At 69.3% G+C, this 114,432-nt stretch carries 109 protein-coding genes and 2 pseudogenes (1 of these 111 only partly in view); 43 read left to right on the forward strand and 68 right to left on the reverse strand.

The window, feature by feature from the left end; genetic code table 11:
* From VF106_RS13680 to VF106_RS13710, 7 genes are all read right to left on the reverse strand, one after another.
* A partial coding sequence (locus VF106_RS13680) for a biotin carboxylase N-terminal domain-containing protein (RefSeq protein WP_330840044.1) occupies positions 1–378 on the reverse strand: 378 nt, incomplete at its 3' end.
* 5 nt (positions 379–383) lie between these two features.
* Positions 384–1,985 (reverse strand): acyl-CoA carboxylase subunit beta, encoded by a 1,602-nt coding sequence (locus VF106_RS13685; protein ID WP_330840182.1) that lies wholly within the window; start codon positions 1,983–1,985, stop codon positions 384–386.
* Positions 1,985–3,130, reverse strand: a complete 1,146-nt coding sequence (locus tag VF106_RS13690) for an acyl-CoA dehydrogenase family protein (RefSeq protein WP_330840045.1) — start codon at positions 3,128–3,130, stop codon at positions 1,985–1,987. Before VF106_RS13690 ends, VF106_RS13685 begins: the two co-directional genes overlap by 1 nt.
* Positions 3,127–4,779, reverse strand: coding sequence for an acyclic terpene utilization AtuA family protein (locus VF106_RS13695; protein ID WP_330840046.1), 1,653 nt, complete (start codon positions 4,777–4,779; stop codon positions 3,127–3,129). The genes VF106_RS13690 and VF106_RS13695 overlap by 4 nt, the downstream gene beginning before the upstream one ends.
* Positions 4,780–4,990: 211 nt before the next feature.
* Positions 4,991–5,782 (reverse strand): TIGR03084 family metal-binding protein, encoded by a 792-nt coding sequence (locus tag VF106_RS13700; protein ID WP_330840047.1) that lies wholly within the window; start codon positions 5,780–5,782, stop codon positions 4,991–4,993.
* Positions 5,783–5,869: 87 nt separating this feature from the next.
* Positions 5,870–6,811, reverse strand: coding sequence for a ferredoxin family protein (locus VF106_RS13705; RefSeq protein WP_330840048.1), 942 nt, complete (start codon positions 6,809–6,811; stop codon positions 5,870–5,872).
* A 75-nt stretch (positions 6,812–6,886) separates the two neighbouring features.
* Positions 6,887–7,921, reverse strand: coding sequence for a cupin domain-containing protein (locus VF106_RS13710; RefSeq protein ID WP_330840049.1), 1,035 nt, complete (start codon positions 7,919–7,921; stop codon positions 6,887–6,889).
* Positions 7,922–7,924: 3 nt separating this feature from the next.
* Here VF106_RS13710 and VF106_RS13715 point away from each other — a divergent pair, with 3 nt between their 5' ends.
* Complete coding sequence (locus tag VF106_RS13715; protein ID WP_330840050.1) at positions 7,925–8,221, forward strand: hypothetical protein; 297 nt, start codon at positions 7,925–7,927, stop codon at positions 8,219–8,221.
* Positions 8,222–8,264: 43 nt separating this feature from the next.
* On the opposite strand, the gene VF106_RS13720 is transcribed toward VF106_RS13715, so the two are convergent.
* The 5 genes from VF106_RS13720 to VF106_RS13740 form a co-directional block, all read right to left on the reverse strand.
* Positions 8,265–9,572 (reverse strand): pyridoxal phosphate-dependent decarboxylase family protein, encoded by a 1,308-nt coding sequence (locus VF106_RS13720; RefSeq protein ID WP_330840051.1) that lies wholly within the window; start codon positions 9,570–9,572, stop codon positions 8,265–8,267.
* A 33-nt stretch (positions 9,573–9,605) separates the two neighbouring features.
* Positions 9,606–10,556 (reverse strand): LLM class F420-dependent oxidoreductase, encoded by a 951-nt coding sequence (locus tag VF106_RS13725; protein ID WP_330840052.1) that lies wholly within the window; start codon positions 10,554–10,556, stop codon positions 9,606–9,608.
* Positions 10,553–12,631: a S9 family peptidase gene (locus tag VF106_RS13730; protein WP_330840053.1), complete on the reverse strand. Its 2,079-nt coding sequence runs from the start codon at positions 12,629–12,631 to the stop codon at positions 10,553–10,555. Before VF106_RS13730 ends, VF106_RS13725 begins: the two co-directional genes overlap by 4 nt.
* A gap of 424 nt (positions 12,632–13,055) precedes the next feature.
* Positions 13,056–13,550, reverse strand: a complete 495-nt coding sequence (locus tag VF106_RS13735; RefSeq protein ID WP_330840054.1) for an SRPBCC family protein — start codon at positions 13,548–13,550, stop codon at positions 13,056–13,058.
* A complete protein-coding gene (locus VF106_RS13740; protein WP_330840055.1) occupies positions 13,550–13,858 on the reverse strand; it encodes an ArsR/SmtB family transcription factor in 309 nt (102 codons plus the stop codon). The genes VF106_RS13735 and VF106_RS13740 overlap by 1 nt, the downstream gene beginning before the upstream one ends.
* A gap of 110 nt (positions 13,859–13,968) precedes the next feature.
* Here VF106_RS13740 and VF106_RS13745 point away from each other — a divergent pair, with 110 nt between their 5' ends.
* Positions 13,969–14,892 carry a S1C family serine protease gene (locus VF106_RS13745; RefSeq protein ID WP_330840056.1) on the forward strand — a complete coding sequence of 308 codons (924 nt, stop codon included), beginning with the start codon at positions 13,969–13,971 and terminating at the stop codon, positions 14,890–14,892.
* On the opposite strand, the gene VF106_RS13750 is transcribed toward VF106_RS13745, so the two are convergent.
* Together VF106_RS13750 and VF106_RS13755 are read right to left on the reverse strand one after the other, a co-directional pair.
* Positions 14,821–15,069 (reverse strand): hypothetical protein, encoded by a 249-nt coding sequence (locus VF106_RS13750; protein ID WP_330840057.1) that lies wholly within the window; start codon positions 15,067–15,069, stop codon positions 14,821–14,823. The two genes, VF106_RS13745 and VF106_RS13750, sit on opposite strands and share 72 nt — an antisense overlap.
* Positions 15,070–15,141: 72 nt before the next feature.
* The gene (locus VF106_RS13755; RefSeq protein WP_330840058.1) at positions 15,142–15,513 is read right to left on the reverse strand and encodes a hypothetical protein; all 372 of its coding nucleotides are present in this window, start codon (positions 15,511–15,513) and stop codon (positions 15,142–15,144) included.
* A gap of 180 nt (positions 15,514–15,693) precedes the next feature.
* Here VF106_RS13755 and VF106_RS13760 point away from each other — a divergent pair, with 180 nt between their 5' ends.
* Complete coding sequence (locus VF106_RS13760) at positions 15,694–16,272, forward strand: dihydrofolate reductase family protein (RefSeq protein ID WP_330840059.1); 579 nt, start codon at positions 15,694–15,696, stop codon at positions 16,270–16,272.
* 34 nt (positions 16,273–16,306) lie between these two features.
* On the opposite strand, the gene VF106_RS13765 is transcribed toward VF106_RS13760, so the two are convergent.
* The 6 genes from VF106_RS13765 to VF106_RS13790 form a co-directional block, all read right to left on the reverse strand.
* Complete coding sequence (locus VF106_RS13765) at positions 16,307–17,041, reverse strand: Stf0 family sulfotransferase (RefSeq protein ID WP_330840060.1); 735 nt, start codon at positions 17,039–17,041, stop codon at positions 16,307–16,309.
* Positions 17,042–17,098: 57 nt separating this feature from the next.
* A complete protein-coding gene (locus tag VF106_RS13770) occupies positions 17,099–17,866 on the reverse strand; it encodes an ESX secretion-associated protein EspG (RefSeq protein WP_330840061.1) in 768 nt (255 codons plus the stop codon).
* Between the two features lie 7 nt (positions 17,867–17,873).
* On the reverse strand, positions 17,874–19,157 hold the full coding sequence (locus VF106_RS13775) for a hypothetical protein (protein WP_330840062.1): 1,284 nt from the start codon (positions 19,155–19,157) through the stop codon (positions 17,874–17,876).
* Positions 19,158–19,177: 20 nt separating this feature from the next.
* On the reverse strand, positions 19,178–19,660 hold the full coding sequence (locus VF106_RS13780) for a hypothetical protein (protein WP_330840063.1): 483 nt from the start codon (positions 19,658–19,660) through the stop codon (positions 19,178–19,180).
* 142 nt (positions 19,661–19,802) lie between these two features.
* Positions 19,803–21,299, reverse strand: coding sequence for a CoA-acylating methylmalonate-semialdehyde dehydrogenase (locus tag VF106_RS13785; RefSeq protein WP_330840064.1), 1,497 nt, complete (start codon positions 21,297–21,299; stop codon positions 19,803–19,805).
* The gene (locus tag VF106_RS13790; protein WP_330840065.1) at positions 21,299–22,591 is read right to left on the reverse strand and encodes an aspartate aminotransferase family protein; all 1,293 of its coding nucleotides are present in this window, start codon (positions 22,589–22,591) and stop codon (positions 21,299–21,301) included. The genes VF106_RS13785 and VF106_RS13790 overlap by 1 nt, the downstream gene beginning before the upstream one ends.
* 83 nt (positions 22,592–22,674) lie before the next feature.
* Here VF106_RS13790 and VF106_RS13795 point away from each other — a divergent pair, with 83 nt between their 5' ends.
* Positions 22,675–24,303: a PucR family transcriptional regulator gene (locus VF106_RS13795; RefSeq protein WP_330840066.1), complete on the forward strand. Its 1,629-nt coding sequence runs from the start codon at positions 22,675–22,677 to the stop codon at positions 24,301–24,303.
* Between the two features lie 648 nt (positions 24,304–24,951).
* On the opposite strand, the gene VF106_RS13800 is transcribed toward VF106_RS13795, so the two are convergent.
* The 5 genes from VF106_RS13800 to VF106_RS13820 all read right to left on the reverse strand — a co-directional run bounded on the left by VF106_RS13800 (position 24,952) and on the right by VF106_RS13820 (position 28,655).
* The gene (locus VF106_RS13800) at positions 24,952–25,683 is read right to left on the reverse strand and encodes an amino acid ABC transporter ATP-binding protein (protein WP_330840067.1); all 732 of its coding nucleotides are present in this window, start codon (positions 25,681–25,683) and stop codon (positions 24,952–24,954) included.
* A 115-nt stretch (positions 25,684–25,798) separates the two neighbouring features.
* The gene (locus VF106_RS13805) at positions 25,799–26,542 is read right to left on the reverse strand and encodes an amino acid ABC transporter permease (RefSeq protein WP_330840068.1); all 744 of its coding nucleotides are present in this window, start codon (positions 26,540–26,542) and stop codon (positions 25,799–25,801) included.
* The gene (locus tag VF106_RS13810) at positions 26,543–27,334 is read right to left on the reverse strand and encodes a transporter substrate-binding domain-containing protein (protein ID WP_330840069.1); all 792 of its coding nucleotides are present in this window, start codon (positions 27,332–27,334) and stop codon (positions 26,543–26,545) included.
* A 2-nt stretch (positions 27,335–27,336) separates the two neighbouring features.
* Entirely contained in the window at positions 27,337–28,152 is an 816-nt protein-coding gene (locus tag VF106_RS13815) for a substrate-binding periplasmic protein (protein WP_330840070.1), read from the reverse strand.
* A gap of 113 nt (positions 28,153–28,265) precedes the next feature.
* The gene (locus VF106_RS13820) at positions 28,266–28,655 is read right to left on the reverse strand and encodes an NTP pyrophosphohydrolase (RefSeq protein ID WP_330840071.1); all 390 of its coding nucleotides are present in this window, start codon (positions 28,653–28,655) and stop codon (positions 28,266–28,268) included.
* A 252-nt stretch (positions 28,656–28,907) separates the two neighbouring features.
* On the opposite strand from VF106_RS13820, the gene VF106_RS13825 reads away from it, so the two are divergent.
* The 3 genes from VF106_RS13825 (at position 28,908) to VF106_RS13835 (ending at position 33,220) form a co-directional block, all read left to right on the forward strand.
* On the forward strand, positions 28,908–29,714 hold the full coding sequence (locus tag VF106_RS13825; protein ID WP_330840183.1) for a serine hydrolase domain-containing protein: 807 nt from the start codon (positions 28,908–28,910) through the stop codon (positions 29,712–29,714).
* Positions 29,715–29,723: 9 nt separating this feature from the next.
* Positions 29,724–32,405, forward strand: a complete 2,682-nt coding sequence (locus tag VF106_RS13830; RefSeq protein ID WP_330840072.1) for an AfsR/SARP family transcriptional regulator — start codon at positions 29,724–29,726, stop codon at positions 32,403–32,405.
* A 194-nt stretch (positions 32,406–32,599) separates the two neighbouring features.
* On the forward strand, positions 32,600–33,220 hold the full coding sequence (locus VF106_RS13835; protein WP_330840073.1) for a hypothetical protein: 621 nt from the start codon (positions 32,600–32,602) through the stop codon (positions 33,218–33,220).
* 101 nt (positions 33,221–33,321) lie between these two features.
* On the opposite strand, the gene VF106_RS13840 is transcribed toward VF106_RS13835, so the two are convergent.
* From VF106_RS13840 to VF106_RS13855, 4 genes are read right to left on the reverse strand one after another with little or no spacing between them, the layout of a single operon-like run.
* Positions 33,322–34,404 carry a hypothetical protein gene (locus VF106_RS13840; RefSeq protein WP_330840074.1) on the reverse strand — a complete coding sequence of 361 codons (1,083 nt, stop codon included), beginning with the start codon at positions 34,402–34,404 and terminating at the stop codon, positions 33,322–33,324.
* Between the two features lie 60 nt (positions 34,405–34,464).
* Positions 34,465–35,292 (reverse strand): hypothetical protein, encoded by an 828-nt coding sequence (locus VF106_RS13845; protein ID WP_330840075.1) that lies wholly within the window; start codon positions 35,290–35,292, stop codon positions 34,465–34,467.
* Entirely contained in the window at positions 35,285–35,626 is a 342-nt protein-coding gene (locus VF106_RS13850) for a hypothetical protein (RefSeq protein ID WP_330840076.1), read from the reverse strand. The genes VF106_RS13845 and VF106_RS13850 overlap by 8 nt, the downstream gene beginning before the upstream one ends.
* Positions 35,610–36,266 (reverse strand): ESX secretion-associated protein EspG, encoded by a 657-nt coding sequence (locus VF106_RS13855; protein ID WP_330840077.1) that lies wholly within the window; start codon positions 36,264–36,266, stop codon positions 35,610–35,612. The genes VF106_RS13850 and VF106_RS13855 overlap by 17 nt, the downstream gene beginning before the upstream one ends.
* 108 nt (positions 36,267–36,374) lie before the next feature.
* On the opposite strand from VF106_RS13855, the gene VF106_RS13860 reads away from it, so the two are divergent.
* Together VF106_RS13860 and VF106_RS13865 are read left to right on the forward strand one after the other, a co-directional pair.
* A complete protein-coding gene (locus VF106_RS13860; RefSeq protein ID WP_330840078.1) occupies positions 36,375–38,672 on the forward strand; it encodes a tetratricopeptide repeat protein in 2,298 nt (765 codons plus the stop codon).
* Positions 38,673–38,779: 107 nt separating this feature from the next.
* The gene (locus VF106_RS13865; protein ID WP_330840079.1) at positions 38,780–39,691 is read left to right on the forward strand and encodes an alpha/beta fold hydrolase; all 912 of its coding nucleotides are present in this window, start codon (positions 38,780–38,782) and stop codon (positions 39,689–39,691) included.
* A 10-nt stretch (positions 39,692–39,701) separates the two neighbouring features.
* Here VF106_RS13865 and VF106_RS13870 read toward each other — a convergent pair whose 3' ends face one another.
* From VF106_RS13870 to VF106_RS13885, 4 genes are read right to left on the reverse strand one after another with little or no spacing between them, the layout of a single operon-like run.
* Positions 39,702–40,958, reverse strand: a complete 1,257-nt coding sequence (locus tag VF106_RS13870) for an NAD(P)/FAD-dependent oxidoreductase (RefSeq protein WP_330840080.1) — start codon at positions 40,956–40,958, stop codon at positions 39,702–39,704.
* 2 nt (positions 40,959–40,960) lie between these two features.
* A complete protein-coding gene (locus VF106_RS13875; RefSeq protein WP_330840081.1) occupies positions 40,961–41,749 on the reverse strand; it encodes an amino acid ABC transporter ATP-binding protein in 789 nt (262 codons plus the stop codon).
* Entirely contained in the window at positions 41,746–42,459 is a 714-nt protein-coding gene (locus VF106_RS13880) for an amino acid ABC transporter permease (protein ID WP_330840082.1), read from the reverse strand. The genes VF106_RS13875 and VF106_RS13880 overlap by 4 nt, the downstream gene beginning before the upstream one ends.
* Before the next feature lie 10 nt (positions 42,460–42,469).
* Positions 42,470–43,372 carry a substrate-binding periplasmic protein gene (locus VF106_RS13885; RefSeq protein ID WP_330840083.1) on the reverse strand — a complete coding sequence of 301 codons (903 nt, stop codon included), beginning with the start codon at positions 43,370–43,372 and terminating at the stop codon, positions 42,470–42,472.
* A gap of 126 nt (positions 43,373–43,498) precedes the next feature.
* Here VF106_RS13885 and VF106_RS13890 point away from each other — a divergent pair, with 126 nt between their 5' ends.
* Positions 43,499–44,590 carry a CdaR family transcriptional regulator gene (locus tag VF106_RS13890; RefSeq protein ID WP_330840084.1) on the forward strand — a complete coding sequence of 364 codons (1,092 nt, stop codon included), beginning with the start codon at positions 43,499–43,501 and terminating at the stop codon, positions 44,588–44,590.
* Between the two features lie 48 nt (positions 44,591–44,638).
* Positions 44,639–45,436, forward strand: a complete 798-nt coding sequence (locus tag VF106_RS13895) for an LLM class flavin-dependent oxidoreductase (RefSeq protein WP_330840085.1) — start codon at positions 44,639–44,641, stop codon at positions 45,434–45,436.
* Here the strand turns inward: VF106_RS13895 and VF106_RS13900 are convergent.
* From VF106_RS13900 to VF106_RS13910, 3 genes are read right to left on the reverse strand one after another with little or no spacing between them, the layout of a single operon-like run.
* On the reverse strand, positions 45,429–47,018 hold the full coding sequence (locus VF106_RS13900) for a peptidoglycan-binding domain-containing protein (protein ID WP_330840086.1): 1,590 nt from the start codon (positions 47,016–47,018) through the stop codon (positions 45,429–45,431). The two genes, VF106_RS13895 and VF106_RS13900, sit on opposite strands and share 8 nt — an antisense overlap.
* 54 nt (positions 47,019–47,072) lie before the next feature.
* Positions 47,073–47,378 carry a DUF397 domain-containing protein gene (locus VF106_RS13905; protein ID WP_330840087.1) on the reverse strand — a complete coding sequence of 102 codons (306 nt, stop codon included), beginning with the start codon at positions 47,376–47,378 and terminating at the stop codon, positions 47,073–47,075.
* A gap of 26 nt (positions 47,379–47,404) precedes the next feature.
* Positions 47,405–48,268, reverse strand: a complete 864-nt coding sequence (locus VF106_RS13910; protein WP_330840088.1) for a helix-turn-helix domain-containing protein — start codon at positions 48,266–48,268, stop codon at positions 47,405–47,407.
* 98 nt (positions 48,269–48,366) lie between these two features.
* Between VF106_RS13910 and VF106_RS13915 the strand changes: the two genes are divergently transcribed.
* The 5 genes from VF106_RS13915 (at position 48,367) to VF106_RS13935 (ending at position 53,490) form a co-directional block, all read left to right on the forward strand.
* Positions 48,367–48,642: a hypothetical protein gene (locus tag VF106_RS13915; protein ID WP_330840089.1), complete on the forward strand. Its 276-nt coding sequence runs from the start codon at positions 48,367–48,369 to the stop codon at positions 48,640–48,642.
* A 69-nt stretch (positions 48,643–48,711) separates the two neighbouring features.
* Positions 48,712–50,253: an NCS1 family nucleobase:cation symporter-1 gene (locus tag VF106_RS13920; protein WP_330840090.1), complete on the forward strand. Its 1,542-nt coding sequence runs from the start codon at positions 48,712–48,714 to the stop codon at positions 50,251–50,253.
* Positions 50,246–51,088, forward strand: a complete 843-nt coding sequence (locus VF106_RS13925; RefSeq protein ID WP_330840091.1) for a nitrilase-related carbon-nitrogen hydrolase — start codon at positions 50,246–50,248, stop codon at positions 51,086–51,088. The genes VF106_RS13920 and VF106_RS13925 overlap by 8 nt, the downstream gene beginning before the upstream one ends.
* A 1-nt stretch (position 51,089) precedes the next feature.
* Positions 51,090–52,475 carry a dihydropyrimidinase gene (gene hydA / locus VF106_RS13930; protein ID WP_330840092.1) on the forward strand — a complete coding sequence of 462 codons (1,386 nt, stop codon included), beginning with the start codon at positions 51,090–51,092 and terminating at the stop codon, positions 52,473–52,475.
* Between the two features lie 16 nt (positions 52,476–52,491).
* Complete coding sequence (locus VF106_RS13935; protein ID WP_330840093.1) at positions 52,492–53,490, forward strand: TIGR03842 family LLM class F420-dependent oxidoreductase; 999 nt, start codon at positions 52,492–52,494, stop codon at positions 53,488–53,490.
* Positions 53,491–54,212: 722 nt separating this feature from the next.
* Here VF106_RS13935 and VF106_RS13940 read toward each other — a convergent pair.
* Both VF106_RS13940 and VF106_RS13945 read right to left on the reverse strand, forming a co-directional pair.
* Complete coding sequence (locus VF106_RS13940; RefSeq protein ID WP_330840094.1) at positions 54,213–55,334, reverse strand: YbfB/YjiJ family MFS transporter; 1,122 nt, start codon at positions 55,332–55,334, stop codon at positions 54,213–54,215.
* Entirely contained in the window at positions 55,331–56,149 is an 819-nt protein-coding gene (locus VF106_RS13945; protein ID WP_330840095.1) for an alpha/beta hydrolase family protein, read from the reverse strand. The genes VF106_RS13940 and VF106_RS13945 overlap by 4 nt, the downstream gene beginning before the upstream one ends.
* A gap of 76 nt (positions 56,150–56,225) precedes the next feature.
* On the opposite strand from VF106_RS13945, the gene VF106_RS13950 reads away from it, so the two are divergent.
* Entirely contained in the window at positions 56,226–56,801 is a 576-nt protein-coding gene (locus tag VF106_RS13950; RefSeq protein WP_330840096.1) for a TetR/AcrR family transcriptional regulator, read from the forward strand.
* 131 nt (positions 56,802–56,932) lie between these two features.
* On the opposite strand, the gene VF106_RS13955 is transcribed toward VF106_RS13950, so the two are convergent.
* The 5 genes and pseudogenes from VF106_RS13955 to VF106_RS13975 all read right to left on the reverse strand — a co-directional run bounded on the left by VF106_RS13955 (position 56,933) and on the right by VF106_RS13975 (position 59,525).
* Entirely contained in the window at positions 56,933–57,607 is a 675-nt protein-coding gene (locus VF106_RS13955) for an HxlR-like winged helix-turn-helix transcriptional regulator (RefSeq protein WP_330840097.1), read from the reverse strand.
* 9 nt (positions 57,608–57,616) lie between these two features.
* Positions 57,617–58,252: pseudogene (locus VF106_RS13960) on the reverse strand (alpha/beta fold hydrolase); the annotation flags it as partial.
* A gap of 71 nt (positions 58,253–58,323) precedes the next feature.
* Positions 58,324–58,770, reverse strand: coding sequence for a GNAT family N-acetyltransferase (locus VF106_RS13965; protein ID WP_330840098.1), 447 nt, complete (start codon positions 58,768–58,770; stop codon positions 58,324–58,326).
* Between the two features lie 72 nt (positions 58,771–58,842).
* Positions 58,843–59,085 (reverse strand): hypothetical protein, encoded by a 243-nt coding sequence (locus VF106_RS13970; RefSeq protein WP_330840184.1) that lies wholly within the window; start codon positions 59,083–59,085, stop codon positions 58,843–58,845.
* Between the two features lie 2 nt (positions 59,086–59,087).
* Positions 59,088–59,525 carry a hypothetical protein gene (locus tag VF106_RS13975; RefSeq protein ID WP_330840099.1) on the reverse strand — a complete coding sequence of 146 codons (438 nt, stop codon included), beginning with the start codon at positions 59,523–59,525 and terminating at the stop codon, positions 59,088–59,090.
* 81 nt (positions 59,526–59,606) lie between these two features.
* Here VF106_RS13975 and VF106_RS13980 point away from each other — a divergent pair, with 81 nt between their 5' ends.
* The 4 genes from VF106_RS13980 (at position 59,607) to VF106_RS13995 (ending at position 64,633) form a co-directional block, all read left to right on the forward strand.
* Complete coding sequence (locus VF106_RS13980) at positions 59,607–60,545, forward strand: GlxA family transcriptional regulator (RefSeq protein ID WP_330840100.1); 939 nt, start codon at positions 59,607–59,609, stop codon at positions 60,543–60,545.
* A gap of 79 nt (positions 60,546–60,624) precedes the next feature.
* Positions 60,625–62,082, forward strand: a complete 1,458-nt coding sequence (locus VF106_RS13985; protein WP_330840101.1) for a peptidase M16 family protein — start codon at positions 60,625–60,627, stop codon at positions 62,080–62,082.
* 91 nt (positions 62,083–62,173) lie between these two features.
* Complete coding sequence (gene rocD / locus VF106_RS13990) at positions 62,174–63,373, forward strand: ornithine--oxo-acid transaminase (RefSeq protein ID WP_330840185.1); 1,200 nt, start codon at positions 62,174–62,176, stop codon at positions 63,371–63,373.
* Positions 63,374–63,463: 90 nt separating this feature from the next.
* Complete coding sequence (locus VF106_RS13995) at positions 63,464–64,633, forward strand: LLM class flavin-dependent oxidoreductase (RefSeq protein WP_330840102.1); 1,170 nt, start codon at positions 63,464–63,466, stop codon at positions 64,631–64,633.
* Here VF106_RS13995 and VF106_RS14000 read toward each other — a convergent pair.
* Entirely contained in the window at positions 64,614–65,615 is a 1,002-nt protein-coding gene (locus tag VF106_RS14000) for a LacI family DNA-binding transcriptional regulator (RefSeq protein WP_330840103.1), read from the reverse strand. The genes VF106_RS13995 and VF106_RS14000 overlap by 20 nt on opposite strands.
* Positions 65,612–67,129: a glycoside hydrolase family 13 protein gene (locus tag VF106_RS14005; RefSeq protein ID WP_330840104.1), complete on the reverse strand. Its 1,518-nt coding sequence runs from the start codon at positions 67,127–67,129 to the stop codon at positions 65,612–65,614. Before VF106_RS14005 ends, VF106_RS14000 begins: the two co-directional genes overlap by 4 nt.
* Positions 67,130–67,258: 129 nt before the next feature.
* Here VF106_RS14005 and VF106_RS14010 point away from each other — a divergent pair, with 129 nt between their 5' ends.
* From VF106_RS14010 to VF106_RS14045, 8 genes are all read left to right on the forward strand, one after another.
* Positions 67,259–68,263 (forward strand): LacI family DNA-binding transcriptional regulator, encoded by a 1,005-nt coding sequence (locus VF106_RS14010; protein ID WP_330840105.1) that lies wholly within the window; start codon positions 67,259–67,261, stop codon positions 68,261–68,263.
* Between the two features lie 90 nt (positions 68,264–68,353).
* A complete protein-coding gene (locus VF106_RS14015; protein WP_330840106.1) occupies positions 68,354–69,643 on the forward strand; it encodes an ABC transporter substrate-binding protein in 1,290 nt (429 codons plus the stop codon).
* Between the two features lie 609 nt (positions 69,644–70,252).
* Positions 70,253–71,236 carry a carbohydrate ABC transporter permease gene (locus tag VF106_RS14020; protein WP_330840107.1) on the forward strand — a complete coding sequence of 328 codons (984 nt, stop codon included), beginning with the start codon at positions 70,253–70,255 and terminating at the stop codon, positions 71,234–71,236.
* Positions 71,233–72,045 (forward strand): carbohydrate ABC transporter permease, encoded by an 813-nt coding sequence (locus VF106_RS14025; protein ID WP_330840108.1) that lies wholly within the window; start codon positions 71,233–71,235, stop codon positions 72,043–72,045. Before VF106_RS14020 ends, VF106_RS14025 begins: the two co-directional genes overlap by 4 nt.
* Positions 72,042–74,312 carry an alpha-xylosidase gene (gene yicI, locus VF106_RS14030; protein ID WP_330840109.1) on the forward strand — a complete coding sequence of 757 codons (2,271 nt, stop codon included), beginning with the start codon at positions 72,042–72,044 and terminating at the stop codon, positions 74,310–74,312. Before VF106_RS14025 ends, yicI begins: the two co-directional genes overlap by 4 nt.
* Positions 74,309–77,266, forward strand: a complete 2,958-nt coding sequence (locus tag VF106_RS14035; RefSeq protein ID WP_330840110.1) for a glycoside hydrolase family 3 protein — start codon at positions 74,309–74,311, stop codon at positions 77,264–77,266. Before yicI ends, VF106_RS14035 begins: the two co-directional genes overlap by 4 nt.
* 57 nt (positions 77,267–77,323) lie before the next feature.
* Entirely contained in the window at positions 77,324–78,046 is a 723-nt protein-coding gene (locus VF106_RS14040) for a GH12 family glycosyl hydrolase domain-containing protein (RefSeq protein ID WP_330840111.1), read from the forward strand.
* Positions 78,043–80,844 (forward strand): beta-galactosidase, encoded by a 2,802-nt coding sequence (locus VF106_RS14045; protein ID WP_330840112.1) that lies wholly within the window; start codon positions 78,043–78,045, stop codon positions 80,842–80,844. The genes VF106_RS14040 and VF106_RS14045 overlap by 4 nt, the downstream gene beginning before the upstream one ends.
* 194 nt (positions 80,845–81,038) lie before the next feature.
* Here the strand turns inward: VF106_RS14045 and VF106_RS14050 are convergent, their stop codons facing one another.
* Positions 81,039–81,884: an alpha/beta hydrolase gene (locus VF106_RS14050; protein WP_330840113.1), complete on the reverse strand. Its 846-nt coding sequence runs from the start codon at positions 81,882–81,884 to the stop codon at positions 81,039–81,041.
* A complete protein-coding gene (locus VF106_RS14055; RefSeq protein ID WP_330840114.1) occupies positions 81,881–82,495 on the reverse strand; it encodes a GNAT family N-acetyltransferase in 615 nt (204 codons plus the stop codon). Before VF106_RS14055 ends, VF106_RS14050 begins: the two co-directional genes overlap by 4 nt.
* Before the next feature lie 102 nt (positions 82,496–82,597).
* On the opposite strand from VF106_RS14055, the gene VF106_RS14060 reads away from it, so the two are divergent.
* Entirely contained in the window at positions 82,598–83,545 is a 948-nt protein-coding gene (locus VF106_RS14060; RefSeq protein ID WP_330840115.1) for a TetR/AcrR family transcriptional regulator C-terminal domain-containing protein, read from the forward strand.
* On the opposite strand, the gene VF106_RS14065 is transcribed toward VF106_RS14060, so the two are convergent.
* From VF106_RS14065 to VF106_RS14085, 5 genes are all read right to left on the reverse strand, one after another.
* Entirely contained in the window at positions 83,501–84,202 is a 702-nt protein-coding gene (locus VF106_RS14065; protein ID WP_330840116.1) for a transporter substrate-binding domain-containing protein, read from the reverse strand. The genes VF106_RS14060 and VF106_RS14065 overlap by 45 nt on opposite strands.
* Before the next feature lie 34 nt (positions 84,203–84,236).
* Positions 84,237–85,805, reverse strand: coding sequence for a CLIPPER-2 domain-containing protein (locus VF106_RS14070; RefSeq protein WP_330840117.1), 1,569 nt, complete (start codon positions 85,803–85,805; stop codon positions 84,237–84,239).
* Between the two features lie 150 nt (positions 85,806–85,955).
* Positions 85,956–86,636, reverse strand: coding sequence for a class F sortase (locus VF106_RS14075; protein ID WP_330840118.1), 681 nt, complete (start codon positions 86,634–86,636; stop codon positions 85,956–85,958).
* A gap of 3 nt (positions 86,637–86,639) precedes the next feature.
* The gene (locus VF106_RS14080; protein ID WP_330840119.1) at positions 86,640–89,078 is read right to left on the reverse strand and encodes a CLIPPER-2 domain-containing protein; all 2,439 of its coding nucleotides are present in this window, start codon (positions 89,076–89,078) and stop codon (positions 86,640–86,642) included.
* A gap of 162 nt (positions 89,079–89,240) precedes the next feature.
* Entirely contained in the window at positions 89,241–90,866 is a 1,626-nt protein-coding gene (locus VF106_RS14085; protein ID WP_330840120.1) for an ABC-F family ATP-binding cassette domain-containing protein, read from the reverse strand.
* A gap of 136 nt (positions 90,867–91,002) precedes the next feature.
* On the opposite strand from VF106_RS14085, the gene VF106_RS14090 reads away from it, so the two are divergent.
* The 4 genes from VF106_RS14090 to VF106_RS14105 all read left to right on the forward strand — a co-directional run bounded on the left by VF106_RS14090 (position 91,003) and on the right by VF106_RS14105 (position 94,719).
* Entirely contained in the window at positions 91,003–91,167 is a 165-nt protein-coding gene (locus tag VF106_RS14090; protein ID WP_330840121.1) for a hypothetical protein, read from the forward strand.
* 107 nt (positions 91,168–91,274) lie between these two features.
* The gene (locus VF106_RS14095) at positions 91,275–92,027 is read left to right on the forward strand and encodes a pyrimidine reductase family protein (RefSeq protein WP_330840122.1); all 753 of its coding nucleotides are present in this window, start codon (positions 91,275–91,277) and stop codon (positions 92,025–92,027) included.
* Between the two features lie 10 nt (positions 92,028–92,037).
* Positions 92,038–93,102, forward strand: coding sequence for an ATP-dependent DNA ligase (locus VF106_RS14100; RefSeq protein WP_330840123.1), 1,065 nt, complete (start codon positions 92,038–92,040; stop codon positions 93,100–93,102).
* A 75-nt stretch (positions 93,103–93,177) separates the two neighbouring features.
* Positions 93,178–94,719, forward strand: coding sequence for an alpha/beta hydrolase (locus VF106_RS14105; protein ID WP_330840124.1), 1,542 nt, complete (start codon positions 93,178–93,180; stop codon positions 94,717–94,719).
* 48 nt (positions 94,720–94,767) lie between these two features.
* Here the strand turns inward: VF106_RS14105 and VF106_RS14110 are convergent, their stop codons facing one another.
* Complete coding sequence (locus tag VF106_RS14110) at positions 94,768–94,971, reverse strand: DUF8847 domain-containing protein (RefSeq protein WP_330840125.1); 204 nt, start codon at positions 94,969–94,971, stop codon at positions 94,768–94,770.
* Positions 94,972–95,164: 193 nt separating this feature from the next.
* Between VF106_RS14110 and VF106_RS14115 the strand changes: the two genes are divergently transcribed.
* A complete protein-coding gene (locus tag VF106_RS14115; RefSeq protein WP_330840126.1) occupies positions 95,165–95,617 on the forward strand; it encodes an Rv1352/Rv1906c domain-containing protein in 453 nt (150 codons plus the stop codon).
* A 7-nt stretch (positions 95,618–95,624) separates the two neighbouring features.
* Here the strand turns inward: VF106_RS14115 and ligD are convergent, their stop codons facing one another.
* On the reverse strand, positions 95,625–96,674 hold the full coding sequence (gene ligD, locus VF106_RS14120; protein ID WP_330840127.1) for a non-homologous end-joining DNA ligase: 1,050 nt from the start codon (positions 96,672–96,674) through the stop codon (positions 95,625–95,627).
* Positions 96,675–96,725: 51 nt separating this feature from the next.
* On the opposite strand from ligD, the gene hisS reads away from it, so the two are divergent.
* The 3 genes from hisS to msrB are packed head-to-tail and all read left to right on the forward strand — an operon-like array spanning position 96,726 to position 98,789.
* Positions 96,726–97,991, forward strand: coding sequence for a histidine--tRNA ligase (hisS, locus tag VF106_RS14125; protein ID WP_330840186.1), 1,266 nt, complete (start codon positions 96,726–96,728; stop codon positions 97,989–97,991).
* Positions 97,992–98,001: 10 nt separating this feature from the next.
* Entirely contained in the window at positions 98,002–98,313 is a 312-nt protein-coding gene (locus VF106_RS14130; protein WP_330840128.1) for a hypothetical protein, read from the forward strand.
* Between the two features lie 59 nt (positions 98,314–98,372).
* A complete protein-coding gene (gene msrB, locus VF106_RS14135) occupies positions 98,373–98,789 on the forward strand; it encodes a peptide-methionine (R)-S-oxide reductase MsrB (protein ID WP_330840129.1) in 417 nt (138 codons plus the stop codon).
* Between the two features lie 339 nt (positions 98,790–99,128).
* Here msrB and VF106_RS14140 read toward each other — a convergent pair whose 3' ends face one another.
* Together VF106_RS14140 and VF106_RS14145 are read right to left on the reverse strand one after the other, a co-directional pair.
* Positions 99,129–100,499, reverse strand: coding sequence for an NAD(P)(+) transhydrogenase (Re/Si-specific) subunit beta (locus tag VF106_RS14140; RefSeq protein WP_330840130.1), 1,371 nt, complete (start codon positions 100,497–100,499; stop codon positions 99,129–99,131).
* On the reverse strand, positions 100,496–100,798 hold the full coding sequence (locus VF106_RS14145) for an NAD(P) transhydrogenase subunit alpha part 2 (protein WP_330840131.1): 303 nt from the start codon (positions 100,796–100,798) through the stop codon (positions 100,496–100,498). Before VF106_RS14145 ends, VF106_RS14140 begins: the two co-directional genes overlap by 4 nt.
* Positions 100,799–101,121: 323 nt before the next feature.
* Here VF106_RS14145 and VF106_RS14150 point away from each other — a divergent pair, with 323 nt between their 5' ends.
* Together VF106_RS14150 and VF106_RS14155 are read left to right on the forward strand one after the other, a co-directional pair.
* Entirely contained in the window at positions 101,122–102,360 is a 1,239-nt protein-coding gene (locus VF106_RS14150) for a sensor domain-containing diguanylate cyclase (RefSeq protein WP_330840132.1), read from the forward strand.
* Positions 102,357–102,578, forward strand: coding sequence for a diguanylate cyclase domain-containing protein (locus tag VF106_RS14155; protein ID WP_330840133.1), 222 nt, complete (start codon positions 102,357–102,359; stop codon positions 102,576–102,578). The genes VF106_RS14150 and VF106_RS14155 overlap by 4 nt, the downstream gene beginning before the upstream one ends.
* A gap of 4 nt (positions 102,579–102,582) precedes the next feature.
* Here VF106_RS14155 and VF106_RS14160 read toward each other — a convergent pair whose 3' ends face one another.
* Positions 102,583–103,242, reverse strand: coding sequence for a class I SAM-dependent methyltransferase (locus tag VF106_RS14160; RefSeq protein WP_330840134.1), 660 nt, complete (start codon positions 103,240–103,242; stop codon positions 102,583–102,585).
* A 79-nt stretch (positions 103,243–103,321) separates the two neighbouring features.
* On the opposite strand from VF106_RS14160, the gene VF106_RS14165 reads away from it, so the two are divergent.
* The 3 genes and pseudogenes from VF106_RS14165 to VF106_RS14175 all read left to right on the forward strand — a co-directional run.
* Entirely contained in the window at positions 103,322–104,257 is a 936-nt protein-coding gene (locus VF106_RS14165) for a helix-turn-helix transcriptional regulator (protein ID WP_330840135.1), read from the forward strand.
* Between the two features lie 90 nt (positions 104,258–104,347).
* On the forward strand, positions 104,348–104,788 hold the full coding sequence (locus VF106_RS14170) for a hypothetical protein (protein ID WP_330840136.1): 441 nt from the start codon (positions 104,348–104,350) through the stop codon (positions 104,786–104,788).
* A gap of 11 nt (positions 104,789–104,799) precedes the next feature.
* Positions 104,800–105,327: pseudogene (locus VF106_RS14175) on the forward strand (SigE family RNA polymerase sigma factor); the annotation flags it as partial.
* A 155-nt stretch (positions 105,328–105,482) separates the two neighbouring features.
* Here the strand turns inward: VF106_RS14175 and VF106_RS14180 are convergent.
* The 11 genes from VF106_RS14180 to VF106_RS14230 all read right to left on the reverse strand — a co-directional run.
* Positions 105,483–106,586, reverse strand: a complete 1,104-nt coding sequence (locus VF106_RS14180; protein ID WP_330840137.1) for a HEAT repeat domain-containing protein — start codon at positions 106,584–106,586, stop codon at positions 105,483–105,485.
* Between the two features lie 87 nt (positions 106,587–106,673).
* Positions 106,674–107,366, reverse strand: coding sequence for a WXG100 family type VII secretion target (locus tag VF106_RS14185; RefSeq protein ID WP_330840139.1), 693 nt, complete (start codon positions 107,364–107,366; stop codon positions 106,674–106,676).
* Positions 107,363–107,722: a hypothetical protein gene (locus VF106_RS14190; RefSeq protein ID WP_330840140.1), complete on the reverse strand. Its 360-nt coding sequence runs from the start codon at positions 107,720–107,722 to the stop codon at positions 107,363–107,365. Before VF106_RS14190 ends, VF106_RS14185 begins: the two co-directional genes overlap by 4 nt.
* Entirely contained in the window at positions 107,719–107,997 is a 279-nt protein-coding gene (locus VF106_RS14195; RefSeq protein WP_330840141.1) for a YbaB/EbfC family nucleoid-associated protein, read from the reverse strand. The genes VF106_RS14190 and VF106_RS14195 overlap by 4 nt, the downstream gene beginning before the upstream one ends.
* Positions 107,998–108,009: 12 nt before the next feature.
* Positions 108,010–108,357: a YbaB/EbfC family nucleoid-associated protein gene (locus tag VF106_RS14200; RefSeq protein WP_330840142.1), complete on the reverse strand. Its 348-nt coding sequence runs from the start codon at positions 108,355–108,357 to the stop codon at positions 108,010–108,012.
* Positions 108,354–109,115, reverse strand: coding sequence for an ESX secretion-associated protein EspG (locus VF106_RS14205; protein WP_330840143.1), 762 nt, complete (start codon positions 109,113–109,115; stop codon positions 108,354–108,356). The genes VF106_RS14200 and VF106_RS14205 overlap by 4 nt, the downstream gene beginning before the upstream one ends.
* Positions 109,112–110,404 carry a hypothetical protein gene (locus VF106_RS14210; RefSeq protein WP_330840144.1) on the reverse strand — a complete coding sequence of 431 codons (1,293 nt, stop codon included), beginning with the start codon at positions 110,402–110,404 and terminating at the stop codon, positions 109,112–109,114. The genes VF106_RS14205 and VF106_RS14210 overlap by 4 nt, the downstream gene beginning before the upstream one ends.
* Positions 110,397–110,759: a hypothetical protein gene (locus tag VF106_RS14215; RefSeq protein WP_330840145.1), complete on the reverse strand. Its 363-nt coding sequence runs from the start codon at positions 110,757–110,759 to the stop codon at positions 110,397–110,399. The genes VF106_RS14210 and VF106_RS14215 overlap by 8 nt, the downstream gene beginning before the upstream one ends.
* 71 nt (positions 110,760–110,830) lie before the next feature.
* The gene (locus tag VF106_RS14220) at positions 110,831–113,584 is read right to left on the reverse strand and encodes an AfsR/SARP family transcriptional regulator (protein WP_330840146.1); all 2,754 of its coding nucleotides are present in this window, start codon (positions 113,582–113,584) and stop codon (positions 110,831–110,833) included.
* A 72-nt stretch (positions 113,585–113,656) separates the two neighbouring features.
* Positions 113,657–113,938, reverse strand: coding sequence for an NUDIX hydrolase (locus VF106_RS14225; RefSeq protein ID WP_330840147.1), 282 nt, complete (start codon positions 113,936–113,938; stop codon positions 113,657–113,659).
* A 66-nt stretch (positions 113,939–114,004) separates the two neighbouring features.
* Positions 114,005–114,432: the 3' portion of a lytic polysaccharide monooxygenase auxiliary activity family 9 protein gene (locus VF106_RS14230; protein WP_330840148.1), read on the reverse strand. The gene runs 235 nt beyond the window's last position; only the last 428 of its 663 coding nucleotides appear in the window; its start codon lies beyond the right edge, outside the window; the stop codon is at positions 114,005–114,007.

Below are 114,432 nucleotides of genomic sequence, written 5' to 3' on the forward strand. Positions count from 1 at the left end.
GATCGACTTGGGCGTCGGGCCGACCCAGACCAGGCCGGCGGCCTCGACGGCCCGGGCGAACTCGGCGTTCTCCGAGAGGAAGCCGTAGCCGGGGTGGATCGCGTCTGCCCCGGTCCTGCGGGCGGCCTCGATGATGAGCTCGCCGCGCAGATAGGTCTCGCCCGGCGCGTTGCCGGGGAGGCGTACGGCGACGTCCGCCTCTGCCACGAACGGCAGCCCGGCGTCCGCGTCCGAGTGCACGGCCACCGTCTCGATGCCGAGGCGTCGACAGGTCGCGAAGACCCGCCGGGCGATCTCGCCGCGGTTGGCCACGAGGAGTCGCCTGACGGCGGTTGAGGAGCGAGCGCCGGCGAGCGTCTCGAAACCAGAGTCAGTCATGGCACTCACATCCTGAAGACGCCGAAGCGGTCGGTGCCCCGGACGGGCTGGTTGGTGATCACCGAGAGACAGATCCCGAGGATCGTGCGGGTGTCCCGCGGGTCGATCACGCCGTCGTCGTACAACATCCCGGAGAGGAAGAACGGCAGGCTCTGCTCCTCCACGCTGGCCTCGACGAACTCGCGCATGCCGGCGTCGGCCGCGTCGTCGTACTCCTTGCCCTTGGCCTCGGCCGCCGCCCGCGCGACGATGCTGAGCACGCCCGCGAGCTGCGCCGGGCCCATCACCGCGGACTTCGCGCTCGGCCAGGTGAACAGGAACCGCGGGTCGTAGGCCCGACCGTTCATGCCGTAGTTCCCGGCGCCGTAGGAGGCCCCCATGATGATCGAGATGTGGGGCACCGTGCTGTTGCTCACCGCGTTGATCATCTGGGCGCCGTGCTTGATGATCCCGCCCTGCTCGTACTCCTTGCCGACCATGTAGCCGGTGGTGTTGTGCAGGAACAGCAGCGGCGTGTCCTTCTGGTTGGCCAGCTGGATGAACTGCGCGGCCTTCTGCGACTCCTCGCTGAACAGCACGCCGCGGGCGTTGGCGAGGACGCCGACCGGGTAGCCGTGCACCCGCGCCCATCCGGTCACCAGGCTGGTGCCGTACAGGGGTTTGAACTCGTCGAAGTCCGAGCCGTCGACCACGCGGGCGATCACCTCGCGCGGGTCGAACGGCGTCTTCAGGTCGGTCGGCACGATGCCGAGCAGTTCCTCCGCGTCGTACAGCGGTTCGCGATAGTCCTCGGCCGGCGGCGGGCCCTGTTTGCGCCAGTTGAGCCGCGCGATGATCCGCCTGCCGATGCGGATGGCGTCCTCCTCGTCGGCGGCGAGGTAGTCGGCGAGGCCGGACGTGCGGGCGTGCATCTCCGCGCCGCCGAGCGACTCGTCGTCGGACTCCTCCCCCGTCGCCATCTTCACGAGCGGCGGGCCGCCGAGGAACACCTTCGCCCGCTCCTTGACCATCACCACGTAGTCCGACATGCCCGGCAGGTACGCGCCACCGGCGGTGGAGTTGCCGAACACGAGCGCGACCGTGGGGCAGCCGGCAGCGGACGCCCTGGTGATGTCGCGGAAGATCCGGCCGCCGGGGATGAAGATCTCCTTCTGTGTGGGGAGATCCGCGCCACCGGACTCGACCAGGTTGATCACCGGGAGCCGGTTCTGCGCGGCGATGTCGGCGGCCCGGAAGCTCTTCTTGGTGCTCCACGGGTTGCTCGACCCGCCCTTGATCGTCGGGTCGTTCGCGCAGACGAGGCACTCGACGCCCTCGACGACGCCGATGCCCGTGACCACGCTGGCCCCGACGGTGTAGTCGCTGCCCCACGCCGCGAGCGGGGACAGTTCGAGGAACGGCGAGTCAGGGTCGAGGAGCAGCTCGATGCGTTCGCGGGCAAGGAGCTTACCGCGTTTGCGGTGCCGCTCGACGTACTTCTCGCCACCGCCGGCGACGGCCTTCGCCTGCTCGGCCTCGATCTCGGCGAGCTTGGCCAGCATGGCCTCGCGGTTGGTCGCGAAATCAGTGGACTTCGGGTCCACCGTGGACCGTAGCGTTGCATTCATCATCCGTGGTATCCCAGCACCTTTGCTGCCAGTCCGGTGAGTATCTCGTTGGTGCCGCCGCCGATGCCGAGGATGCGGACGTCGCGGTAGTGACGCTCCACTTCGGACTCCCGCATGTAGCCGAGGCCGCCGTGCAGCTGGACTGCCTCGTTGACGACCCATTCGGCGGCCTCGACGGCCGTGTTCTTGGCGAAGCACGCCTCGGCGACCACCGGTTTACCCGCGGTGTAGCGGACGGCGAGGTTCCGCGCGTAGGTGCGGGCGACGTCGACGCGCCGGGCCATCTCGGCGAGCTTGTGCTGCACCACCTGGCGGGAGATGAGCGGGCGGCCAAACGTCGCCCGCAGCCGGCACCACTCGACGGTGAGGTCGAGTGCCCGCTGCGCGGTGGCGTAGCCCTGCACGGCGAGCGCGAGCCGCTCGGTGACGAAGTGGGTGGCCACCTGGGCGAAGCCCGTGCCCTCCACGCCGACGAGGTTGCCGACGGGCACCCTTACGTCTACATAGGACAACTCGGCGGTGTCGGAGCAGTGCCAGCCCATCTTGTCGAGCTTGCGGGTGACCGTGAACCCCGGCGTGCCCTTCTCGACGACCAGCAGCGACAGGCCGTGCGCGCCCACGTCACCGGTGCGGACCACGGTGGTGACGAAGTCGGCGCGGCAGCCGGAGGTGATGAACGTCTTGGCGCCGTTGACGACGTAGTGGTCGCCGTCTCGTTTCGCGGTGGTGCGGACGTTCGCGACGTCCGAGCCGCCGTCGGGTTCGGTGACGGCGAGCGCGCCGATCAGGTCACCTTTGAGGGTGGGCTTGACCCAACGGTCGATCTGTTCCCGGTTCCCGGCGGCCACGATGTGCGGCAGCGCGATGCCGCCGGTGAACAGCGAGGCGATGAGTCCACCGGAACCCCCGGCGTAGAGGATCTCCTCGGTGACGGTGGTGGCGTCGATGACGTCGCCGCCACCGCCCCCGACATCCTCCGGGAACCCGACCCCGAGCAGGCCCAGCTCACCGGCCTTGCGGTGCAGCTCCCGGGGCAGCTCGCCGACCCGCTCCCACTCGTCGAGATGTGGGCTTACCTCTTTCTCGACAAAGCGTCGTGTGGTCTCGCGAAGCGCTCGTCGTTCCGGTGTGTCGAACTCATTCATAGCAACACCTCCGGGATGTCGACGTGCCGGGACCGCAGCCACTCGCCGAGCGCCTTGGCCTGCGGGTCGAAGCGAGTAGAGGCGGCGACCCCCTGACCGAGAAGACCATGCAGCACGAAGTTGATCGCGGCGAGGTTGGGCAGCGGGTGCCGGTCGATCTCGAGATCTTTGGCCTCGGGCAACAGTTCGCGGAGGCGGTCGACGGTCAGCTCCGCGGCGAGCCACGGATAGGCCGCGGGATCACGGACCCATACGCCGAGGTTGGCATCGCCACCCTTGTCGCCGGAACGGGCACCGACGATCGTGCCGAGCGGTAGCCGTTTCGTCGGGCCCCCCGGAACCGGGCTGTCCTCATCGATCGGAAGTGGAGGCGCGACCGTTGTCATCACAGGCGGCGAGATGGTTCGGCGGGTGCCGTCTGGCAGGACAGCGACGTGGTCGACGGCGTCCTGCGGCATGTACCGGGGCTGGTAGACCCCGACGGGGGTGCCGTCGCCGGGTGGCGAGGTGAGTGTGAAGCCCGGGTAGGAAGCGAGGGCCAGCTCGACGGCAGCCCGCGAGAACGCCTTGGCACGCTTGGGATCCGGGGTGCGGATGGTGGCGTGCAGGAGTGCGCTGGCCGCCTCCTCGGTGTCGGCGTCCGCGTGGTCGGTGCGGGCGAGCGTCCACTCCAGACCGTCAGCGCCGACGGCGTCGACCAGCTGTTGCCGTGCCAGCGCGGCCTTGTCGTCGATATTCAGTCCACAGAGGACAAACGTCATGCCGTTGCGGTACCCGTCGAGGGTGTTGACGCACACCTTGAGGGTGTCCAGCGGCGCCTCGCCCTTCACGCCGGTGACGGCGACCCGGTCCTTGCCCTGCTGTGCGAGGGTGATCGTGTCGAAGCGGCTGGTGACGTCGGGCCCCAGGTACCGGGGGCCGGCGATCTCGTAGAGGAGCTGGGCCTTCACGGTGTCGACGGTGACCGCGCCGCCGGTGCCGTCGTGTTTGGTGATCACGGCCGCGCCGTGCTCGTCGATCTCGGCGATGGGGAAACCGGGGTGCGCGAGGTCCGCGACCTCGGTGAAGAAGGCGAAGTTGCCGCCGGTGGCCTGGGCGCCGCACTCGATGACGTGCCCGGCGACGGTGGCGCCGGCGAGCGCGTCGATGTCCGTTCTGCTCCACCCGAAGTGCGCGGCGGCGGGCCCGACGACCAGGGACGCGTCGGTGACCCGCCCGGTGACCACGATGTCCGCGCCGGCGTCGAGACATTCGACGATGCCCCAGCAGCCGAGGTAGGCGTTGGCGGTGAGAGCCCCGTCGAAGCCGTGCTGGCGGACGTCGTCCCCTTCGACGTGTGCGACCTTGACGTGGGGGTTCAGCTCCCGGATGGCGGCGGCGAGCCCGGCGGGGTTGAGCCCACCGGCGTTGGTGACGATCTTGACGCCGTTCTCCAGCGCGAGGTCGAGCGTGTCCTCGAGCTGGCGCAGGAACGTGCGGGCGTAGCCGAGGCCGGCGTCCTTCATCCGGTCGCGGCCGAGGATGAGCATGGTGAGCTCGGCGAGGTAGTCACCGGTGAGATAGTCGAGGGGACCGCCGGTGAGCATCTCCCGCATGGCCGAGAGCCGGTCACCGTAGAACCCGGACGCGTTGCCGATTCGGACGGTCATACGACCACCATCCTGGGGAGGGATTGGCCTCCGGCCCCCGGTTCAACGCTACCAGCGGGGACCGACAGTTCTGGCTCGTCGCGGGGCGGTTGTCCACAGTGCCAGTCGCTCGAACGGTGTTGTCCACAGTGCCCGGCGGCAACCCGGACAAACTGTCGGTGGCCCTTGGTAGCGTGGATTCGGGGGCCGGAGGCCACGGCCCTGCGCAACGTCATCCCCTGCTCCCCACCTCGCGGCCGGTGCCGGGCGGACCGGCGAAGGCCTGCGCGATGTCCAGCCACTCGTTGGCGTCCCTGCCCACCGCCACCAGCGCGGTGTCCGCGCGGTGCACCCGCTGCGTCACCAGCAGACAGAACTCCAGCGCCGGCCCGGTCACCCGCTGCGTCGCGTCCTCGGGACCCCACGTCCACAGCTCGCCGTCCAAGCCCATCAACTCGACCCGGAACTGCTCGCCCGGCACGCGCAGACCGTGGTTCAGGTACGCGAAGTTCCGTGCCCGCACGCCGATGTGGGCCACGTGCCGCAGCCGGGGCGTCGGGGTTCTGCGTACGCCGAGCGCGTCCGCGACGTCCTGGCCATGTGCCCACGTCTCCATCAGCCGCGCCGTCGCCATCGAGGCGGCGGACATCGGCGGGCCGTACCACGGCAGCTGGGTGCCTGCCGGCAGTTCGAGGAGTGCGGTCGCCAGTTCCTCCCGGCCCGCGCGCCACCACGACAGCAGATCCGGACGGGTCGCCAGCCGCGCCGCTTCCTTGTCCACCACGTCGTTCAGGCCCTCGGTCGCGGCGTACCGCTTGAACTCGGCTCTGAACTCGTCCGGCGCGGTCGCGGCGAGCAGCGCCCGCTCGTCCGTCCACCCCAGGTGCGCGACCTGGTGCGCGATCGTCCATCCCGCCGCAGGCGTCGGACGCGACCACTCGTCCGCGGGTAGGTCCTGGACCAGCGCGTCGATCTCGTCACCCTCGGCGCGCAGGTCGGCCACGAGAGTGCTCAGCTCCACCACTCGCCCACGATGGCATGTCAAACGCAATCAAGCAAGCATGCTTGTTTTCCACACGGACGCGCGAACGGAGCAATATCGCAGAACTCGTCAGATCGGGCGGATGCGCTCCGTGACGTACCCGCTGGGCGCGACCATCGAGGAGCAGCGGCTCGACCTGGACCGGGCCGGTGTCCGGTGCCGGACGGTCACCTCGAACAGTTGCTCGGCGGCGCGAACGCGGACCATCCAGGTGTCGGAGCCCGGGTCGTCGAGCAGCGGCCGCTCGTCCACGGCCAGCACGTCGTCCAGCCCGCGCACGCCGCTGACCCCTTGCCGCACGGCGATTTCCGCGTGCTGCGACCACGAGCTACCGACCGAGGTGCGGCCGCGCAGATGATCGGGCTCGACCTGGTCGTTCAGCGCCGCCTTGGCCACCCGCGCCGCCTCGTTGGGCTCGAGTTGCCCGTGCAGGAACCCGTCCGGCACGACGAGGAGGTTTCCCGCCCAGCGGTCGCCGCCGACGTGGCTGACCTCCCAGGTGCGCCCTGGGTAGTTCGCGTCGAGCGAGGAGGCGAGCGGCCGGCCCAGCACCGCACAGCACATGTCCTTCGTGCCGTGCGTGCAGATGAGGAAAAGCGGTCCGTCCACGGGCTCCCCCAGCCCGCCACGGCCCTCGACGACCGCCGACAGGTCAAGTGTCGCGAGCTCGCTCAGGTCGTTGATCTCCAGCCGTTCCAGCCAGCGGCTGCCCGGGTCGCCACCGCCGACGAACACGGTGCGGCGCGTCCGTTGCGGGTCACGGGTGTGCTTGCCGGGGCGGCGGATGAGCAGCGGCCGCAGGCCGCGCTTGCGCATCTCCTCGAGCGTCGCACGGCTCTCCTGCGGCAAGGCGGAGTCCAGCGTCTCCTCGAGAACGTTCGTCGACCACGGACCTGGTTGTTCGATCAGCAGCCACGAGCGCATGAAAGCGGCGGTGCCTGAGGGATTGCCGCCCAGCAGGCGGGCAACCACAGCACAGCCCGGCAAGGCGCCGGTGGCCGGCGCGCTCATCGAGCAATACTTAGCTTAGGCATGCCTAATGCTATCAGCGAACCGTCGGGCGCGTGTGACTACAGAATCGCCGCTTCAGCCAACGGCCAGCAACCCACGTGTGACCAGTTCGTTGAGCAGGGCTCGGACTTTCGTCCGGTCCACGGCCGGCGCGACGATCTCCACGAGCGCCTTGACGGGCTGCGGAGTGCCGTCGAGCAGGGCCTCCAGGAGCGGCGCGACCACGTCGGCGAAGACGAACCGCTTGCCGGCCGCGAGGAGAGCGACCCGCCCGCCGCCGCCGACGTCCCGCTGGAGTACCGCTCGCGGAGTGAGCAACCTCACCTCGACTTCGTCGCCTGGCGGTAGCGCCTCCGGCAGCGCGGCCCACGGCAGTCCGACTCGGGGGTGCGCCGGGGCCTGGGCGTCACGATCCGTGAGGAACCGGTCGACTACGTCCGGCGTGAGCGCCGCCTCGATGGCCGTGCGGAGCTTCGTGGCGACCTCGGCGCGGGCCTCCGGCGAGGCGAACCTCGGCAGGTCACGGCGGAACAGTTCGTCCGCGCGGAGCTGGTCGGCCAGCCAGCTGACCAGGTCGACACCGTTGGCCGGGTTGAACCCGATGGTCAGGTGCAGGGACATCTCGCCGACGGACGCCACGTCGTGCCAGTGACCGCGCGGCAGGTAGAGCACGTCGCCGTCTTCCAGCATGAACTCGTCGATCGGCTCGGCGGCCGGGCTCGGCGGCGGCTCGACGTCGCGGTGCAGGGGCACCGGCCGGGTGGGGCCGTGCATGCGCCAGCGCTTGCGGCCGGCCAGCTGGATGATGAACGCGTCGTGGTCGTCCCAGTGCACGTCGAAGCCGTGCGTGACGCCGGAGCCGGCGTACAGGTTGACCTGCACGCGCTCTCGCAGATCGTGTTCGAGACGGCGGGCAAGGTCACCGACCGAATCGGACAGCTCGTCCACCGAGTCGAGCACGAGCGTGGCGCCGTTGCGGAGCTGTTCGGCGAACGGCGCGGCCTTCAGTCGCGGGATCACCCCACTACGCCGCGTGGACACCTGCTCGGTGTAGGTGGTGGCGGGCACGGGCTCGCCGTCCAGGGCGAGCCGCAGCCGGGGGAACTCCAACCGGTGCTGGCGCAGGATGGCGCCAAGATCGGGCCAGGGCAACACATCCGCGAACCGGCCGGCGGGCCCGGGAAACCGTCGGTGCGCTTTTCCTTGTATCGCCGCGAAAAATTGGCTGACCTCGACAGGTGCGACGAGGTCAGCCAATGTCAGAGATGCGGGCACCTAGTCGCTGCCATCGTTGTCAGCGACCGCACCGTTCGCTCCCCGGTCAACCGCACCGGCGAGATCCTCGACTTCCAGCAGAAGGTCTTCCATATCGACACCCTCTCCGTCGCGAACCCGACCTTGCGAGCGTAACGAAAATCAGGATGACCTGACCAGCGTCCGTCCAGGTGGTACCTCAGTCGCGCGAAGCGACGAGGTCGAGAAGGCCGGTGTACTCGTCGGCGGTCGCACTGGGGCGCAACAGGGTCAGCTTCAACCACACCTGCCCGTCGACCGTGGCGCGGCCGAGCACCGCGGTGCCGTCCTCGAGCAGGTTCCGACGAATGCCGGCCACCTGCGCGTCCGTTGCGCCCACCGGCCGAAAGACCACAGTAGACAGCTCGGGTCGCGCCCACAGTGTCAGACCGGGGTGCGCGTCGACGAGGTCGGCGATCTCGCCGGCCACCGCACAGCATCGCTCGACGAGCGCGCCAACGCCCTGACGCCCGAGAGCACGCAGAGTGACCGCGACCTTGAACACGTCCGGCCGTCGGGACGTGCGGAGCGAGCGACCAAGGAGGTCCGGCAGCCCGGCCTCGGTGTCGTCGGCGGCGTTGAGGTAGTCGGCCCGTACGTCCAGCGCGGACAGCGGCCGGCGCGTGGCGAGCACCCCGGCCGCGATGGGCTGCCACCCGAACTTGTGCAGGTCCATGGAGACGGAGTCGGCCTCGGCGACCCCGTCGAGCAGGGGCGCGAGGTGGTCGCTGAACAGCGTCGCGCCCCCGTAGGCGGCGTCGACGTGCAACCACGCGTCCGGTGCGGCGGCACGGATCGCGGCGATCGGGTCGATGGCGCCGGTGTCGGTGGTGCCGGCCGTGGCCACGACGACCGCGGGCCGGTCCAGCCCGGCGAGGATCTGCTCGAGGTGGTCGACCCGCAGCCGTCCCCGGTCGCAGTCGATCAGTAAGGGCGCGGGCAGGCCGAGCAGCCAGGCCGCGCGGGCGATGCTGTGGTGCGCGGTGCGCCCGCAGACGGGCTGGACCGTGGCATGGGCTTCGCGTGCCAGCAGCAGCGCGAGCAGGTTGGACTCGGTGCCGCCGCTGGTGATCAGCGCGTCGGTGTGCCCGGCGAGCCGCGCGAGGGCGGTGGTGAGCACCCGTTCGAGCTCGCTCGCCACCGGCGCCTGGTCCCACGAGTCCATGGACGGGTTGAGGATGCTGGCGACGAGGTCCGCCGCGGCGGCGACCGCGAGCGGCGGACCGTGCAGGTGCGCCGCGCACCACGGATGGGTCGGGTCGACGGACCCCGCGACGAGCAGCCGCGTCAGCTCGTCGAGTGCCGGCGCGGCGCCGATCCCGACCTCCGGCAGCAGGTCGACGTCCACCGCGACCGCCGAGGGACCGCCGGGTGGCACCGGCCCGGCCGGGGCGGCGTCGGCCATGGCATCGAGCGCAACGGCGACCAGCTCACGCACCGGCCTGGCGCCGCCAACCCCGGCAAGCATCGGAACCTCCTGGACTCGGTCGCGCGCCGGCCGTCAGCTCGGGGCGAGCTTGCGCACCATGTCGAGCGGGTCGTCGCCCGTCGGGAGCAGGGCGATCACCGGGGTGTCGAGGCCCTGCTCGACGTACTCGGCGACCCGCTCCCGGCACTTCTCGACCGGGCCGTGGACCACCAGATCGTCCACCACCTCGTCCGGGATCGCCGCGTTCGCGCCCGCGCGGTCGCCAGCCGCCCACGCCTCGTGCATGGGTCGCAGCACGTCGCCGCGGCCGAGCCAGTCGTGGAACGCCGCGTACACCGGCACGGTCAGGTAACTGGAGATCAGCAGGCGGCCCAGCCCTCGGGCCGCGTTCGTGTCCTCGGTGGGGCAGACGAAGATCCTGGCCACCAGCTCCGGCTTGTCCCCCAGCTCGGCACGCACCGTCGGCACATCGGAGGGGGCCAGCCAGTTCGTGATCGCGCCGTCGGCCTCCCGTGCCGCGAGCCGCAGCATGCCGGGGCGCAGTGCCGCCAGCACGATCGGCGGCGGCGGGGTCGGCGCCGACTCCAGCCGGAACTTCGACACGGCGAACGTCTCGTACTTCTCCGTCACCTTCTCGCCCCGCAGCGCGGCACGCAGGAACCGCACGGTGTCCCTGGCCCGCGCGTACGGCGCCTCGAACGGGACGGCGTTCCACTGGGTCACGATCGTCGGCGTGGACGTCCCGACACCCAGGACGAACCGGCCCGGCGCCAGGTCCGCGATCGTCGCCGCGCTCATCGCCAGCAGGCCGGGGCCGCGGGTGTAGATGGGCGCGATCGCGGTGCCCAGCCGCAGGCCCGGCGCCCACTCGGCGGCGAGCGCCAGCGGCGTGAACGCGTCGGTGCCGGCGGTCTCGGCGGACCACACGTCCGTGTACCCGAGGTCGGGTAGCGCGCGGACGAGGTCGCGGTGTGCGGACAGCGGCACACCGGTCAGCGGCAGCGTGATGCCCCAACGGTTCATTTCGCCACTCCCAGTGCGTCACGCAGCCAGCGGACCTGCATCAGCATGAAGTTCTCCGCAACCTCGTCGTCCTGCGGCGTCATGTGGGTGACGCCGGGCAACGGTAACAAGGCATGGGGCCGGCCGGCCGCGACCAGCGCGGAGGACAGCCGCACCGAGTGCGCCACCACGACGTTGTCGTCGGCGAGACCGTGGATGATCAGCAGAGGGCGTTCGAGCTTCGGCGCGTCGTCGAGCAGCGAGTTGCGGTCGTAGACGTCCGGGTTCGTGTCCGGGTGGCCAAGGTAGCGCTCGGTGTAATGAGTGTCGTAGAGCCGCCACTCGGTGACCGGCGCGCCGGCGATCGCGGCGTGGAACACGTCCGGGCGGCGCAGCACCGCGAGCGCGGCCAGGTACCCGCCGTACGACCAGCCCCGGATGGCCACAGTGGACAGATCGAGGTCGGGGTGCGCCTCCGCCACGGCGAACAGCGCGTCGACCTGGTCCTGCAGCGTGACGCCCGCGAAGTCGAACGCGATCTCGCGCTCCCACTCCGAACCGCGGCCGGGCGTGCCGCGGCCGTCGGCGACCAGCACCGCGAAACCCTGGTCCGCGAGCCACTGTGGACCGACGAACGCGTTCCTGCTTGCCATCACCCGCTGCGCGTGCGGCCCGCCGTACGGGTCGAGCAGCACCGGCAGCCGGGTGCCCGGCTCGTGTCCGGTCGGGTAGAGCAGCGCGACCCGCAACCCGCGCTCGCCGACGGTCATCAGGTGAAGGTTCGGCACCACGGGCGGCTCGACCGCGTACGAGGCGATGGTCGCGACCTGTTCCCCGCCCCGCAGTACGGAAACCCTCGGCCCGGCGTGTTCGAGCGACCACGACGCGACCACGGTGACGTCCCCGCCGCGGGCGGCCCCGTGCACACCATCCACAGTGGACACCTGGCTGACTTCGCCGTCCGCCCACCGGTACACGTGCACCTGGGTCGGGTCCGTCGCGGATGCGGTGAACAGCACGTCCGCTCCGACGTCCAGCACTGCCCGCACCGTGAGCGAGGGCGGGGTGACCTCCTTGCCGTCCACCACGAGCCGGTTCGCGCCGTCCGCGACCGCGACCCGCACGAGCCTGTGGTCGTCGGTCCACGCCGGCACCCCGGGGACGATCTCCACCCACCGGTCGTCGACGTCCTCTGCCAGCAGGTCGGTGGCGCCGGTGTCGGCGTCGACCGCGAACACCCGCATTGCACGCTGGTCCCTCGGCGCCGTCGCGATCAGCAGACCGTGCGCGCTCCAGTGGGCGGTGACGAAGTACTCGCCATCCCAGCCGACGTCCACACGGGACCCGTCGAGCCCGATGATCGCGAGCCGGACGGTCACGTTGTCGGTGCCGGCGGCCGGGTAGGAGACGACGTTGGGCGCGGCCTCGGGGTTGGCCGGGTCGGCGATGTGCCAGCGGCGGACCGCGGCCTTGTCGACGAGCGCGACCAGCAGCCTGGTGCCGTCCGGCGACCACCAGAACCCGCGGGCCCGACCCATCTCCTCGGCGGCGATGAACTCGGCGACACCGCAGGCCTGGTCAGGCCCGTCCGGCTCGGCGATCGCCCGGTCACCGCTCCCGTCCACGCCGACGACCCGCAACGCGTTGTGTGCCACGTACGCCACGTGGGTGCCGGTCGGGTCCGGTCGCGGGTCGATCACCGGCCCCTCGGTCGGCAGCTCACGGACGTCACCGGTCTCCGCGTCAGCCACGAAAACCTTGCCGGACAACGCGAACGCGACGACCCGCACGGCCGAGTCGGTTGCGTTGCCGACCACACCGCCGCCCTGCTCGCGGCTGCGCTCCCGCCGTGCCCGCTCCTCGGGCGACAGCTCCTCGTGCCCGCCGAGCAGCACCGCCGGGTCAGCCAGCCGCGTCTCCTCGCCGGTCTCGACGTCCAACCGCCAGAGGATGTGCTGCCGGTCCTCCCCGGAGGCCGAACGCAGGAACAGCACACGCCGGCCGTCCGGGGAGACCTGGAAGCCACGCGGGGTGCCGAGGGTGAACCGCTGGGTCCTTGCCTGCAGCCGCAGGAACGAGGTGTCGTCGTTGGTCACCCCAGCACCCTATTTCAGGCGAGCAACCCGGCGTACAGCGCGCGTTCGAGGCATCGCCGATGTCTCGAAAGACGCGCTGATGACGTTCAACCCAGATCCACCGATGGTCTTGATGGCTCGGGGTGCGGCCCGGAGGACCCGCTGCGCGGTTTCGGGGCGCGAAGCGCCCGAAACCCACCGCCAGCGTGAGGAGGGCGTCCTTCACCACACCGCTCAAGCGGGATGGCAGCGCACCCGGCACGGGCAGTGTCCCGAAAGACGCGCTCATGTCGTTGAACGTCCCCATCGCGTCCTTCAGGACACCGACCATGTCCCCAACGCGTCCTTCGCGACGCGCGACCCTGCGGGTGCGCCTCGGGCGCTGCGCGCCCGGCCTGACCAGGTCCGCACCTCCCCGCAAGGTGCGACGGACAACGCCGGCCGGTCAGGCGACCGCCTTCCCGTAAACGGCGAGGATGCCGCCCCAGCCGCCCTCGGAGTCGACGCCCGTACGCACCTGCTCCGGGGCGTCGTGGCGTTCGATGTGGCGGTGGGTCAGCTCGACGCGGGTGCGGTCGTCGGTCTCGGCGATGAACAGGACCTCGATCTCGCTCGCCTTGGTCGGGTCCGGGTGGTAGCTCCAGTCGCCCTGGAGGTGCCAGGACAGCACGATCCGCTCGGGTGCGTCGTAGGTGAGGACGCGACCCCAGTCGCACTCGGTGCCGTCCGTGCCTCGTTCGTACCAGCGGCCGCCGACCCTCGGCTCGATCACCGCGTCGGCCAGGTCGGCGGCGCCGATGTGGTGGCTCTTCGGCCACCAGGTGAAGAACTTCTCGGTGAACACGGTGAACGCCCGTTCGCGACCGGCGCGCACGGTGATCGACTTGCGGACGACCTGAGGTGCGGTTACGGGCCGCGAGGTTGGCACAGGGACTGTCATCACTCTTCCTCCTCCACCGCGGCGGCGAACGCGGCCAGCGCGTTGTCCCACAGCTGGTCCAGATAGTCACGCAGGGCGTGGACCCCGCGCGGGTCGACTCGGTAGAGCCGGCGGGTGCCCTCGGCGCTGTCTGTCACGAGCGACACCTCCTTGAGCACCTTGAGGTGTTGCGACACCGCAGGCCGGCTCACCGGCAGCTCCTTCGCCAGCTCACCCACCGCACGTGGGCGGGCGGCGAGCAGCTCGAAGATGGCGCGCCGGGTCGGGTCGCCCAGTGCGCCGAGCGCGTCCAATTGGTAAGTCGGCACGAACGGTAAGCTACGACTTACCCATACTCTCAGTCAAGTCCCGTGGAACTCTTTGGCAGTCCTGTGCTGACTCACAGCGTTCTCTCATGCCGCGAGCGCACCGTTGAGCCATGACCGAGAACTTCCGCCAGGCACCACCGCCATGGACCTACCCAGGACCCGCGTACCCGCCGCCTCCCCTTCCGGTGCAGCAGAAGCCACCCCGCCGCTTCCGGCGCGGCACGGTCGCCGTTGTCGCGGCCGCGGCACTGGTCGCGGGCGGCGTCGGCGGCACCGTCGGCGCGTTGATCGGCAGTGACGGCGCGAGCCAGCCGACCCTCGGTGCCGCCGCGACGACCACGTCGAGCACCACCGGCACCTCCTCGGGCGCCGAGGGCACCGACGTGTCGGCGATCGTCGCGAAGGTGATGCCGAGCGTCGTGCAGGTGAACGTGCGCCTCCGCGACGGCGAGGGCATCGGCTCCGGCGTGATCGTCAGCTCGGACGGCAAGATCCTCACCAACAACCACGTGGTCGCGGACGCCGAGACGGTCACCGTGACGCTGTCGGACGGCCGCACTGTCGACGCGACGGTGCTCGGCACCGACCCGTCGACCGACCTCGCACTGATCCAGGCGCAGGGCGTGAGCGGGCTGACCGCGGCGAAATTCGCCAACTCCGACGACGTCAAGGTCGGCGACGAGGTGATCGCCATCGGCTCGCCGGGCGGCCTGCAGGGCACCGTGACGACGGGCATCGTCAGCGCGCTCGACCGGACGGTCACCGTGTCCGAGTCCGAGGAGCAGCAGAACCCCTACCCCTACACGCAGCAGGGACAGGGCGCCGGGACCACGTCCTACAAGGCGCTGCAGACCGACGCGGCGATCAACCAGGGCAACTCGGGTGGGCCGCTGTTCAACGCCGCCGGTCAGGTCGTCGGCATCAACTCGGCGATGTACTCGCCGGTGACGGGCCCGAACGGGTCAGCCGGCAGCGTCGGCATCGGGTTCGCCATCCCGAGCAACCAGGCCCAGCAGGTGATCGACAAGCTGTGAGCCGCCAACCGTGACGCTCGCCCGCCGCGCCTCGCCCATGGCCATGGACGCGCGGGTGAGCAGCCACCGAACACGGCGGACTTCCTTACGAGCCTCGGTGATCTCCCACAGCAAAGCGGCGGCCGCCAGCAGAAGGACGGTCGCCGCGACGACGAGCACCTCAGTAACGATGTTCACTCCGCAAGCTCCGTAGTAACGATGTTCACTCCGCAAGCTCCGTAGTAACGATGTTCACTTCGCAAGCTCCGTTCAACGAGCCCGATGCACCCGCACGTCGGCTTCCACACCCGCCGCTGACAACGACTCCCGCACCCGGCCGATGATCTTCTTGTGCACCACGTCCCTGAGCAGGCGCGGCGTCAGCGCCGTGAGTGGACGGGTGAGGGCGCTTTCCTTGTGCGCCAGCTCGAACAGGTTCAGCAGCTCGACCGTGATGACGTGACGGTCGCCGGTACCGAGGCCCCCCGCCAGCTCCGGCGGCAGCGCGTTCATGCGTTCGGCCAGGTCAAGCGCCTGGCCCTGGGTGGCGGCCAGCTCACGACGAAGCCGCAGCAACGCCACGACCGCCATGCCGAGCACGCCGAGCCCCATGACGACGAGCACGAGCCCGATGGTCTCCATGGCACACCACGGTATGCCAGCTTTCGCCCACGGCGGAAAGGGGAGCCGGCGCGGGTGGGGTTCTCCACTCACGGAGTGGTTCACCCGTCACGTGTACTGATGCCGAAGGGTGTCCTGGCCCTCACGCCGCGGACAAACCAGGATGGTTCTGACGGTCGAACTGATGGCAGGAGGCGACGAATGAGCGACACCGAGCCCCAGATCGCGGCGGGAAAGGTGCTCTGGCACTTCACGATGTCGTTGGACGGTTTCGTGGCGGGGCCGAACCACTCGATGGACTGGATGACCGGGACGAACCGGCCGGGCCTGATCGACGAGTACGTCACGACCACGGGCGCTGTGCTGGGAGGTCGAGCTGGTTGGGACATCGCCGCGGGTGAGTCCCGCCCGTACGGCGACGACTGGGACGGGCCGATCTTCGTGCTCACCCACCACCCCGAGGACGCGACGCCCGCCGAGGGCGTCACCTTCCTCGACTGCGACCCCGCGGAGGCGGTACGGATCGGGCTGGAGGCGGCCGGCGGCAAGAACCTCGAGGTGTTCTCCCCGACGATCGGCCGTCAGCTTCTCGAACTGGGACTGATCGACGAGATCGACCTCCACATCGAACCGGTCCTGCTCGGCGACGGCATCCGGCTCTACGACAACCCGGGCGGCAAGCCGATCCTCCTCCATCGGGTCGGCGACGCCGGCCCCACCGCGGAGGTCAACGTGCGATATCGGCCCGCCACAACGGCTGACCGAGACGACGCCGGATAACCGAGCTGTTCGCACCGACTCTTGTCACATTGGTTCAGCGAGAATTGAATCTCGTTATCCAGTCCGCGTTGAGTTGATCGGCCTGGCGACGGTGCCCGACCACCAGTTGCCGATCCGGCGGAACATTCAGACCGAGATAGTCGAGCACTTTTTGTGCGGTGCGGGGCGGATCTGCCGCCAACTCCTCATACGTCACCTCACACGGCGCGATGCTGTGCGAGGCGAACCAGGTTGTCCAGTCCGCCTCGAATCTCTCGATCGTGGTGACAAGCCGACCAATCAGCTCTTCGTCGTAATGCGGATCCTGACCTCCTGGCGCGACGGCTTCGCCAGGATGCCAGAAGTGGGTTTGCAGCGCCTTCGCCCACGACACCGCCTGGGCCACGACGTCGCGTCGCCGCAGGTGAACGAATCTGAGTCGACCCAGCTGGGCGCTCAACAGGTCCACATCCGTCACGGCTGGCACAGATGCGGCGGCGGCAAGACCACTTACCAGCTCCGGCAGCGTCTCTGCCATGATCCTCCCGCCAAAGACACCGTTCGACGTCCTGCCGGCGGTCAGCGCCGCTTGAACGAACGCCTCGTCGATCCGTCCATCACGCGGTCGGGTTATATGCCAGTCGTCGGCGTACTGATTCAGAGTCTTGCGGTTGAAGTAGGACGCTGGGTGGCCAGCAACCCCGGACGAGTCCAGCAGACCGCACAGCAAGGTGCTTCCCGAACGGGGCGTCGCGCAGATCAGATACGAGTCAAAATCTGGGCGTGTCACAGCGGACGACCGTAACCAAGCCCTGACCTGGGACCAACCGAATTCCCGCGCGTCGGCCTAGCGGGACAGGTTGCGGTGCATTTCCTGCAGGCGGGAGGTCAGGTCGGCGCGGGTGGCCGGGGCCACGAGGATTCGGTGTTCGCCGTCCGGGGTGGGGGTCATGTAGTTCAGCCAGCGGCCGTTCTCGGTGTCGGCGTAGCGGAGCGGGTCGGGCACCGGCTTGCGGCGGCCCATGCGGTCGCGGACCGCCACGTACAGTTCGCCGCCGCCGGTTCGGGGTTGGGCGATGATCTGTTGCACGATCCGCACCTGGGGCGGCGCGGGGCGCATGCCGACGCCGGCGGCCGTGCGTTGGCGGCCGCCGGTCGAGGCGAGCATCTCCGACCGCAGCACGTTGACGGCCTCGCCTCGGGACGGTTTCACGTCCGGGGTCTGCGCCACCAACGCCACCGGCAGTGCCTCCGGGCGGATCTGCGAGATGGTCACCGTCGTGCCCTCGCGTACCGCCAGCACCGCCTCGCGGCCGATGGCGCCCGCCAGCACGCCCTTCGTCTTGTCGCCCTCGTTGATCCACCCGTAGAACTCGGCGCCCGCGCGGGTCAGCACGGCCAGCGACGCGGCGACCTCCACGTCGACGCGGCCGCGGTTGTCGAGCAGGCCGAGCCGCATGAACTCCTTCCGGGCCTCGACCTCCAGGCGGTCCTGGTCCTCCTTGCGCCGCCACAGGGCGAGCGGTTTCAGCGTGACATGCAGGTCGCCGAGGTTCTCCATCCGGACCAGCCGGGTGAGTGCCTCCACGTGCAGCGTCAGTGACTTCTCGAGCACGGTGTCCCTACTCGCCGATCACCGGTGGCGCGGTCACCTCGTCGGTGCCGAACGTCTCGTGCGGGTCTGGCTCGACGAGGAACGACGGGCGCTCGTGCTCCTGGTCCTCCTCGCCCTGACCCTTGCCGCCGTGACCACCCATGCCGCCCATGCCACCGCGACCGCCGCCGGCTCCACCGCCACCGGGGCCGAACCCGCCACGGCCGGCCACGCCCTCGGCAGCGGCCGCGGCACCGCCCGCGCCGGGTCCGAAGCCGCCGACACCGCGCCCACCGGCACCCGGACCACCGCCGGAACCGCCGCCGCTGCCGGTGGGGCCGAACCCGCCACCACCACCGCCGCCGCGCGGACCGAAGCCGCCGCCGCCCCCACCGCCGCCACCACCGGTCGGACCGAAGCCGGGCATCATGCCGGGCAGCGCCGGGTTACCGGACGGGTTGCCGCTGCCAGGCGGCCGGTTGCCCGGCAGCGGGGAACGCGGAGGTGTCCCGATCGGCGGGATGTTGTTGCTCGGGTTGGTCGTACCGCCACCACCACCGCCGCCACCACTGCCGGGAGGCCGGCCGGTGCCGCCGCCGCCACCGCCGGGCACGTTCGTGCCGGGGGGCGAGCTGCCGCTCGGGAGCGTGCTGCCGCTGCCGCCCGTGCTGCCACTGCCCGAGCTTCCTGGGGTGCCGGTGCCGGGTGGAGTGGGCGGGGGCGGTCCTGGGGTGGGTGGGGGCGACGGTCGCTCGACGCCGACGGCGGAGTAGTCGTCGGTGATCCGGCCGTAGGTCGTCGGCATCGCCGAGGCGTTGGAGCTGCTAGTGGCCTCGTAGTCCTGCATCACCGAGACGTTGTTGTCGTTGGCGCCGTTGACCTGGTTCATCTGGTTCTCGTAGTTGCGGCCCGCGCCGCCGAGACTGGTCAGGTTGTCCCAGACGCCCGGCTCCTGCGGCGTCGGCGGGATCTTGGTGACCTGGGCCTTCGCCGTCGAGAAGGCGTTGGCCTGGCTGGTCAGGGTCGACTGCGCGGTGTCCATGCTCGGCGCGGCGAGCCCGTGCTCGACCGCGAGCGGCCCGGCGCCACGTTGGGCGGCACCCGCCGCGTCACCCTGCCAGGCGCTCTCCATCTTGGTGGTCAGATCGGTGATCGACGTGGTGCGCTCGTTGTAGTTCTTGATGAGCAGGTCGACCTTGACCGCGGCGGCCAGCATCCCCTTGGCGTCGTCGCCCGTGCCACCGTGGAAGTTGTGGTAGATCTGCTCCCCACTCATCCCGAACACGGACAGACTGTCGAAGAACGACGTCATCCCCGACTCTCCTCAGCTCGTCACGCCTGAACGCTGCGCATCTGGTCGTGGGCACCGTCTTCCATGACCTGGATCTGGGCGCGGCTGTCCTTCAGCTTCTGGATGTAGTTCTCCGCGTAGCGAAGCATCGCGTCGCTGTGGTGCCACATGTTCGCGACCGAGTCCTTGGACGCGCTCGCCTGCACGCGGCTCATGACGTCCGCCGCCGGGTCCTTGATCATGTGGTAGGCGTCGGCGATGGCGTCCTTGTCGCGCTGGATGCCGTCGCGCTCGTCCTCCCACCGTTTGATCAGGCTGTCCAGTTCCTCGAGGCTCGCGAACATGAACTGGCCGCCGGTGCCGCCGCCGCCGGCCTCGTACGGTTCACCCGTGCCGAACAGCGAGCGCCACCAGCCGAACACACCGGTCTGGCCGTTGATCTCCTGGTTGACCTGCTCCTCTGGAGTACCAGGAGGCTGCTCGTTCTCCGTCCCCGTGCTCGGAGCGTTCGTACCGTCTGGCACGCCCACCACACCCCTCGTCGATAAGTCACCCCATACCCGCGTGCAGCTTACCGTCCTGACCAGGCGGTAAGCCCGGGCCTACGACGATTCGTGTACGCGGTTGGTTCCCACCCACCGGAAGTCGCACGAGGACAGACGGCGCTCAGTCGTTACGCGGAAAGCCCAGATTCACTCCTCCGTGTGATGGATCGAGCCAGCGGGACGTGACGACCTTCGTCCTGGTGAAGAAGTGCAGACCGTCCGGACCGTACGCGTGGGTGTCGCCGAACAGCGAGTCCTTCCACCCGCCGAACGAGTAGTAGCCGACCGGGACGGGGATGGGGACGTTCACGCCGACCATGCCGACCTCGATCTCGTTCTGGAAGCGCCTTGCCGCGCCGCCGTCGTTCGTGAAGATCGCCGTACCGTTGCCGTAGGGGTTGCCGTTGATCATGTCGACCGCGTGCTCGTAGGTGTCGGCGCGGACCACGGACAGCACCGGCCCGAAGATCTCGTCCCGGTAGAGGGACATGTCCTGGCGCACGTGGTCGAACAGCGTCGGGCCGAGCCAGAAGCCGGTCGACGCGCCGTCGACCTCGTGTCCTCGGCCGTCGACGGCCAGCGTCGCGCCCTCACCGACCCCGGTGTCCAGGTAGGACGCCACCTTGTCGCGGTGGGCGGCGGTCACCAGCGGCCCCATCTCGCAGCCGGGGCGGCGGCCGTCGCCGACCTTCAGTTTCGCCATGCGCTCGGAGATGCGGCCGACCAGCTCGTCACCGATCGGGTCCACCGCGACCACCACCGAGATGGCCATGCACCGCTCGCCGGCCGAGCCGAAGCCGGCGGACACCGCGGCGTCGGCGGCCAGGTCCAGGTCGGCGTCCGGCAGCACCACCATGTGGTTCTTCGCGCCGCCCAGCGCCTGCACCCGCTTGCCGTTGCGGGTGCCGGTCTCGTAGACGTAGCGGGCGATGGGGGTCGACCCCACGAAGGAGACGCCGCGGACGCCCGGGTGTGTCAGCAGACCGTCGACGGCCACCTTGTCACCGTGCAGCACGTTGAGCACGCCGTCCGGCAGGCCGGCGCGAGCCCACAGGTCCGCGATGAAGTTCGCGGCGCTCGGGTCCTTCTCGGACGGTTTCAACACGACGGTGTTGCCGCACGCGATCGCGTTCGGCACGAACCACAGCGGCACCATCGCCGGGAAGTTGAACGGCGAGATCACGCCGACGACGCCGAGCGGCTGCCGTATCGAGTAGACGTCCACCCTCGAGGACGCGTTCTCGCTGAACCCGCCCTTGAGCAGGGCGGGGATCCCGCACGCGAAGTCGACGTTCTCGATGGCGCGGCCGACCTCACCCGCCGCGTCGTCGAGGACCTTGCCGTGCTCGGCGGTGACGATGGCCGCCAGGTCCGCCTTGTGCTCGTTGAGCAGTTCGCGGAAGGCGAACAGGACACGCGACCGCGCCGCCAGCGAGGTGTTGCGCCAGGTCTGGAACGCCTCCGTGGCGGCGGCGACCGCCTCGTCGACCTCACTCGGCGCCGCGAAGTCGACCTGCCCGGTCACCTCGCCGGTGGCCGGGTCGAACACGTCACCGGTCCGCTCCGCGACACCCGCCCACGGCTTCCCGTCGATCCAGTGGCTGATCCGCGCGACCATCAGTCGTCCCCTCCCGCCGCGGCGATCGCCTCGTCGAGGATCGCCAGCGCCTCGTCCGTCTCCTCGCTCGTCACCGTCATCGGGGGCGCAAGCCGGATGACGTTGTTGTGGAGTCCGCCCTTGCCCACCAGCAGGCCCCGCGCGCGGGTCTCCTCCAGCACGCGTGCGGCCGCGGCAGGCGACGGCGTCGTGCCGCCCGGCTCCACGAGCTCTATCCCGACCATCAACCCCTTTCCGCGTACGTCACCCACCACGGGTTGCCGCGAAGAGGTATCACGGAGCCCCGACAACAGACGGGTGCCGAGCCGGTGGGCGTTGGCCTGCAGGTCGTGCTCGCGCACGTAGTCCAACACCGCGCGTGCACCAACTGTCGCGACCGGATTACCCCCGAACGTGGAAATCGAGTTCGCCGTGAAGCAGTCCATGATGTCCGCGCGCGCCACAACGCCACCAATGGCGAGACCGTTCCCCAGTCCCTTCGCGAAGGTCATCATGTCCGGGGTCACCCCGTGCGCCTGTATGCCCCAGAAGTGCGTGCCCGTGCGGCCCCACCCCGTCTGCACCTCGTCCGAGATGAACAGGATTCCGTACTCCGCAAGGACTTCCGCGAAAGCGCCGAACAGGCCGTCCGGCGGCGTGCTGAACCCGCCGACGCCCTGGATCGGCTCCGCGATCATGCACGCGACGTCGCCGGACGTCCCGGTCCGCAGCACGTCGCGGAGGTCCTCGACGCACGCGGCGATGTAGTCGGCTTCCGACAGCCCCCGGAACGGGCTCCGATACGGGTACCCACCGTGCACATAGGACACACGAACGGGTGAAAGTGCGGACGCGGACCAACCGCGGTTGCCGGTGATGCCGACCGTCGCGAACGCGCGGCCGTGGTAGGAGTTCCGCATCGCGAGGACCTGGTTGCTGCGCCGGTACTGCGTGGCGAGCATGAGCGCGGTCTCGTTGGCCTCGGTGCCGGAGTTGGTGAAGAACACCTTCGCGTCCGGGATGCCGGAGAGCCGGGCGATCTCCTCGGCCAGCTCGACCTGGCTGCGGATCAGGTAGAGGGTCGAGGTGTGCAGGATGCCAGTGTCCAGTTGCTTGCGGACCGCGTCGCTGACCTCGGGCACGTCGTACCCGAGCGCGTTCGTCAGGATGCCAGCGAAGAAGTCGAGGTACGTCTTGCCGTTCGAGTCGGTCACCCGCCGCCCGCTCGCGTGCACGATCTCGATGGGGTCGGCGTAGTACAGCGCGAGCCAGTTCGGCAGGACGGCGCGGTGGCGGTCGATCAGACGATCCATGCCTTGAGTGTGCCGAGGGGCACCCGCCCGCACCATGGACAGTATGTATCGCAGAAACGCCAGCGTCCGTACAGTCTGTGTGCATGTATCCGACCGTCGCGGACGTGCTGACCCTGCCGGTGATCCGGCAGGGCTTGGCGACCGTGGTCGCCGGATCCGGCGGGTTGAACGGGCGCGTGCGATGGGTGCACGTCGCCGAGGTCGCGGACATCGCTCCCCTGCTCGGCGGCGGTGAGCTGGTGCTGACGACGGGCATCGCGCTGCCGGACGACGCCGAGGCACTGACCCGGTACGTGACCGAGCTGTCCGCGGTCGGCGTCGCTGGGGTGGTCGTCGAGCTGGTCCGGCACTGGCACCGCGAGCTGCCGACCGCGATGATCGAAGCGGCGGACGAACACAACCTGCCACTCATCACCCTGTCGAGGGAAACCCGGTTCGTGGCCGTGACGGAGGCCGTGATCGGCTTGATCGTGGCCGCGCAGGTGGCGGAGCTACGGGCCGCGGAGCGGGTCCACGAGACGTTCACGGCGTTGACGGTCGCGGGCGCCGAACCAGCGGAAGTGCTGCGTGAGGTGGCTCGGGCGTCGGGCCTGCCGGTCGTGCTGGAGACACTCGGCCACGACGTGCTCGCCTACGACGCGGCGGGCACGGACCCGCGCGAGCTGGTCGCCGACTGGGCAGCACGCTCACGCGCGGTGACCATCGATGCCCGAACGGGCTATGACGTCGGCGAAGGTTGGCTATTGACCGTCGTGGGCGCGAGAGGCAACGACTGGGGCCGCCTGGTGTTGGCGTGCCCGTCGGAGCCGCAACACCGGCAGGTGGTGATCGCGGAACGGGCGGCGTCGGCGCTCGCCGTGCACCGCCTGGTGGCACGGGACCGTGAGGGCCTGGAACGCCACGCCCACCGCTCGCTGCTGACCGAACTACTGGGCTCGACGACGACGGCCGCCGACCTGACCGCCCGGGCCACCGCCCTCGGCGTCCCCCTGCACAGACGCCAGCTTCTGGGCATGTCGGTCCGCCCGTCGATGGCAACACAGGCGGCGACGGCCGGCCGCCCCGCGATGGCCGCACAGGAGGTACTGAGGGACCTGGCGGAGGCAACGGCACTGGCCGCCCGCCGCGCACGGGTGGCGGCACTGGTCGGGGTGGTGGACGACATCAGCGTGCGGGCGCTGCTGTCCCTGACCCCACAGGCGGACGTGGACGCGGTACTGCACCGCCTGTCGAAGGAAATCCACCAGGCAGCGGCAAGCGCCCCGAAGGCACTGCCGGTGATCGTCGCGGTCGGCACCACGGTCGACTCGCTCCCGAACGCCCGCAGAAGCATGATCGAGGCCGCCCACGTGGCGAAGGCGGCACTCCGCAACCCGGACAGCCGCGACTACCACCGCCTTGACGACGTCCGCCTACGCGGCCTGATCCACCTACTCGCCGACGACGACCGGGTGACCGCCTTCGCCGCCCGCGAGCTGGGCCCACTACTGGCCCGCGACGCGACGAACAAGAGCCGCCTGATCGACGCACTGCGTCATTTCTGTGAGCACGGCGGAAACAAGTCCGCGGCCGCGGCCGCCGCCCACATGTCCCGGACCGCGTATTACCAGCAGCTGGCCCGCATCGAACAGGTGCTGGGCGTTTCCCTGGACGACCCGGAATCCGTGCTGTCGCTACACGTCGCACTGCTGGTGGAGGAGATCAACAGCTGACCGGACGCCCGGCCCGCACCCGCTTCACCCCGAGCGTGAAAGACGCTTTCAGCACTCCGGCCGTGTGGTGAACGGCGCGTTCTCGGGACGTGGCCGGTGTCCTGAAAGACGCGATCGGGGCATCGCCGATGTCTCGAAAGACGCGCCGATGACGTTCAACCTCGATCCACCGATGATCTTGTCGGGTGTCGCACCGTGCGAGAGGCGTGGGCCTGGTCGGGCCCGCTTCGCGGGCGCCGGGCGCTGCGCGCCCGGCGCGCACCCGCAGGGTGCCGCGTCGCGAAGGACGCGTCGGGAACCTGGCTGCTGTCCTGAAAGACGCGATGGGGACGTTCAACGACATGAGCGCGTCTTTCAGGACCTTGCCCGCAGCGTGAACGCGCCATTCGTGTGCGGCCAGCGCGACTTGAGCGGTGTGGTGAAGGACGCTCCTCACGCTGGCGGTGATGAAGACGTCCTTCCTCGCATGGCCGCCGGCCGAAGTCGCGACCGCCCCTGACTGCGAGCGGTTTCAGGCGCTACGCGCCCCGAAACCGCGCAGCGAGCCCACCGGGCCGCACCCCGAGCCACCAAGACCATCGGTGGATCTGGGTTCAACGACCCGAAAGCGTCTTTCGAGACATCGCCCGTGGCTGGTGAACGCGCCTTTCACAGCACCTGGGACAGGAACTGCTTCAGCCTCGGTGACTCCGGGTTGTCGAAGATGGCTTCCGGGGAGCCTTCCTCCACGATGACGCCTCGGTCCATGAAGGCGACCTTGTCCGCGACTTTTCGGGCGAAGCCCATCTCGTGGGTGACGACCAGCAGGGTGAGGCCGCGGTCGGCGAGGCCCGCCATCAGGTCCAGCACGCCTTTGACCAACTCCGGGTCCAGCGCGCTGGTGGCCTCGTCGAAGAGCATGACCTCCGGGTTCATGGCGAGGGCACGGGCGATGGCGACCCGCTGCTGCTGACCGCCGGACAAGGCGGCCGGGCGGTACGGGGCCTTGTCCGCCAACCCGACCTCCGCCAGGCGGTCCCGGGCGACCGAGGTCGCCTCCTCCTTCGAGACGCCGCGGACGTTCCGCAGTGGCAGCACGATGTTGTCCAGCACGGTCCGGTGCGGGAACAGGTTGAAGTGCTGGAATACCATGCCGACCCGCTGACGCAGCTGGTCCGGGTTGGTGCGGGTGACGTTCGTGCCCGCCAGGAGGATCTCGCCGGAGTCCGGTTCCTGCAGGCGGTTCGCGACGCGCAGCAACGTGGACTTTCCCGAGCCGGACGGGCCGATGATGCAGGCCGTCTTTCCCTGTTCGACGGTCAGGGACACGCCGCGCAGGACTTCCAGAGTGCCGAACGAGACGTGGATGTCCCGCAGCTCCACACTTGAGGAAGACGTCATGACGGCACCTCGCCCGCTCCGTGGCGCCGGAACGCTCCGCAGGCTCCGCTACACCGGCGCCCTCCGCGGGCTCGGTCCCATCCTGAATATCGATGATTCGCTCCGCAAGCTCCGCTCATGGGCGCACCGCCAGCTCCAGCTCGTCGTCCGGCGACTGAGCCACCTTCTTGCCCTCCCGCAGGCGCTTGTCGATGTAGTTCACCAGGTGGGTGAGCGGCACCGTGATCACCAGGTACACGAAACCCGCCGCCACCAACGGAGACAGGTTGCCCGTGTTGGCGGCCAGGTCCTGCCCGATGCGGAACAGCTCGCGCTGCGAGGCCAGCAGACCGAGGAAGTACACCAGGCTGGAGTCCTTCACCAGCGCGATGAACTGGTTCACCAGCGCGGGCAGTACGCGACGCACGCCCTGGGGGATGACGACCAACAGCATGGCGCTGCGGTACTTCATCCCCAGGGCACGGCTCGCCTCCAACTGCCCTTTCTCGACACTCTGGATGCCGGCGCGGAAGATCTCGCCGATGTAGGCCGCCGCGATCAGCGACAGCGCCAGGATGCCAAGGGGGTACGGGTTGGTGCCGACGACGTCCCGCGCGACCGTGCCGAGACCCTGGCCGACCACGAGGATCGTCAGGATCGCCGGCAGGCCGCGGAAGATGTCGGTGTACACGCGCGCCGGCCAGCGCAGCCAACGCTTCGTCGACAGGCCCATCATGGCCAGGACCATGCCGAGCACCGTGCCGATGAGCGCCGACACGCCGGCCAGGATCAGCGTGTTCAACAACCCGGTCTTCAGCAGGTCCGGGAAGACCTGCCAGATGTATTCCCAGTTGAGGAAGGTTTCGAGGAACTGGTCCATTTAGGACTTGCTCGCGAACTCGGGCGGCGTCGGCGCGTTCGGCTCGAACTGCTTGTGCAGCTTCTCCCACGTGCCGTCCTCGATGACCTGCTTCAGGCCGGCGTTCACCTTGTCGATCAGCTCGGTGTTGCCCTGTTTGAACGCGTAGCCGTGCGGCAGGTCCGTGGTGATCGAGTGCACGACCTTCAGCTTGGCGTCCGGGTTCTCCGCGACGTAGACCTCCGCGGTGGCCAGGTCGAACACGGCGCCGTCGATGGCCTTCGTCTTCAGCGCCGACAGGGCGGCCGCGTCGTTCGGGAAGCGGACGGCCTGCGCGGTCGGCTCGTTGTCCGCGAGCCAGGTGTCGGAGACCGTGCCCTGCACCACGCCGATCCGGTTGCCGCCCAGGGTGTTCTCGTCCGTGACCGGCGAGCCGTCCGGCGCCGCGATGCCGAGTGACTGGTAGTTGTACGGGTCGGAGAACGCGACGGTCTTCTTGCGCTCGTCGGTCTGCGAGATGGCCGAGCTGCCGATGTCGAACGTGCCGTTGGCGACCTGGCCCAGCAGCGCGGAGAAGTCGGTGGCCACGAACTCCAGCTTCAACCCCTGCTTCTCGGCGATGGCCTTCAGCAGCTCGTTGTCGAACCCGGTGAACTCGCCGTTCTCCTGGTAGGCGTTGGGTTTCGAGTCGCTCAGCGTGCCGACACGCAACGTGTCGCCGCCACCGCCGCCGGCGTCCTCGTCACTGCCGCAGGCCACGAGCGACGCCGCCGTGACCAACGCTGTCACGACCGCGATCAGACGTTTCATCATCCTCAGACTCCAGGGTTGGTCACTGGCAGGCCGGGGCCCTTCGGCTCCAGCTCCTTCGGCAGGGGGCTGTCCGGGTAGAACTTCGTGTTCAGCTTCTCGACCGTGCCGTCGGCGATGGCCGCGGCCAGGCCCTTGTTGAGCTTATCTAGCAGCTCGGAGTTGGTCTTGGCGACCGCGTAGGCGGACGGCGTCTCCTTGGTCTCGATCTTGTAGCCGATCTCCAGCGGCACGGACGGGTTCTGCTCGATGTACTGGTTGCCGATCTCGTTCGGCACGATCCAGCCGTCGACCGCGCCGTTGCGCAGCTGCGCGAAACCCGCGTTGTAGTCGGGAAACCGCACTACCTCCGCACCCGGCACCTTGTTCGTGGCGAAGTCGTCCTGCACCGACGCCTGCACGACACCGAGCCGCTTGCCCTTGAACGCCTCGAGCGAGGTCAGGTTCGCGCCCTTCGCCGTGACGATCGTCGTGTACTCCGTGTGGTAGCCGTTGGAGAACGCCACGGTCTTCTTGCGTGCCTCGGTGGCGGAGATCGTCGAGCTGCCGATGTCGAAGCGTCCGTTCGCGACCCCCGCGAGCAGGCTGGAGAACTCGGTGCCGACGAACTCGACCTCGAACCCTTGCCGCTTGGCGATGTCCCTCAGCAGCTCGTTGTCGAAGCCGGTGAACTCGCCGTCGTCGAAGAAGATCGCTGGTGGTGCGTCGGTGAGGGTGCCGACCCGCAACACCTGCGCGCCGTCACCGGAGTCGCTGCCGCACGCGGTCAGCGTGACGGCCAGCACTGCGGCGCTGAGCACGGCAAAAAGCCTGGAACGCATGGTTTTTCTCCCCTGAGATCCCACGAATGCGTGCGCCACAGTAAGCATTCAGAGTCGGCGACCTCACCTCGTTCCACAGTGTGGACGCGGCCTGGTGCCCTTGATCACAGAGATCACAACTGGTTGAGCAGCCACCTCGGGCCGAGGATGGCGGCGCCGGCGTCCTGGCTGCGGCGCTTGAGCTCGCGGTCGGCGGTGACCACGTAAACGTCGACGTCGGGTTGCCCAGCGAACTCCGCCACGGTGTCGACGATGGTGTCGTCGCCCTCGCCAGCCGAGCTGATCACCCGCACCCGCTCGCCGTCCCCGACACCGCGCGCCTTGCCCTCGACGACCATCACGACGTCGCCGGCGGCGATGTCGAACGACGGGCCGAGGAAGCCGTCCAGCGCGTCGATCTGGTCACGTAGCCGGGTGGCCGCGCCGTGGCGGTCCCGCCACCAACCGTCGGCGCGGGATCCCATGACGTTCGCCGTGTCGACGATGAGCACCGCCCTGCTCATAGTCCACATCGGACAGGCTGGTCGGCGCGGTTCATGCCGGCCATCCTACGAGCTGACGGGAGAGTCCGCCGGGTTAACGTCGGGCATGACCATCGACAGGGCCGCCGTGCGGGAAGCGTGCGCACGGCAGAGCGCGCGTCCGACCCCGGGGAGCCGGCAGATCGCCGACTACCTCGCGAAGCAGGTGAACGACGAGTCGCACCGCGAGGTGATCGGCCCGCTGCTCCCGGCGACCACGCGAGCGGCGTGGTCATGCACCGCGGCGAGGTCGTCGGCACCTGGGGCGAGCACGACCACCCGGAGATGTGCTTCAGCGCGACCAAGTCGTTCGTCGGTCTCGTGGCCGGCATCGCGCACGACCGGGGCTTGCTCGACGTCGACGCCCCGGTCCGCGACGCGGTCCGGTGGGTGCACCTGCTGCAGCAGACCAGCCAGTGGGACGGGGTCCTGTGGGGCAAGCCCACCAGCGTCGACGCCCAGAGCAACGGGGCGAGCGGACCGCCTGGCGCGGTGTGGTCGTACAACGACGTGCGGGTCAACCTGCTGTGCCTGGCGTTGACGGGGTTGTTCGGCCAGGCACTGCCCGAGGTGCTGGCCGAGGCGGTGATGCGCCCGCTGGGCGCGTCACCCTTGTGGCAGTGGCACGGCTACGACAACTCGTTCTCCGACGTCGACGGTGTCCGTGTCCCGGTGGTCAGCGGCGGCGCGCACTGGGGTGGCGGGCTGTGGATGTCCGCGCTGGACCTGGCGCTGGTCGGACAGCTCTACCTGCGCAACGGGGAATGGGAGGGCCGGCGGCTGCTCAGCGCCGAATGGATCGCGCGGAGCTGGACACCGTGCCCGGTGAAGCCGGACTACGGCTACCTGTGGTGGCTGAACGACCAGCAGACCGTCTTCCCGGAGGCGCCGGCGACCGGTCGGTGTGCTCGCGGCAACGGCGGACGCCACCTGTTGTGGGTCGATCCGGCCCGTGACCTGGTGATCACCTCGCACTGGGGTGAGGACGTCGGGCAGCTGGTCGCGGAAGTGTCAGCCGCGGTTTCCGTGTCACACCAATAGACTCCCGCCGTGGAGTTTCGGCTGCTCGGCGATATCGAGGCCCGTCTCGACGGGCAGCCGATCGCGCTCGGGTACGCCCGGCTGCGCTGCCTGCTCGCCGTCCTGCTGGTGGAGGCCAACCGCACGGTGCCGGTGGAGGAGCTGGTCGAGCGCGCCTGGGGGAACCAGCAACCGCTCCGGCCGCGCGGGGCGGTGCAACACGGGATCACGATGCTCCGCAAGGCGCTTGCCCCGCTGCCGGACGTCACGATCTCCTGGCGTGCCAACGGCTACCACCTCACGATCGATCCCGCGACCGTCGACGTGCACCGGTTCCACGATCTGCTCACGCTGGCACGGGCCGCCCACGACGACGAGCAGGCCGCGGCGTTGTTCGAGCAGGCGCTCGCGATGTGGCACGGCGAGCCGTTCGGGACGCTGGACACGCCGTGGGTCAACGCGGTGCGCACCGAGCTGACCGGGCACCGGCACGCCGCCGAGCTCGACCTCACCGACATCCGGTTGCGGCGCGGCGACCACGCGGCGCTGGTCGCTGAGCTGTCGACCAGGACGAGCGCGGATCCGCTGGACGAGCGTCTCGCCGGCCAGTACATGCTCGCGCTCTACCGCGGCGGCCACCAGGCCGAGGCGCTGCGGCACTTCGAGAAGCTCCGCCAGCGGCTGGCCGAGGGGCTTGGCGCCGATCCCAGCCCGCCGCTGCGCACACTGCACCGGCAGATCCTGGCCGCGGACGCAGGTCTGGACCTGCCAGGCCGGAACACCGTGCCACGGCAGCTGCCCGCGCCGCCCCGGTCGTTCACCGGCCGCGGCCGTGAGCTCACCCGGCTCAGCGAGGCCGTGGACGAGAAGGCCGTGGTGGCGATCGGCGGCATCGGGGGCATCGGCAAGACGTGGCTCGCACTGCACTGGGCGCACCAGCACCTCGGCAGGTTCCCCGACGGGCAGCTGTACGTGAACCTGCGTGGGTTCGACCCGTCCGGGCAGCCGGTGCCACCGGAAACCGCGTTGCGGGGACTGCTCACCGCGCTGGGCGTGGACACGTCGAGCATGCCGGCCGACCTGGACACGCTCGCCGGCACCTTTCGCGGTGTGCTGGCCGGGAAGCGTGCCGTGCTCGTGCTCGACAACGCCGCTGACCTGGACCAGGTCGTCCCGTTGCTGCCGGGCAGCCCGGCCTGCGCGGTGCTGGTGACCAGCCGTCGCCAGCTGACCGGGCTCGTCGCCGCGCACGGCGGGGTCCCGCTGGACCTCGACGTCCTGCCGGAGAAGGAGGCCGGGGAGCTGCTGGCCCGCCGCCTCGGCGCGGGGCGGGTGGCGGCGGAACCGGTGGCGGTGGCCGACGTCGTGGCGAGCTGCGGTGGGTTGCCGCTCGCGCTGGGCGTGGTGGCCGCAAGGGCCGCGGCGCATCCCCGGTTCCCGCTCGCGACCCTGGCAACGGAGTTACGTGAGGCCAGGCTGGACGCGCTCGGCGGCGGTGACCTGAGCAGCGACGTGCGGGCCGTGCTGTCGTGGTCGGTGCACCGGCTCGACGCGCAGGCCGTGCGGGTGTTCGGGTTGCTCGGCGCGGCGCCCGGCCCGGACATCGGTCTGCCAGCGGCGGCCGCGCTCACCGGGTTGTCGGTGAGCGAGGTGCGTGCGGTGTTGCGACGGCTCGACGACGCGTTCCTTGTGCAGCAACACGTGCCCGGCCGGTTCCGGATGCACGATCTCATTCGGCTGTTCGCCACCGAGCAGCCGATCGAGGACGGCGCGCTGCGGACGCTCGTGGAGTTCCTGCTGCGCACGGCCTACGCGGGTGAGCGGGTGCTGTACCCGTACCGCCCACCCATCGACATCGAGCCCGCGGAGACGATCGGCGACGTGACCACGTGGTTCGACACCGAACACCCGTGCCTGCTGGCCGCACAGCAGCTCGCGCTGTCCCGTGGCTGGCGTCGCGAGGTGTGGCAGCTGGCGTGGGCACTCGACACCTACCACCGGCGGCGCGGCCACCTCCGGGACCAGGTGGCGGTGTGGCAGGCCGCGCTCACCGCCGCCGACGACCTGTTCGTCCGTGCGCGGGCGCACCGCGTGCTCGGGCACACCCACACCTACCTCGGCGAACACGGCAAGGCCGAGGAACACCTCGCCCACGCGCTGGCACTGGCCGAGGAGCAGGACGACCTGGCCGGTCAGGCGGAGACGCAGCGGTGCCTGGCCTGGTCCAGGGTGCGGCAGGGCGACGACCGCGGCGCGCTGGAACACGCGACGGTCGCGCTGGCCCTGTGCCGGGCAACGGAGCACCCTCTCGACGGCGCGTCGGAGCTGAACATGGTCGGCTGGCTACACGCCCGTCTTGGCGAGTTCGACGAGGCCCACCGTCACTGCGCGGCCGCGCTCGACCTGCACCGCACCCACCACAACCGCGAGGGCGAGGCGGAAGCGTTGGGAAGCCTCGGTTTCCTCGCCCACCACGTCGGCGACCACGACTCGTCGCTCACCCACTACCGCCAGGCACTCGCCGTCTGCCGCGAACTCGGGCACACCCGTGGACAGGCCGAACTCCTCGGCCGCGCGGGCGAGGTACTCATCGACGCAGGCCGCCCCGAAGAGGCGAGAGAGTACCTACGCGAGTCCCTGGACCTGTACCGAAGCCAACACAGCACGGTCGACATCAACCGCCTCCAGAACCAACTAGCCACACTGGCCTGACTCCCCCAATGCGCGAGTCGCGCGTTCAGCCCCCGCGAGTCGCGCGTTCGGCCCCTGCGAGTTGCGGTTTCGGGTACACCGCCCGGTCCGTCCTGAAAGACGCGATCGGGACGTTCAACGACACGAGCGTCTTTCAGGACATTGCCCGTGGCGTGAACAGCGTGTTGCCCGTACTTGGTGCATTGCCAGCGCGCTTGAGCGGTGTGGTGAAGGACGCGTCCTTCCTCACGCTGACGGTGATGAAGGACGCTTTCTCGCATGGCCGCCGGCGCCCGCCCAACGAGGTGGTGACCCCAGGCGGTCAGGATCGGCTCGGTGGTGGGCTTCGCCGGCGTGTCCATCCGTACGGAAACCCGCCGCGCGGGCCAGGGCGTGCGGAGTCCGTCGACCCGTACCGCGAGCCGACCGGCGGCGTCGGGCCCCACCACCCAGACCCGACCGGCGCGGACGGCCACTTCGCGGGCCGGCGCCGACAGGCCGTGCACACGCACACGATCGCCGTCGGGCAGGACCAGCACGGTGCCGCGGGTGTCGAGCACCGTCACGGCTGTCTCGCGCCACGGCTCGTCGGAGAGCAACCGCCGCGCGGCCGCCGGCCACCGCAACGAACCTGGCATGGTGTGGCGAAACGACGACCACGTCCCACCAGCCCCACCGCCCCGAAGGCCACGGCCAGCACCGGCGTGATGGCGACCCACATCGCCACCGCTCCGACCGTCACGAGAAGACACCACGGCGCGAGGGTGGCCCCCTGTACCCGCTGCACGGAGAGTTCGAAGAGCCGAGCGGTGACGTCGTCCTCCAGCGCCGGCTGATCAACAGAGGTCACGCCTGTCTATCGAACTGGCCTGAAGGACCCCTTCGGGATGCTCACCGTCTGCGAAGGGGTCCTTCAGGGTCTGGCGCCCCTGGGGGATTAGGCGCCGATCGTGGGGCGGGAGGTGTGGCTGCGGCCACTGACGCTGTTGATGAGCGGCAGGATGCCCGTGGCCCAGCGCTGTGGAGTACCGCCGGTCCACGTGTTGTGCAGCCACACCAGGTGACTCGCCCGCATGGTGTCGTAGTGGTAGTCGAAGATCTCCCTCGGCGTCTGGGTGAACCGCGTGCCCAGCCCCATGGCCTGCACCTCACCGGTCCACGCGACCTTTCCCCGCAGGTCGGCGCCGCCGTCGTGGCCACGGAACACGCGGTTGGCGGTGATGAACCGGGTGATGCTCGGCAGCGGCAGCTCGGGATCCGGTCCGCCGACGGTGACCCCGCCGGGGGTGGTGGTGTCGACGCAGTGGGTGATCAGGTCCCGCATGGCGGCGTCGTTGCCGATGAAGTTCGCGTTCAGCCGCAGGTACGTGGCCGTCCACACCTTCTTGCTCTCGGTGAACCAGCGCTTGAGCTGGGCGCGCCACGCCTCGGTCGAGAACCCGTGCGCGGCCGGCACTCCCAGCGCCGTCTCGCCGAGGGAGAACTGCTCGAACCGCGGATGGGAGTTGTAGCGGACCGCGAAGACGCGGGACAGCGCGATGAGCCGGTCCATCACCGCCGGCTCCCACATCCTCGCCGCGACCGCGAGGTTCCCGCTCCAGGTCTCCCCCGCTGGCCTGGACACCGCCGGCACGTACGACGGCACGACGCCGCCGCCCGGGTTGCCGAACGCCCGCTCGTTGACGTGCACCATCAGGTACTTGTCGGTGGGCAGCGAGTCGAGCTTGCGCAGGTAGGCGTCGACGATCCGGAAGCCGCGCGTGTAGTCCCCCGGCGCGCCCTCGAGGTCGGCCCAGCTGAACCCGATCTTGATGCCCGCGATGTACGGGTTCGTGCCCACCTTGTCCAGCGCCAGGAACTGGCTCGCCTGGACGTCCGGTGACCAGCGGTTCTGGGACGGCCAGAAGTAGTGGCCCGGGTGCCACTTCCTGCCGGCGGCGAACGCGGGGGTCGGCGTCAGCGCCGTCACGGCGGCGGCAGCGGCGAGCCCACGGAGCAACGTTCGGCGGGTGATGGTCACGGCCGAGGAGGATGGCAGCGCGCGCTTTGGTACCGCGTTGTTCGCGCTTGGGTCCGCAGGTCAGGGGCGGTGCACCGGCACAGCGGCGGTGACGACCTCGCAGATCAGTTCGAGCAGTTCCGGTCCGCGGTCCGGCTGTGGGGCGGCGAGCGTGAACAGGAGACACCCACCGCCGTCCGCGTCGGGCACGAACGCCTGGGCCTGGGAGCCAGAACTGTCGGTGCGGTGCATCAGCAACGCGGTCTGCCCGTGTTCGAGCCGGGTGAGGCGCGCGCCTTCGATGCCGGGACCACCCCGGTCCTCCAACTGGCTCAGCAGGTCGGTCGTGGTGTACTGGTCGGCGGTGCCCGGCACCCGGAAACCCGTCACCGACAACAGGGCGGCTGGGCGGCCCGGCGGGGTGGCCAGTGCGAGCAGCCAGATGCCGGCCTCCACGGCCCCGGCGACGACGTCCGAGGCGATCGACTCGAACTCGGCGCCGCGCACAAACCCTTGCCGCTCGGGTTGTGCGTCGGAGAGTAACGCCACCAGGTCGCCCTCGGCGGTGTCGCTGTCGCCCATGGGGATCAGCCGAACCCACTCGGGCAGCGGGAACTGGAGCAAGGCGCGGTTCACTTGATGCCCTCGACTTTCTTCAGCGCGATGTTCGCTACCTGCTCCGGCGGTGACCGGCCGAGCCGTCTGCCCAGCCCGACCGGCCCCGCCGAAGAGTCCTGCCGTCGCGGCGTCCTGTGCCCACCCGAGGAGACGTTGTCGGCTCCTCGCCACGGCTTCCGCGGCCGGGCCCTGCCAGGTCGCCAGGAGAACAGTGAGCCTCCGCTGGAGGAACTCGTTGCACTCCACGAGCTTCTCGGCCACGAGGAGCTCGCCGGGGTCGTGCTCACCCATCGTCGTGTGCCGCTCTCCCGAGCTGCTCGACGTCGTCTTCCTCGATCGCCATGTACAGAGCGGCGGTGCGCGTCAGGACCGTGTCGAGGTCGGCGAGCTCAGCGAGGTAGCCGGCCAGTGCCCGTTCGGCGCCGACGGGGCCCCAACCACCGAGCCCTCTGATCTCGTGGAGCACGCCGTGCAGCTCGTCGCGCACACCCCTGATGTGATCGCTGGTCTCCAGCAGGTCGTTGAACACCGCGACCGTCGAGTCCGGGGAACCGTGGGTCTGCATGTGCAACTGTTCCGCTTGGAGCACGGCGGAAACGTCGTGACCGTCAACCTCGTACGACACGGACACCTCCGTACCTCAGGTCGTACAGCTCGTTGCCCAGGTATTGCCCGACCCGTGCGGAATCCGCCGGTACGAGCGTCGTCCACACCGGCGAGTCCCATGAATCGGGGCCGGCGAGCACACCACCCGCCTGCGACGCGTACCAGGTCCACACCCGGCGATCCCGGTCGGCACGCGTCCTGGCCGTGATGCCGAACCGCGCGACGGCGCTACCAGCACCGGCCAGATGTCCCACCGTGGGCAGCAAATCGACGATCTTGCCCGGTAAGGCGCTGTCGCGCATCAGGCTGATCTGGATGGTGTCGTCCGCCCGCACCGCGAGCGCCGCACGGTCGCCACTCACCGCACCCACCAGGTCGAGCGGCCTGCCGCCGGTGAGTCGCCCGTCGACGACGAAATCACCGCAGGTCAGCAGGACGAGCGCGTCGCCGAGAGCGCCGACGGGTTCGAGTCCCCGTTCGGCCAGCTCCACCTTCAGCGCCTCGACGTGGCGTAGCCGCTCCACGAAGGTCACCCCTGGTGACGGCACCTCCAGGAGGCACGGCAACGCCAGCGTTTCCAAGAGAATCCCGACGTCCATTTTGGACAATAACCAACTGGGCACGCGACAATTGCCCCCCAACACCCTGACTGATGGCATGCGCAAGTAGGATCCGCGAGGCAGTTGCCGGCGCGGTTCGGCCACAGGTATACGTGTCCGACGAGGTGACCGGCAAGAACTTCGGACAACTTCGGACGCGATAGCGCAATGGACGACGTCGAGTCACCGCAGCAGTTCGCCGACCGTCTCAGGGAACTCGTCAACGCGTCCGGCTACAGCCTGCGCGACCTCGCGAGGAAGACGAGGCTCTCGAAAAGCGGCGTGCACGACGCGTTGGACGGCGAGCATTTCCCGAGCCTGGAAAAGGTCGTCAAGATAGTCAGGGTGTGCGCCGGCGACGAAAAATGGTGGCGCGAAAAATGGGCCGAAGTGAACGCCGCCCGACGCAACAAACGAGCGCCCGCGGAATCCACCGAGCCCGGTTGGCGGCGGCCACCACCTCGGCAGCTGCCCGCGACGGTCGCTGACTTCGTCGGGCGCGCCGACGAGTTCGAGATTCTCACGGAGCAGCTGAAAAGGTCGCCGCACCACCGCAGTCCCGTCGTGATCACCTCGATCGAAGGAACCGCGGGAGTGGGAAAGACCGCTCTCGCGGTCTGGTGGGGCAGCCGGATGACCGACCGTTTTCCCCATGGCCAGCTCTACGTCGACCTGCGCGGGTACGGCCCTGGCCAGCCCCGCCGCTCGGGCGACGCGGTGGCGGCCTTCCTGGGCGCGCTGGGGGTTCCGGCCGCACAGGTGCCGGGGGACGAGGACGAACGCACCGCGCTGTACCGGTCGCTGCTGGCGGGCAAGAAGACGCTGGTGGTGCTGGACAACGCGGCGTCGGCCGAACAGGTACGCCCCCTGCTACCAGGCCCGTCGTCCTGTCTGGTGATCGTGACGAGCCGCGACGAGCTGCCCGGGCTGGTCGCCAGCAACGGCGCCCAACAGATCGTTCTCGACCGGCTGGCCGCGCCCGACGCCGTCGAACTGCTACGGCGAATCATCGGCCGAGACAGGGTCGACGCCGAACCGGAAGCGGCGGACGAGATCGCCCGCCGGTGTGCGTATCTCCCCCTCGCGCTGCGCGTCGCCGCGCAGCGGGCGCTGTCCAGCCAGCACCTCACGCTGACCGAGATCACGAGTCAGCTCGCCACCGCCCATGATCGTCTGGACCTGCTCGCGACGCCCGACAACGACCGGACCATGAACGTCCGCGTCGTGTTCTCGTGGTCCTACCAGGCGTTGCCCACCGGAGCGGCACGACTGTTCCGGCTACTCGGCCTGCACGCCGGTCCAGAGATCGGGATTCCCGCCGCCGCGGCGCTCGCCGACATCACCACGACCGAGGCCGCGGAACTGCTCGAGATCATCTCGGGCGCGCATCTCCTGGATCGCGTCGGGGAGGACCGCTACCGGTTTCACGACCTGTTGCACGACTACGCCGCCGAGCAGGCCGTCGAGGACGAAACCGCGCAGGACCGCGCCGAAGCGGTCCTGCGGGTGCTGGAGACGTACCTGCACGCCGCGGACGCGGCCGACAAAGCCTTCACGCCCACCCGGCTCCGTGTCCCGCTCGACCCGTCGCCCCGGGTCCGCGAGGTGCCCGTCTTCGACACGTACGCGCAGGCGATGGAATGGTTCGATCTCGAACGTACCAACCTCGCGGCGGCGACCCGCCAGGCCGCCGACGCCGGAAACGACGACGTCGCCTGGAAGATCCCCGCCGCCATGTCCGTCTACTGCTATGTGCGCAAGCCGTGGGAAGAATGGCTCACGTCGCACGAAATCGGTCTCGCCGCGGCCCGGCGCGGCCATGCACCGCTCGGCGAGGCCGCGCTGCTCAGTGGGCTCGGCGCGGCGTCCTACGAGCTTCGCGAGCACCGGGCGGCCGTCGAGCACCTCGAACAGGCCGTCGCGCTGTGGCGGGACCTCGACCATCTGTGGGGCGAGGCGATCGCGCTCAACATCCTCGGCTCGGCGCACCGCGATCTGCGCCAGTTCGAGCAGGCGATCACCTGCTTCCAACGGGCGCTGGCCATCTGGCCGATGATCGACCAGATCTGGGGCAAGGGCGTCACCCTGCACAACCTCGGCACCACCTACCGGGAGCTGGGCGAGTTCGAGCAGGCCGTCGACTGGCTGAGCCAGTCCATCGAGGTCCGCCGCGCCATGCCGGACCGGTACGGCGAGGGCTGGGCCCTGCACGACCTCGGCGTGGTCCAGACGGACCTCGCCCGGTTCACGGACGCGATCACCTACTTCGACCAGGCACTGACGATCCGACGCGAGATCGGCGACCGCCACGGCGAGGCCCAAACCCATTACGAGCTGGGCAAAGCCGCCCACGCCACCGGAGATTCGACCGTCGCGGAAGAACACCTACACGACGCCCTCACCATCTTCGACGACCTGCACGATCCTCGCGCCCACGAAGTGAAGGACTGGTTGAGCAGGCTGTAGACAGAGAGGTTGGCCTGCGGCGACTAGATCATTATCTCATGTCGTGCCAGGTTGATCCGAGGTAATGGCCGCAAGTTCGGCAGCGCCGGCTACCTATCGTTCGTCGCATGTTGATCGGCGATGAGAAGTACGTGACGTCCGGCGGTCTGCGGCTGTGGACCGAGCGGTTCGGCGACCGCGACGATCCCAGTGTTCTGCTGATCATGGGCACCTCGGCGCAGGCCATCGGCTGGCCGGACGAACTGGTCGCGCGCCTCGTCCACGGTGGCCGTCAGGTCATTCGCTTCGACCACCGCGACACCGGTTGTTCGGATTGTGTCGACTTCAGGGCGAATCCGTACACGCTGGCGGACATGGCCGCCGACACGCTGGCCGTGCTCGACGGCCACGGCATCGACCGGGCGCATGTGGTGGGCGTCTCCCTGGGCGGCGCGATTGGCCAGTGGCTGGCGGTGCACCACGGGGCACGGGTCCAGACCCTGACCACGATCATGACCTCCCCCATGGGCAACAACGCGGGACCAGCCTGGGCGCGAGCCATGGCCGGCCAGCCAGCCGCGCCGGACGAGTTGCCACCACCGGCGCCACGGTTCCTTCGCCACGTGATGGAATCCGCGCAGGCGCCCCGCGCGAACCCGGAGCAACGCATCGACGCGGACCTACAGACCTGGCGGGTGCTCAACGGCGAGGTCCTGCCGTTCGACGAGCCCGCCGCACGACGGTTCGTCGAACGCTCCCACCGACGGGCTCACAATCCCGCCGCGGCCAGCAACCACGACCTCGCGGGCCGCCAGTTCACCGAGGAACGACTCGCGCCGCTGTCCTCGATCACCTCGCCCACCCTGGTGATCCACGGCAGCGAGGACCCCATCTTCGCCACCGCACACGCCGAAGCGCTGGCCGCGCAGGTGCCTGGCGCGCGGCTGCGCACCATCGAGGGCATGGGCCACAACCTGTTCTCGCCAGGACTACCTGAGCGGATCGCCGACCTGATCGTCGACCACACGGCCACTCGGTAGCGTCTGCGGGCTATCGGTCGAAGCGGAACGGCTCCAGCACGCCCGGGCGCTGTCCTGTGTGGACGAACTCGGCGACCGCTCTACCGGACGCCGGACCGAGGGTGACGCCAAGCATGCCGTGGCCGGTGTTGAGGAAAGCGTTGCCGTGCCCAGGAATCCGGTCGATCACCGGCAGTGTGTCCGGCAGCAAGGGCCGCCCACCCACCCACGGGTCGCGGATCAGGCCGGGTAGCTCGTCGGCGTGGGTGAACCAGTTGCCGAGGTAGTGCCGGCTCGCCCTCGCCAGCGCCACCACCCGACGCCAGTCGAGGCGGTTGTTGTTGCCGCTCAACTCCATCGTGCCGGCGATCCTCGTCGTGCCGTTCATCGGTGAGGCGACCAGGTTGTGGTCACCGAAGTACAGGGTGTGCGCCGGCGCCGGGTCGAGGTCCACCGTGAAGCTGTAGCCCTTGCCGGCCTGCACCGGCAGCGGCCGGTCGATGCGCCGCAGCAGACCCGGCGACCACATCCCGGCCGCGATCACCACCGCTCCGCACGCCAGGTCGCCCTGGTTGGTGCGCAGGCCGGTGACCATCCCGTGGGAACGCTGGAACCCTGACACCTCGACGTTTTCCCGCACCTTGCCGCCGAGCGCCTGCACCCGGTCGCGGAGCGAACGCGCCAACGCGGCCGGCTCGACCACGCCCTCCCCCGGCACGAGGTACGCCGCTCCGACCGACGCGGCGAGCGACGGGTCTAGGTCGCGTGCCTCGTCACCGAGCGTCACGTCGGCCGGGACCTCGTAACGGCCGCCGGCCATCATGCGCTGGACGTCCAGGTGATGGCGTGCTCGCGCGGGAGACAGGAACGCGTGGACCATGCCAGGCCGGGACAACCCTGTGTCCACACCGGACTCACGCAGCTCCTCGAACAGCTCGAACGTGTCCCGGTTGAGGTTCGCAACCGCGAGGTAACCGCGCTCGAACCGGGACTGCGTGCTGTTGCGCCAGAAACCCAGCAGCCACGGCACCAGGTTCGCGACCGGCCGCAGGTAGACCGGTGAGTCCGGCCGACCCAGCGACCGCAACGCGTGCCGGACGACCCCGGGGGACGCGACCGGCGCCGAGTGGCTCAGGCACACCCAGCCGGCGTTGCCGAGCGACGCGCCCGACGCGACCGTGCTGCGCTCCACGACCTCGACCGGCATCCCGGCCCGCAGCAGGTAGTAGGCCGTGGACAAACCGACGATCCCGCCGCCGACGACCAGGACCGTGTCCGTGTTCCCCACCGCTACCCGTCCCGGTACGAGGCGAGGAACGCACGCGTGCGCTCGTGTTCCGGTGTGCCGAGCACCCGCGCGGGCGGGCCTTCCTCGATGATCCGGCCGCCGTCGACGAACACCGTCCAGTCAGACACCTCACGCGCGAACGGCAGCTCGTGCGTCACGAGGATCATCGTCATGCCGTCGGCGGCGAGCTCCCGCATCACCCGCAACACCTCGCCCGTCGACTCCGGGTCCAAAGAGGACGTCGGCTCGTCGAACAGCAGCACCTCCGGCTTCAGTGCGAGCGCCCGCGCGATGGCCACGCGCTGTTGCTCGCCACCGGACATCTGCTCCGGGTAGGCCAGCGCGCGGTGCGCGAGCCCGACCCGCCGCAACAGCTCGACCGCCTGTCGCAGCGCGGTTTTCTCGGGCACGCCGGCACGAACCTGGCCCAGCACGACGTTCTCCACCGCGGTCAGGTGCGGGAAGAGGTTGAACCGCTGGAAGACCATGCCCACCTTTCGGCGCAGTGCCGCCAGGTCACGGCAGACGAGCTGCCCACCCGAGAAGACCGTCTCCCCCGCCACCCGCAGCTCTGCCCGGTCAGGCCGTTCGAGCATGTTGACACAGCGCAGCAACGTGGTCTTCCCGCCGCCGCTCTGCCCGATGATGCTCACGATCGTGCCGCTCTCCACCCGCAGGTGGACGTCGTCGAGCACGACCCGGCCGTCGAAGGACTTCGTGAGGTGCTCGACGAGGACGACGGGCTCCGCCTTCTCCCTGACACCGTCCTGTGTGGTCGCTGACTGTGTCATGTCGTGGCCTCCAGCAGGAGCCGCGCTTCTCGCAGAACTCTCCTCCGCCGCCGGGACAGCGGCACACCGGAACGGATCCGCCGTTCCAGCCACAGAAGACACTGCGACACCGGATAGCAGATGGCGAAGTAGAGCGCCGCGATCACCAGGTACACCTCGAGCGCACGGAACGTGGCCGAGGCGATGAGCCGGCCCTGGGACATCAGTTCCGCGGCCGAGATCGTGACCAGCAGGCTCGTCGACTTGAGCATGTCAACGAGCATCGTGTTGGTGCCGGGCAGGGCAAGACGTAACGCCTGCGGCAGCACCACGTCGCCCAGTGTCCGCACCGACCCGAGCCCGAGCGCGTCGGCCGCCTCACGCTGTCCACTGTGGATGCCGCTGATCGCGGCACGGAACGTCTCGGACAGGTAGGCGCCGTAGAAGATGATCAGACTGAGGCAACCCGCCTGGAACACGTCCAACCGCAGACCGACCGACGCGAGGCCGAAGTAGGTCAGGAAGATGATCGCCAGCAGCGGGATGTTCTTGAACACCTCGGTGTAGATCGCGGCGGGGATCCTCAGTAGACGAAGGTGGCTGAGCCGGGCCAGCGCGAGCAGCAGCCCGACCACGACCGCGCCGGCGAACCCGACGAGCGTGAACAGGGCCGTCTCGACGAGCCCGTCACGCAGGGCGGGCACGTACTCGGACCATGGAACCTGGAACATCGCGCGCTCCTCAGATCGACGGGGGCGTCCAGTCGGCCGGCCGGTCCACACCCGCTCGCGCGGCCGCCATCTCGGGCGACGGCTTGAGGAACTCGTCCGGGTCGCCGCCGTACTTCTTGATCAGCGTGGTCAGCTCACCGCTCGCGTACATCTTCCGGATCTCCTTCGAGATCGCGGCTTCCAGCTTCGGCGACTGCTTCGGCAGGTAGAAGCTCGTCATGTAGGGCTGGAAGTAGGCGTACTCCGGGTGTTCCTTGACCTGCTCGTCGGTCGGCGGGGTGAGGTACTGCGTCTGGATGTTCAGCTCTGGCCGCTCCTTCTCGGCCGCGATCACGATCAGCGGGTCGAGGAACCCGACGTCGAGCCGGCCGGCGCCGAGGTCGTCGAACACGCCGTTGGCGTCGGGGAACGCCCGCAGCGTCGCGCCAGGCACGACCTGGATCGCCTTGACCCACACGTAGCCCTCGACCGTGCCGAGCTGGTGTCCTTCCAGGTCCGCGATGGTCTTGTACTTCTGGCCTGCCCGCACCGCCATCGCCGGCGGCGAGTAGTAGGGCGGATCGGTGAAGAGCCCCTGCTTCTGGCGTTCGGCGGTCCACGCGACCCCGCCGATGGTGATGTCCACGCGGCGGGACTGCACCGAGGCCAGCATCCCCGCGAAGTCGGTGTTCTGCGCGCGCACGGTCAGGCCGAGCCGGCCGGCCACGGTCGTGAGGATCTCGCTGTCCAGACCGGTGAGCTTGTCGCCCACGAGCGTCGTGTAGGGCGCGTAGGGCTGCACGGCGACCGTCAGCACACCCGGTTCGATGGTGTCGAGGTCCTTGTTGGACCCGGGCTGCTCGGACTCCGCCGAGGAGCACGCCGAAGCTGTGATCGCGATGGCAAGCAGGGCCGTGACCAGTCTGGGGATCATTCGGGAGCCGCCTTCCGTACACCCCTGGAGTCAGGCCACGCTAGATCAGGGAGATGACGCTTGACACTGGACGGATCGACCAAGCATTCCTGCGGATTCACCGCCTGAGGCTGTACGTTCCGTATCATGCTGACTCCGTCGCTCGCCCAGGAAATCGCCAGCGAGACGAGCGAGGTGTGCGGCTTCAACGTGGTCATCACGGGCCGTGACGGCGTCATCATCGGCAGCGGCGACCTTCGCCGGATCGGCCAGTTCCACGAGGCGTCGGTGGAGGTGGCCCACACCCAGCAGCCGGCCGCGCACGACGCCGCCGCCGCACGCAAGCTGTCAGGCGTACGCCCCGGCATCACCCTGCCGCTCATGCTCGACGACGAGGCGATCGGCACGGTCGGCATCACCGGTTCCCCGGCGGTGGTGCGCCGGTTCGGCATGCTGGTGAAGAACCAGACCGAGATCCTGCTGCGCGAGTCCAGGACGTTGCAGTCACGCATCATCCGGGAGAACGCGGTCGGCGACCTGGTGCGGGACATCGCCCACTACGACCCGGACGTGCTCGAACCCGAGGTCCTCGCGGGCGCCGCCGCCGATCTGGGCTTCGACCTCACGGTGCCGCGGGTCGCCGCGGTCCTGGAGATCGGCGACCCGTCACGGCAGGCCGCCACGCTGCGAGTGCTACGCGGAATCTTCCGGGACGCACAGGACATCATGGGCGCGACCGGACCGTCCCGTTTGGTCGTTCTGCACCGGGGGTCGCCGGACCTGTGCCACACGGCCGCCGAACAGCTCCCCGACACCCGGATCGGCGTCGGCCCACGAGCCACGACCGTGCCGCAGCTGTGTGCTTCCTACGCCGACGCGGTGACAGCCGCCCGACTCGGCGGCCGGCTCGGCGGCCGGGACCGCGTGCACCACATCGCCGACTTCCGCCTGCACGAACTGCTGGCCGCGGCCGGCCCACGCACCAGAGCCAGATACCACTCCGAAACCCTCGGCGGCCTACGTGACCAGCCCGACTGGCCCGCCCTGCGCGCGACGATCCTCGCCTGGTGCGACAGCGGCTTCCACCTCGTCAACGCGGCCCGCGCCCTGCACGTGCACCGCAACACACTGATCTACCGCCTCGGCAAGATCGAACGCATCACCGGCCGCAACCCCCGCGAACACCGGTTCGCGGTGGCGCTGTACGTGGCCGCCCTGATCGACGAACTGGACTCGTAGCGGTTTGCCGCCCGCGGGTGGTGCCTGCGGATGGCATGATCGGGAATCGTGACGAGGCTTGGTGTGGTGTTTCGGCCGCAGTTCGCGCCTGAGCGGTTGCGGGACGTGGCGCGGGTCGCCGAGGAGTCGGGGTTGGACGAGGTCTGGCTCTGGGAGGACTGCTTCTACGAGAGCGGCATCGCGAGCGCGACGGCGCTGCTCGGGTGGACCGAGCGGATCCGGGTCGGTGTCGGGTTGCTGCCGGTGCCGTTGCGGAACGTGGCGCTGGCCGCCATGGAGGTGGCCACGATCGAGCGGCTCTTCCCCGGTCGGGCGACGCTCGCGTTTGGACACGGGTTGCAGGTGTGGATGGGGCAGGCCGGCGTGCGTGCGGAGTCGCCGGTGACGCTGTTGCGTGAGTACCTGGTCGCGCTCCGGCGGCTGCTCGCCGGTGAGCGGGTGACCATGCACGGGCGGTACGTCAACCTCGACGACGTCCAGCTTCACTGGCAGCCCGATCCGCCGCCCGCGGTCGTCGCCGGGGCGTTCGGGCCGAAGTCTCTCGCGGTGTGCGTGGAGGAGGCGGACGGGATCATTCTCGCCGGGGTCGCCGGGCCGGACGGGGTTCGGCGGATGCGGGAGACCACCGACAAGCCGATCGTCGTCTACGCGCGGGCGGCCTTCGGGGCGGACGCTCAGGAACGGCTCGACGCCGAGGAAATCCAGGAGTTCGGTGCCGCGAACGACGACGTGGCCGGGATCGTCGAGCAGCTCGTCGAGGCCGGGGCCACCACCGTGGTGCTCCAGCCGACGCCGGACGAACCCGATCTCGAGGCGTTCGTCCGGTCCGTGGCCGCGCTCAGATAGTCACGGTCGTGTGGACGTCGTCGCCGCCCAGTTCGGCCGGCATCCACGCGTGGAGCGTGTACTCGCCGGGCGGCAGGTCCCCGGGCGCGATCTCGACGCCGTACGAGAACTCCGTGTGCACCGGGATCGGATCGACGTTCGAGTAGCATGTCAGGTGCAGTTGCACGGTGTCGCCGCCCGCGACCGGGGTCAGGTCGACCGTGGCCGGGAACTGGCCGTAGCCGATCGGGACGTTGCCCACGTTGTACGCCGACAGCGCCAGGACGCGTGTGTCCTGGTGGAACCGCGCGGGCTCGTCCTCGGTGATCCAGCGGGCTTCCGGGCCCTGCTCGACGTACGTGTGCGGCTCGCGGCCGTCGGTGCTCGGCGGCCTCGGGTCCTCCTGGCGCAGCAACGCCCACGTCTGGTTCCCGACGATCCCGTCGACCATCGCGTCGCGGCGGTCCTGGAACGCCCACACCGCCCGCAAGGTCTCGTCGTCGAACACGCCGTTCTCCGTGACGGGATGACCCCACAGGTTGAGCAGCTCCTGCAGGTACTCCACCCACCCGTCGACGCTCTCGTCGCCGTGCCGCAGCGTCGGTTCGTCGGTCTCGGGCGGCGGTTCCTCCCTTGGCTGGCCACCGCCGCCACCGCCTCCGCCGCCCTCGTTGGCGTCGCGGAGGATGAACCGGACCGGCGTCTCCTCCTTGCGGTCACGCGGCATCTGCGGTGGCCCCATCTGGTACAGCGCCGCGCTGGCCCCGTCGAGCCGGTTGTCCGCGATGTTGTCGCCCACCTCGGTGTTGCTCCAGAACACCGTCCACAGTGCATGCGACGGGTCCTGCGTGACGGAGAACCGCGCGAAGCCCACCACGCCTTCCCGCCGGTGGTCGGGCCGTAGCTTCTCCGACACGGTGAACGTCGTGCTGCTGTCCGGCGGGATGTCGTCGTCCGGGAACGTGACCGCGTCGCCCGCGTCGAAGTGCGTCTCGTTGAGGTACAACGTCTGCCGCGTTTCGTTGATGACCGTGATCTCGCACGAGTTCCGGTCGACGACCCCGTCCCCACCGCCGCCGAAGTCCTCCTCCAGCACGACGAACTCGTACGGCGACATCACCGAACCGGCCTGCGCGAACGCCACCGTGGCCTTGAAGTCGACGACCGTGCCATCCGGCCGGGTCTGCCCGGACGGGAACGCGATCTGCACGTCGCCGGTGTTGTCGCCAGCGGCCGGGTTGTTCCAGTGCATGAGGACGTGGGCGTGCTCTGGCGCGCCGATGGCGTAGCGGCACCAGCCCTCGTCGCCGGTCAGGATCGAGTTGGGGGTCTCGCCGGACAGGAACGTCGCGGTGTCGCCGGGCTCGATCCGGTTGGGCGGCAGGATCCGCAGGGCGCCGGAGCCGTCCTTGCCCGGGTCCTCCGCCCAGTCACCGGGCGCCTCCCGCAGCTCCTCGATGAACACGAGCGCGTGCTGTGTCCGGTTGACCACGTTGATGGCGGTCGAGTTCCTGGCGTCGATGAGGTCTTTCAGCTCGACGCCGAGCTTCTTCGCCAGCTCGATGTACTCGGGCAGCTGGAGGAGGTCTTGTGGGCTGACCATGCCCGCCAGCGTGCGCGCGTGAGCGTGCACGCGGAGCGCACGCGAGGGCGGACCTTAGGGCAGCTTTTTCACGCTCGCGACGAGCAGATCGACGCGACCGGCAAGGACAGACCCAGGATTCTTCGAATCCCGCACGGCACGCAAGGTGGCGGCCACCTCAACGCAATCACCGCCGTTGGAGCCGCTGAAGCTGCTCTTGCGCCACGCTGTCTCGGACCTCACCCTCGCGACGAGCAGGTCGACACGACCGGCCAGGACAGATCCGGGGTTCTTCGAATCCCGCAAAGCATCCAGCGTGTTCGCCACCTCAACACAACTGCCGCCGTTGGAGCCGCTGAAACTGCTCTTGCGCCAGGCCATCTCACACCTCAATCAGGCAGGGACGTTCAGGTGTACTCCTCTGCCATCTTATCGATGAGGATCCGCGACATCTCCGGTTCGAGGGCGGCATCCCGAAGACGCCCGTAGACGGCGCTGTACTGGGTGTATTCCTCGGGTTCGGTCAGGTAGGTGGCCCCGAACAGGTCCTCCAGGTAGACGGTTGCGATGTTCTGCTGCGCCAACCGGAACAACTCGAATGCAGATGCCACCGAAATGCGGTCCGACACCTCGAACGGCAAGACCCGAACGGTGATGTTCGGCCGCTTGGCCATCTTCGCCAGGTGCTTGAGCTGGAGGCGCATGATCTTCTTGTCGCCCAGCATCCGCCGCAGCGCGCCCTCGCCGAGCACCACGTCGTACCGCAGCGACGGCCTTCCGCTGCGCCGCAGGACATCCTGGCGTTTCAGCCGCACGGCGACCTGCTTGTCGATGAGCCGCTCGTCCGCCTCCGGCTCCCACGCTCGGATCATGGCCCGGGCGTAGTCCTCGGTCTGCAGAAGGCCCGGCATCATGTCGATCTGATAGGTCTTGATCTCCGTTGCGTCCGATTCCAGCGCGATGAACCGTCGAAACCAGTCCGGGACCGCGTCGCGTTTGCCCGCTCGCCTGCGGCGTCGTTTGGGGCGTTGTTCGGCCAACCCCACAAGATAGTCACGTTCTTCCACGGACACGTCATAGAAATCGCAGAGGATTCGGACCTCGTCCGGCGTGGCGCCTTGCCTGCCGTTCTCGATCTTGCTGAGCTTGGGGCCTTGCGCCTTGAGCGGTTCGCAGGCTTCGACGGCCGTATACCCGGCTTCCTCTCGCAATCGCCGCAACTCGATCCCGAGCTGCGCGTTGATCATGTCGGCGTCAGACAGTGCGCTCATAAGTGCATCGTGCAAGGAAGAAGGAATCTTCGCGCCCTGTGTCACTCGAAAGAGGGAGACGAGTGGCGAGAAACTTTCTCCTTAGTTATCCATGCCAGATGGACACCAACTGGATCAGGTCAGTTCTCGCTGACGCCGCCGTTATCTGCCAGCCACGACTGTTCGCCATTCACGGTCTGTACGAAAACCGCGAGCTGGGCACCATCCTCGGCTGGGGCATGCAGTTCCCCGACGGTCAGGGCACCGTCTACACCGACCCCAACACCCGCGCGACCCGCGGCACGTCGACGGCGGAGAACATGCTGCTCCACATGCGAGTGATCGGCGACGTGGAGCTGACCTGGCTCACCGACCCTGCGCAAGTGACAAAGTGAACACCAACAGAGACAACGGTGCACACTGTGACACTGCCTCGCGGGACCCCCGCGACACACGATCCCAGGATGGCACTCACGACCACCAGCGAGGATGGCCGAGTCGATCTCGCCGATCACTCGGCTATCGCGGACAGCCGCTTCTACAACGCAGAGCTCGCCCCAGTGCCTGTGGCGCAGCGTAACTGGACCACGTACAACTACTTCGCCCTCTGGATGGGGATGGCCCACAACATCCCCAGCTACCTGCTCGCCTCCGGCCTGATCGCACTGGGCATGGACTGGCTGCAGGCATTCCTCACGATCACGCTCGGCAACATCATCGTCCTGATCCCGATGTTGCTGAACAGCCACGCCGGCACGAGATACGGCATCCCGTTCCCCGTCTTCGCACGCGCGTTCTACGGCGTGCGCGGCGCGAACCTCGCCGCGTTGCTGCGGGCGTTCATCGCATGCGGGTGGTTCGGCATCCAGACCTGGGTGGGCGGGTCGGCGATCTACGTGATCGTCGGCAAGCTCGTCGGCGACGGCTGGCTGAACACCGAGGTGGTCGGGGGGCAGCCCATCACGCTGTGGGCGTCGTTCGCGGTGTTCTGGGTCATCCAGATGCTGATCATCTGGCGCGGCATGGAGGCCGTGCGGAAGTTCGAGAACTGGACGGCGCCGCTGGTGAGCGTCGGTTTCCTGATCCTGCTGGCGTACGTGCTGATCAAGGCCGGCGGTCCGGGTCCGATCCTGTCGCAGCCGTCGAAGCTCGGCTGGGGCGCGGACTTCTGGACCGTGTTCGCGCCGTCACTGATGGGCATGATCGCGTTCTGGGCGACGCTGTCGCTGAACATGCCGGACTTCACGAGGTTCGGCGGGTCGCAGCGCAAGCAGTTCTGGGGGCAGATCCTGGGCCTGCCGACCACGATGTCGTTCATCGCGATCATCGGGATCCTGACGACGTCGGGCGGCGCGCTGCTGTTCGGTGAGGTGATCTGGGACCCGGCGCAGCTCGCGGCGCGGTTCTCGTCGCCGGTGGTCGTGGTCATCGCCCTGGTGGCGCTGGTGCTGGCGACGATCTCGGCGAACCTGGCCGCGAACGTGGTGAGCCCGTCGTACGACTTCTCCAACGCGTTCCCGAAGAAGATCACGTTCGCGCTCGGCGGGCTGATCACCGGCGTCCTCGGGATCATCGCCCAGCCGTGGCAGCTGCTCGCGAACGCGGACATCTACATCAACGGGTGGCTGACCTTCTACGGTGGCGTGCTCGGCGCGGTGGCCGGCGTGCTCATCACCGGGTACTGGGTGCGGGCACGCACATACCTGGCGTTGGAGGATCTCTACAAAGAGGGCGGCAGGTACTGGTTCACCGGCGGGTGGAACATCCCGGCGCTGGTCGCGACCCTGGTTGGCGCGGTGCTGGCGGTCGGTGGCGCGCACAGCGCGTCGGGCACGCCGTTCCCGGAGGACGGGCTGATCCCGTTCTTGAAGGAGTTCTACAACTACAGCTGGCTCGTCGGATTGGTGGCAGCATCTCTCGTGTATCTGCTGCTGACCGCGGGGAGCACCTCGCGGGAGAGCGCACCGGCTCCCACGCCGGTGCCGGAAGGAGAAGCAGTTGTCTGAGATCGTCAGGGCCGGCCTGGTGCAGCAGCGGTGGACCGGCGACAAGGAGTCGATGATCGCGAACGCGGTGACCCACATCGCGGCGGCGGCATCGCAGGGCGCGCAGGTCGTGTGCCTGCAGGAGCTGTTCTACGGCCCGTACTTCTGCCAGGTGCAGGACGCCGACTACTACTCCTACACCGAGCAGATCCCCGACGGGCCGACCACGCAGCTCATGTGCGAGCTGGCCGACCAGCACGGGGTGGTGCTGGTCGTGCCCATGTACGAGCAGGAGCAGCCGGGCGTCTACTACAACACCGCGGCGGTGATCGACGCCGACGGGACCTACCTCGGCAAGCACCGCAAGAACCACATCCCGCAGGTCAAGGGGTTCTGGGAGAAGTTCTACTTCCGGCCGGGCAACCTCGGCTACCCCGTGTTCGACACGGCGGTTGGTCGGATCGGCGTGTACATCTGCTACGAGCGGCACTTCCCCGAGGGGTGGCGCGCGCTCGGACTGGCCGGCGCGCGGATCGTGTTCAACCCGTCGGCCACGTCCCGGGGGTTGTCGGAGTACCTGTGGAAGCTCGAGCAGCCCGCGGCGGCGGTGGCGAACGAGTACTACGTCGGCACCATCAACCGGGTGGGCGTGGAACCGTTGGGTGACAACGACTTCTACGGGCAGTCGTACTTCGCCGACCCGCGTGGCCAGGTCGTGGGGACCACAGCGTCCGACAACGAGGAAGAGGTCATCGTGCGTGACCTCGACATGGGTCTGCTCACCGAGGTCCGTGACCTGTGGCAGTTCTACCGGGACCGCAGGCCGGACACGTACGACCAGCTGACCGGAGCGTGACATGCGGACTTTGATTCGCAATGGGACGGTCGTCAACGCGGGTGGCACGCTGCGGGCGGACGTGCTGGTGGAGGGCGAGACGATTCGCGCCATCACCGAACCCGGCGTGTTCGACACGGCCGACACCGTCATCGAGGCGGCCGACAAGTACGTGCTGCCCGGCGGGATCGACGCGCACACACACATGGAGATGCCGTTCGGCGGGACGTTCTCGGCGGACTCGTTCTTCACCGGCACCCGCGCGGCCGCGTGGGGCGGCACGACGACGATCATCGACTTCGCCGTGCAGGCGAAGGGCACGTCGTTGCTGTCCACTCTGGACAAGTGGCACGAGAAGGCCGACGGGCACTGCGCGATCGACTACGGGTTCCACATGATCGTCTCCGACGTCAACGAGCAGTCGTTGAAGGAGATGGAGAACTGCATCGACGCCGGCGTGAACAGCTTCAAGATGTTCATGGCCTACCCTGGCGTGTTCTACGCGACCGACGGCGAGATCCTGCGGGCGATGCGCAAGGCGTCCGACACCGGCGCGACGATCATGATGCACGCCGAGAACGGCATCGCGATCGACGAGCTGGTGGCCGACGCGCTCGCCTCGGGGCTGACCGACCCGGTGCAGCACGGGCTGACCAGGCCGCCGGAGCTGGAGGGTGAGGCGACGTCGCGGGCCATCCAGCTGGCCCGCGTCACCGGCGCTCCGCTGTACATCGTGCACCTGTCGGCGTCGCAAGCGCTTGCGGCGGTGGCCGCGGCACGCAACGACGGCCAGAACGTGTTCGCGGAGACGTGCCCGCAGTACCTGTACCTGTCCATAGAGGACCTGGCCAGGCCGGAGTTCGAGGGCGCGAAGTACGTGGCGTCCCCGCCGCTGCGGCCCAAGGAGCACCAGGCCGACCTGTGGCGGGGCCTGCGGACGAACGACCTGTCGGTGGTGTCGACGGACCACTGTCCCTTCTGCTTCAAGGACCAGAAGGAGATGGGCCGCGGCGACTTCTCCAAGATCCCCAACGGGATTCCCGGCGTCGAGCACCGGATGGACCTGCTGCACCAGGGCGTCGTGGCCGGCGAGCTGTCGCTGCAACGCTGGGTGGAGGTGGCGTCGGCGACCCCGGCGCGGATGTTCGGCCTCTACCCGCGCAAGGGCGTGATCGCCCCTGGCGCGGACGCGGACATCGTCGTGTACGACCCGTCGGTGCGGCAGACGCTGGGCGTGGACACGCACCACATGGCGGTGGACTACTCGGCGTACGAGGGCATGTCGATCAGCGGCGGGGTGTCGACCGTGCTGTCCCGCGGTTCGGTCGTGGTGGCCGACGGCGCCTTCCACGGCCGCGAGGGGCACGGCAAGTTCCTCTCCCGCGAACTGTCGCAGTACCTCGTCTGATTGGTGGTGTGTGGTCGTGGAATTCGGTGTGGTGGCGCAGACGGACCCGCCCGCGTCAGCGGTCGTGGACCTCATGGTGGCGGCCGAACAGCAAGGTTTCACCTACGGCTGGACATTTGACTCGGTCGTGTTATGGCAAGAACCGTTCGTGATCTACTCCTCGATCCTCGCGGCGACAAAACGCCTGGTGGTAGGGCCCATGGTGACCAACCCGGTCACTCGCGACTGGTCGGTCACCGCGTCACTCTTCGCAACCCTCAACGACATGTACGGCAACCGAACGGTGTGCGGCATCGGCCGAGGTGACTCAGCGCGACGGGTCATCGGACAGAAGCCGGCGCCGCTGTCGGTGGTGCGTGATTCGATCCACGTCATCCGCGAACTGGCGGAAGGACGGGAGGTCACACACCATGGCACACCGGTACGCATCCCCTGGGTACGCGACGGCCGGCTGGAAGTCTGGATGGCGGCGTACGGGCCCAAGGCGCTGCAGCTGGTCGGCGAACACGCCGACGGCTTCATCCTGCAGACGGCCGACCCGGCGATTACCCGGTGGACGATCGAGTCCGTCCGGGAGGCGGCCCGCGCGGCGGGCCGTGACCCGGGCGGCATCACGATGTGCGTGGCGGCGCCCGCGTACGTCGGGGAGGACGTGGCACACCAGCGCGACCAGCTGAGATGGTTCGGCGGCATGGTGGGCAACCACGTGGCCGACCTGGTGGCCCGCTACGGCGAGTCCGGCCCTGTCCCCCACGAGCTCACGGACTACATCCGGGGGCGGCAGGGCTACGACTACGCCCATCACGGCAAGGCGGGCAACCCGTCGACGGACTTCGTGCCGGACTCCATCGTCGACCGCTTCTGCCTGGTTGGCCCGGCGTCGGCACACGTCGACCGCCTGACCGAACTGGCGGAGCTGGGCGTCGACCAGTTCGCGCTCTACCTCATGCACGACCAGAAGGAGCAAACCCTGGCAGCCTATGGAACGGAGATCATCCCCAAACTGACAGCGTGACGCGGCTGCGCGACGGTGGTGCACCCATGCTTGTCGCGCGGGAGGCGGAGTGCTGCGTCCCGCGCGGACAAGCGCCTGGATGGGCGTCTCGAGGGCACTATGGGACACCGTTCGCTGGTCCGGCCCGCTCGTTCGTCCGGCCCGCGCGCTCGTCCGGGCCCGTTCGCTCGTCCGGCCCGCGCGCTCGTCCGGGTCCGTTCGCGGGCGCCGGGCGGCAGCACCAGGCAGCACTCGCACGGGGCCGCTCGCGAATGGCGCTTTGGGACGTGGGCGGTGTCCCGAACAGCGCGATGGGACGTTCAATCAACCAATGATTGTCGGGATGTCGGACCTTGCGAGAGGTACGGGCCTGGTCAGGCGCTTCGCGGGCGTCGGGCGCTGCGCGCCCGGCGCGCATCCGCTGGGTGTCCCGAAAGACGCGTTCGGGGCATCGCCGATGTCTCGAAAGACGCGCTGATGACGTTCAACGACCTGAAAGCGTCTTTCGGGACAGCGCCGGTGGCACGGGCAGCATCGACAGGCCCGCTTTCGCGTCCGCCCGCGAAGCGGGTCTGCCCGCCACACTCATCTGGGGTGGTTCGCGCGATGCTGTTCGCGGCGGCTGCTGTGCGGTGTTCGCGTTGATCTCAGAACCCAATGAACGCGCGTGGCCATACCCACGCCCACACGTCGTCAGGTTCGTTCGGGTCCCTTGGGTCCTTTGTGTCCACTCTGTCCTCCTTTCATAGGACGCAGTCTCGCCGCGATCCTATGGCCGGCCGGACGAAGACGGCGGCCACGACGGCACCTGTGCCGCACATCGTGGCCGTCCAGGCCAGCGTGGCGCCGGCGCCGGTGTGGTCGGCCAGCAGGCCCGCGAGCCACGGGCCCGCCATCTGCCCGGCGGCGAAGACGACCGTGAAGGTCGCGAGCACGCCGGGCAGCCTCGGCGCGGGGGTGGTGGCGTGGACCACGGCGGTCACCGCTGCCGGCACGGCCATGAAGGTCGCGCCGTAGGCGACGGCCGACACCAGCACGACCGGCTGGCTGGCGCCGAGCAACGCGAGTGCCGCCGCGCCGGCGAGGACACCGAGCAGCACGGCGAGCACCCGGCCGCCCGGCCACTGCCTGATCGGGTGCCGCCACAACGCCGGTGCGGCCATGACGGCGACGCCCAGCACGGTCCACGCGAGCGCGGTCTGTGCCGTGGACGCGTGCCGGTCAGCGAGGTAAGCGGACAGGAAGGTGATGTAGGCGATGTAACCGACGGCGAACAACACGTACACCACCCCGACCGACCACAGTGGACGGATGGGGGACGCCGTCACGCCACTGTGGACCGTGTCCGGTCGGGCTGCGGACCAGCTCAGTGCGGCGGCCAGGACACCGGCGACGGCCAGACCCGCCCACGCGAGCGGCCAGCGTTCCGGGTGGAGGTCGAGTAACGGCGGGATGACCGCACCGCTGAGCGCGATCCCGAGTCCGGCGCCGGCGAAGTACACGGCGGTCGGGGCGATGACCGCGCCGGCCACGAACACCAGCGCCCCCGCGAACCCGGCGACCGCCCGGGCCGCGAGCAGTGCGGTGTAGTCGGCGCTCATCCCGGTCGCCGCGAGCGACGCCGCGCACAGCACCATGCCGAGCCGGAACGTCGCCGCGACGCCCAACAGGCGGGCGAACCCGGCGGCGGCCAGCGCACCGGCAAGGTAGCCGAGCCCGTTCGCGGTGGTCATCGCGCCGGATTGGGCGAGGGTCCACCGCAACTCTGCGGCCATGGCGGGGAGCACGAGCCCGTAGGCGAAGCGGCAGAGCCCGAGCGCGGACGCGGTGCCCAGAGCGAGGCGGGCCTCCTGCCACCGGGTCATCCCCTCAGGTGCCGGTCGAGGAAGTCAACGACCGTGCGGGCCAGCGCCACCCGGTGGTCGGACAGGGCGTGGTCGGTCGGGAAAACCTTGTGCGCCAAGCGACCCTGGTACGCGGCCACCAGCGGGTGGTGGTGCACGTCGACCGGTGCGACGGAGTCCCGGCCGGCGCCGATGAGCAGCACGGGCCGGTCCGCCAGTCGCGGCGCGAGTCCGGCCAACCGCCACGACTCGCCGGCGGCCTCCATCTCGGCGACGAGCGCCTCGCCGCTCGTGCCCCGCAACGGCAGCAACTCGCCGTCCCACGACTCGACGTACGCGGCTCGCACGGCCGGGTCCGCGCGGGACAGTGCGGCCGCGGCACCGAAGTCGAACCCGGCCACCGAGACCACGGCGCTGACCGCCGGATCAGCCGCCGCGGTCATGAGCGCGGCGAACCCGCCCAGGCTGTGCCCGACCACGGCGAGGCGCCGCGAGTCCAGCCCGTACACAGCTGCCTCGGAACGCAGCGTGGTGACCACCTGGCCGGCGTCGTCGAGCACGTGCTGGAACGACCACGTGCCGCCCACGCCCCACGAGCCGCGGTAGTGGAACACGAGCGCCGCGTAGCCGGCACGACGGAGCGCGTGGGCCAGGTCGAAGTTGCGCTCGATGCCGGGAAACCCGTGCAGCAGAACGACAACCGGATGAGGACCTGGCCCGGCCGGCAGGTGCAGGACACCCAGCAGCGTCTCGCCGGCACTGGTGAACGTCACCGCGGGGGTACTCGCCGCCGGGGTGACGTCGGCCGGCGGGTCGGCCGTGAGGAAGTGAGCCATGATCGCCTTTCACATAGAACCGATCGGTTCGATGTGACGCTAACAGATCTTCGAACCGATCGGTACTATCTATGTCATGCCCGTCGCCAAAGGCGCCTCGCTCGACCCGGCCCACACCCGCGCCACGATCCTCGACGCGGCGACCGACCTGTTCTACGCACGCGGCCTGGACGGCATCGGCGTCGCCGAACTGTGCACGACGATCGGGGTGTCGAAGGAGACGCTGTACCGCCACTTCGGCGCGAAGGACAAGCTGGTGCAGGCGGTGCTCGAGTCCCGCAGCGACAAGGTCACCCGCTGGCTGCGCAGTGCCGCGGAGTCGGCTGGCGACGACCCGTTCGACCAGCTCGCCGCCGTCTTCGACGCGCTGGCGGGATGGCACGCCGAACCGACGTTCCGCGGCTGCGCGATCCTCAACGCGGCGGCCCAGCAACACGAGGGCCCACCGCGCGCCGTGGCCAGACGGCACCTGGACCGCCGCCTGGAGCTGCTGACCGACATCGCGCGCCGCGCGGGCGTCACCGACCCGACCACCGTCGGCAGGCAACTCCTGACGCTGGTCTCCGGCGCCACCACCCTGGCCGACCACCGCGGCGACACCGACGCGGCAGTGGTCGCCAAACAGGCCGCACTCGCCCTGCTCCGCCACTAATCAGAACCGCACAATGGCCTGCGGCCGACGGAACAGAGTGCGCAACCGCCGGAACGCCTCGTCACCCAAGACAGCGACCACCCGGCTCCGCAAGCGCCACCGGCCGGACGCCAAGGACTGGCTGGCGAAGATCAGGCCCCGGGCCGGGCCGTCGGCCGCGGTCGATGGAACAGGGTCCGCAACCGCCGCAACGCTTCCTTGTCACCTGAAACGGCGACCGCTCGGTTCCTGATCGCCTCCGCGAGCGTCATGTGGCCCTCGGTGATGCGAACGAGGACGTCAGCCGTCATTTCCAGTGTCGCGTCAGGGAGTTGGGCCGGGCCGTGTTGTGCTTCGACGGCACCGTCAGCGATGCGGGTGTGGAACACCTCGTCGTCGACGCGGAACTCGTACACCGCACGTACGCCGTCGGCGGCGCTCGGGTCGAAGAAGGCTTCCATCGCCAGCACCGCCCAGCCGGGGTGGAACGTCTCGCCGTCCCGTCGCTCGCCCATGGCCCATTTCGTGCCCCATCGGGCGAGGGCGAGTACCGCAGGACCCAGCTCCTTGCCCGCCTCGGTCAAGGTGTAAGCGGGGGTGCGGGCCGGTGGGGGCAGCGTGACCTTGGCGACCAGTCCTTCTCGTTCGAGGTGCTTCATCCGCGCCGCCAGCAGGCCGGTGCCCATGCCACGCAGGCTGCGCTGCAGGTCGCCGAACCGCTTCGGGCCGGTCAGCAGGTCGCGGATGAGCAGCAGTGTCCAGCGCTCGCCAACAAGGTCGAGCGTGCGCGCGGTGGCGCAGTACTGGTTGTACGTTCGCTGGTCCACTTCCGCATTCTATGTCGCACACTTCTCGTTTCTTAAGCCAAGCAGCACCTCGGCCACCGCGTGCGGATGGCTCAGCGGCACGTCGTGTGGACCGTCCAGCGCCACGGGTTCGTAGCCGACCTCCTCGGCGAGCCGGGCGAACGGGAGACTTTCCGGGCGACAGTAGATTCCCGTGCCGGGTATGCGGTCCACGGCACCGGTCAGGCTCGTCGTCTCGGTGAACGTCCTCAGTGGATGCCCCTGGAGCCGCTCGCCGAGCCACCGCACGTCGTCCGGATCGGTGATGCCGAACGCGCCGGGAGCGGGTGCCGGGACGCGCCAACCGTCACCCGCCGCAGTGCGGACCCAGGCCATGAACCAGTCGGGTGCCAGGCTTTCCATACTGGCGCCGTCCTTTCCGGCCCAACCGTCGATCAGGACGACGTGCGTCACCCGATCCGGCCGCAGGTCCGCCGCCTGCCGGACGACCAGACCGGCGTAGCTGTGGCCGACCAGCACAAGATCCGGGTCGGCCGTCGAGTCGATGGTGGCCACCACCTCGCCGACATGGTCGTGCAGGCCGACATCTCGGTCGAGCGTGAGGTCGGGGGTGACCACCTTGGAGAGCAGTGGCGTCACTCGGTCCCAGGCCCAACTCCCGTGCCAGGCGCCGTGGACGACACGAAGGTGCTCATGGTTCTCCTCCCGCGTACTTCCTGTTTTTGAAGTATACGATACTAAGAGGAGAAGTCGAGAGACTTGGTGAAGTGGAACGCCTCGATGACGTACCCCGACGAGAGGTAGCGCCGGTGCGCGTCGTGGCGGTGGGTTGCGGAGTCGAGGTGCACGTAGGCGCAGCCGAGCCGGCGGGCCTCGTCGTCCAGCCAGCGCAGGAGTGCGCCGGCGTGGCCCTGCCGGCGCGCCGCGGGCAGGGTGCTCAGGTCGTCCACGTACAGGTGCCGGCCAAGGGCCAGGTTCTGTCCACATCGGAACCCGGCGACCGCCACGACCGACCCGCCGTCGTCGAACGCGCCCACCAGCCGGTAGCCCTCCGCCCGAAGTTGGCGCACCCGTTCGACGAACGAGGCCACCTCGGTCAGGTGTGTGCGCAGCTCCTTCATCGCCGGGAACGCGAGTTCCGTGCTGTCGTCGTCGAGTTCGGACACATGTCGAAGTTCGGTCACCGGAACATGATCGCCGTGCCGGCGACGGCGGGGCAGGGCCACTGGTGCGCGTTTCGGGCAGTCCACACGGGTTCATGCCACGGCGAGCTGACGCACGACCAGCAGACCGCCGACCCCTGGCAGCCACGCCATGGCTTTCGTCGCCCTGGTCGCCGCCGGATTGCGCAGTGTGGCCACCACGACGAACAAGTACGCGCAGCCGTGCACCGGACCGCCCAACGACGAGACGACCGGCAGGTGGAGCGTGGCCAGGTTCGCCAGCAAAACCAACAGAGTCACGAACTCCACCGCCGCCATCGCGCGGAACGGTCGCATGCTCACGCCCCGGTCGTTGAGCCGGGGCGGACGATCATCAGCACGGTGACCGTCGCCCACAACAGGTTGAAGACGCCCGTGAACATGGCAAGGCGCGTGCTGACGCGTGTCAACGTCGTGCCTTCCGGGGCGACCGCGAGGAGTTTCTCCTGACCCGGCAACACCTGGAGCACCAGCACGGCGGCGGCCACGGCGGTCAACGCGATCGACACGAGCAGCCACGTGTCCCCGAGCACCCCCATGAAGCTGGCGGTGGCGAACCCGAAGACCGGCACGGCGATGCCGATCCCCGCGTAGACACGGCAGATCCGGTGCAGCAGGCGGAGTTTGTGCTCATCACCAGCGCGTACGGCCGGCGGGAACATGCTCGCCGCGACCGCGACGGGCCCCACGGCCAGGATCGCCACGAGAACATGCAGGGACAGCAGGACCTTTGTCACGCCGCCGACGGTAGTGATCGCCAACCCGGGTGAGAATCGGCAAGAATGCCATTGACCAACGGATTCTCGCCAAGGAGCCTCATGCACACGGTGGCCGTGCTCGCGCTGGACGGTGTCATCGCCTTCGACCTGGCCACGCCGGTGAACACCTTGGGCTTCGCCCAGCTGGCCGGCGACTGCCCCGCCTACGACGTGCGGGTGTGCGGCACGGGCCCGGTGAAGACCGAGACGTTCACCATGCACCCGAACTGGGGCCTCGAGGCACTGGCCGACGCGGACACGATCATCGTGCCGGGCTGCGAGAACACGGACGCCCCACCACCGCCCGACGCCGTCGACGCCCTCCGCGCGGCAGCGGCCCGCGGCACCCGAATCGCGTCGATCTGTGTCGGCGCGTTCACCCTGGCGGCCACGGGCCTGCTCGACGGCCTGCGTGCGACCACCCACTGGCTGGCCGCACCCGAACTGGCCGCGAGACATCCGGAGATCGAGGTCGACTCGAACGTGCTGTACGTCGACAACGGCCAGTTCCTGACCTCAGCGGGCGCGGCGGCAGGCCTGGACCTGTGCCTACACATGATCCGCCGCGACCACGGTTCGGCAGCGGCGGCGAGTGTTGCCCGTCTGTCGGTGGTGCCCCTGGAACGGGAGGGCGGGCAGGCGCAGTTCATCGTGCACGACCAGCCGCCCGTGCCCCGCGGCACCGAAATGGAACTCCTGCTGAACTGGCTCACCGCCAACACGACGTCCGACCTGACCTTGGCGGACATCGCCACGCACGCCGGCATGAGCACCCGCACCCTCAACCGCCGTTTCCGCGAACAGACCGGCACGACTCCCTTGCAATGGCTGCACCGGGAACGAGTGCGGCAGGCGCAGTACCTGTTGGAGAACACGACCCATCCGGTGGACCGCATCGCGGGCGAGGTCGGCTTCGGCTCCCCGACCGCCTTTCGGGAACGCTTCAAACGCGTCGTCGGCACGAGCCCGAACGCCTACCGCGCCGCCTTCCAGAGCTGACCGACGTATCTCTCCGTGACGCTCTGACCACGGGAAATACCTCACCAGGCCCGGTAGGCCGTCAGCTAATCTCCCCGCCATGAACGAGACTGAGGTCGACGGGGTGCCGGTGCTCTGGGCGGACGCGCCAGGGCCTCTGACCGGGACCATCGTCTTCGGCGTCGGGGCGCGGGACGAGAGCTTTCGGACCATCGGGATCACCCACCTGGTCGAGCACCTGGCCATGAGCACGCTGCCCCGCGTGCACTACGAGCACAACGCCGCCGTCGACCTCGACACCACCGAGTTCTACGCCGCCGGCAAGCCTCAGCACGTCGTCGAGTTCCTGGCCGCCGTCTGCACGGCGCTCGCCGAGTTGCCGCTCGACCGGATCGAGAAGGAGGCCGGGGTCCTCGCCGCCGAGGGTGGGCACGTCACGCATCCCACGGCGGCGATCCTGCTCAACCGGCGGTTCGGGGCCAACGGGCCTGGGCTCGCGCTCTGGGAAGGCCCCGGCTACGACCGGCTCTCCGCCGAGCAGGTGACCGAGCACGTCCAGAAGTTCTTCACCCGCGCCAACGCCGTCGTCACGCTGACCGGGCCGCCGCCGGAGGGGCTTCGGTTACCGCTGCCCGACGGGGAGCGGCCGGTCCGTGTGGCGCCGCAGCTCGTCGACGCGGGGCACGCGAACTGGGCGGCCGAGCCGTCGCCGGCGCCGGGGCTCGCGCTGCTCGGGCCGGCCCGGGACGCGGGTGCGGTCCTGGCGATGGACGTGCTGCGGGAGCGGCTCATGGAGACCGCGCGTCGCGAGCAGGGGATCAGCTACGACGTCGACGGCGCGCACGTCGACCACGACACCACGCGGGCCGACCGGCTGATCTGGCTCGACGCGCGTGAGGGTCAGGAGGCGCAGGCCGCGACCATCCTGTGGCAGACCGCCCAGGACCTGGCCACCAACGGGCCCACCGCCGAGGAACTGGCGTTCGCCGTCGAGGGGTTGCGGCACATGTTCGACGATCCCCGCGCGCCCTTCGGTGAGCTGGAGAACGCGGCCTACGCGCGGCTGTTCGGCTTCCCCTACCGAACCAGCGCCGAACTGCTGGCCAACGCCGAGCAGGTGCTGCCCGCACAGATCGCGGCGACGCTCACCGAGTCACTGCGGACCGCGCTGCTGACGGTCCCGGAGGACGTCGAGCTGGACCTCGGGCTGCCACTGGGTGGATGCCCGCGCACGGACACCGTGCCACCCGGTCGGGAGTTCCGCCCGCCTCGGCTCGCACGGCTCGTGAACAAGCAGGCCCGGGCGGCGCGGCTGATCCTGTCCGACAGCGGCGTGGCGATCGTCGACGGTGACGGCGACGTGCACCACGTCGCGTTCACCGAGGTGGTCGGCGTGCGCAGCGAGGAGGACGGTCGGATCCTGTTCGGCAGGCGAGGCTGCGTCGTCCCGGTGCTGCGGTCGCTGTTCGGCGGCGTCGAACCGGTGATCGAGGCCGTGGACCGGGCAGTGGCCGCCGAGCTGCACTATGCACCCAGCGAGTTTGCAACGAATGACTGAGATACCGACGGATGACGCAACGAATCGGCGATCAACGCAATGGTCCACGGATGAAACCGCCGCTGACCCGGCTTAACCTGTTTACATGTCGATGACTGCCGCAGACTTCATCGCGCTCGACGAACAGTGGAGCACGCACAACTACCACCCGCTGCCCGTGGTGATCGCGGAGGCAGAGGGCGCGTGGGTCACCGACGTGCACGGAAAGCGGTACCTGGACTTCCTGGCCGGCTACTCGGCGCTGAACTTCGGGCACCGCCACCCCGCCCTGGTCGCCGCCGCGGTCGAGCAGCTCGGGCGGGTCACGCTGACCAGCCGGGCGTTCCACCACGACCAGCTCGGACTGTTCTGTCGGGAGCTCGCCGAGCTGACCGGCACCGAGATGGTGCTGCCGATGAACTCCGGTGCGGAGGCGGTCGAGTCGGCGCTGAAGGTCGCGCGGAAGTGGGCCTACCAGGTGAAGGGCGTGCCGGACGGCACCGCCGAGATCATCGTGGCCGGGTCGAACTTCCACGGCCGCACGACCACGATCATATCGTTCTCCACCGACGACACCGCGAGGGCGGACTTCGGCCCGTACACACCCGGGTTCCGGGTCGTGAAGTACGGCGACATCCAGGCGCTGGAGGAGGCGATCACTCGGCGCACCGCCGCCGTGCTGATCGAGCCGGTGCAGGGTGAGGCCGGGGTGCTGACCCCGCCGGCCGGCTACCTGCGTGAGGTGCGGCAGCTGTGCACCAACCACGACGTGCTGCTGATCGCCGACGAGATCCAGGCCGGCCTCGGCCGGACAGGGACGCTGTTCGCCTGCGAGCACGAGGGCGTGGTCGCCGACCTGTACACGCTGGGCAAGGCACTGGGCGGCGGGATCATGCCGGTGTCCGCCGTGGTCGGGCGCCGGGACGTGCTCGGCGTACTGCGGCCGGGCGAGCACGGCTCGACGTTCGGCGGCAACCCACTCGCCTGCGCCGTCGGGCGCGCGGTCATCCGGCTGCTGCACGAGGGTGACTTCCTCACCCGGTCCGCGTCGCTGGGCACACACCTGCACCGCCGACTCGGCGAGCTGGTTGGGCACGGCGTCGCGGAGGTGCGCGGCCGTGGGCTGTGGGCCGGCATCGAGATCGCCCCGGGCGGGATCACCGCACGGGAGGCCAGCGAGGAGCTGATGCAGCGGGGCGTGCTGTGCAAGGAAACGCACGACACCACGCTGCGGGTCGCGCCGCCACTGATGATCTCGCGCGAGGACCTGGACCGCGGCGTGGACACGATCACCGAGGTCCTGAGTCGCTGACGACGTGCAAGAGCTTGCGGCGTCTTGCGCAAGTGATGGTCACTGTCGCGGCGGTATTCGCGCGGTTACGGGCTGGTTAGCATCGGGAAGGTGCTGATCGACGTCTTCAACGAGATCCAGGATCCCAAGCCCTGGCAGGAAGATCACGAACACCAGCGGATCACGCAGGCGTTGGCACAGGCCAGGTTGGCCGACGAGCTCGGGTACGGGTGCTGGTGGCAGGTTGAGCACCACGGGGCGGAGGAGTTCAGCCTTTCCTCGGCACCCGAGCTGATCCTGACGGCGATCTCCCAGCAGACGAAGCGGATCCGGCTCGGGCACTCGGCGGTGCTCGCGCCGAGCCACATCAACCACCCGATCCGGATCGCGGAGCGGGCGGCGATGCTCGACCACCTCAGCGGGGGCCGGCTGGAGTTCGGGCTGACGAAGTCGACCATCCCGGAGTGGCGGCTGTTCGGCACCGAACCGGACGACGCGCGCGATCAGACCGCCGTGGCGTTCGAGATGGTCCCGCGCATGTGGACGGAGGAGCGGTTCTCCTGCGCCAACGAGTACTACGAGATCGACGACGCCCCGATCGCGCCGAAGCCGTACCAGAAGCCACATCCGCCCCTGTGGCAGGCGGCGAGCAGCCCCGCGTCGTTCGAGGAGGCTGGGCGGCGCGGGGTCGGCGTGCTCGGCACGACGCTCTGGGAACCGCTGCCCCGGGTCCAGGCGCTGGTCGATCTCTACCGCGCGGCGGTGCGGCAGTGTGATCGGCCCGCCGGCGCGTTCGTCAACGACCAGATCGCGTTCTTCACCTTCGTGCACTGCGCGGACACCGACGCTGAGGCGATCGCGGGTGGCGCCGCCGCGGCCGCCGCCTGGTACACCGTGCAGGCGCTGACTTTCTTCGAAGCGAAGGCACACTTCCTCGAAACCGCGGCACGGCAGCAGGCCATGCTGGAATCACCCGATGGCGGCGGGCTCACCGGCGACTTCCTGCGCGCGGACGCGGCGGTGGCACCCAACCACGCGCAGATCTGCATCGGCCGGATCCTCGATGGCGAGGCGGTCTCCGACGAGGAGATCTTCGAAGCCCTGCGCGACCAGGACTCCCTCATCGTCGGCAGCCCGCGGACGTGTCGCGAGAAGCTGCGGACGTACGCCGACCTGGGCATCGACCGGCTGATGTGCTTCCACCAGGTCGGCCGGCTACCGCACGAGGCGGTGATGAAGAGTATCCGCCTGGTCGGCGAGCTCATCGGAGAGTTCGCGTAGCCCCGACGACCGCGGTGGAGCCGCGCACCACCAGCTCCGGCTGGCACATGTACTCCACGTGCGGAGCGGGCGTGCCGGCCATCTCCTCCAGCAGCGCGTCCACCGCCGCCTGGCCGATCGTCTCCACCGGTTGGCGCAGCGTCGTCAGCGGTGGGTCGGCGAACACGATCAGCGGTGAGTCGTCGAAGCCCACCACCGAGACGTCCTCCGGCACGGACCTGCCGCGTGCGCGAGCGGCACGGACCGCGCCGAAGGCCATCAGGTCGTTGCCGCACACGATGGCGGTGCATTCCTTGTCCAGCAACGCCGACGCCGCGGCCGCGCCACCCTCCACAGTGAACAGCGTGTGCTGCACGATCCCGTCGGGGAGAACGGCACGGAAGCTCTCGACCTTGCGCCGGACCGGGACGAACCGCTCCGGGCCCACCGCGAGGCCGATGCGTTCGTGGCCCAGCGCGGCCAGGTGTGACACCGCCAGGCGCACCGCGGCCCGGTCGTCGGTGGACACGAACGGCGCGGACACGTGCTCGGTGTAGCCGTTGATCATCACGAACGGGACGCCCCGGCCGGCGAGCTTCACGTACCGGCCCATGTCCGCCGTCGTGTCGGCGTGCATGCCCGACACGAAGACGATGCCCGTGACGCCCCGGTCGACGAGTAGTTCGACGAGCTGGTCCTCCCCCGCACCGATGGGGCTCTGCGTGCACAGCACCGGCGTGTAGCCGTGGGACGCCAGCACCTGCTCGATCACCTGTGCCAGCGCGGGAAAGATCGGGTTGGTCAGGTCCGGAGTGATCAGGCCGACGAGACCGTGGCCGCGTTCCCGCAGCCGCGGCGGCCGCTCGTAGCCGAGGTTGTCCACCGCCGCCACGACGGCCTCGCGGGTCGCGGGTGACACGCCCGGCTTTCCGTTGAGCACACGACTCACCGTCGCCTCGCTGACGCCTGCCCGCGTGGCGATGTCGCTGAGCCGGATGGTCACGACCACCAGATCGCGGTGTCCGGGGGCAACGTGACCACCCCGTCGTCGACGCCGTGGTCAGCCGACGCCACCAGGACCCGGCCGGCGTCGGTCAGCCGCACCGGTTCCGTACCGAGGTTCACCACGCAGTGGAACGTGCCACGGCGGAAGCCCAGCACGTCCTCGGGAAGGTCCAGCCACTCGAACTCGCCGAACGACAGCATCCGCCGCAACCGCAACACCGCGCGGTACAACGAGAACATCGACTCCGGCTCGGTCTGCTGCTCCGCGACGGACAGCTTCGCCCAGTCCTCGGGCTGCGGCAGCCAACCCGCCCCGGAGCTGAAGCCGAGCGACGGCCCCGCGCTCGCCCACGGCAGCGGCACCCGGCACCCGTCGCGGCCGCGATCGGTGTGGCCCGAACGCTCCCACACCGGGTCCTGCAGCAGTTCGTCCGGCAGGTCCAGCACCTCGGGAAGGCCCAGTTCCTCGCCCTGGTACACGTACGCGGAACCCGGCAGCGCCAGCAGCAGCAACGCCGCGGCCCGTGCCCTGCGCGTGCCGACCTCACCGTCGCCGTACCGCGTGACGTGCCGGTGGACGTCGTGGTTCGACAGCACCCACGTCGCGGGCGCCTTCGTCGCCAGCATCTCCTCGATCGCGGTGCGGAACGACGAGGCCGACCACTTCGCCTTCAGGAAGTGGAAGTTGAACGCCTGGTGCAACTCGTCCGGCCGCACGTACAGGGCCGTGCGCTCGGCGTTGGGCGCCCACGCCTCCGCGACGGCCATCCGGTCGCCCGGGTATTCGTCGAGAACCATGCGCCAGGTCCGGTAGATCTCGTGCACGCCGTCCTGGTCGAAGTACGGCAGCGGTTCCTCGCCGAGCAACTCGTTCTGGTTGGGGTGGCCGACATCCGGCAGGCCGGGCGCCTTCACCATGCCGTGCGCCACGTCGATCCGGAACCCGTCGGCGCCGAGATCGAGCCAGAACCGCAGGATGTCGAGGAACTCGGCGTGGACGTCCGGGTTCTCCCAGTTCAGGTCGGGTTGCTCCGGCGCGAACAGGTGCAGGTACCAGTCCCCGTCGGGCGTCCTGGTCCACGCCGGCCCGCCGAACACCGACTCCCAGTCGTTCGGTGGCAGCTCGCCGTCGGCGCCGCGGCCGGGGCGGAAGATGTAGCGGTCGCGCAGTCCCTTGCGGAACCACGCGTGCTGGTCGCTGGAGTGGTTGGGGACGATGTCGACGATCACCCGCAGCCCGTTGGCGTGCGCGTCGTGGATCAGCCCGGCCGCGTCCTCGAGCGAGCCGAACATCGGGTCGACGGCGCGGTAGTCGGCCACGTCGTAGCCGCCGTCGGCCATCGGCGATGCGTAGAACGGGTTGAGCCAGATCGCGTCAACGCCCAGGTCGGCCAGGTACGGCAGCCGGGACCGCACGCCCGGCAGGTCGCCGATCCCGTCGCCGTCGCTGTCGGCGAAGCTCCGCACGTACACCTGGTAGACGACGGCGTCCCGCCACCACTCCTGAGTCATACCCTCATGAAAGACGTTGCAGCGGTTTTCAGCAAGCCGCAACCATTGCTCGGGCCCGGAGAGCGTGCCTATATTCAGCGTCGAAGTCAGCGTCGAAGCGATTCGACACTCATTCGACGGGTGGGCAACGTGGCCAAGATCGAGGACGTCGCGCGGCACGCGGGGGTGGCGCCCAGCACCGTCTCGTACGTTCTCAGCGGCAAGCGTTCCATCACCCAGGAGACCCGCGAGCGGGTTCTCGCCAGCATCAAGGCGCTCGGCTACCAGCCACATGCGGGGGCGCGCGCGCTGGCCAGCAACCGGAGCAACGTCGTCGCCCTGGTCATCCCGCTGCGTAGCGGCATCCACGTGCCGGTGATCATGCAGTTCGCGACGTCGGTCGTCACCTCCGCCCGTGAGCACGACCACGACGTGCTCCTGCTCACCCAGAACGAGGGCGAGGCGGGGCTGCGCCGCGTCGCCGGCACGTCGCTCGTGGACGCGATGATCATCATGGACGTCGAGCTGCACGACCCCCGGATCCCGGTGCTCGCCGAGCTCGACCGGCCGGTCGTACTGATCGGCTTCCCCGCCGACACCGAGGGCCTGACCTGCATCGACCTCGACTTCACTGCGGCCGGCGCGGCGTGCGTCGACCACCTGGCCGGGCTCGGACATCGCAGGATCGCGCTCGTCGGTTCACCGCCCGAGGTCTACGAGCGGGAGACCGGTTTCGCCACCCGGACGACGGCCGGGTTCACCGAAGCCGCGGAGCGGCACGGGGTCGCGGTCAGCGTGCACCCGTGTGAGGCCACGGCGGCCGGTGCGCAGAAGGTCGCCGCGGAACTGCTCGCCGACCACCCGGACCTGACCGCGGTCGTCGTCCACAACGAACCTGTCCTCGGGCCGCTGCTGTCGGCGTTCCGCGAGGCCGGGCGGTCCATTCCGGACGATCTGTCCGTGGTGGCGATCTGCCCGGACGAGCTCGCCGAGCACACCATGCCCGCGTTGACCTCCGTGGCGATCCCCGCCGAGGAGGTCGGCCGGGAGGCGGTCGCGCTGCTGATGGCCAAGCTCGATGGCCAGTCGGTGCCCGCCGCCACCCTGCTCCCGCCACGTCTCACCCCCAGAGCATCCACCAGCTCCCCCAGGTAATCCCCCCACAACTCCACCGCATCCGGCAACCACGTCGTCGAAGCGATTCGACGGACCGACTTTCCCCGACAGGACCGGAAGGGAACAACGATGTTCAAGCCAGGAAAGGCCTTACTCGCGGTATTCGCGGTCGCCGCGACCGTGCTCACCGGCTGCGGCGACGACGCAGCCGACAACGCCAACGAGCTACGACTGTGGCACTACGAGGGCCCGGACAGCGCGATGGGCAAGGCGTGGGCGGCCGCGATCAAGGAGTTCGAGGACACCCATCCCGGCGTGAAGGTGAAGTTCGAGGAGAAGGGTTTCGAGCAGATCCAGAAGAGCGCGCAGATGGTGCTCAACTCGGACGAGGCACCGGACATCATGGAGTACAACAAGGGGAACGCGACCGCGGGCCTGCTCTCCAAGCAGGGGCTGCTGACGGACATGTCGTCGGAGGTGGCCTCGCGGGGCTGGGACAAGTTGCTGAGTGAGAGCCTGCAGACGACGTGCAAGTACGACGAGCGCGGCGTGATGGGCGGCGACAAGTGGTTCGGCGTCCCGAACTACGCCGAGTACACGATGGTCTACTACAACAAGGATCTGTTCGCACAGCACGGCGTCGAGGTGCCGACGTCCTTCGACTCCTTCGTGGCCGCCATGGACAAGTTCGTGGCCGCCGGCGTCACTCCCCTCGCGATGGGCGGCAAGGAGTACCCGGCGCAGCAGCTGCTCTACCAACTCGCACTGTCCAAAGCGGACAGCAAGTGGGTGTCGAACCTCCAGCAGTACACCGGTGACGTGGACTTCCACGACGAGGCGTGGACCTACGGCGCGCAGACCTTCGCCGACTGGGTGAGCAAGGGCTACGTCAAGAAGGACTCGGCCGGCGTCGACGCCGAGAGCATGGGCCTTGCGTTCATGGGCGGCGAGTTCCCGATGATGGTGTCGGGCAGCTGGTGGTACGGCCGCGTGCAGTCCACGGTGAAGGACTTCGAATGGGACTCGTTCCTGTTCCCGGGCAGTGACCTGGCCCTCGGCTCGAGCGGCAACCTGTGGGTGGTGCCGACGAAGTCGTCCAAGAAGGACCTGGCATACGACTTCATCGACATCACGATGAAGCAGGCGAACCAGAACCTGCTGGGCAACTCGGGCGGCATCCCCGTGGCCGCCGACCCGGCCGCCATCACCGACCCGAAGAGCAAGACCCTGATCGAGAACTACCAGACCCTCGCCGACCGCGACGGCCTCGCCTTCTACCCGGACTGGCCGGTGCCCGGCTACTACGACGTACTGGTGTCCGCCACCCAGAAACTGATCAACGGCACCGCCACCCCGGACGAGGCACTCGACGAACTCGCCGGCCCGTACGAGGAAAACCTCGCAAACGTGGGCGGCTGACAGTGCCGGCCCCAACTGCGTGGAACAGCTCCGCCGGCAGGCCGCGTACCCACCCCACGGGACTGTCCGACGCCGGGCTCAAGGCCCCGAAGTCGCCTCACACCAACGGAAAACTTTCATGATCAACGCCAACACAGATGGTTGCGTAGGCATCCCCCACCCATACCCGGGGGGCCACCCCGAGGCCATCGTACCAACCGGCGGGGACAAAATCCCTGGTCGCGGGGGCCTGTGGACAACTTTCGCTGGCGAGTCCGAGCGAATGGGACACTCGTGCGCCGACCGGCTTCGCCCTGATCCTGCGCGACGACAGTTGCTGGAGCGGGCCTCGCGCGATGGCTCGAGATGGTGCGGTCGACGTGGCCACGCGATGAAGGCGTCCTTCCTCGCCTCCAGAGCCTGTTGCTTTTTGAAGACCAAGATCGATTCTGTCTTGATCAACTCGGGCGATCGCCGGCCTAGGGGCAGGTTGCGGCCGATTGTCCGGCGCGGTCAGTTCGTGGCCGCGTATCGTCCGATCGAACTTGATCTTGATGGCCCGCGGGAGCCGAAAAGCAACAGGCTCTCCAGCGTGAGGAAGGCTCCCTTCATAGGCCCGCCGGGGTCGTCATGACCCTGCGGCATCAGGACGCTGCCGCGCCGGCGGTAGAACCCGCCGGTGGGGTCACCACCTCTCCGCCGCCGCCCGCACGGCCCCGACGGATGGGGCGGTCGGCGGAGCGGAGCGGCGGGTACCTCCCCTATCTCGTGCCAGGGGTGCTGCTGTTCATCGCGGTGATCGCGGTGCCCGTCGTCATGAACGTCGGGATCAGCTTCACGAAATGGCAGGGGGTCGGGGATCCGGAGTGGACCGGGGTCGACCAGTACCAGAAGCTGCTCACCGACGAGACCTTCTGGCTCTCGTTCCGCAACAACCTGGCCCTCATCCTGGCGATGGCGGTCGTCCCGACCTTCCTCGGGCTCCTGCTTGCCACGGCATTGTTCGACGTCGTCTCCAAGAAGCACCCGCGGACCACCACGGCGCTTCGGGCGGCCTTCTACCTGCCGCAGGTGCTGCCCGCGGCCGTCGCCGGCATCGTGTGGACCTGGATCCTGCATCCCGAGTTCGGTGGGATGAACGCGTTCCTGCGGCTCGTCGGGCTCGACTCGTGGGCGCAGAACTGGCTCGGGGACGAGAACACGGCACTGCTCTCGGTCATGGGTGTGCTCGTCTGGATCCAGATCGGCTACCCGCTGGTGATCTTCATGGCCGGGTTGCAGCGGGTCGATCCCCAGCTGTACGAGGCGGCCGCGCTCGACGGGGCCTCGTGGTGGCGGCGGATGTGGTCGATCACCGTGCCGCAGATCCGGCAGGAGATCTTCGTCGTTCTGTTGACCTGCACCATCGCGGCGTTGAAGTCCTTCGACAAGATCTTCGTGCTCACCCGGGGTGGGCCCGGTGGGTCGACGCTCACGCCGGCGTACTTCTCGTTCCAGAACTTCTTCGAGAAGGCCAACGTCGGCTACGGCGCGGCCATCGCGACCGTCCTGGCCGCGATCATCGTCGTGCTCTCCTTCCTGTTCCTCCGTGCGCAGAACCGGGAGGAGCGGTGAGAAAGAACCTCGTCACCGGCCTGTTGGTCGTCCTGGCCGTCGTCACGCTGTTGCCGTTCGTGTTGATCGTGCTGAACGCGATCAAGTCGCCGGACGACTACACCACCCGCGGGCCGCTCGGCCTGCCCAGCCAGGTCTACCTCAGGGGCATCGTCGACTTCTGGGAGCGCGTCGACTTCGGCGAGAAGCTGTTCAACAGCACGGTGATCGCCGGAGCGGTCGCGGTGCTGGCGGTCGTGGTGTCGATCCTCATGGCCTACGCGCTGGGCATCGGGCGCATCAAGGGTCGCATGTGGATCGTCGCGGTCTTCCTGCTCGCCAACCTGATGCCGCAGGAGGCCCTGGTCTACCCGCTTTACTTCCTCGCGAAGGAGGTCGATCTCTACGACACGAAGCTCGCGGTGATCATCATCTTCACCGCGATCCAGAGCGCGTTCGGCGTCTACCTGCTGTCGTCGGTGCTCTCCACCTTCCCCAGGGAGATCATCGAGGCGGCACGGATCGACGGCGCGAACCGGTGGCAGGTGCTGTGGCGGGTGGTGGTGCCACTGTCGTGGCCGACGCTGTCGGTGCTGCTGGTGTTCTTCTTCATCTGGACGTGGAACGAGTTCTTCATCCCGATGATCATGCTGATCTCCAACGACAACCAGACGGTCCCGGTGGCACTCGGCGTGCTCCAGGGCCAGCGACTGATGGACATCACCTCGCAGAGCGCGTCGGCGCTGCTCGGCATCGTGCCGGCGGTGGTGTTCTTCCTGATCTTCCAACGGACACTGACACGGGGCATCGCGGTGGGAGCAGTGAAATGAAGTTCACGGACGGGCACTGGATGATGCAAAAGGGCGTCACCCCGACCTATCCGGTGGAGGTGCTCGACGTCGCGGCCACGCCGGACGGCCTGCGCATACTGGCCCCCAGCTATCCGGTACACAGCCGGCGGGACCTGCAGAGCGGTGCGGTGCTGACCATCGATCTCACCGCGCCGATGGCGGACGTCGTCGGGGTACGGCTCACGCATCACACCGGCAGCACAAGGAAGGTCCCGGCCTTCGAACTGTTCTCGGGGGGCAGCACGGCCGAAACCACTGTGGACGAACGTGCCGCGGCACTGGCCTCCGGGGCGCTGTCGGTGCGGATCAAACGGGCGGCCCCCTGGCAGGTCGAGTTCGTCGCGGACGGGCGGACGCTGGCCTCGGGTGGCGAGAAGGACACCGCCTTCATGTCCACTCCGGACGGTGGACACCACGTGGTGCAGCGCTTGGGGCTGAACGTCGGGGACGCCGTGTACGGCATGGGTGAGCGGTTCGGCCCGTTCGCCAAGAACGGTCAGGCGATCGACATCTGGAACGCCGACGGTGGCACGTGCACCGAGCAGGCGTACAAGAACGTGCCGTTCTTCCTCACGAACGCGGGCTACGGCGTGTTCGTGAACCACCCCGGGCTGGTGTCGTTCGAGGTGGGCTCCGAGGACGTGTCCAAGGTGCAGTTCAGCATCGAGGCACAGTCCATGCAGTACTTCGTGATCTACGGGCCGTCGCCGAAGGAGATCCTCGCCAAGTACACCGCGCTGACCGGCCGGCCCGCGCTGCCGCCGGCGTGGTCGTTCGGCCTGTGGCTGTCGACGTCGTTCAACACCGACTACGACGAGCAGACCGTCACCTCGTTCATCGAGGGCATGGCCGAGCGGGACCTGCCGCTGTCGGTGTTCCACTTCGACTGCTTCTGGATGCGGGAACTGTCCTGGTGCGACTTCGAGTGGGACCCCAAGGTGTTCCCGGACCCACGCGGCATGCTCGGCAGGCTGAAGGCACGCGGGCTCAAGGTGTGCGTGTGGATCAACCCGTACATCGCGCAGCGGTCGGCGCTGTTCGAGGAGGGCAAGGCACGCGGCTACTTCCTCACCCGTCCCAACGGGGACGTGTGGCAGTGGGACCTGTGGCAGCCGGGTCAGGCGATCGTCGACTTCACCAACCCGGAGGCACGTGAGTGGTACGCGTCCAAACTGGACGCGTTGCTGGACATGGGCGTCGACTGCTTCAAGTCGGACTTCGGCGAGCGGATTCCCACCGACGTCACGTACTTCGACGGGTCCGGCCCGGAGGAGATGCACAACTACTACACCTACCTCTACAACAAGACCGTGTTCGACCTGCTGCGCAAGCGGCGGGGTGAGCGGGACGCCGTGGTGTTCGCCCGTTCGGCGACCGTTGGCACACAACAGTTCCCGGTGCACTGGGGTGGGGACAACCTGTCCACGCCGCAGTCGATGGCGGAGACGCTGCGGGGCGGGCTGTCGCTCACCATGTCGGGCTTCGGGTTCTGGAGCCATGACATCGGCGGTTTCGAGGGCACGCCGGAGGCCTGGCTGTTCAAGCGGTGGATCGCCTTCGGACTCCTCTCGTCGCACAGCCGGTTGCACGCCAACTACTCCTACCGCGTGCCGTGGGCGTTCGACGAGGAGGCCGTCGACGTGCTGCGGACGTTCACGAAGCTCAAGGCCACGCTGATGCCGTACCTCTACCAGGCGGCGCGGGTCGCGCACCTGGACGGAGTCCCGGTGATGCGGGCCATGGTCGTCGAGTTCCCGGACGACCCCGCGTGCACGCACCTCGACCGGCAGTACCTGCTCGGCCCGGACCTGTTGGTGGCGCCGGTGTTCTCCGAGGGCGGCAGGGTCGAGTACTACGTGCCGGACGGCGAGTGGACCCACTACCTGACCGGCGAGACCGTCGTCGGCCCCCGGTGGGTGCGCGAGGAGCACGGGTTCGCCAGCGTTCCCCTGCTCGTGCGGCCCGGCGCGGTGCTCCCGGTCGGCGCCGTCGACGGCCGGCCCGACTACGACTACGCCGACGGCATCACGCTTCGCGTGTACGGCATCGCCGACGGCGCGAGCGTCACCACCACGATCCCCACGGTCGGCGGGGACGTCGCAGCCACGTTCACCACCACCCGCCGTGGCAACGAAGTACACGTCACGGTCGACAACCCGCCGGCCAACTGGCGGGTCCAGCTCGGCAACTCTTCTCCAGTTTCGGCTTCCGGCTCCTCCATCACCGTTGATTTGGAGCGTCAATGAGAATCAGATCGCGCATTGCCCTGACCCTGCTGGCCGCGTTAACCGGCTCCCTGCTCACCGTGCCGGCGGCATCGGCCCAGGACTACCCGTTCCGCGATCCCAGCCTGCCGCTGGAAGAGCGGATCGACGACCTGCTCGGCCGGCTCACGCTGGACGAGAAGGTCTCGCTGCTGCACCAGTACCAGCCGGCCATCCCCCGGCTCGGCATCAAGCGCTTCAAGACCGGCACCGAGGGCCTGCACGGCCTCGGCTGGTCGACCGACGTCAACTCCACCCCCAACCCGGGCCAGGTGCGCACCGCGACCGCGACGGTGTTCCCGCAGGCGGTCGGGCTCGGCTCGACGTGGAACCCGGACCTGATGCAGCAGGTCGGCGACGTGGTCGGCACCGAGGCCCGCGGGTACAACTCGCTCGACTCGGACGTGTGGAGCCTGAACCTGTGGGCACCGGTGGTGAACCTGCTGCGCGACCCGCGCTGGGGCCGCAACGAGGAGGGCTACTCCGAGGACCCGTACCTGACCGGGGCGATCTCCACGGCGTACGCGGGCGGCATGCGCGGTGACGACCCCAACTACCTGAAGACCGCGCCAACGCTCAAGCACTACATGGCCAACAACAACGAGGTCCGTCGCGACCGCACCTCGTCGAACCTGCGCCCGCGCGTCAAGCACGAGTACGACGAGCTCGCCTTCAAACCGGCGATCGCGAACAACGCGGCCACCGGCGTGATGGCGTCCTACAACCTGGTCAACGGCCGGCCGATGACCGCGCACGCCGACCACAACGACGTCGTCCGCTCGTGGACCGACCAGACGTTGTTGAACGTCACCGACGCGTGGGCGCCGAACAACCTGATCAGCGGCCAGGCCTACTACGCCACGCTCGCGGAGGGTGACGCGGCCACGATCAAGGCCGGTTTGGACAGTTTCACGGTCGACGACACCAACGGCACGCCGACGGTCACCGCGATCAAGACGGCGCTGTCCCAGGGCCTGCTCGCCGAGTCCGACGTGGACAACGCGGTCCGGCACATCCTGTCGATCCGCTTCCGGCTCGGCGAGTTCGACCCGGACGGCGGCCCGTACGCCGGAATCACCATGGACGCGGTGAACACCCCGGCGAACCAGCGACTCGCCCGTCAGGCGGCCGGCGAGGCCGCGGTGTTGCTGAAGAACGACGGCGCCCTGCCGCTCTCCCCGGCCAAGAAGAAGATCGCGGTCGTTGGTCCGCTCGCCGACACGCTCTACACCGACTGGTACTCCGGCAAGATGCCCTACCAGGTGACGCCGAGGGCCGGGATCGCCGAGCGGCTCGGCGTGCCGGTCACCGGCAACGAGGCGGTGGACCGGATCGCGTTGCGGGAGCTGTCCTCCGGCCGGTACGTCACCGCAGGGTCCGGTGTGGACGGTGCGCCGCTGGCCGTGTCCGGCACGACAGCGGGCGTGGCCGAGCAGTTCGACGCGTTCGACTGGGGCCAGGGCGTGCTGACCTTGCGCAGCGCGGCCAACGGCAAGTACGTCGAGCGGGTCAACCTCGGCGACCACTTCAGCCCGTTCGCGAACCAGGCGCCGCAGCCCAGGGACTGGTTCGTGCACCAGCAGTTCTCGCTCGAGGACGCCGGGAACGGCGCCGTCGTCGTCAAGTACGTCGGCTACGAGACCCCGAACGACTGGGAGGGCCCGAACAACTACCTGACCGTGACGCCGGAGGGCCGGGTCATCCTCGGCTCCCCCGACGCGGCGGGCGCGACCAAGTTCGCCATGGAAACCATCACCAGCGGCATCGACAGCGCGGTGGCCGCGGTGACCGGCGCCGACGCGGCGGTCGTCGTGGTCGGCAGCATGCCGTTCATCAACGGCCGCGAGGACCACGACCGGACCACGACGGCACTCGCGGAAAGCCAGTCCGCGCTGATCAAGTCCGTGCGGGCGGCGAACCCGAACACCGTTGTGGTGGTGGAGAACAGCTACCCGACCACGCTCACGTGGGAGCAGCAGAACGTCCCGGCGATCCTGTGGACCACGCACGCCGGGCAGGAGACCGGGCACGCCATCGCGGACGTGCTGTTCGGTGACGTCAACCCGGCCGGGCGGCTCACGCAGACCTGGTACCGGTCCGACGCGGACCTGCCGAGCATCCTCGAGTACGACATCATCAAGACCGACCGCACGTACCAGTACTTCGACGGCACCCCGCTGTACGCGTTCGGGCACGGCCTGTCCTACAGCACGTTCCGGTACGGCACGCCGAAGGTCACGCAGAAGCGCGGCACGATCGAGGTGAAGGTGCCCGTCACCAACACCTCCCGCCGGGCCGGCGACGAGGTGGTGCAGCTGTACACGCACCAGCGGTCCTCGCGCGACCCGCAGCCGAACAAGGCGCTGCGGGCGTTCGACCGTGTGCACCTGCGCGCCGGCGAGACGAAGACCGTGACGCTGCGCGTGCCGGTCGCCGACCTCGCACACTGGGACGTCACCCGCAACAAGTGGGTGGTCGAGACCAGCACGTACGACCTGCTGGTCGGCGCGTCCTCTTCGGACATCCGGCAGCGGGCCTCGGTGAGCGTCGCGGGTGAGACGATCCCGCCGCGCGACCTGTCGCGGTCCACGCGGGCGATCGACTTCGACGACTACGCCGGCGTGGACCTGGTGGACCTGTCGAAGGTGCGCGGCGACGCGGTCGGCGCCTCGACGGGTGACTGGGTGTCCTTCAAGGACACGAAGCTGTGCCAGGCGAAGACGTTCACCGCACGGGTCGCCGGCGGCGCCGGCACGATCGAGGTCCGCCTTGACAGCCCGACGGGACCGCTCGCCGGCACGGCCACGTTCGGTGGCACTGCCGACAAGTACACCTACACCAATGTTTCGACGCCACTGCGAGGCGCCGACGGGCGGCACACCGTGTTCCTCGTGTTCACGGGTGACCTGCGCGTCGACACGTTCCAACTGAGATAAAAACGCACAGAAGGGATCAGCCCAATGAAGCGCTGGAAAACCCTGCTTACAGCGCTCTTGACCGCAACCGCCGTCGTGGTGCCGGCCCAGCCGGCCCACGCGGCCAACACCTGCACCGCGTTCGGGACCATCACCCTGGGCAAGTACTGGCTCAACAACAACCTGTGGGGCCAGGACCAGGGTTCGGGTTGGCAGTGCATGTGGGACAACGCGTCCGGCTCGACCATCAACTGGGGCACCAGCTGGGGTTGGTCGAACGCGCCCACGCAGGTGAAGTCCTACACCAGCAGCGTGCTCGGCTGGCACTGGGGCTGGAAGACGAGCGGCCACGAGCTGCCCGTCCGGCTCAACGCGGGTCGTGACTTCTTCACCGACTGGCGCTTCCGGGTCTCCGGCTCGGGCACCATGAACGTCGCGTACGACCTGTGGCTGCACAACAACGCCCCCAACCCGGACTGGGAGAACCCGACCGACGAGGTCATGATCTGGCTGTACCGGTCGGGTGGCGCCGGTCCACTGGGGACACTCCAGGGGACGGTGACCATCGCCGGCACCAGCTGGGACCTCTACCGGGGCAACATCGGCTGGAACGTCTTCTCGTTCGTCCGGCGGTCCAACACCACCTCGGCGACCCTGCACCTGCAGGACTTCCTGAACAACCTCGTCAGCCGAGGTTGGGTGGCCAACACCAAGGTCCTGTCGAGCATCCAGGCGGGTACCGAGGTGTTCGTGGGCAACGGCCAACTGGACACCGACGCCTACACGGCGGACGTCAGATGAGGCGTTTAGTGATCGCGGTCGCGGCGGCCGTCCTGGCCGCCGCGCTCGCGGCGCCCGTGGCGGCGCCGGCCACGGCCGCACCGAGACACACCGTGACCTACGACCGGTACTCGATGTCCGTGGACGGCCAGCGGGTCTTCCTGTGGGGCGGCGAGTTCCACTACTTCCGGCTGCCGAGCCAGGAGCTGTGGCGGGACGTGCTGGAGAAGATCCGCGCGGCCGGTTTCAACGGGGTCTCGCTGTACTTCAGCTGGGCCTACCACTCGCCGGCACCCGGCCGGTACGACTTCTCTGGTGTGCGGGACGTGGACCGGCTGCTGCGGCTGACCGAGGAACTCGGGATGTACGTGGTGGTCCGGCCCGGCCCGTACATCAACGCGGAGACCAGCGGTGGCGGCTTCCCCGCCTGGCTCAAGCAGGTGCCCGGCCGGGCGCGGTCCAGCGACCCCGGCTACACGGCGGCGTACCGGGAGTGGTTGGGGCACATCAACCCGATCATCGCCCGCCACCAGATCACCCGCGGTGGCTCGGTGATCGCGTACAACGTGGAGAACGAGTACGCCGCCAACACCGACGCGCAGTACATGCAGGACCTGCAGGACACCGCGCGGGCGGCCGGCATCGACGTGCCGATCACGCACAACCAGTGCTGTGACGCGTCCTGGACGCCGACGTGGGCGTCCGGCCTGGGCGCGGTCGAGATCCCCGGGGTCGACGACTACCCGCAGTCCTTCGAGTGCCAGACGGAAGGCGTGTGGGGACCGTGGGGTGAGGGCGTCACGGAACGGCTCAACGACACCGCGCCGGTGTACGCGGCCGAGTACCAGGCGGGCTCTATCGACCTGAACCGTGCCGGGTACGACGCGTGCCGGGAGGACCTGACCGGCACGAGCTTCATGAAGTACTTCTACAAGAACAACCTCATCCAGAGCGGCGCCACCATGTTCGGGTTCTACATGGCCTACGGCGGCACGAACTGGGGTTGGCTCGGCCAGCCGAACGACGTCTACACCTCCTACGACTACGGCGCCGCGATCACCGAGTCGCGGCAGCTCACCGGGAAGTACGACGAGTTCAAGCGGCAGGGCTACTTCACGCAGGCGGTCGCACCGCTGCGGAAGACCGACGCGGCGCCGGCACCACCGTCCCAGAGCCCCGCGCTCACGACCGTGGCGCGGGCGAACCCGGACACGGGCACGCAGTTCGTTCTCCTGCGGCACACCGACCGGGCAGCCACCACGGAGGACTGGTCCTTCCTGGACTGGTCGACGCCGGACGGCCGGTACTTCGTGCCGGTGTCGCTGAACGGGCGAGACGCGAAGGTGCTGGTCGCCGGGTACGACATGGGCGGCCAACGGCTCGTGTACTCGACCTCGGAGATCATGACGCACGCGCGGATCGGGGGCCGGGACGTCGCGTTGCTGTACGGGCGCGAAGGTTCCGAGGGATGGTCGGTGCTGCGGTACGACTCGGAGCCGACCGTGCAGGTGCTGGAGGGTCACGTGCACCCGTCCTATGTGAACGGTGACCTGCGGATGCACTACGAGCACCACGGGCTGGCGCGGGTGCTGATCACCGGTGGCGGCCGGCCGCCGCTGTTGCTCCTGCTGGGCACGGACGAGGAGGCGGCCAACTTCTGGCGCGCGGAGACGCCGTCGGGTCCGGTGCTCGTGCGTGGCACGTCGCTGGTGCGGTCGGCGCACGTGTCCGGCTCGACCGTCTCGCTGCGGGCGGATGTGGCGGCCACCGAGGACATCGAGGTGTTCGCCCCGGCCAAGATGCTGGTCGTGGGCTCGACACGGATACCGGTCCACACCACGCCGAGCGGCTCGCTGGCCGGCACGGTGCGAGGCCCCTCGGACGTGCGACTGCCCGCGTTGAAGGGCTGGCAGACGCGTACCGAGTCCACTGTGGTCAACGATGCGAAGTGGACGGTGGCGTCGCACCAGACCTCGCAGAGTCCGTTCCAGCCGGTGACCCAGCCCGTGCTGTTCGCCGGCGACTACGGCTACGACTACGGGCACGTGTGGTATCAGGGCCACTTCACGGCGACGGGCGCGGAGACGGCCGTGGAGCTGAACGCCATCACGGGCAAGAACGGCGTTTACCAGGTGTGGTTGAACGGCCAGTACCTCGGCTGGGCCCGGGGCGGCACGCAGGCCGACGCGGACGCGCCGGTCAACCCGAGGCCGGGTCCCGGCACGTTCACGTTGCCACGGCTGGCACCCGGCACACCGGCCGTGCTGTCCGTGCTCGTGGGCAACATGGGCCACAACGACGACTGGACCGCGGACGACAACAGGTTCAAGCAACCACGCGGCCTCGTCGGCGCGTCGCTGGTCGGCTCGACAGCGCCCGTGACCTGGCGGCTGCGGGGCAACGTGCCCGATCCGGTGCGTGGCCCGCTGAACAACGGCGGCCTGCACGGCGAACGGGCGGGCTGGCACCTCCCGAACGCCTCGACACAGGGCTGGAGCAGACCGCCGTCGTCCCTGCCAGCCGGCGTGACCTGGTACCGCACCGAGTTCGCACTGGACCTGCCGAAGGGACAGGACGTCCCAGTTGGACTGCGGTTCGACGGCACGGGCGCCTACCGGGTGCTGATCTTCGTGAACGGGTGGCAGATGGGCCAGTTCACGGCGGATCTGGGGCCACAGCGGGAGTTCGTGCTGCCGCGCGGAATCCTGCGTGAGCACGGCAAGAACTCGCTCGCGCTCGCGGTGGTCGCACTCGACGGCACGTCGTCGCTTGGCCCGGTGAGCCTGGTACCGCTGGGCAACCACCGAGGCGGCGTCTGAGAGACGTGGTCCCGCGCCCGACCGGTCCCGGGCGCGGGATCACCTCTTTCGGCTCCAGCGCCGGTGCCGGCCGAGTCTCGCTGTCCGTACTGTGAAAGACGCTGACCGCACGTGGTTCTGCGGGTGCGGGGCGATGTCTCGAAAGACGCGCTCGTGTCGTTGAACGTCCCGATCGCGTCGTTCAGGACACCGGCTCAGCAGCTGGCTAGTTCGGCGAGGATCTCGACCACGTCGGGTCGGCCGAAGGGGCCGGCGTGGGGTGCGGCAACGCTGCGCACGTCCGTCGGGTTGTCCGGGGTGAGCCGGTCGGCCTCGGCGATGAACCGGTCCTGCAGTGCCAGCGGGATCAGCCGGTCCAGGGTGAAACGCACGTACGTCCGGGGAATCCGGCCCCAGGTCCCCGCTTCGCCACGGGCATCGGCGAGCGGAATGCTGGCCGGTTCGTCCGGCTCCAGCATGTTCAGCAGCCGGCTCACCGCCTCGTCGCTGAAGTCGCCGGCGAGACATTCCTTGACACCGTTGAACACCACGGGTTCGGCCGAGCGCCAGTTGAGCCGGGTCACGCCCAGGGTCGCCGGATCGGCCACCTGTGCCGCGAGTACCAGGGGCAGCAGGCTCTCGCTGTTCTCCGGCGTCTCGAGGTAGGCGGCCAGGTTGGGCAGGTCCACACAGCAGTACGCGGCCAGGTAGACGACCCGATCCAGCAGTTCGGGGATGGCGTTGCCGACCCTGCTGAGGGTGACGCCGCCCTGGCTGGCGCCGGCCAGGATGACGGGCCCGTGCCGGCGGGCGCGACGCACCACGTCCACGACGCGCTCGACGTAGTCGTCGATGGTGAGCTTGGCCAGTGGCGACGGTTCGGTCGCCAGCGCATCGAGGTCCTGTGGGGCCTGGTAGGCGCGGGGGAAGAACCCCTCGTCACCGTGTCCCGGCAGGTCGACGGCCACGGCGCGGTGCCCGCGCAGGGTGAGCTCGCTGATCAGCTTCGAGCACCAGAACGACGAGGAGTTGGTGCCGTGCACGAAAACGATGGTTGTCATCGGGTTTCCTTTCCTTGTGTTTCGGGTCGGTGCCACATCGGCCACAGGAGCGGGCTGTCCGCGACCTGAACCGGTTCGCCGAGGTCCTCGAAGCCGTGCCGCGCATAGAGGGCGCGGCTTCGGGGTGAACTGGCTTCCAGGTACACGGGGAGGCCTTCTGCTCGCGTCAGCCCGTGGCGCAACATCGCCGAGCCGAGTCCGGCGCCCTGCCGCGCGCCGACCACCCCCATGCACGACAGGTACCGGTGCGGTTCGCGATCGGGATAGCGCCCGGCCAACGCCTGCCCCAGGGCCCGCAGCCGCGCGCCGCCCTCGCCGAAGATCGCGGTCAGGTCCACGTCGGGGTGTTCCTCGTGGGGCGTCTCGCCCGCGGCCACCGTCAGCCACACGGCCGCGCCGTCGCGGTCGCCCACGAGGTAGGTCTCGACGGTGGGCCGGGTGATCAAGGCGCGGTAGTAGCGCTCCTGCAGGCGACCGCGTTCGGCCAGCCCGGGGAAGAGCCAGCGGACGACGGGATCGTCCGTGAACGCCTCGGTCAGGACGTCCACCACTGCCTGCTGGTCGGCCTCACCAGCCTGCCGCAGTGGTGCGTACGGTGTATCAACTGCCATGCGTACACCGTATTGATCTAGCTGCCCGAAATCCCCTCTGTGCAGCCGAAAAGTGCACTAATGTACGCAGAAAGTGAACTAGTACATTTGGGAGGCTGACCAGTGACCGACCCGCCCTACCAACGGATCGCCGGCGAGATCCGAGCCCGGATCCTGAACGGCGATCTGCGACCCGGCGATCGGATGCCGTCCATCCGGCAGATCGCCCAGCGATGGGGCGTCGCGGTCGCGACCGCGACCAGGGTGATGGCGGCACTCCGCGACGAGGGGTTGGTCGAGGCGAAGGTCGGCGCCGGCACGGTGGTCAGCGCCCGCCAGCAGCGGACGACACCAAACCGGCAGGGCGTCCCCAAACAGGCTCTGACCAGGAAGCACGTGCTCCGCACGGCCATCGCGATCGCCGACGCCGAGGGACTCGACGCGGTGTCCATGCGGCGGCTCGCGGCGCAGCTCGGCTCCGGGCCCATGTCGCTGTACCGGCACGTGGCCAACAAGGACGAACTGGTGACGCAGATGGCTGACGAAGTCTTCGGCGAACCCGATCTACCCGACCCGGGCCCGGACGGGTGGCGGGCCAAGCTCGAACTGATCTCCCGCCAGCAGTGGGCACTGTGCCGGCGCCACCCCTGGCTGCCCCGGGCCGTCTCGTTCACCCGCCCGTTGCTCGTGCCGAACATGATGGCCCACACCGAGTGGACCCTGCGTGCACTCGACGGGCTCGGACTACCAATGGCCATTCAAGTCCGCGAGGCACTGACGCTGCACGGACTGGTCGTCACCGCCGCACTGTCCCTGGCGGACGAGATCGAGGCGGAGCAGGAGACCGGCATGCCACTCGACCAGTGGTGGCTGACGCAGCGGAGACAGGCGGACGAACTGCTCGCGAGCGACCGTTTTCCGCTACTGGCAACGATTCCGGCGGACGCGGTGTCCGATCTGGACGGACTGTTCGAGTACAGCCTGGCCCGTCATCTCGACGGTTTCGCCGCGCTGGTGGCGGACGCGTCACGGCACGACGGCGGCCTCCGCCTGGCCCGCCCGTCGCAGTGACTCCGCGACGAAGCCACTGGCCTTCAGCTCCTCGACGAGGTCCCAAAGGAACTGGACGGTCTCGGGTTTCCTTGACCTCGTCGTGCCAACGGCCTGCCGGATGGCCATGAACCGCTCCTCGACCACGCGCAGGTCGGGATTCGCCGCGACATAGGCGGTCACCGGCTGACGAATGCCCGCCCCGACTTCCAGCCCCCGCTCGCGGAACACGTCGACGCCCTCGGTGCCACGCACCACGGTCGCGTGCTGGAGTGTGCGGGTGAGGAACAGGTCGTATGCCGAGCCCTGCTTCACCCCGACCCGGACTCCCAGCTTGTCCACATCGGACGGTCGGCTGATCGGTGAGTCTCCCGGCACGACATACACGCCCTCGATCTCGGCGTACGGCGCGGTGAACGCCACCTCGGCCTCCCGCGCCGGTTCGATGGCGAGGAAGCAGATGTCCGCCCGTCCGGTGCTCAGCGCCTCGAACGACTTGCGGGCCGCGTCGAAGCACACCAACTCCACCGGCACCCCGAGGCGCGCCCCCACCTCTCGGGCGATGTCGACCGTGACACCGCCCGGTTCGTCCGGAGTGCCGTGCGCCAGCACAGGATTGCCGAGGTTGATGGCGGCCCGCAGCACGCCGGTCGGTGCGAGATCGTCAGCAGAGTTCACCAACGAAGACTATCCTCCGCGGCAACCTCCTGAGTCAGGAACGCAGCACCGTCACCGTCGCGGTGTCGGACGGCGAACCCGTCGACCTGCCGGCCAGGGGTGGAGTGCCGTACGCCTCCGCGGTGTTCCTGATCCCCCCGGCGTTCACGTCCGCCTGGGTGACCGTGTACGTGGCCGTGCAGGTGGTTCGCGCTCCCGGTGTCAGTGTCGACACCGGACACGACACCAACGGAACCCCACCCGTGCCCGTGAACACGGTCTCGCGGACACCGATGTTCCTCATCGTCGCGGTGCCGGTGTTGGTCACCAGGAAGGAATACGTGAGCACCTGGCCGGCATGGGTGACCATGGTGGGGCTCACCGACTTGTCGACGCTGAGCCTGGGTGTCGAGTGGTACTCGACGAAGGCGCAGTGCCGCGGCTGCAGGCCGACGACGTTGGAGAGGTTGGTCGAACAGTTCCGATAGGACTTGGACGTGGGGTCGTTCGGCCCCGGGGTGTTCGAGGTGACCTTCACCGTGATCGTGCAGGAGACCTGGCCGGCCCGCATGGTGCCGTTCGTGACCGTGATGGTGGAGCCCCCGGGAGTCGCTGCCGTGGACGCGTTGCACGTCCCACCGACCCCGCTGGGCGTCGCGACCCTCAGGCCCACCGGGAGTGTGTCGGTGAAGGCCCAGCCGTTCTTGGCCAGCAGGTCCGTGGTGTTGGTGACCGTCATCGTCAAGGTCGACACGCCGCCGACCGCCACGGTCGTCGGCGAGAAGGCCTTGTCCAGCTTCGGCGAGACGTCCAGCAGGCGAAGGTTGTCGAACGCGCTGTCGTTGCCGAGCGAGTTCAGCGCCTCGTTCCGCACGACGATCCCGTACGACTCGCCCCTCAGGAGCATCGCGGAACTGGCCACTGAGGACACATAGCTGACGTCGACGCCGTTGATCCGTGCCGTTCGCCGGTTGGGGTCGGTGCAGGGGTTGAGCGCGGAGGCCGACACAGGTGATTCGACTCCGGCGCCGTTTCGCAGGTAGAAGCGCAACAGCGGATCGGTGAACTGGCAGGAGCTCGCCGCGGCGTCCACGGAGAACGTCACGAACCGGTCCTTCGCGTGCAGAGCCAGTTGGGTGGCCGTGCGGAACATGACCGCCGGCACCAGCGGACCGTCCGAATCGAACGCGACGTCGCTGTTCGCGTTTCCCGACGTCAGTGTCGACACCGCGCGGTTGCCCGCCGCGTTCGCCGGGTCGGTGAGCAGACCGAGGGCCTGCGCCTGCGCTCGTACGTTGCGATAGTTGGCATCGGAGGCGTTGCAGGAGCCCGCCGGCCGCATGACGTCCTCGGCGCTCAGGACGAAGCCGTTGCAGCGGGCCGCGCGCAGCCAGTACGGGTCGGCCGTGTACTTGACCCCAATGGCCAAATAGGACTCGAACTCCGTGACCCCGGAGCCGCTCTCGAAGCCTTCGGCGTACACGAGGAACGGCGGAGCGCCGGGCCCGACCGGAGTGCCGGGCGCCGCCAGAGTCGCGGGCCCACCCGGCAGCGCCGCCGCACAGGTCGCGGTCAGGATCGTCGCCAGGAACAGCCTGCCGAAGTAACGGCTGCGCTTTGCCACAACGGGCCTCCGAGATCGAGCCAAGGCGCCATTCCAACGAGGCCGAGAATCGTCTTGTGGTCGCCGACGTGACGGCTTCCCGTTCTACCAGCAGTTTTGCCGACCTGCCGTGCCGAGCGTCGAGTACCACCCGTTGGTGTGAACAAGCCGTCACAGCGGGAGCGCGGTCACGATGATGTTGTTCCGGTAGGTGTTCCCGCGTCCGGGGACTGTCTCAACTGGACCGCCGCAGGTCACCATGACCAGGCGCCGGCCGGCGTCGTCGACGAGGTCGGCGGGCAGTTCCGCCTTCACGACATACTCCAGCTCGGTCACCCGCCAGCGCGTGAGGGCGCCGACCTCGTCCGTCAGGTGGACAGCGGCTCCAGGCCGGATGCGGTACAGGTCGGCGAACGCCCCGCGGCCCTGTCCCACGGAGTTCACGTGTCCGGCGAGCAACGTGCCGCCGGCGTCCCACCGGCCGACCTGCCGCACGTTCCTGGGAATCTCCAGCTCCCCGCTCGGCAGGACGGACACCGGAACGACCGGCCCGTCGACACACAGGCTGGGAATGACGATCCGCGACGGGCCGGGAGTTGGGGAGCAGTCGGCCGCGCCGGGCTGTTCTGACGGCGGCAGCGGGGGCAGCGGTCCGGCGGGGAGGCTGAAGCTGTGGCGCGGTAGCGGCGCCGGAGCGGGTGGCTCCGGTGTGACCCCGTCCACGACGAGACCGACACCGGCGACCAGGCCGGCCAGCAGGACGACCGAACTCGCCAGGAGCAGCAGCCGGCGGCCCGCCGGCGTGCTGTCAGCGCGCCCAACCTTGACGCTGCCGACAGCACGCCCGCGCATGTGTCACTTCCGGTGGCTCGGTACGCGGCGACGCGGTAGCGCGTACCGCAGCACGGCGATGGCTCCTGCGAGTACCACGACGATCACGATGACTCCCGCGACCGTCCTCGCGACGTCGGTTCCGGTGCCGTTGTCCGGCACACCGGTGTTGATCAGCGCGGGTCGCACCGACGGGGTGAGTGCGTGCGCGGCGACCGTCGCCCTCGACGAGGCCGACTCCACCGGCGTGTCGCTCCCCGGCGGTGTGCCCAGCACCGTCGCACCGTTGTCGATCCTGGCCGCCCGCAGGTCCGCCTCCATCACCGAATAGGTGGCCGTGCAGGTCGTCGTCTCGCCCGGCACCAGCGAGGAGACCGGACAGGTGACGGGCGACAGCGCGCCGGTGCCCGAGAACTCGGTGTCCCGCACGTCGATGTCGGTCATCGTGACGTTGCCGCTGTTCGTGACCAGGAACGAGTACGTGATCACCTCGCCGGTCGTCGTGACCGTCTGCTTGTCGGCGGTCTTGGTGACGGTCAACTGTGGACGCCGGGTGGCCGGAAGCCGCACCTCGTCGGAGGGCGACTCCACCGCGGGGCCGGACGGCGGCGTCCCGGTCGCGGTCGCGTCGTTGTCGATCCCGCCGGCGTCCACATCGGCCTGGACGATCGTGTAGGTCGCGGTGCAGATCACCTGCGCGCCGGGCGCCAGCGAGGCCGCGTCTGACCCGCAGGTGACCGGCGACAGGTCACCTGCGCCGGTGAACGCGCCTTCGTTGACGGAGACGTTCGACATCGTCACGTTTCCGGTGTTCGTCACCACGAACGAGTACGTGATCAACTGGCCGACCGCGAACGACTCGGCATCGGAGGGGCTGACGCTCTTGTCCACGGTGAGGGCGGGCGCGGCCGACGCGGTCACCGTCGCGTCGTCGGGCGGCGAACCCGTCGCGTTGCCGGCCCCGGGCGCGGTGCCGTACGCGACCGCGACGTTCTCGACGCGCCCGGCGTTCACGTCCGCCTGGGTCGCGGTGTACGTGGCCGTACAGGTGGTCTGTGCTCCCGGCGCCAGTGTCGACACTGGACACGACACCGCCGGAACCCCGCCAGTGCCGGTGAACTCGGTCTCGTCGACACCGATGTCGCTCAACGTCGCGGTGCCGTTGTTGGTCACCAGGAAGGAGTACGTGATCGTCTCGCCGGCTTCGGTGACCGAGGAGGGACTCGCCGACTTCGCCAAACTGAGGCTGGGTGCCGAGTGGAACTCCACGCCGGCACAGTTCGGCAGGTTGAGGCCGACGACGTTGGACAGGTCGACCCAACAGATCTGATAGGGCTTGGAGATCGGGTCGTTCGGCCCCGGGGTGCTCGACGTGACGTCCACCGTGATCGTGCAGGAGACCTGACCGGCCGACAACACGCCACCGGTCACGGTGATGGTGGAGCCGCCGGGGGTCGCCACCGTGGCGGCGTCACACGTGCCACCGACCCCGGCGGGCGTCGCGACCGTCAGACCCTCCGGGAGACTCTGGGTGAACCCCCACCCGTTCTTGGCCAGTAGGTCGGTGGTGTTGGTGATCGTGAACGTCAGGGTCGATACGCCGCCGACCGCGACGGACGCCGGCGAGAAGGACCTGTCCAACTGCGGAGAGACGTCCAGCACGCGGATGTTGTCGAACGCGGCGTCGTTGCCGTACGAGTCGAGCGCCTCGTTACGCAGGACGATCCCGAGTGACTCACCTGTCAGGAGTTGCGAGGTGCTGGCCGCGAAGGACCCGTAGCTGACCTCGAGGCCGTTGATCGTCGTCGTCCGCCGGTTGGGATCGGTGCACGGGTTGATCGCGGTGGCCGACACCGGGGTTTCGGTGCCAACGTCATTTCGCGTGTAGAAACGCAGCAGCGGATCCGTGAACGCGCAGAAGCTCGCCGCGACGTCGACGGAGAACGCCACGAACCGGTTTTCCGTGGGGAGATCCAGTTGGTCGACCGTGCGGAACATGACCGCCGGCACCAGCGGACCGTCCGGGTCGTCGGGAATGTCGCTGTCGATGTTTCCTGTCGACAGCGAGGACACCGTGCGGTTGGTCGCCGCGGTGGCAGGGTTGGTGAGCAGGCCGACCGCGTGCGCCTGCGACCGTACGTTGCCATACCTCGCATCGGAGGCGTTGCAGTACCCCGCCGGCCGCGCGCCGTCGTTGGCGGCCAGGATGAAACCGTTGCAGCGGGCCGCCCGCAGCCAGTACGAGTCGGCCGTGTAGGTGACACCGGTGTCGGACACATAGGACTCGAGCTCGGTGACCCCCGTGCCGTTCTCGAAGTCCTCGACGTACAGGAGCGTCGGAGCGCCCGGCACCCCGGGTGTGCCGGGCGCGGCACGGACCGAGGACCCGCCCGGCAGCACCGCGGCACACGTGGCCGTCAGGATGGTCGACACGAGCAACAACGCAGGCGTGCGCTTTGCCACAACGGGCCTCCGAGATTGAGCCGAGGCGCCATTCCGACAATGCCGAGAATCGTCTTTGTGGTCGCCGGCGTGATGGCTTCCCGTTGTATCAGCTGGTTTACCGAACCGCCGCGCCCAGCCTCGAAGGACCACCCTTTGGTGTGAATTGAATATCGCGCCGTCTCAGCGCGCCCGGCGGACCCTGGCCTCGTCCCAGACCGGTTCATCCACTTCGGACACCTGACCGTCCGAGCGGAACACGAGGAAGCGGTCGAAGGACTTCGCGAACCAGCGGTCGTGCGTGACCGCCAAGACCGTGCCCTCGAACGCCTCCAGCGCGTCCTGCAGTGCCTCCGCCGAGGTCAGGTCCAGGTTGTCCGTCGGCTCGTCGAGCAGCAACAGGGTCGCGCCCGACAGTTCGAGCAACAGGATCTGGAAACGGGCCTGCTGACCGCCCGAGAGCGTCTCGAACCGCTGCGACCGCGAGCCGGCCAGGCCGTACCGGGACAGCTTGGCCGACGCCGCGCCCTCGTCCAGGCCGCCGCGAGCGCCGTCGCCGCGCCACAGCACGTCCAGCAGTGTCCGGCCGACCCACTCGGGATGCTGGTGTGTCTGGGCGAACAGGCCGGGCACGACCCGCGCGCCCAGCTTCCACGCACCGGACGCGTTGACCGGATCACCGGCCAGCAGACGCAGGAAGTGGCTCTTGCCGGACCCGTTCGAGCCCAGCACCGCCACCCGGTCGCCGAAGAACACCTCCAGGTCGAACGGCTTCATCAGCCCGGTCAGCTCCAGCGACGCGCACTGGATCGCCCGCAGCCCGGTGCGCCCGCCGCGCAGCCTCGGCTGGACGCGCTCGGTCCTGGGTGGCAACGCCGGCGCGCCGGCCTCCTCGAACTTCCGCAGCCTGGTCTGCGCGGCCTTGTACCGCGCCGCCATGGCGTCGCTGATCATGGCCGCCTGCTGGAGGTTGCGGACCAGCTCCTTGAGCTTCTCGTGCTCCTCGTCCCAGCGCCTGCGCAGCTCGGCCATGCGTTCCCAGCGGGCCTCCCGCGCCTCGTGCCAGGTGGCGAACCCGCCGCCGTGCACCCAGGTCGTGCCGCCCTCGAGGGTCACGACGTGCGTGGCGGCGGTCGCGAGCAGCTCACGGTCGTGGCTGACCAGCAGCACCGCCTTGCCGCAGGACGCGAGCCGGTCCTCCAGCCACCGCTTGCCCGGCACGTCGAGATAGTTGTCCGGCTCGTCGAGCAGCAGGACCTGCTCACGGCCCTGTAACAACGCCTCCAGGACGAGGCGCTTCTGCTCGCCGCCGGACAGGGTGGACACCGAGCGGAACTGGGCGCGGTCGTACGGCACCCCGAGCGCCGCGACGGTCACCGTGTCCCACAGCACCTCGACGTCGTACCCGCCGGCCTCACCCCACCCCGCGAGAGCGGTCGCGTAACGCAACTGGGTCGGCTCGTCGTCGGTGTCCATCATGGCCAGCTCGGCGTCGTCCAGGTCCTTCGCGGCCTTCCGCAACGGCGCGGGCGCGACGGCCAGCAACAGGTCCCGGACGGTCCGGTCGTCCCGCACCGAGCCGATGAACTGCGGCATCACCCCGAGTCCACCTTGGACGGTCAGACCACCGGCCCCCGGCGTCAGCTCGCCGGACAGCATGCGAAGCAGAGTCGTCTTACCAGCGCCGTTCGCCCCGACCAGCGCCACCACCTGCCCCGTGCTGACGCGGAACGAGACGTCCCGGAACAGCTGCCGGCCGTCGTCCAGCTTGTGGGCGAGGCCGTTGGCCTCCAGAAATCCCGCTCCCATACCGCAGATCGTCCTTTGTCGGGCGGTTTGAGGCGAACTGTTTTCTTCCGCAACCCCGTTCGCGGCGATGTGGATCGATGAGGGTACGCTGCGTAAGCCTGCGAGGGTTTGGCTTACGACGGGAAGGATGGGTACTTTGTCCGATACCCCGATCTACGACCAGATCCGACAGGAACTCGAGGCCGGCGCCGGGCGCGCCGAACCGTCCACCGCCAGAAGGGCCTCCCGCGGCGGCGAGGAGGACAAGTCGGTGTCCGTGTGGGCCCTCGTCAACCAGCACCGGAACGGCAAGCGCCGGTAGATCCGTGAGCGGAGCTTGCGGAGCGAACCATTGGCACGCACGACCGGCGACCGCGTGCTCGGAGCCTGCGAGGAGCACGTGAGGCGCGGTCGTGCTGGGATTGGGGCATGTTCCTGCTCACCCCCGGTCCCCCGCTTGACGATCGCGCGCTCGAGGAGCTGTACGACTACCCGTCCGAGCTGACCGCGCCGTTCGTGCAGGTCAACTTCGTCTCCAGTGCTGATGGCGCCGCCACGGTGTCCGGGCGTTCACGTGGTCTGTCCAGCCCTGCCGACAAGAAGGTGTTCGCGCTCGGGCGCGATCTCGCCGATGTCGTGCTCGTCGGTGCCGGGACGGCGCTCGCCGAGCAGTACCAGGGGGTCAAACGCACCGAGCTGCGCGCGTCGCGGCGGGAGCGGCTGGGGTTGTCGGAGGTCCCGCCCATCGCGGTGGTGACCGGGCGGGGCTCGGTGCCGCCGTCGTCGCCGCTGATCACCGCCACGACCGTGCCGCCGATCCTGATCACGTCGGAGTCGTCGCCGGTGGTGTGGCGCAAGGAGGTCACGGCGGCGGGCGCCGACGTGGTCGTGGCGGGGGACGAGCGGGTCGACGCCGGGCTCGCGCTGGCCGCGCTGGCCGACCGGGGGCTGCTGCGGGTCTGCTGCGAGGGCGGGCCGACGCTGTTCGCTGACATGATCGCGGCCGGGCTGGTCGACCAGCTGTGCCTGACGGTCGCGCCGCTGCTGGCGGGTGCCGGGGCGGTCCGGATCGCCGACGGTTTACCGGCCGAGGACGCACCCATGGGACTCACCCTCGAGTCGGTGCTCGCCGACGAGGGTTTTCTGATGCTGCGCTATCGCAGGGCGGCGGAAACCGGGTGAGAATGGCGGCATGCAGCTGCCGATCATGCCGCCGGTCAAGCCGATGCTGGCCAAGCCGGTCAAGACGATCCCCACCGGGGAGATGAGCTACGAGCCGAAGTGGGACGGCTTCCGCTCGATCATCTTCCGGGACGGCGACGACGTCGAGATCGGCAGCCGCAACGAGAAACCGATGACCAGGTACTTCCCGGAGCTGGTCGAGGCGGTCATGGAGAACCTGCCGCCGCGGTGCGTCGTCGACGGCGAGATCGTGGTGGTGGGCCCGACCGGGGACCGGCTCGACTTCGAGGTGCTCGCGCAGCGGATCCACCCGGCGGCGAGCCGGGTCAAGATGCTGTCGGAGACCACGCCCGCCAAGTTCGTGGCGTTCGACCTGCTGGCGCTGGACGACATGGACTACACCGAGCAGCCGTTCTCGGCCCGCCGCGCCGCCCTGGGGGAGGCGCTCGCCCCGGCGAAGGCGCCGATCCACCTGACCAGGACCACCACGGATCCCGACGTGGCGCAGGAGTGGTTCGCCCAGTTCGAGGGCGCGGGGCTGGACGGTGTGATCGCCAAGCCGCTCGACGGCCTCTACGAGCCGGACAAGCGCACGATGTTCAAGATCAAGCACGAGCGGACCGCGGACTGCGTCGTCGCCGGCTACCGCGTGCACAAGACCGCCCCCAACCGGATCGGGTCGCTGCTGCTCGGCCTGTACAACGACGAGGGTGTGCTCGCGAGCGTCGGCGTGATCGGCGCGTTCCCCCTGGCCAGGCGGGAGGAGTTGTTCGAGGAGATGCAGGAGCTGGTCACCACGTTCGACGAACACCCGTGGGCGTGGGCGCGGCAGGAGGAGGGGACGCGGACGCCGCGCAACGCCGAGGGCAGCCGGTGGCAGGCGGGCAAGGACCTGTCGTTCGTGCCGTTGCGCCCGGAGCGGGTGGTGGAGGTGCGTTACGACCACATGGAAGGGGTCCGGTTCCGGCACACCGCCCAGTTCTCGCGGTGGCGCCCGGACCGCGAGCCCCGGTCGTGCACGTACGAGCAGCTGGAGGAGCCCGTGAAGTTCGACCTGGCGGACGTGCTCGCGTAGGTCTGCTCACGGTCGTCTCACCTCCACCGTGCGACGCTCTGGTTCGTCGGTTGGGACGATGGGAGGACTCGCGCGGTGACGGCCTGGCGAGTACATGTGGCCACGCTGGTCGCCGCGACGGTGGTGTTGTCGGCCTGCACGGCCGGCCCATCCAACCGGCCCGAGATCATCACCAACGATGCCGGAGAGGCGACGGCCCCGCCCTCCGTCGCGCCGAACGAGCTGCCTCCGCTCGAGGACGCCGACTCCACGATCCAGTGGCGGACCTGCTCCGCCGAGGTGCAGACCGCCCTCACCGCACAGCAGCTGCCCGCGTGGCTGCCGGTCGAGTGCGGGCGCGTCAACGGGGTGCTCGACTCCCCCTACGCGCCCGGCCGCGGCACCGCCCGCATCCAGGTGCTCCGCGCCGGGGCAGGGCCCGTGCCGATCGCCGTGCTCAACGACGTCGACGGGTTGCCCGGCACCGTCTACGCGGCGCGGCTCGCGGCCACTCTCCCCCAGGCGTTCTTCGAGAAGTTCCAGCTGATCGGGATGGACCGGCGGGGCACCGGCAACTCGGCAGCCGTGGACTGCGTGCCGCCGGAGATCCGGCTGGACATGATCGAACAGGACCCGGCCGCGCTCGAGGTCGACGCCTGGTTCGAGGCCGCGCAGACGGCGGGCCAGCAGTGTGCGATCAAGCTGGAGAGCCAGCTACCGGCCCTCGACACGTGGCGCACCGCCGCCGACCTCGACGCGCTGCGCAGAGCGCTCGGCGTCGACCGGCTCAACGCGATCGGGCACGGCGAGGGATCACGCGTCGTGAGCATGTTCGCCGACCGGTATCCCGATCGGGTGGGCCGGTTCGTGCTCGACGGCCTGCCGGACCCAACCGCCGACGCCCAGCTCGCCCACGAGGGCTTGGCCAAGGGCGGGGAGGCGGCGTGGGACGCGTTCTCCGCCGACTGCGTCCAGCGCGGCTGCGAGCTCGGCGGCGAACCGGAGCGCGCGTTGCTCGAGCTGCTCGGACAGCTGCGTGCCACGCCGATCCAGAGCACGGAACTCGCCATCACCGCCGGCTCCGCCATGCACGCGGTGCTGATCGGGCTGTCGGACCGCAGGACGTGGCCGGTGCTGTCCAGTGCGCTCGCGGCCGCCAGGAGCGGCGACGGCAGTGGGCTCGCCGCCCTGCTTGCCCCGTACGTGGTGAGCTCGAGGGAGCAGGCCGCCGCCATCGACGGCGGCCTCGTCACGACCTGCAACGACATGGGCACCCGCCTATCGCCCGAACAGGTGACGAAGGCGGCCACCGAATGGCAGGACAAGTACCCGCTCTTCGGTCCGATCGCCGCCCAGCAGCTCGCGTTCTGCGCGCCGTGGTCCATCCCCGACCACCCGCTGCCGACCCCCACCGGTCGCGGCGCGCCACCGATCCTGGTACTCGCCACGGCGAGCGACGCGATCACCCCGCTCGAGGGCACCGAACGGGGTGCGCAGCAGCTCGACACCGGCGTACTGGTGACGTGGCAGGGCGGCGGTCACGGCGCGCTGGGTGCGTCCACGTGCGCCACCGACGTGGCGAACAGGTTCCTCTCCGACGCCGCGGTGCCGAGGAACGGCACGGTGTGCCCGCCCTGATCACCTTTCCTTGGCGGACAACGGAAACACGAGTGTCCACAATGGAGCTTATGAGGCGTCGGTTTCGCGGACCCGGTACTCGCAGCCGTACTCGACCGCGTAGCTGAGGTCGTAGTGGTGCACGATCTTGGGGCCCTCGTGCAGATGCACGTGGGTGACCGTGTCCTTCGGCTGCTCGGGTAGGTCGGGCAGGGTGTCGACGCGCCCGTCCAGCGGCCCACCCACGTATCGCACGATGTACTGCTGTGTCACGACGACCTCCTTCCGCAGCCGGTCTTCCCCTCGATGCTTCCTTGTGATCCGGCCGAAATCAACCGCGACGTCCCGTCCAGCAGCGAAACTCGACGTACGGCACATGTTCACCGCATTGGATGTCGCGGAGCCGTAACGGTTTCGACAATCATGACGAACGCTAGTGCATCCGCATGGCCGTGAGGAGCAGCACATGTCGACACCGACGCCACAGCACCGGTGGCCGGTGTGGCCCTGGGTGGTGCTGACGGTGGCCGGCGTCGTCGTCACGGCCGTCGCGGCGGTCGTCGGCACCGCGGCCAACTCCGAACGGGCAGCCGACCAACCACCGCAACGGGTGACGGTCACCGCAACCCAGTTCCAGACCACGACGGTCAGCGTCACGGTCACCGTGGAACCGCCCCCGTCCGTCCCGGCCACCGCTCTGCTCGACGGCATCCACCGGGTCGGCGTCGAGGTGGCACCGGGCATCTACCAGACGACCGGCCCCAGCGGCACCAACGCGGGCGGCTGCTACTGGACGAGAACCGACGGCGGCGGCGGGATCATCGACAACGGCGTGATCACCGGCCCCAGCACCCTGACCGTCAACCCGGACGAACTGGTGGAAACGGCCGGCTGCCAACCATGGCTGAAGGTCGGCTGAGGGCCTTTCATGGCGTGTCCGGCCGGGCGCGGGACGGTTGCACGCGCTTCGGCTCGCCGGCCATCTTGGGGTACTCCGGCGGATAGGGCATGTCGCCCTCCCCGTTTTCTTCGTCCCTCGCCACCATGTCCAGGAGGGGTTCCAGTGAGAACGCCTTCGTGGCGACGTCGGCGTGACGGTCGCCGACCTTGGCGAAGCGGTCCGGCATGGTCAGGACGGTGAAGTCGGCCGGTGTGACGTCGTCCAGCTCGTCCCAGCTGAGTGGGGCCGAGACCTGCGCGCGGGGTGTCGGCCGGATCGAGTAGGCGCACGCGATGGTGCGGTCCCGCGCCATCTGGTTGAAGTCGATGAACACGCGCTCCCCGCGCTCCTCCTTCCACCAGCTCATCGTCACGTCGTCAGGCATGCGGCGGGCCAGTTCGCGGCCGAGGGCGATCACCGCGCGCCTCGCCTCGACGAACGTCCAGCGTGGCTCGATCGGCACGTACACGTGCAGTCCGCGGCCGCCGGACGTCTTCGGGAAGCCCTCCATGCCCAGCGAGGCGAGCAGCTCACGCAGCGCGAACCCGACCCGGGCCGCGTCGTGGAAGTCCGTGCCCGGCTGTGGGTCCAGGTCGATACGCAGCTGGTCGGGGTGGTCGACCTCGGGGCGGCGGACCGGCCACGGGTGGAACGTCAGCGTGCCGAGGTTCACCGCCCACACGACCACCGCGAGCGAGGTCGGGCACACTTCGTCGGCCGGGCGGCCGCTCGGGAACGTGATGCGGGCGGTCTCGACGAAGTCGGGAGCGCCCTTCGGCACGCGCTTCTGGTAGAACGCGTCGCCCCTGCTGTCGGCGCGCGTCGAGAGCTTCGCGCCCTCGAACACCCCGCCCGGCCAGCGTTCCAGCGTCGTTGGCCGGTCGCGGAGCGCGCCGAGGATGCCGTCACCGACGGCCAGGAAGTACCGCACGACGTCGGACTTCGTGACGCCCAACTCCTTGAAGTACGGCTTGTCGGGGCTGGACACCCGCACGGTGTGCCCGTCCACATCAAACTCGATAACACCAGTGGCCACCGGGTCAGCCTAAACTCGCATGCCCCGCCCAGTAGCGTTGTAGGCGTGAAGATGGACCTGACCCCCGCGAGGGGAACCCGTGACCTGCTGCCCGCGGCCGTCGCCGTGCGTGATCATGTCCTGGCGCGGATCACGGAGGTCTACCAACGCTACGGCTACCAGCGCATCGAGACGCCCGCGCTGGAGAACATCGACCGTCTGCAGGGCGGTCAGGGCGGCGAGAACCAGAAGCTGATCTACCAGGTGCTCCGCCGCGGTCTCGAGCCGACGGTGGCCGCCGACACGTCGCTGTCGGAGCTGGTCGACCTTGGCCTGCGCTTCGACCTGACCGTGCCGCTGTCCCGCTTCTACGGCGCCAACCGTGCGACGCTCCCCCAGCCGTTCCGCTCGTTCCAGTTCGGACCGGTGTGGCGGGCCGAGCGGCCGGCGAAGGGCCGCTACCGGCAGTTCTACCAGTGCGACATCGACCTTCTCGGCGAGCCGAGTGTGCTCGCGGAGGTCGAGCTGATCGAGGCGACGTCGGCGGCGCTGGCCTCGGCCGGGCTGGCCGGCACGACCGTCCGCCTGTCGGACCGCCGGTTCCTGTCCGCGCTGGCGTCGCACGCCGGGGTGCCGGCGCAGGGCTGGGACCGCCTGTTCATCACGCTCGACAAGCTGGACAAGATCGGCTGGGACGGCGTGCGCGCGGAGCTCGCGGACCGGGTGGGTCTCGACGAGGCGACGATCGCCCGCGTCGCCGACACCATCACGAGCCTGCAGGGCGTGGACGCCGCGAAGATCGCCGACGAGCTGTCCAGCGCGCTGCCTGACGTTGGCGACGACGTGCTGTCCGATCTCGCCACCACGGCCGAGGGCCTGGCCGCGCTGCCGGACCTGACGTGGGAGTTCGACCCGACGCTGGTCCGCGGCATGGGGTACTACACGGGTCAGATCTTCGAGATCACCCACCCGGCGTCGGGCGGCTCGGTGGCCGGCGGCGGCCGGTACGACCAGCTGATCGGCCGGTTCCTCGGCACGGACGTGCCGGCGTGCGGCTTCTCGATCGGCTTCGAGCGGATCGTGGACCTGCTCGGCGCCGCACCGGCCCGTGACGCGGTGGCCGTGCTGTACGAGGCGGACACGCCGGTCAGCGCGGTGCTGACCACGGCCCGGGAGCTGCGCGCGGAGGGTCGCACGGTCTCGCCCGTACGCCGGTCCGGCAAGTTCGGCGCGCAGCTCGGCAGGTTGGAGGAGTGGGGTTTCACGTCGTTCGTGCACCTGCGCGCGGACCAGGAAGGGGCGGTCGAGGAACGCCGCCTCGGCGAAAAGAGGACGTAGAGTATTCGGCATGGCGACCACCTCGTCGTTCCCCGACGACCCGGACAAGTCGCCGCGTGTCGAGGACGAGCTGATCGGCCTGGACCCGGACGACCCGGAGACACAGGCGTTCGCGGCGCACCTGGCGCGGCAGCACCGTGTGCACTCCAGCTACACGGTCGAGGGCTACCTGGCGGACATGCGTGACTTCGCGGACTCGGCCAACCGACTGGGCGGGCACTACAAGCTGATGGCCGGCATCCTGGTGGTCCTGATCCTGCTCGGCGTGACCGTCACCGCGTGGGACGCGCTGGTGTACGTGTTCGAGACGTTCACCCGCTGAAAGTTGCGCGTCCTACGCTCAACTTTTCTGCGCCTGGCTGTGCCGCGTAGTTTGGAAGCATGGAAACCGACCAGTCGCCGCCCGTGGTGAAGTCCGAGCAGGAGTGGCGCCAGCAGCTGACGCCCGAGGAGTACGCGGTGCTGCGGGAAGCCGGCACCGAACGGCCGTGGACGGGCGAGTACACCGACACCAAGACCGAGGGCGTGTACGAGTGCCGCGCCTGCGGCACCGAACTGTTCCGAAGCGACACCAAGTTCGACTCCCACTGTGGTTGGCCCAGCTTCTGGAGCCCGCTGGCCGGCGACAAGGTCATCCTCCGGGAGGACCGCACGCTCGGCATGGTCCGCGTCGAGGTGCTGTGCGCGAACTGCCACTCGCACCTGGGCCACGTCTTCGAGGGCGAGGGCTACGGCACCCCCACCGACCAGCGGTACTGCATCAACTCGATCTCACTGCGCTTGGTACCCAAAGAGTGATCCCGATCCAACGGGCACCTCTACCGAGGGTCTGCTCCGAGTCGTCCCGCTGACCAAAGATTCCCGTTGTCGTTGCCAATGACGCCTACGTCCATCGGGAGGCGTTCCATAATCCAGTCGAGAGCCCTTTTCAGGTCCGCCAGATCGGCAGCCCGTGTGCGAGTTGCCAAGAACAGTGTGTCGAGCTGGAAGGGCCTGGAAATGGAGGAGAAGTCGACCTCGCACTCGACTGCCGAGTCAGGCGACGTGTCATCGCTGCCGATGTCCAGCGTGTGATGAATTCCTCCATGTTTATCCGGCGTCGTCGAGTGTGACGGCGGGCGTGCCGTAGATCAACACTTACAGGTTCTTCACCGCGGCGAGCAGCTTGCTGAGCGACTCCTTGGCATCGCCGAACAGGAGCGTTGTCTTCTGGTCGTACAGCAGCTCGTTCTCGATGCCGGCGAAGCCTGGTCTCATGGAGCGTTTGAGGAACACGACCGACGCCGCGTGTGCCACCTCGAGGATCGGCATGCCGTAGATCGGTGAGCCCGGTTCGGTGTGTGCGGCCGGGTTCACCACGTCGTTCGCGCCTACGACCAGTGCGACGTCCGTGGTGCGGAACTCGGGGTTGACCTCGGTCATCTCCTTGAGCTTGTCGTAGGGCACGTCCGCCTCCGCGAGGAGCACGTTCATATGGCCGGGCATCCGTCCGGCCACCGGGTGGATCGCGTAGGTGACCTCGACGCCCCGGCTCTCCAGGGCGTCCGTGAGGTCCCGCATCGTGTGCTGCGCTTGGGCCACCGCGAGGCCGTACCCCGGGACCACGACCACCTTGCGGGCGTAGCCGAGCTGGATCGCGATGTCGGGTGGGCCGCCGGAGCGGACCGGTCGGTCGGACTCGGTGGTGCTGCCCAGCGTCGACCCGCCGGCGAACGCGCCGAACAGGATGTTCACCAGGGACCTGCCCATCGCGTCGGCCATCATCTTGGTCAGCAGCGTGCCCGACGCGCCAACGAGTGTGCCGGCGACGATCAGCAGCGTGTTGGACAGCACGTACCCGCTCGCCGTCACGGTGATCCCGCTGAACGCGTTGAGCAGCGAGATCACGATCGGCACGTCCGCGCCACCGACCGGCAGCACCAGCAGGAGTCCGAGCCCCAGAGTGAGCGCGGCGAGCAGCACGGCGCCGAGCACCGAGCCGGTGAGCGTGACCCAGACGCCGGTGGCGAGCGAGCCGGCCACGCTCACAGCGGCGACCCACCGCATGCCGGGGAAGACCATCGGGCGGCCGGTCACGATCTCCTGCAGCTTGGCGAACGTGAGCAGCGAGCCGGAGAACGTGATCGATCCGATGAGGACGGTGAACGCCGTGACCGCGAGGTGCGGGACGGCATCGCTCGTGCCCTCGGCGAGTTCGAGCAGCGCCACCATCGCACCCGCGGCCCCGCCGACGCCGTTGAACAGCGCCACCATCTGCGGCATGGCGGTCATCGCGACGCGCTGCGCGGCGAGCGTGCCGATCGCCCCACCGACCGCGATCGCGATCAGGATCCACACCAGCCGGTCCGGGCGATGCACGGCCATCACCACGAGCACGGACACCAACGCCCCCGCCGCGCCCACCACGTTCCCCAACCGTGCCGTCCTCGGTGAGGACAGTCCCTTGAGCGCGACGATGAAACAGACCGCCGCGACGAGGTAGAAGAAAGCGGCCCAGTTCTCGCTCACGCGCCAGGCTCCTTCTGTTTCCTGCCGCGGGATCGGAACAGCCGCAGCATCCGGTCGGTCACCACGAACCCGCCGACGAGGTTGACACTGGCCAACACGATGGCGACCAGCTCCAGCACGAAGATCGCCGTCGACTCGGTGTGCGCGGCCACCGCGATGGTGCCGACGAGCACGATGCCACTGATCGCGTTGGACCCGGACATCAGCGGTGTGTGCAGTGTGCTGGACACCTTGGAGATGACCTCGTAGCCAACGAAGATCGCCAACACGAAGATCGTGAGCAGTGCACTTCCATCCATTGAGGACACTCCGCTTCTCGCCGACGGCGGGACACCAGGCCTCGAATTTACCAAGCTTTCGAATGGCCCCATTCGAAATCGGCACGTGAAACAGCGTAAGGCCTTGTCGCGACGGGTCCTCGGGTCCGCAAAGGGTGTATTTCCGTGGCGCGACCTGGGATACTGGAGGCAGCGCTCGAACATCCCGTGGTGGCAGGTGATCCTGCTGGTCCATGACATGAGTGCGACTGGGGGTAGGCGTCGCCGGTGGTTCGGGCCGGCGTCTCCTGGTTTTCGCACTGGGCGCGTCGGCAGTTCCACGAAGTTCGGCTCAGGGGGAACCGATGAGTGGTGGCAAAGAGTTCTACCGATTGTTGTTCGAACATGGCGACGCCGCCGTACTGGTGCTGGATCCCGGTGATCTCGGCATTCGGTGGGCGTCGCCCGCAGCTGCCCGGTTGTTCGGTGGCTCGCACGGGCCACTGCCGGATCTGGTGGCCGTCGAGGACGCGGCGGTGGTCGGCACGTTCCTGGAGGCCGCGAGCGCGGACAGCGCTTCGCGGTGCACGTGCGCGATCCCGGTCGAGGGGTCGGCCGACCGGCGCGTCGATCTGATCGTCCGCGACCTGACGGCGGTGGCGGAGGTCGGCGGGCTCCTGGTCGTCGCCCTCGACGTGACCGGCTCGGCCGAGCAGTCCAGGAAGTTGGCTCGGCTGCTGAACTCCGACACGAAGACCGGCCTGGCGAACTGGACCGGTTTTCGGCTCCGGCTGGCCCAGGCGGCACGCGGGGCGCCGGCCTCGGGCCCGGGTCCCGTGCTCGTGTACCTGGATCTCAACCACTTCAAGATGGTCAACGACAAGCACGGCCACGCGGTCGGTGACGAGGTGCTCCGGCGCATCGCGTCCGTCCTCTCCACCGTCATCGCCGGGCGGGGCACCGCAGCGCGCATCGGCGGGGACGAGTTCGCCGTACTCCTCGACCGGGCGAGCGAGGAACAGGCCCGCGACATCGCGGCGAAGATGCTGGCCGTGGTCGGCGCCCCGCTCACGGTGGTGGAAGGGCTCGTCGTGCGGGTCACCGCGTCGGCCGGGATCGCGTTCCTGCGTCAGGAAACCAAGCCGGACGTCGTGCTACGGCAGGCCGATCTCGCCATGTACCGGGCCAAGGCCATCGGCCCCGGCCGCGCGGTCGTGTACCGCGACGACATGGCGGACTGGATGCTGGCACGCAAGCAACAGGTCGACCTGCTCGCCTACCAGGTCGAACTGCTGCGCCGGGAGAACGAGGCCCTCGCCCAGGCGGCGACCATCGACCAGCGGACCGGGCTGCCGAACCCGGCCGCCTTCGACGCCGACCACGCGCGGCAGCACGACTCCGGCACACCGTACAGCCTGCTGCTCATCGACATCGACCACTTCCACAGCTACAACACCACCTACCGCTACCTCGCCGGCCACCAGACGCTCCGCGAGGTCGGCCAGACCATCGCCCGAACAGTGCGCACCGGCGACCAGACCTACCGGTACGGCGGCGAGGAGTTCACCGTCCTCCTGCCCGGCCCCATCTCGGTGAGGCCATGACCGTCGCCGAGCGGATCCGGCTCGCCGTGGCAGGCCTTGGGATCGAACACCGCGGCAACCCCGGCGGGGTCGTGACGGTCAGCATCGGGGTGGTCGAGGTCGGTCGCGACACCACGGTCACCGAGGCCGTCGAGGAGGCGAGCGTCGCCGTCCTCCAGGCCAAGGACAGCGGCCGCAACCAGGTCACGGCCAGGCTCTGCCGGGCCGCGCGGGACTAGGGATTCACGACGCGGGGCGGGTCGGGCGGGCGATCTCGATGCCGATCCGACCACCGACCCGCAGTGCCGTGAGGCGGGTCGGCTCCACACGGAACCCCGCCGCGGCGATCCGTCGTGACACGGCGTCACCGATGTTGTCGTGCATGTGCTCGCGCATCGGTCGGTGTCCGTGGCCGTGCTCGTCGTGGACCGCGTCGGCCAGGACCAGCAGCCCGTCGGGCCGCAGGACGCGGCGCACCTCGGCGAGCAACGCGTCCTTCGCCGCGGTGTCCAGGTGGTGCAGCATCAGGCTGGAGAAGACCCGGTCGAACGAGCTGTCGGGATAGGGCAGTTCCTGTGCGAACCCGAGGTCCAGCCGCACGCGAACGCCCGCCCGTCGCGCCTTGCGTCCGGCACGGGCCAGCGCCTTCGGATCGGGGTCCAGCCCGACCAGCTCGACCCCGCGGTGCCGCTTGCCCGTGGCCCGCAACAGGTTCCCGGTCCCACAGCCGACGTCCAGCACCCGGTGCCCGTCCCGCAAGCCGGCCAGCGTGATCATCTCCTGGTGGACCGGGCGCAGCCCGAACACGAAGGACACCACGTCGTAGAACGGCAGCAGGTAATGCTTGCCCATGCCAGGGACGTACTCCCGCTCCACGGGCGAATGAGACTTTCTTTCGGTCATGTCACTATTCTGACTGCGTCAAGAGCTGCGTGTATGCGCCGATTCGTGGCTTCGATGGGATGATTTTGCGATGGAGCGCGTGCGAACTGCACCGGACCGCGGGCGGCCGGCGACCTACTCGAGGCTGCCGGCGCCCGGCGAGCTGCCGGTGGCGACCTGGCGGCTCGAGCACGGCCGGGACGCCACGGGTTCCTTCGAGGAGCACATGCACGACTTTCCCGGTCTGGCGTACTTCCAGACCGACGGTGGGCTCCTGCGCACCGGGCGCCGCACCTGGCCGATCGAGGCGGGCAACCTGTTCGTGATCGCGCCCGGTGACGTGATGGGCCACATCCACGCCACCGACCTGGCCGGCAGCAACGGCTGGGGCGTGTTCTTCACCGCCGACGCGCTGGGGCCGGACGTCCCCGGCGCCCACCTGGCATGGCGTACCCACCCGCTGCTGTTCCCGTTCGTGCGGGGCGGGGCGATCGGGGCGCTGCGACTGCGGGTGCCAGAGCCGGACCGTGCCGGCTGGGTCGCCAGGATCGAGGCCCTGCACGACGAACTGGTGCGGCGGCGAGACGGCTATCGCGAGGCCGCGCCGGCCCATCTGGTGCTGCTGCTGGTCGACGTGTCCCGCCTGGCCGCGGACGTCGTCGGCGACCTGCGTGAGAACCGGGAACCACTGCTCGCCGAGGTGTTCGACGTCATCGAGCGGCGCTACCCGCAGCCACTGTCGTTGCGTGACGTGGCCGCCGCCGTGAACATCTCACCAGGCCATCTGACCTCTACGGTTCGGCGGCAGACCGGCCGTACCGTGCAACAGTGGATCACCGAACGACGCATGGTTCAGGCCAGACGCCTGCTCGCCGCGACCGAACTGTCCATCGGCGAGGTGGGTAGACGGGTAGGGTTCCCCGACGCCGGCTACTTCGCCCGCACCTTCGGCAGGGCACACGGCATGAGCCCCGCGCGGTGGCGGCAGGCCGGCGCGGCACGTCAGGACCCGTTCGCGCTGGTGGAATCCGGCTGAGATATTCGGTGCAACCTCCCGGCGCCGCCCTGCCTTTCAACTAGTGAAGGGGCGCGGCACCGGGCCGCGCCGGCAGTACGAGGAGGACATGTGCGAGGTCGAAAGACACGCATCGGGTTGGCCGTGGCGGGTCTGGTGGTCGTCGGCGGCGCCATCACCGGGACGGCCATGGCCGCGTCGGGTGGCGGCGCGCCGAGCGAACCGTCCGGCACCCAGGTGGACGCGCCGATCACCTCGCCGAACGGCAGGCCTGAGACGTCACCGAACGGCCAGCCCGAGACCTCACCCGCGAGGCCGGAGACGTCGCCGAACGGGCGGCCAGAAACCTCACCCGCACGGCCGGAGACCTCGCCGAACGGGCGGCCTCAGACCTCACCCGCGAGGCCGGAAACCTCACCGAACGGCCGCCCCGCGACCTCACCCGCACGGCCGGAAACCTCGCCGAACGGCCAGCCCGCGACCTCACCCGCACGGCCAGAGACCTCGCCGAACGGCCAGCCCGCGACGTCACCGGGGACCGCGCCTCGGTGACCACCGACACCGTGAACCGGGGTACCGGGCCGGACTCGCCGTGGGACGACGAGTTCGCCCGGTACTTCGGCACGCGGGTGCGATCGTTGCGGGCGACCGCGTACTCGCTGTGTGGTGACTGGCATCAGGCCGAGGACATCACGCAGACCGCGCTGCTCACGCTGTACCGGGTCTGGCCCCGGCTGCACAAGGGCGACGCGCTCGACGCCTACGCGCGCAAGGTCGTGCTTCGGGTGTACCTCAACGAGCGAAGGCGACCGTGGCGCGGCCGTGAGGAACTGACCGACGCGGTGCCCGAGACCGGCGCCGAGCAGGGCGGCTACGAGGACCGGACACTCGTGCTCAGCGCCCTGTCCCACATGTCGCCCAAGCAGCAGGAAGTGTTGGTACTGCGGTACCTGCACGACCTGAGCGTCGAGGAGACCGCCGAGGAGCTCGGCCTGTCGACCGGGACCGTGAAGAGCCAGAGCGCCCGCGGCCTCGCCACCCTCCGCAAACGCCTCGGCCCACACTTCGCCGTGCTCGCCGCGGCGGCCGCCACCGTCGCGATGATCATCGCGATCGTCGTGGCCATCGCGTTCGCGACGACACCGCCCAAGCCGGTCGAGCCCGCCGATCCCCCAACGACGACGACACCGGCGACCTCGCCCACCGGCAGGCCCCTCACCTCACCGGCAGGCGTCGACACGACCCGTTAGGACTCGCGCGCGATCTGGGCGCAGGTTTCCCGCTCGAACGGGAGACCGGCGTCCATGAACACCGACGAGACGTTGCCGTTCTGGTAGTCCCAGATGCGTGGGTTGGCGACCAGAGCCGCCACGACATCGCGTTGTACGGCGGACAGGCCGACCGGTCGCTCGACGGCACGCCTGCGCCGCCGTCTGCGGTGTGTGGGGAACGCGGCCCGGACGAGCGGACCCCACGTGGTGTCGACCAAGGTCCAGTTCGAGTGGCGAATGATCGTCATGGCCGGTTCGGCGATGCGGTGGAAGCCGGCTCTGGCCAGGGCGGCGCTGACGAGGTCGGCGAGCGAGTAGAGGCGCGTGCTGGCTTCCCACACCGCGGTGGCGTACTCCTCCAGGCTGTCGACCGGTCCGTCGTCGGGCTCCGGTGTGCCGGCCTGGCGCAGGCGGTCGGCCTCGTCCGACAGCGCGGTGATGATGATGTCCGTGGCGGTTTCGCTGTGGGCGACAGACTCTGCGAGCGCGGCGCACACACGCACGTCCGTGTCCGGATGGGTGAGGAACCACTGGATGTCGTCGCCGAGTTCCCCGAGACGCAGTACCCAGCGGGCGCGGTTCGTTGGCAGATGGTCGGCCCACCGGCGCAGAAGTGCGATGACGACGGGCTTCTCCTCGGCCAGGGCAAGGGTCTTGACGTGCGACACCGCGGCTTCCCCGGCCGTGTTCCGCAGCCGTGGGTCCTCGTTGTCGAGGAAGCTGAACACCACGGGACAGGACTGGCGGATCGCCTCCTGCAGTCCCGGGAGGAGGCGCCTCCAGTACTTCTCCTCTTCCGCCATCGCGGTCGCGTCGGCGACCGCGCCGAGGTACTCGATGACCGCGGCACGGGCGCCCGGAGCTATGTCGCCCTCGGCGAGCAGGTGCGTGAGGACGCGGGCCGCCGGGGCTGTCGCCTTCTCGGGAAACCCTTGGTGCAGCACGGCAACGTACAAATGGTCGATCGCGACTTCCCAGGCTTCGGGGTCCGTCTCGGTGAGAGCCACGATGTGCGCCCTGGTGTCGGTCGCGCGTCCGTAGGCATGTTTGAGCGATCCCCAGTCGATGTCATCCAGCATTCAAACCACGACATACCCTCCAGTGACTGAAGCTTTCGGCTCAAACTGTCACACGGGGCGGCGGCCGAACTCAACGAAGATTCCGCCTCAGCGGGCCTTCTTCGGGACGTACGAACTCGCGTCGCGGGCTGATCGGGGCAGTTCCGGCATCATTCCCCTGCCGAGGGTGGCGATCGCGGCCGCGGCTTCGTTCGCGGCGTTCTTGTACTTGGCGATGGCCTTCAACGCCTCCTTGACGGCGTTGGAGTACTGGTTGAAGAAGTTGGTCAGCAGGTCGATGATGGCCTGCGCGACCTGGCCGAGGAGGTTCGCCACGTCGACCTGGACACTGCCCGCGAGGCTTCCGGTGAACTTGAGGATGGCCGAGGAAGTCGCGGTCATCAGGTCCACCACGGCGACGTAGGTGTCGGTGACCGCGTTCCTCGCGCTGGTCAGCGCGGTGCCGACGCCCTTGAGTGCCGTCTGCACCTTGTCCGACGTTGCCTTGACCTTGCCCTGGTAGTCGTCGAAGGCCTCGAACGCTGGCCCGGACCATCGGACTTTCAGGTCGGAGAAGGCACTGCCGCCGACGCCGTTGGCCGCGGTGGCGACGTGCTCGACCGCTTTCACGTTCCACGCGTCGCGGACCGCGTCCAGCTTGCCCGGGTTGCCGAGTCCCATTTGGACGAACTTGACCGCCTCGTCGACGGCCCGCCTGATCTCGCCGCCGACCTTGGCGGCCCACTCCTGGAGCGTGCGGATGGTTTGTTCGGACGGCTTCGGCAATGCGATCGTGGTCATCGCTGCCTCCCCTTGGGCGCGCCGAGGTTTGCGACGGCGTCGGACATCTCGTCGAGGTACCCGAACTTCTTGTAGAACTCGAAGTCCTTCTCCTCGTAGTGCTTCGCGACGTCGCTGAGAACGCGTCCCGCGTCGGCAAGCGCTTCCTGTCCCTGTTTCAGCTCCCTGACGGCCAAATTCCGCGTGGCGTCGTAGGCGGCGGGGAACTGGGCCATCTGCCCGAGCAGTCCCAGGTCGTTCTCGCCCAAATCGGCCGCGTCGAGCACGGCGATCATCTTCGCCCACTCGTTGCCCGCGTCGACGTACTCCGTGGCCATCCTGCGCAGCGCCTCCGGCGCCACCCGGAAGTCGGTCACCGCAAGCCTCCCTCTTCGGCGCGCAGCCGCTCGACCCTGCTCTCCGCCCGGTTGACCGCGTCGACGATCCTCGTGGCCAGCACGTCCTCGCCGACCATGTGGAACGCCTCCCGGTCGACGGTGACCGACTGCAGGTGGCCGTAGCCGTTCACCACGACCTTGCCCAGGCCGCGGCCGATCTCCTCGGTCACCGTCGTCCTGCGCAGCTGCTCGACCCACTGCCGGGTTCGTTCGAGGTCGACGTCCATTCGCGCGACCACTTCGGTGGCGTCCAATTCGAATGTCTCCTAGTTTTCGAAGAAGCCGGGTACGACCTTCTTGAGCCGCTCGCCGACCGCGGCCGACGCCTTCGAGCGGGCGGCGAGGATCGTGGCGGTCAGGTCGGCCGACAGCTGCTCGGTGCGTGGCCGCCGGCGGTCGACGCCGGAAATCGTGATGCCGACGAGCTTTCCGGCGCCGGTCACGGTCGCCGTCACCGACGAGTTCGGCGAGCCGGCGGTGAACTTCTGCTGGGCGGCTTCCTGGTTGATCCCGGCGAGCTGGCCGGTGAGCGCCCGCGCCTCGCGATCGACGCTCTCGGCCAGCGCGTCCAGCCGGGCGATCGCCGAGTCGATCGTGTAGTCGCCTGTCGTCATCGTCGTGCCTTCCGAAGATCCGCCTCGTCGAGTAGCTGGTTGACCTGGGTGACCAGCTGGGTGCCGGTGACCGGGGTGAACGTGACCCAGCCGTCGCGGCGCAGCTGGAGGTAGCGGCCGTTCGGGGTGTCGTGGAAGCCCACCACGCGCGGCGCCGTGTGCTGCCGCCCGTTCCGGTCGGTGCGCCGGACACTGAACTGGCCGCGGGCCAGCACCCCGGTACAGATCCGGGCGACCGTACGTGCGTCAACACCCCGCTCCCCGAGCGTCACCAGACCGTCCGCCATCGCGCGGAGGTCGTCGCCCGCGACCGCCATCGCGGTGTCGAGCGCGTCGGCCCGCACGCTCACCGAGTCGACCCGGCTGCACGTCGCCTCCCCGGCGAGCGCCGCCATGTGGGCCACTACCGCGTGTTCCGGCACGGGACTGATCGTGATCCGGTCGCCGGTCAGCACGGCCACCACACCGTGTCGCGCGGCGACCGCGCCCCGCGCGCGGGTCCTGGTGTGCGTGATGATCCGGGTGTCCACGGCCCACTCGAACCGGGCGAGCGTGGTCAGCTGGTGCGCGAGATCCGGTGCCGGACCGCGCGGACCCGCAAGCCCCCGATCCCCCAGGCCGGTCAGCACGCGGTCGACGATCTCCTGCCGCTCCCGCCGGGTGCGGCCTGCCCTCGGCAGATCCAGCACCGGCGGGAGCTCGCCGAGTTCGAGGAGCCCCCAGGTCACCTCGAACTCCACTGTGGACAGCACGGTCATGGCTGCCCCGTCTCGTCCGCGCCGATCACCGAGTGCCCCAACGCGGGGATGTCGTCGGTGCGGAACAACTCGTCGGTACCGCGGAAGTACTTGTCGCTGTGCTCGCCGTCCTCCTCGTCACCGCTGCGGTCGCTGGTCGGAGGTTGCCCGAACAGACCGCTGCCGCCACGACCGGCACCCGCCGAGACACCGCCGCGAGCTGCCGCGCCGGCCGGCCCACCACGCCCCGGGACCGCACCGGTCTGTGGGCCGGGATTGAGTGCGCCAGGACCCCGCGTTGGGCCGCGACTGCTGTCCGCGCCGCTGAAACCGCCGACGAACCCGCCACCGCCGAGCGAGCCGACTCCTCCGCCGGCCGAGCCTCGGTAAGACGGCTGCTGCCCCGTCTGCGGCCGGTCCGGATCGGGGACAAAGCCGGCGGCACTCACCGAGTCGTTCGGGCGAAGGCTCTGCCGGCCGTCCTGTTCCTGCTCTGGCACGGAGTTCCGCGGTGCCTGCTGGTTCTGCGGGTTGCTGTCCTGTGCGCCACCGTCCCGAGGTGGTTCGCCCTCGACCTCGTTCTCGGTCTTGTCGGTGGGCTTGTCAGTGGGCCTGTCGGTCGGCTTCTCGGTGCCGTCGGTCTTCGTCGGGGCCTCGGGGCCGATTTCGTCGCCCACGTTGGGTGGCCGGTTCTCGGTGACCTGCTCGTGCTCCAGCAGGTGCGGGTTCTCCGACCGCTCCTCGGTCTGGACGGTGATCGTCGGCACCTCGCCGAGCGTTGGCATCGCGGCCAGGTTCGCGCGGGACGCCGCCTCGTGCTGGTACAGCAGCCGGTTGGCCAACTCGTCGGCGGCCCTGCGCTGCGCGACCTGGTCGTCGAAGCTGGTCTGGACGTCGAAGAGGTTGCCGGTCCGCATGTTCACGGCGTCCCCGAAGGCATCGCCGAACCCGTACTCGGGCGCCGGCGCCGCGCCCGGCATCCCGTTCTTGGTCCGGTCGACCGACTCCGACTGCAGGCCCACCTGCGACCACGCCTGGTCGGCCGCCGGAGCCGAGTCGGCCGACCACTTCGCCGCGGCCATCATCGCCTCGCCGGCCGCCGTCCCGGCCGTGCCCTCCCAGGAGCTGCCGAGCAGCCTCACCTGGTCACGCAGTGACCGCTCGCTCTCGACGAGGTCGAACCCCAGCTGGGCGAGCGCCGACTGCGCCTCGAACAAGGCGAGCGATCCCTCGCCCTCCTTCATCCAGGCGATCTTGTCCTCCAGCGGGCAACCCTCGTACCAGTAGTAGCCGATCTCGTCTTCAGCCAAGGGAACCACCGATCCCACGCATCATCGAGGAAACCTGTTCCTCGGTGTGGCCGTAGTCCTTCGCCGCCTTGGCGCACTGGTCGGCGACGCCGTGTAGCACGTCGATGTACTGCTGTGCCCGGTTGGCGTACGAGTCGTCGGCCCAGACGAGCCGCTGGTCGAGCGCGGTGGCGAAGTCGGCGCTGGCCGGATCACCCAGTGCCGGCTTCGTCAGCATCCGGTCGCGGTACTCGTCCAGCTGGTCCTGTAGCCGCGTCGCCTCCGCCGCGAAGGCGGCACCGATCTGGAGCACGTTGTCCCGGTTGACGGTGAACCCGGCCCCGCCGCCAGTCGCCGTCTCACTGACCAGTTCCATGCGGACAACGATGACGGGCCGATCGGGAACAGATCTTGGACGAATCTTGTATGCCCTGGTGAGGGCCTTGGTCAGTCCGTCTGGAGCTTGGCATGGACGCGGTCGACGTCCTGGGTGCGGCGCTGCGCGCGGTAGCCGTCGAGTGCCTGCCGCCACACGGTTCTCGCCTCGGCGCGCTCGCCCATGGCCTCGTACGCGTCGCCGAGGTTGGCGAGTGTGTTGGCCTCCTCGTAGCGGTTGCCGATCCGCCGGAACACGTCGAGCGCGGCCCGGTAGTGGTCGGCGGACTCGGCGGCGCGGCGGGCTTTCAGCGCGATGTAGCCGAGGCTGTCGAGCGTGCACGCCTCCCCGTCGAGGTCCTCGTGCCGGCGGTGCAGGGCCAGTGCCTGCTCGCAGTGGTCCCGCGCCTGGTCGTACTCGCCGAGTTGGGCGTGGTACCAGCCGACCGTGTTGAGGCCGTTCGCGATGCGTGGCGGCAGATCCAGCTCCTGGTAGCGGCGCAGGGTGTGGTTGGCGTGCTCGAGCGCCTGACGGTCGTCGCCGCGGCGGGCCCACAGCCAGGCGAGCACGTCGTGTGTCCTGGCCTGTTCCATGAGGTCGTCGGCGTCGACGGCCGCGGCGAGTGCGTGGTCCAGGTGTTCCAGCGCGGACGTGTCCTGCTCGGCCCGTGCGAAGGAATGGCCGAGGCGCCGGTGGGCGCGGGCCTGGATCGTGTGGTCGCCGAGCCGGTGTGCGGCCGACAGGCCGATGCGCCAGGCCGCCACGTGCGACAGGAGATGGCCGCCGCGCCAGAGGTACCCGTCGAGGGCCCAGGCGAACTGCCACGCCTGGATGTGCCAGCCCTCGTCGGCGGCGTCGCGCTGGATGGCGAGCAGGCCGGGTAGCTCGCTGTCGAACCAGGCCAGCGCGGCGGCACGGTCAGGAAGCCGACGCACCGGCACGCCGGTGATGTCCGGCTCGGGCGACATTCGCTCGTGGTACGGGTTCACCTCGTGGTCGGCGAGGTAGGCGGTGTGCAGGTACAGGCCGACCAGCCGGCGCAGGGCCGCGGTTCTCGTGTCGGGCCCGGCCTGTTCGACGGCGTACAGGCGCGTCAGGTCGTGCATCCGGTAGCGGCCGGGCACGTGCTGGCGCACCAGGTGTGCCCGTTCCAGCTCCCGCAGCAGCACGCGGGTCCGCTGCGGGGACTCGTCCGCGAGGACGGCCACCGCGTCCTGGGCGATGTCCGGTCCCGGCACCACGCCGAGAAGCCCGAACAGCGTCTGGGCGTCCGGCGTGAGTGCCCGATGGGAGGCCGCGAACACGGCCCTCAGGTCCGCGGTCAGGTCCCCGGTGTCCAGCGCGTCCAACCGGGTGGCCTCGTCCTGGAGCTCGGCGGCCAGCACACCGAGCGGGAAGTCCCGCTGGGTGGCGGCGCGGGCGGCGACGATGCTGATGGCCAAGGGAAGTCCGGCGCAGGCGGTCAGCAGCGCGGCGACCGCGTCGGGCTCGGCGGCCATCCGGTCCCGCCCGAGGTGCCCGACCAGCACGTCCTCGGCTTCGGCGTCGGTCAGCACGTCCAGCGTGACGGTCACCGCCCCGTGCGCGGCGGCGAGCCCGGCGAGCCGGTGCCGGCTCGACACCAGCACGACGCAGTTCGGGTCGCCGGGCAGCAGCGGGAGGATCTGCTCGGTGTCGTACGCGTCGTCCAGCACGATGAGCACCCGCCTGCCCGCGAGCACGCTGCGGTACAACGCGGTCTGGGCGTCCGGGTCGGCCGGCACCGCCCCGGCGTCGACGCCCAGCGCGACGAGGAGACCACGCACGGCCCCGTGCGGCGAGGCCGGATCACCGGCGGACGCGACGCCACGCAGGTCGACGTACAGCTGCCCGTCGGGGAAACGGTCGATGGCGCGGTACGCCCAGGCCAGCGTCAGCCAGGTCTTGCCGATCCCGCCGGCGCCGGTGACCGCGACGATGTTCGTCGTGCTCTCCTCGGCCAGTGCCTTGTCCAGCAAGGCCAACTCGCCCGCGCGGCCACTGAACGAGCCGGGCCGGGCCGGCAGCTGGCGCGGCACCTGGCTGGCCGCCGGCGCATGACGAGTCACGTCGAGCGACGCGTCGCCGGCCAGGATCCGTTGGTGCAGCTCGCGAAGCGCCACGCCCGGATCGGTGCCGAGCTCGTCGACGAGCCGGCGCCTGGTGTCCTCGTACCGGCCGAGCGCGTCGGCCTGGCGACCCGTGCGGTAGAGGGCGAGCATCAGCTGTCCCGCCAGCCGCTCGTCCAGCGGGTGCCGATCGGCGAGTGTCGCCAGCACGGGAACCAGGTCACCGTGCCGGTTCTGCTTCAGCGCGAGATCGGCGCGGTCCAGCTCCGCCGTCAACCGGTCCTGGTCGAGCCCGACGCGCACCGAGTCGAGCCACGGGGACGACAGCCCGGGAAAGGCCTCTCCTCGACACAACCCGAGCGCCTCGTCGAGCAGTGCCAGGGCCCGCTCGTCACCCGCGGTCCGCGCGGCGCCGACGAGCTGACGAAACCGGTGCAGGTCAACACTTTCCGGGGCAACGGTGAGGACGTAGCCGCCGGACCGGCGGGTGATGTCGACGCCGGGGACGTCGGCAAGGATCTTCCGGAGCCGGTGCAGGTAGCCGTAGAGGGTGTTGCGTGCGGTGTGCGGTGACCGTCCACCCCAGACTCGGTCGACGAGCTGGTCCGGCGAGACGAGCTCGTTCGCCTCCACCAGCATGATCGCCAGCACGCTGAGCTGCCGCAGATGCCCGACGTCGACGAGCCGGCCGTCCACCGCCACCTCGATCGGACCCAACAGCCGGAACTCGACGCCCATCCCGCTCCCCCACTCGCCAGGACGTCAAGTGTGCCATTTCGTCGTGCTCGGCCGCCCAGCCGAGTCAGGGCATCACGCGCCGGGCGATCTCGGCCACCGCGGCGAAGAAAGCTCCGCCACCTCGATACCGGTTTCCTCGCGCAACTCCCGGATCGCGGTCTCCTGCGCCGACTCACCCGGCTCCGCAGAGCCGCCGGGCAGTTCCCATTCCTTCCGCCAGCCGTCGAACACCATGAGAACGGTGTCCGCGTGGGTGACGACCACAAGCGACGCCGGCGCGGTCAACCCGGCCGGCTCGACACCGAAACGCAGGTCCAGCAAAGTGTTGCCGGCGCGATCGCTGATCGGGATCATGCTACCGACCATAGTGGACATTCCGTCGTGCTCGGCCGCCCGGACGGTCGAGCACGACGAAAGCCATTACTGGAAGATCACGTCGGAGCAGTTGAAGAATCCTTCTGGGCTGTCCGAACGTTGCCACACGGAGTAGATGATGTGCCGCCCGCTCTTGTTGGGCAGCGTCGCAGGCCATGTGTACTCGGGGCCGTGCGGGCCGCTGCCGTTGATCGGCGGGTTGGTCACCTGGTGCCACGGCTCGAGATCGCTCCACTTGAGCGGCTGGTTGGGGTTCCAGCCGTTCTTCGTGACGAACTGGAACCACGTGCCAGGGTGCCGCGCCCATGCGTTGTACCGGATGGTGACGGCGGCGCCGGCCCGCAGGGTCGTGGTTGGCCAGTCCGCGCGCGCCAACCGGTAGGAGGCGTACTTGTCCGACGGGCCGCACAGGCTGCCGTCGGGCAGGTTCCGCCACCCGGTCCCGATGTTCGGCAGGAGGTTGCCGAACCAGT

Source organism: Actinophytocola sp. (genome assembly GCF_036378875.1).
Taxonomy (GTDB): Bacteria; Actinomycetota; Actinomycetes; order Mycobacteriales; family Pseudonocardiaceae; genus Actinophytocola.

Bases quoted from the DNA above. Each gene is read 5' to 3' on its own strand.
- VF106_RS13805 (WP_330840068.1), bottom strand. From the start codon at position 26,542: ATGGACCAGTTCCTCGAAACCTTCCTCAACTGGGAATACATCTGGCAG.
- VF106_RS14020 (WP_330840107.1), top strand. From the start codon at position 70,253: ATGACCCTGCGGCATCAGGACGCTGCCGCGCCGGCGGTAGAACCCGCC.
- VF106_RS13985 (WP_330840101.1), top strand. From the start codon at position 60,625: ATGAACGAGACTGAGGTCGACGGGGTGCCGGTGCTCTGGGCGGACGCG.
- VF106_RS13685 (WP_330840182.1), bottom strand. From the start codon at position 1,985: ATGAATGCAACGCTACGGTCCACGGTGGACCCGAAGTCCACTGATTTC.
- VF106_RS13695 (WP_330840046.1), bottom strand. From the start codon at position 4,779: ATGACCGTCCGAATCGGCAACGCGTCCGGGTTCTACGGTGACCGGCTC.
- VF106_RS13890 (WP_330840084.1), top strand. From the start codon at position 43,499: ATGCTGACTCCGTCGCTCGCCCAGGAAATCGCCAGCGAGACGAGCGAG.
- hisS (WP_330840186.1), top strand. From the start codon at position 96,726: ATGGACCTGACCCCCGCGAGGGGAACCCGTGACCTGCTGCCCGCGGCC.
- VF106_RS14145 (WP_330840131.1), bottom strand. From the start codon at position 100,798: ATGGATGGAAGTGCACTGCTCACGATCTTCGTGTTGGCGATCTTCGTT.
- VF106_RS13940 (WP_330840094.1), bottom strand. From the start codon at position 55,334: ATGACCCGGTGGCAGGAGGCCCGCCTCGCTCTGGGCACCGCGTCCGCG.
- VF106_RS14050 (WP_330840113.1), bottom strand. From the start codon at position 81,884: ATGACAACCATCGTTTTCGTGCACGGCACCAACTCCTCGTCGTTCTGG.
- VF106_RS14150 (WP_330840132.1), top strand. From the start codon at position 101,122: ATGAGTGGTGGCAAAGAGTTCTACCGATTGTTGTTCGAACATGGCGAC.
- VF106_RS13875 (WP_330840081.1), bottom strand. From the start codon at position 41,749: ATGACACAGTCAGCGACCACACAGGACGGTGTCAGGGAGAAGGCGGAG.
- VF106_RS14220 (WP_330840146.1), bottom strand. From the start codon at position 113,584: ATGGGCGTCGAGTTCCGGCTGTTGGGTCCGATCGAGGTGGCGGTGGAC.
- VF106_RS13690 (WP_330840045.1), bottom strand. From the start codon at position 3,130: ATGAATGAGTTCGACACACCGGAACGACGAGCGCTTCGCGAGACCACA.
- VF106_RS14180 (WP_330840137.1), bottom strand. From the start codon at position 106,586: ATGCTGGATGACATCGACTGGGGATCGCTCAAACATGCCTACGGACGC.
- VF106_RS14215 (WP_330840145.1), bottom strand. From the start codon at position 110,759: ATGGAACTGGTCAGTGAGACGGCGACTGGCGGCGGGGCCGGGTTCACC.
- VF106_RS13720 (WP_330840051.1), bottom strand. From the start codon at position 9,572: ATGCTTGCCGGGGTTGGCGGCGCCAGGCCGGTGCGTGAGCTGGTCGCC.
- VF106_RS14200 (WP_330840142.1), bottom strand. From the start codon at position 108,357: ATGACGACAGGCGACTACACGATCGACTCGGCGATCGCCCGGCTGGAC.
- VF106_RS13855 (WP_330840077.1), bottom strand. From the start codon at position 36,266: ATGCCATCAGTCAGGGTGTTGGGGGGCAATTGTCGCGTGCCCAGTTGG.
- VF106_RS13755 (WP_330840058.1), bottom strand. From the start codon at position 15,513: ATGGAGACCATCGGGCTCGTGCTCGTCGTCATGGGGCTCGGCGTGCTC.
- VF106_RS13885 (WP_330840083.1), bottom strand. From the start codon at position 43,372: ATGATCCCCAGACTGGTCACGGCCCTGCTTGCCATCGCGATCACAGCT.
- VF106_RS13945 (WP_330840095.1), bottom strand. From the start codon at position 56,149: ATGGCTCACTTCCTCACGGCCGACCCGCCGGCCGACGTCACCCCGGCG.
- VF106_RS13735 (WP_330840054.1), bottom strand. From the start codon at position 13,550: ATGACAGTCCCTGTGCCAACCTCGCGGCCCGTAACCGCACCTCAGGTC.
- VF106_RS14075 (WP_330840118.1), bottom strand. From the start codon at position 86,636: ATGCGCGGGCGTGCTGTCGGCAGCGTCAAGGTTGGGCGCGCTGACAGC.
- VF106_RS13810 (WP_330840069.1), bottom strand. From the start codon at position 27,334: ATGATGAAACGTCTGATCGCGGTCGTGACAGCGTTGGTCACGGCGGCG.
- VF106_RS13865 (WP_330840079.1), top strand. From the start codon at position 38,780: ATGTTGATCGGCGATGAGAAGTACGTGACGTCCGGCGGTCTGCGGCTG.
- VF106_RS14055 (WP_330840114.1), bottom strand. From the start codon at position 82,495: ATGGCAGTTGATACACCGTACGCACCACTGCGGCAGGCTGGTGAGGCC.
- VF106_RS13910 (WP_330840088.1), bottom strand. From the start codon at position 48,268: ATGAGCGCACTGTCTGACGCCGACATGATCAACGCGCAGCTCGGGATC.
- VF106_RS13725 (WP_330840052.1), bottom strand. From the start codon at position 10,556: ATGAACCGTTGGGGCATCACGCTGCCGCTGACCGGTGTGCCGCTGTCC.
- VF106_RS14005 (WP_330840104.1), bottom strand. From the start codon at position 67,129: ATGACTCAGGAGTGGTGGCGGGACGCCGTCGTCTACCAGGTGTACGTG.
- VF106_RS13795 (WP_330840066.1), top strand. From the start codon at position 22,675: ATGTATCCGACCGTCGCGGACGTGCTGACCCTGCCGGTGATCCGGCAG.
- VF106_RS13785 (WP_330840064.1), bottom strand. From the start codon at position 21,299: ATGGTCGCGCGGATCAGCCACTGGATCGACGGGAAGCCGTGGGCGGGT.
- VF106_RS14095 (WP_330840122.1), top strand. From the start codon at position 91,275: ATGTTCCTGCTCACCCCCGGTCCCCCGCTTGACGATCGCGCGCTCGAG.
- VF106_RS13825 (WP_330840183.1), top strand. From the start codon at position 28,908: ATGCACCGCGGCGAGGTCGTCGGCACCTGGGGCGAGCACGACCACCCG.
- VF106_RS13860 (WP_330840078.1), top strand. From the start codon at position 36,375: ATGGACGACGTCGAGTCACCGCAGCAGTTCGCCGACCGTCTCAGGGAA.
- VF106_RS14205 (WP_330840143.1), bottom strand. From the start codon at position 109,115: ATGACCGTGCTGTCCACAGTGGAGTTCGAGGTGACCTGGGGGCTCCTC.
- VF106_RS13980 (WP_330840100.1), top strand. From the start codon at position 59,607: ATGCACACGGTGGCCGTGCTCGCGCTGGACGGTGTCATCGCCTTCGAC.
- VF106_RS13915 (WP_330840089.1), top strand. From the start codon at position 48,367: ATGGACACCAACTGGATCAGGTCAGTTCTCGCTGACGCCGCCGTTATC.
- VF106_RS14160 (WP_330840134.1), bottom strand. From the start codon at position 103,242: ATGACCGAAAGAAAGTCTCATTCGCCCGTGGAGCGGGAGTACGTCCCT.
- VF106_RS13815 (WP_330840070.1), bottom strand. From the start codon at position 28,152: ATGCGTTCCAGGCTTTTTGCCGTGCTCAGCGCCGCAGTGCTGGCCGTC.
- msrB (WP_330840129.1), top strand. From the start codon at position 98,373: ATGGAAACCGACCAGTCGCCGCCCGTGGTGAAGTCCGAGCAGGAGTGG.
- VF106_RS13745 (WP_330840056.1), top strand. From the start codon at position 13,969: ATGACCGAGAACTTCCGCCAGGCACCACCGCCATGGACCTACCCAGGA.
- VF106_RS13790 (WP_330840065.1), bottom strand. From the start codon at position 22,591: ATGGATCGTCTGATCGACCGCCACCGCGCCGTCCTGCCGAACTGGCTC.
- VF106_RS13970 (WP_330840184.1), bottom strand. From the start codon at position 59,085: ATGCGACCGTTCCGCGCGATGGCGGCGGTGGAGTTCGTGACTCTGTTG.
- VF106_RS13920 (WP_330840090.1), top strand. From the start codon at position 48,712: ATGGCACTCACGACCACCAGCGAGGATGGCCGAGTCGATCTCGCCGAT.
- VF106_RS13880 (WP_330840082.1), bottom strand. From the start codon at position 42,459: ATGTTCCAGGTTCCATGGTCCGAGTACGTGCCCGCCCTGCGTGACGGG.
- yicI (WP_330840109.1), top strand. From the start codon at position 72,042: ATGAAGTTCACGGACGGGCACTGGATGATGCAAAAGGGCGTCACCCCG.
- VF106_RS13800 (WP_330840067.1), bottom strand. From the start codon at position 25,683: ATGACGTCTTCCTCAAGTGTGGAGCTGCGGGACATCCACGTCTCGTTC.
- VF106_RS14085 (WP_330840120.1), bottom strand. From the start codon at position 90,866: ATGGGAGCGGGATTTCTGGAGGCCAACGGCCTCGCCCACAAGCTGGAC.
- hydA (WP_330840092.1), top strand. From the start codon at position 51,090: ATGCGGACTTTGATTCGCAATGGGACGGTCGTCAACGCGGGTGGCACG.
- VF106_RS13775 (WP_330840062.1), bottom strand. From the start codon at position 19,157: ATGACGTCGTTCTTCGACAGTCTGTCCGTGTTCGGGATGAGTGGGGAG.
- rocD (WP_330840185.1), top strand. From the start codon at position 62,174: ATGACTGCCGCAGACTTCATCGCGCTCGACGAACAGTGGAGCACGCAC.
- VF106_RS14035 (WP_330840110.1), top strand. From the start codon at position 74,309: ATGAGAATCAGATCGCGCATTGCCCTGACCCTGCTGGCCGCGTTAACC.
- VF106_RS14115 (WP_330840126.1), top strand. From the start codon at position 95,165: ATGTCGACACCGACGCCACAGCACCGGTGGCCGGTGTGGCCCTGGGTG.
- VF106_RS13900 (WP_330840086.1), bottom strand. From the start codon at position 47,018: ATGGTCAGCCCACAAGACCTCCTCCAGCTGCCCGAGTACATCGAGCTG.
- VF106_RS14015 (WP_330840106.1), top strand. From the start codon at position 68,354: ATGTTCAAGCCAGGAAAGGCCTTACTCGCGGTATTCGCGGTCGCCGCG.
- VF106_RS13845 (WP_330840075.1), bottom strand. From the start codon at position 35,292: ATGGGTGAGCACGACCCCGGCGAGCTCCTCGTGGCCGAGAAGCTCGTG.
- VF106_RS14155 (WP_330840133.1), top strand. From the start codon at position 102,357: ATGACCGTCGCCGAGCGGATCCGGCTCGCCGTGGCAGGCCTTGGGATC.
- VF106_RS13705 (WP_330840048.1), bottom strand. From the start codon at position 6,811: ATGAGCGCGCCGGCCACCGGCGCCTTGCCGGGCTGTGCTGTGGTTGCC.
- VF106_RS14225 (WP_330840147.1), bottom strand. From the start codon at position 113,938: ATGATCCCGATCAGCGATCGCGCCGGCAACACTTTGCTGGACCTGCGT.
- VF106_RS13820 (WP_330840071.1), bottom strand. From the start codon at position 28,655: ATGAGCAGGGCGGTGCTCATCGTCGACACGGCGAACGTCATGGGATCC.
- VF106_RS13760 (WP_330840059.1), top strand. From the start codon at position 15,694: ATGAGCGACACCGAGCCCCAGATCGCGGCGGGAAAGGTGCTCTGGCAC.
- VF106_RS13950 (WP_330840096.1), top strand. From the start codon at position 56,226: ATGCCCGTCGCCAAAGGCGCCTCGCTCGACCCGGCCCACACCCGCGCC.
- VF106_RS14100 (WP_330840123.1), top strand. From the start codon at position 92,038: ATGCAGCTGCCGATCATGCCGCCGGTCAAGCCGATGCTGGCCAAGCCG.
- VF106_RS14185 (WP_330840139.1), bottom strand. From the start codon at position 107,366: ATGACCACGATCGCATTGCCGAAGCCGTCCGAACAAACCATCCGCACG.
- VF106_RS13905 (WP_330840087.1), bottom strand. From the start codon at position 47,378: ATGGCCTGGCGCAAGAGCAGTTTCAGCGGCTCCAACGGCGGCAGTTGT.
- VF106_RS14045 (WP_330840112.1), top strand. From the start codon at position 78,043: ATGAGGCGTTTAGTGATCGCGGTCGCGGCGGCCGTCCTGGCCGCCGCG.
- VF106_RS14130 (WP_330840128.1), top strand. From the start codon at position 98,002: ATGGCGACCACCTCGTCGTTCCCCGACGACCCGGACAAGTCGCCGCGT.